The organism is Nocardia sp. NBC_00511, assembly GCF_045161165.1.
Lineage (GTDB): Bacteria > Actinomycetota > Actinomycetes > Mycobacteriales > Mycobacteriaceae > Nocardia.
In genome coordinates this window covers 7,573,528-7,688,870 of the sequence record NZ_CP107849.1, presented here as the reverse complement: position 1 = coordinate 7,688,870, position 115,343 = coordinate 7,573,528, and the positions used below count along the sequence as shown (strand labels likewise).

The 115,343-nt window shown below is 68.4% G+C and carries 103 protein-coding genes and 4 tRNA genes (1 of these 107 running past the window's edge); 55 read left to right on the top strand and 52 right to left on the bottom strand.

The genetic code is table 11. The features are described 5' to 3' along the window. Position 1 precedes the first annotated feature (1 nt). Entirely contained in the window at positions 2-1,132 is a 1,131-nt protein-coding gene (locus OG300_RS35775) for an NAD(P)-binding domain-containing protein (protein WP_405488746.1), read from the top strand. Positions 1,133-1,138: 6 nt separating this feature from the next. Here OG300_RS35775 and OG300_RS35770 read toward each other — a convergent pair whose 3' ends face one another. The 6 genes from OG300_RS35770 to OG300_RS35745 form a co-directional block, all read right to left on the bottom strand. Further along, positions 1,139-1,999, bottom strand: coding sequence for an aldo/keto reductase (locus OG300_RS35770; RefSeq protein WP_405488744.1), 861 nt, complete (start codon positions 1,997-1,999; stop codon positions 1,139-1,141). Positions 2,000-2,061: 62 nt separating this feature from the next. Next, positions 2,062-3,612 (bottom strand): carboxyl transferase domain-containing protein, encoded by a 1,551-nt coding sequence (locus OG300_RS35765; RefSeq protein WP_405488742.1) that lies wholly within the window; start codon positions 3,610-3,612, stop codon positions 2,062-2,064. Between the two features lie 112 nt (positions 3,613-3,724). After that, entirely contained in the window at positions 3,725-4,327 is a 603-nt protein-coding gene (locus OG300_RS35760) for an ATP/GTP-binding protein (RefSeq protein WP_174562575.1), read from the bottom strand. After that, positions 4,308-4,682, bottom strand: coding sequence for a DUF742 domain-containing protein (locus OG300_RS35755; RefSeq protein ID WP_067531005.1), 375 nt, complete (start codon positions 4,680-4,682; stop codon positions 4,308-4,310). The genes OG300_RS35760 and OG300_RS35755 overlap by 20 nt, the downstream gene beginning before the upstream one ends. Positions 4,683-4,689: 7 nt before the next feature. Further along, positions 4,690-5,103 carry a roadblock/LC7 domain-containing protein gene (locus OG300_RS35750; RefSeq protein WP_029930951.1) on the bottom strand — a complete coding sequence of 138 codons (414 nt, stop codon included), beginning with the start codon at positions 5,101-5,103 and terminating at the stop codon, positions 4,690-4,692. Continuing rightward, a complete protein-coding gene (locus OG300_RS35745; RefSeq protein WP_405488739.1) occupies positions 5,100-9,359 on the bottom strand; it encodes an ATP-binding protein in 4,260 nt (1,419 codons plus the stop codon). Before OG300_RS35745 ends, OG300_RS35750 begins: the two co-directional genes overlap by 4 nt. Before the next feature lie 339 nt (positions 9,360-9,698). Between OG300_RS35745 and OG300_RS35740 the strand changes: the two genes are divergently transcribed. From OG300_RS35740 to OG300_RS35710, 7 genes are all read left to right on the top strand, one after another. Then, complete coding sequence (locus OG300_RS35740) at positions 9,699-11,819, top strand: AMP-binding protein (protein WP_405488737.1); 2,121 nt, start codon at positions 9,699-9,701, stop codon at positions 11,817-11,819. A gap of 106 nt (positions 11,820-11,925) precedes the next feature. Continuing rightward, positions 11,926-12,312 carry a hemophore-related protein gene (locus OG300_RS35735; RefSeq protein WP_405488735.1) on the top strand — a complete coding sequence of 129 codons (387 nt, stop codon included), beginning with the start codon at positions 11,926-11,928 and terminating at the stop codon, positions 12,310-12,312. A 16-nt stretch (positions 12,313-12,328) separates the two neighbouring features. Further along, complete coding sequence (locus tag OG300_RS35730) at positions 12,329-13,045, top strand: response regulator transcription factor (protein ID WP_405488733.1); 717 nt, start codon at positions 12,329-12,331, stop codon at positions 13,043-13,045. A gap of 9 nt (positions 13,046-13,054) precedes the next feature. Next, positions 13,055-14,407 (top strand): ATP-binding protein, encoded by a 1,353-nt coding sequence (locus OG300_RS35725; RefSeq protein WP_405488731.1) that lies wholly within the window; start codon positions 13,055-13,057, stop codon positions 14,405-14,407. Between the two features lie 84 nt (positions 14,408-14,491). Continuing rightward, positions 14,492-15,649 carry a YhgE/Pip domain-containing protein gene (locus OG300_RS35720; RefSeq protein ID WP_405488729.1) on the top strand — a complete coding sequence of 386 codons (1,158 nt, stop codon included), beginning with the start codon at positions 14,492-14,494 and terminating at the stop codon, positions 15,647-15,649. Between the two features lie 150 nt (positions 15,650-15,799). Continuing rightward, on the top strand, positions 15,800-16,084 hold the full coding sequence (locus OG300_RS35715; RefSeq protein WP_405498813.1) for a hypothetical protein: 285 nt from the start codon (positions 15,800-15,802) through the stop codon (positions 16,082-16,084). 53 nt (positions 16,085-16,137) lie between these two features. Next, positions 16,138-16,761: an RDD family protein gene (locus OG300_RS35710; RefSeq protein ID WP_405488727.1), complete on the top strand. Its 624-nt coding sequence runs from the start codon at positions 16,138-16,140 to the stop codon at positions 16,759-16,761. Positions 16,762-16,843: 82 nt separating this feature from the next. Here the strand turns inward: OG300_RS35710 and OG300_RS35705 are convergent, their stop codons facing one another. Further along, positions 16,844-17,209 carry an FKBP-type peptidyl-prolyl cis-trans isomerase gene (locus OG300_RS35705; protein WP_405488725.1) on the bottom strand — a complete coding sequence of 122 codons (366 nt, stop codon included), beginning with the start codon at positions 17,207-17,209 and terminating at the stop codon, positions 16,844-16,846. Between the two features lie 90 nt (positions 17,210-17,299). Here OG300_RS35705 and OG300_RS35700 point away from each other — a divergent pair, with 90 nt between their 5' ends. Next, positions 17,300-18,103 (top strand): TrmH family RNA methyltransferase, encoded by an 804-nt coding sequence (locus OG300_RS35700; RefSeq protein ID WP_405488723.1) that lies wholly within the window; start codon positions 17,300-17,302, stop codon positions 18,101-18,103. Beyond that, complete coding sequence (locus OG300_RS35695; protein WP_405488721.1) at positions 18,100-18,393, top strand: DUF2537 domain-containing protein; 294 nt, start codon at positions 18,100-18,102, stop codon at positions 18,391-18,393. The genes OG300_RS35700 and OG300_RS35695 overlap by 4 nt, the downstream gene beginning before the upstream one ends. Before the next feature lie 16 nt (positions 18,394-18,409). Here OG300_RS35695 and OG300_RS35690 read toward each other — a convergent pair whose 3' ends face one another. The 3 genes from OG300_RS35690 to serC all read right to left on the bottom strand — a co-directional run bounded on the left by OG300_RS35690 (position 18,410) and on the right by serC (position 21,646). Beyond that, complete coding sequence (locus OG300_RS35690; protein ID WP_405488719.1) at positions 18,410-19,150, bottom strand: DUF6928 family protein; 741 nt, start codon at positions 19,148-19,150, stop codon at positions 18,410-18,412. Between the two features lie 80 nt (positions 19,151-19,230). Then, the gene (sepH, locus tag OG300_RS35685; RefSeq protein WP_405488717.1) at positions 19,231-20,328 is read right to left on the bottom strand and encodes a septation protein SepH; all 1,098 of its coding nucleotides are present in this window, start codon (positions 20,326-20,328) and stop codon (positions 19,231-19,233) included. Positions 20,329-20,521: 193 nt separating this feature from the next. Next, complete coding sequence (serC, locus tag OG300_RS35680; protein ID WP_405488715.1) at positions 20,522-21,646, bottom strand: phosphoserine transaminase; 1,125 nt, start codon at positions 21,644-21,646, stop codon at positions 20,522-20,524. 156 nt (positions 21,647-21,802) lie between these two features. Here serC and OG300_RS35675 point away from each other — a divergent pair, with 156 nt between their 5' ends. Further along, positions 21,803-22,717 (top strand): hypothetical protein, encoded by a 915-nt coding sequence (locus tag OG300_RS35675; RefSeq protein WP_405488713.1) that lies wholly within the window; start codon positions 21,803-21,805, stop codon positions 22,715-22,717. Positions 22,718-22,745: 28 nt separating this feature from the next. Here OG300_RS35675 and OG300_RS35670 read toward each other — a convergent pair whose 3' ends face one another. Beyond that, a complete protein-coding gene (locus OG300_RS35670; protein WP_405488711.1) occupies positions 22,746-23,597 on the bottom strand; it encodes a polysaccharide deacetylase family protein in 852 nt (283 codons plus the stop codon). Between the two features lie 240 nt (positions 23,598-23,837). On the opposite strand from OG300_RS35670, the gene OG300_RS35665 reads away from it, so the two are divergent. Further along, positions 23,838-24,629, top strand: a complete 792-nt coding sequence (locus OG300_RS35665; protein ID WP_405488709.1) for an RDD family protein — start codon at positions 23,838-23,840, stop codon at positions 24,627-24,629. Positions 24,630-24,695: 66 nt separating this feature from the next. Here the strand turns inward: OG300_RS35665 and OG300_RS35660 are convergent, their stop codons facing one another. Further along, positions 24,696-25,838: a citrate synthase 2 gene (locus tag OG300_RS35660; RefSeq protein ID WP_405488707.1), complete on the bottom strand. Its 1,143-nt coding sequence runs from the start codon at positions 25,836-25,838 to the stop codon at positions 24,696-24,698. A gap of 100 nt (positions 25,839-25,938) precedes the next feature. On the opposite strand from OG300_RS35660, the gene pdxH reads away from it, so the two are divergent. The 4 genes from pdxH (at position 25,939) to OG300_RS35640 (ending at position 31,440) form a co-directional block, all read left to right on the top strand. Then, entirely contained in the window at positions 25,939-26,664 is a 726-nt protein-coding gene (gene pdxH / locus OG300_RS35655; protein ID WP_405488705.1) for a pyridoxamine 5'-phosphate oxidase, read from the top strand. A 135-nt stretch (positions 26,665-26,799) separates the two neighbouring features. Continuing rightward, positions 26,800-28,083, top strand: a complete 1,284-nt coding sequence (locus OG300_RS35650) for an MFS transporter (protein WP_405488703.1) — start codon at positions 26,800-26,802, stop codon at positions 28,081-28,083. Positions 28,084-28,271: 188 nt separating this feature from the next. Further along, positions 28,272-29,585 (top strand): citrate synthase, encoded by a 1,314-nt coding sequence (locus OG300_RS35645; protein WP_405488701.1) that lies wholly within the window; start codon positions 28,272-28,274, stop codon positions 29,583-29,585. Positions 29,586-30,234: 649 nt separating this feature from the next. After that, the gene (locus OG300_RS35640) at positions 30,235-31,440 is read left to right on the top strand and encodes a GNAT family N-acetyltransferase (protein WP_405488699.1); all 1,206 of its coding nucleotides are present in this window, start codon (positions 30,235-30,237) and stop codon (positions 31,438-31,440) included. Positions 31,441-31,527: 87 nt separating this feature from the next. On the opposite strand, the gene OG300_RS35635 is transcribed toward OG300_RS35640, so the two are convergent. Then, a complete protein-coding gene (locus OG300_RS35635; protein ID WP_405488697.1) occupies positions 31,528-33,198 on the bottom strand; it encodes a hypothetical protein in 1,671 nt (556 codons plus the stop codon). A gap of 205 nt (positions 33,199-33,403) precedes the next feature. Here OG300_RS35635 and OG300_RS35630 point away from each other — a divergent pair, with 205 nt between their 5' ends. Beyond that, positions 33,404-33,793, top strand: coding sequence for a YccF domain-containing protein (locus tag OG300_RS35630; protein WP_405498812.1), 390 nt, complete (start codon positions 33,404-33,406; stop codon positions 33,791-33,793). A gap of 10 nt (positions 33,794-33,803) precedes the next feature. Here the strand turns inward: OG300_RS35630 and OG300_RS35625 are convergent, their stop codons facing one another. Then, positions 33,804-34,241 carry a MarR family winged helix-turn-helix transcriptional regulator gene (locus OG300_RS35625; protein ID WP_405488695.1) on the bottom strand — a complete coding sequence of 146 codons (438 nt, stop codon included), beginning with the start codon at positions 34,239-34,241 and terminating at the stop codon, positions 33,804-33,806. A gap of 110 nt (positions 34,242-34,351) precedes the next feature. Between OG300_RS35625 and OG300_RS35620 the strand changes: the two genes are divergently transcribed. Then, on the top strand, positions 34,352-34,591 hold the full coding sequence (locus tag OG300_RS35620; protein ID WP_405488693.1) for a DUF2530 domain-containing protein: 240 nt from the start codon (positions 34,352-34,354) through the stop codon (positions 34,589-34,591). Between the two features lie 28 nt (positions 34,592-34,619). Here the strand turns inward: OG300_RS35620 and OG300_RS35615 are convergent, their stop codons facing one another. Beyond that, on the bottom strand, positions 34,620-35,822 hold the full coding sequence (locus tag OG300_RS35615; RefSeq protein ID WP_405488691.1) for an MFS transporter: 1,203 nt from the start codon (positions 35,820-35,822) through the stop codon (positions 34,620-34,622). A 252-nt stretch (positions 35,823-36,074) separates the two neighbouring features. On the opposite strand from OG300_RS35615, the gene OG300_RS35610 reads away from it, so the two are divergent. After that, positions 36,075-36,689, top strand: coding sequence for a TetR/AcrR family transcriptional regulator (locus OG300_RS35610; protein ID WP_405488689.1), 615 nt, complete (start codon positions 36,075-36,077; stop codon positions 36,687-36,689). A gap of 73 nt (positions 36,690-36,762) precedes the next feature. On the opposite strand, the gene OG300_RS35605 is transcribed toward OG300_RS35610, so the two are convergent. Both OG300_RS35605 and OG300_RS35600 read right to left on the bottom strand, forming a co-directional pair. Next, complete coding sequence (locus tag OG300_RS35605) at positions 36,763-39,813, bottom strand: sacsin N-terminal ATP-binding-like domain-containing protein (RefSeq protein WP_405498811.1); 3,051 nt, start codon at positions 39,811-39,813, stop codon at positions 36,763-36,765. A 153-nt stretch (positions 39,814-39,966) separates the two neighbouring features. Next, on the bottom strand, positions 39,967-41,091 hold the full coding sequence (locus tag OG300_RS35600; RefSeq protein ID WP_405488687.1) for a DUF3027 domain-containing protein: 1,125 nt from the start codon (positions 41,089-41,091) through the stop codon (positions 39,967-39,969). A 17-nt stretch (positions 41,092-41,108) separates the two neighbouring features. On the opposite strand from OG300_RS35600, the gene OG300_RS35595 reads away from it, so the two are divergent. The 3 genes from OG300_RS35595 (at position 41,109) to OG300_RS35585 (ending at position 44,394) form a co-directional block, all read left to right on the top strand. Continuing rightward, entirely contained in the window at positions 41,109-41,903 is a 795-nt protein-coding gene (locus OG300_RS35595) for a glutaminyl-peptide cyclotransferase (RefSeq protein ID WP_405488685.1), read from the top strand. Between the two features lie 93 nt (positions 41,904-41,996). Then, positions 41,997-43,838, top strand: coding sequence for an MFS transporter (locus OG300_RS35590; protein WP_405488683.1), 1,842 nt, complete (start codon positions 41,997-41,999; stop codon positions 43,836-43,838). Positions 43,839-43,854: 16 nt separating this feature from the next. Then, the gene (locus tag OG300_RS35585) at positions 43,855-44,394 is read left to right on the top strand and encodes a DUF2771 family protein (RefSeq protein WP_405488681.1); all 540 of its coding nucleotides are present in this window, start codon (positions 43,855-43,857) and stop codon (positions 44,392-44,394) included. Positions 44,395-44,469: 75 nt separating this feature from the next. On the opposite strand, the gene OG300_RS35580 is transcribed toward OG300_RS35585, so the two are convergent. Continuing rightward, the gene (locus OG300_RS35580) at positions 44,470-44,925 is read right to left on the bottom strand and encodes a cold-shock protein (RefSeq protein ID WP_405498810.1); all 456 of its coding nucleotides are present in this window, start codon (positions 44,923-44,925) and stop codon (positions 44,470-44,472) included. A 183-nt stretch (positions 44,926-45,108) separates the two neighbouring features. On the opposite strand from OG300_RS35580, the gene OG300_RS35575 reads away from it, so the two are divergent. The 4 genes from OG300_RS35575 (at position 45,109) to OG300_RS35560 (ending at position 49,213) form a co-directional block, all read left to right on the top strand. Beyond that, positions 45,109-45,339, top strand: a complete 231-nt coding sequence (locus tag OG300_RS35575; protein WP_405488679.1) for a hypothetical protein — start codon at positions 45,109-45,111, stop codon at positions 45,337-45,339. Positions 45,340-45,768: 429 nt separating this feature from the next. Next, on the top strand, positions 45,769-46,398 hold the full coding sequence (locus OG300_RS35570; RefSeq protein WP_405488677.1) for a resuscitation-promoting factor Rpf1 domain-containing protein: 630 nt from the start codon (positions 45,769-45,771) through the stop codon (positions 46,396-46,398). Positions 46,399-46,557: 159 nt separating this feature from the next. After that, positions 46,558-46,755, top strand: coding sequence for a hypothetical protein (locus tag OG300_RS35565; RefSeq protein WP_405488675.1), 198 nt, complete (start codon positions 46,558-46,560; stop codon positions 46,753-46,755). Positions 46,756-46,903: 148 nt separating this feature from the next. Continuing rightward, a complete protein-coding gene (locus tag OG300_RS35560) occupies positions 46,904-49,213 on the top strand; it encodes a helicase-associated domain-containing protein (protein WP_405488673.1) in 2,310 nt (769 codons plus the stop codon). Between the two features lie 81 nt (positions 49,214-49,294). On the opposite strand, the gene OG300_RS35555 is transcribed toward OG300_RS35560, so the two are convergent. Both OG300_RS35555 and OG300_RS35550 read right to left on the bottom strand, forming a co-directional pair. Beyond that, positions 49,295-49,825, bottom strand: coding sequence for a hypothetical protein (locus OG300_RS35555; RefSeq protein ID WP_405488671.1), 531 nt, complete (start codon positions 49,823-49,825; stop codon positions 49,295-49,297). 340 nt (positions 49,826-50,165) lie between these two features. Further along, entirely contained in the window at positions 50,166-51,749 is a 1,584-nt protein-coding gene (locus OG300_RS35550) for a cellulase family glycosylhydrolase (RefSeq protein ID WP_405488669.1), read from the bottom strand. Positions 51,750-51,984: 235 nt separating this feature from the next. Between OG300_RS35550 and OG300_RS35545 the strand changes: the two genes are divergently transcribed. From OG300_RS35545 to OG300_RS35530, 4 genes are all read left to right on the top strand, one after another. Beyond that, positions 51,985-53,643: a DNA repair helicase XPB gene (locus OG300_RS35545; RefSeq protein WP_405488667.1), complete on the top strand. Its 1,659-nt coding sequence runs from the start codon at positions 51,985-51,987 to the stop codon at positions 53,641-53,643. Between the two features lie 37 nt (positions 53,644-53,680). After that, positions 53,681-54,349, top strand: a complete 669-nt coding sequence (locus OG300_RS35540) for a DUF3239 domain-containing protein (protein ID WP_405488665.1) — start codon at positions 53,681-53,683, stop codon at positions 54,347-54,349. Between the two features lie 43 nt (positions 54,350-54,392). Next, a complete protein-coding gene (locus OG300_RS35535; protein ID WP_405488663.1) occupies positions 54,393-55,031 on the top strand; it encodes a LysE family translocator in 639 nt (212 codons plus the stop codon). A gap of 63 nt (positions 55,032-55,094) precedes the next feature. Further along, positions 55,095-56,498, top strand: coding sequence for a M1 family metallopeptidase (locus tag OG300_RS35530; RefSeq protein ID WP_405488661.1), 1,404 nt, complete (start codon positions 55,095-55,097; stop codon positions 56,496-56,498). On the opposite strand, the gene OG300_RS35525 is transcribed toward OG300_RS35530, so the two are convergent. The 3 genes from OG300_RS35525 to sigJ form a co-directional block, all read right to left on the bottom strand. Further along, positions 56,495-57,139 carry a LysE family translocator gene (locus OG300_RS35525; protein WP_405488659.1) on the bottom strand — a complete coding sequence of 215 codons (645 nt, stop codon included), beginning with the start codon at positions 57,137-57,139 and terminating at the stop codon, positions 56,495-56,497. The two genes, OG300_RS35530 and OG300_RS35525, sit on opposite strands and share 4 nt — an antisense overlap. A gap of 66 nt (positions 57,140-57,205) precedes the next feature. Then, a complete protein-coding gene (locus tag OG300_RS35520) occupies positions 57,206-58,390 on the bottom strand; it encodes a pyridoxal phosphate-dependent aminotransferase (protein ID WP_405488657.1) in 1,185 nt (394 codons plus the stop codon). An 81-nt stretch (positions 58,391-58,471) separates the two neighbouring features. Next, positions 58,472-59,401, bottom strand: a complete 930-nt coding sequence (sigJ, locus tag OG300_RS35515) for an RNA polymerase sigma factor SigJ (RefSeq protein WP_405488655.1) — start codon at positions 59,399-59,401, stop codon at positions 58,472-58,474. Positions 59,402-59,483: 82 nt separating this feature from the next. Between sigJ and OG300_RS35510 the strand changes: the two genes are divergently transcribed. Beyond that, positions 59,484-60,074, top strand: coding sequence for a GNAT family N-acetyltransferase (locus OG300_RS35510; protein ID WP_405498809.1), 591 nt, complete (start codon positions 59,484-59,486; stop codon positions 60,072-60,074). A 206-nt stretch (positions 60,075-60,280) separates the two neighbouring features. Here OG300_RS35510 and OG300_RS35505 read toward each other — a convergent pair whose 3' ends face one another. From OG300_RS35505 to OG300_RS35495, 3 genes are all read right to left on the bottom strand, one after another. Then, positions 60,281-61,375, bottom strand: coding sequence for a 3-deoxy-7-phosphoheptulonate synthase (locus OG300_RS35505; protein WP_405488653.1), 1,095 nt, complete (start codon positions 61,373-61,375; stop codon positions 60,281-60,283). A 246-nt stretch (positions 61,376-61,621) separates the two neighbouring features. Further along, a complete protein-coding gene (locus OG300_RS35500; RefSeq protein ID WP_405488651.1) occupies positions 61,622-61,984 on the bottom strand; it encodes a PH domain-containing protein in 363 nt (120 codons plus the stop codon). Positions 61,985-61,999: 15 nt separating this feature from the next. Further along, the gene (locus OG300_RS35495; protein ID WP_405488649.1) at positions 62,000-62,881 is read right to left on the bottom strand and encodes an oxidoreductase; all 882 of its coding nucleotides are present in this window, start codon (positions 62,879-62,881) and stop codon (positions 62,000-62,002) included. A 159-nt stretch (positions 62,882-63,040) separates the two neighbouring features. Here OG300_RS35495 and OG300_RS35490 point away from each other — a divergent pair, with 159 nt between their 5' ends. The 4 genes from OG300_RS35490 to OG300_RS35475 all read left to right on the top strand — a co-directional run bounded on the left by OG300_RS35490 (position 63,041) and on the right by OG300_RS35475 (position 66,709). Beyond that, entirely contained in the window at positions 63,041-63,205 is a 165-nt protein-coding gene (locus OG300_RS35490; protein ID WP_405488647.1) for a DUF5993 family protein, read from the top strand. Next, positions 63,199-63,870 (top strand): disulfide bond formation protein B, encoded by a 672-nt coding sequence (locus tag OG300_RS35485; RefSeq protein ID WP_405488645.1) that lies wholly within the window; start codon positions 63,199-63,201, stop codon positions 63,868-63,870. Before OG300_RS35490 ends, OG300_RS35485 begins: the two co-directional genes overlap by 7 nt. Positions 63,871-64,016: 146 nt before the next feature. Further along, positions 64,017-65,684 carry a (2,3-dihydroxybenzoyl)adenylate synthase gene (locus OG300_RS35480; protein WP_405498808.1) on the top strand — a complete coding sequence of 556 codons (1,668 nt, stop codon included), beginning with the start codon at positions 64,017-64,019 and terminating at the stop codon, positions 65,682-65,684. A 155-nt stretch (positions 65,685-65,839) separates the two neighbouring features. Then, positions 65,840-66,709, top strand: a complete 870-nt coding sequence (locus OG300_RS35475) for an oxidoreductase (RefSeq protein ID WP_405488643.1) — start codon at positions 65,840-65,842, stop codon at positions 66,707-66,709. Positions 66,710-66,832: 123 nt separating this feature from the next. Here the strand turns inward: OG300_RS35475 and OG300_RS35470 are convergent, their stop codons facing one another. Then, on the bottom strand, positions 66,833-68,182 hold the full coding sequence (locus tag OG300_RS35470; protein WP_405488641.1) for a salicylate synthase: 1,350 nt from the start codon (positions 68,180-68,182) through the stop codon (positions 66,833-66,835). 226 nt (positions 68,183-68,408) lie between these two features. Here OG300_RS35470 and OG300_RS35465 point away from each other — a divergent pair, with 226 nt between their 5' ends. Together OG300_RS35465 and OG300_RS35460 are read left to right on the top strand one after the other, a co-directional pair. Then, positions 68,409-70,778, top strand: coding sequence for a glycerol-3-phosphate 1-O-acyltransferase (locus OG300_RS35465; protein WP_405488639.1), 2,370 nt, complete (start codon positions 68,409-68,411; stop codon positions 70,776-70,778). After that, on the top strand, positions 70,775-72,253 hold the full coding sequence (locus tag OG300_RS35460) for an HAD-IB family hydrolase (protein ID WP_405488637.1): 1,479 nt from the start codon (positions 70,775-70,777) through the stop codon (positions 72,251-72,253). Before OG300_RS35465 ends, OG300_RS35460 begins: the two co-directional genes overlap by 4 nt. Positions 72,254-72,342: 89 nt before the next feature. Here OG300_RS35460 and OG300_RS35455 read toward each other — a convergent pair whose 3' ends face one another. The 6 genes from OG300_RS35455 to OG300_RS35430 form a co-directional block, all read right to left on the bottom strand. After that, positions 72,343-73,044, bottom strand: coding sequence for a polyprenol monophosphomannose synthase (locus OG300_RS35455; RefSeq protein ID WP_405498807.1), 702 nt, complete (start codon positions 73,042-73,044; stop codon positions 72,343-72,345). A 127-nt stretch (positions 73,045-73,171) separates the two neighbouring features. Then, a complete protein-coding gene (locus OG300_RS35450) occupies positions 73,172-73,342 on the bottom strand; it encodes a hypothetical protein (RefSeq protein WP_405488635.1) in 171 nt (56 codons plus the stop codon). A 101-nt stretch (positions 73,343-73,443) separates the two neighbouring features. After that, positions 73,444-73,520: transfer RNA gene (locus tag OG300_RS35445), tRNA-Phe, on the bottom strand. 63 nt (positions 73,521-73,583) lie between these two features. After that, positions 73,584-73,657: transfer RNA gene (locus OG300_RS35440), tRNA-Asp, on the bottom strand. Positions 73,658-73,696: 39 nt separating this feature from the next. Beyond that, positions 73,697-73,769: transfer RNA gene (locus OG300_RS35435), tRNA-Glu, on the bottom strand. A gap of 94 nt (positions 73,770-73,863) precedes the next feature. Beyond that, complete coding sequence (locus tag OG300_RS35430; protein WP_405488633.1) at positions 73,864-74,529, bottom strand: TetR family transcriptional regulator; 666 nt, start codon at positions 74,527-74,529, stop codon at positions 73,864-73,866. A 1,255-nt stretch (positions 74,530-75,784) separates the two neighbouring features. Here OG300_RS35430 and OG300_RS35425 point away from each other — a divergent pair. From OG300_RS35425 to OG300_RS35415, 3 genes are all read left to right on the top strand, one after another. Then, a tRNA-Lys gene (locus OG300_RS35425) sits at positions 75,785-75,857 on the top strand. A gap of 136 nt (positions 75,858-75,993) precedes the next feature. After that, complete coding sequence (locus OG300_RS35420; protein WP_405488631.1) at positions 75,994-76,590, top strand: DUF937 domain-containing protein; 597 nt, start codon at positions 75,994-75,996, stop codon at positions 76,588-76,590. Between the two features lie 208 nt (positions 76,591-76,798). Beyond that, positions 76,799-77,767, top strand: a complete 969-nt coding sequence (locus tag OG300_RS35415; protein ID WP_405488629.1) for an acyl-ACP desaturase — start codon at positions 76,799-76,801, stop codon at positions 77,765-77,767. A 69-nt stretch (positions 77,768-77,836) separates the two neighbouring features. Here the strand turns inward: OG300_RS35415 and OG300_RS35410 are convergent, their stop codons facing one another. From OG300_RS35410 to OG300_RS35400, 3 genes are all read right to left on the bottom strand, one after another. Next, on the bottom strand, positions 77,837-79,510 hold the full coding sequence (locus tag OG300_RS35410) for a dynamin family protein (protein ID WP_405488627.1): 1,674 nt from the start codon (positions 79,508-79,510) through the stop codon (positions 77,837-77,839). Beyond that, positions 79,507-81,258 (bottom strand): dynamin family protein, encoded by a 1,752-nt coding sequence (locus OG300_RS35405; RefSeq protein ID WP_405488625.1) that lies wholly within the window; start codon positions 81,256-81,258, stop codon positions 79,507-79,509. The genes OG300_RS35410 and OG300_RS35405 overlap by 4 nt, the downstream gene beginning before the upstream one ends. Before the next feature lie 64 nt (positions 81,259-81,322). Next, positions 81,323-82,513, bottom strand: a complete 1,191-nt coding sequence (locus OG300_RS35400; protein WP_405488623.1) for a hypothetical protein — start codon at positions 82,511-82,513, stop codon at positions 81,323-81,325. Between the two features lie 9 nt (positions 82,514-82,522). Here OG300_RS35400 and OG300_RS35395 point away from each other — a divergent pair, with 9 nt between their 5' ends. The 6 genes from OG300_RS35395 (at position 82,523) to OG300_RS35370 (ending at position 88,941) form a co-directional block, all read left to right on the top strand. Further along, the gene (locus tag OG300_RS35395) at positions 82,523-84,043 is read left to right on the top strand and encodes a hypothetical protein (RefSeq protein WP_405488621.1); all 1,521 of its coding nucleotides are present in this window, start codon (positions 82,523-82,525) and stop codon (positions 84,041-84,043) included. 9 nt (positions 84,044-84,052) lie between these two features. Next, the gene (locus OG300_RS35390; RefSeq protein WP_405488619.1) at positions 84,053-84,871 is read left to right on the top strand and encodes a hypothetical protein; all 819 of its coding nucleotides are present in this window, start codon (positions 84,053-84,055) and stop codon (positions 84,869-84,871) included. A gap of 21 nt (positions 84,872-84,892) precedes the next feature. Then, a complete protein-coding gene (locus OG300_RS35385) occupies positions 84,893-85,522 on the top strand; it encodes a hypothetical protein (RefSeq protein WP_405488617.1) in 630 nt (209 codons plus the stop codon). Between the two features lie 79 nt (positions 85,523-85,601). Next, positions 85,602-87,158, top strand: a complete 1,557-nt coding sequence (locus OG300_RS35380; RefSeq protein WP_405488615.1) for an Hsp70 family protein — start codon at positions 85,602-85,604, stop codon at positions 87,156-87,158. Between the two features lie 93 nt (positions 87,159-87,251). Then, on the top strand, positions 87,252-88,115 hold the full coding sequence (locus OG300_RS35375) for an alpha/beta fold hydrolase (protein WP_405488614.1): 864 nt from the start codon (positions 87,252-87,254) through the stop codon (positions 88,113-88,115). A gap of 4 nt (positions 88,116-88,119) precedes the next feature. Further along, a complete protein-coding gene (locus tag OG300_RS35370) occupies positions 88,120-88,941 on the top strand; it encodes a hypothetical protein (RefSeq protein WP_405488612.1) in 822 nt (273 codons plus the stop codon). A gap of 47 nt (positions 88,942-88,988) precedes the next feature. Here the strand turns inward: OG300_RS35370 and OG300_RS35365 are convergent, their stop codons facing one another. From OG300_RS35365 to OG300_RS35350, 4 genes are read right to left on the bottom strand one after another with little or no spacing between them, the layout of a single operon-like run. Then, positions 88,989-89,288, bottom strand: coding sequence for a WXG100 family type VII secretion target (locus tag OG300_RS35365; RefSeq protein ID WP_405488610.1), 300 nt, complete (start codon positions 89,286-89,288; stop codon positions 88,989-88,991). Continuing rightward, positions 89,285-89,599, bottom strand: coding sequence for a WXG100 family type VII secretion target (locus OG300_RS35360; RefSeq protein ID WP_405488608.1), 315 nt, complete (start codon positions 89,597-89,599; stop codon positions 89,285-89,287). The genes OG300_RS35365 and OG300_RS35360 overlap by 4 nt, the downstream gene beginning before the upstream one ends. Before the next feature lie 3 nt (positions 89,600-89,602). Further along, on the bottom strand, positions 89,603-90,151 hold the full coding sequence (locus OG300_RS35355) for a hypothetical protein (protein WP_405488606.1): 549 nt from the start codon (positions 90,149-90,151) through the stop codon (positions 89,603-89,605). Next, positions 90,148-91,491 (bottom strand): hypothetical protein, encoded by a 1,344-nt coding sequence (locus OG300_RS35350; protein ID WP_405488604.1) that lies wholly within the window; start codon positions 91,489-91,491, stop codon positions 90,148-90,150. The genes OG300_RS35355 and OG300_RS35350 overlap by 4 nt, the downstream gene beginning before the upstream one ends. 245 nt (positions 91,492-91,736) lie before the next feature. On the opposite strand from OG300_RS35350, the gene dusB reads away from it, so the two are divergent. Next, positions 91,737-92,885: a tRNA dihydrouridine synthase DusB gene (dusB, locus tag OG300_RS35345; protein WP_405488602.1), complete on the top strand. Its 1,149-nt coding sequence runs from the start codon at positions 91,737-91,739 to the stop codon at positions 92,883-92,885. Between the two features lie 8 nt (positions 92,886-92,893). Here the strand turns inward: dusB and OG300_RS35340 are convergent, their stop codons facing one another. Further along, positions 92,894-93,334: a hypothetical protein gene (locus tag OG300_RS35340; protein WP_405488600.1), complete on the bottom strand. Its 441-nt coding sequence runs from the start codon at positions 93,332-93,334 to the stop codon at positions 92,894-92,896. Positions 93,335-93,680: 346 nt separating this feature from the next. Between OG300_RS35340 and OG300_RS35335 the strand changes: the two genes are divergently transcribed. Next, positions 93,681-95,834: an LCP family protein gene (locus OG300_RS35335; protein ID WP_405488598.1), complete on the top strand. Its 2,154-nt coding sequence runs from the start codon at positions 93,681-93,683 to the stop codon at positions 95,832-95,834. 114 nt (positions 95,835-95,948) lie between these two features. Further along, the gene (phoU, locus tag OG300_RS35330) at positions 95,949-96,620 is read left to right on the top strand and encodes a phosphate signaling complex protein PhoU (protein WP_405488596.1); all 672 of its coding nucleotides are present in this window, start codon (positions 95,949-95,951) and stop codon (positions 96,618-96,620) included. A gap of 113 nt (positions 96,621-96,733) precedes the next feature. Here phoU and OG300_RS35325 read toward each other — a convergent pair whose 3' ends face one another. The 7 genes from OG300_RS35325 to OG300_RS35295 all read right to left on the bottom strand — a co-directional run bounded on the left by OG300_RS35325 (position 96,734) and on the right by OG300_RS35295 (position 104,328). Next, positions 96,734-98,365 carry an MFS transporter gene (locus OG300_RS35325; protein WP_405488594.1) on the bottom strand — a complete coding sequence of 544 codons (1,632 nt, stop codon included), beginning with the start codon at positions 98,363-98,365 and terminating at the stop codon, positions 96,734-96,736. A 191-nt stretch (positions 98,366-98,556) separates the two neighbouring features. Then, entirely contained in the window at positions 98,557-99,333 is a 777-nt protein-coding gene (gene pstB / locus OG300_RS35320) for a phosphate ABC transporter ATP-binding protein PstB (RefSeq protein ID WP_405488592.1), read from the bottom strand. A gap of 12 nt (positions 99,334-99,345) precedes the next feature. Further along, the gene (gene pstA, locus OG300_RS35315) at positions 99,346-100,245 is read right to left on the bottom strand and encodes a phosphate ABC transporter permease PstA (RefSeq protein ID WP_405488590.1); all 900 of its coding nucleotides are present in this window, start codon (positions 100,243-100,245) and stop codon (positions 99,346-99,348) included. Then, positions 100,242-101,210: a phosphate ABC transporter permease subunit PstC gene (gene pstC, locus OG300_RS35310; RefSeq protein ID WP_405488588.1), complete on the bottom strand. Its 969-nt coding sequence runs from the start codon at positions 101,208-101,210 to the stop codon at positions 100,242-100,244. The genes pstA and pstC overlap by 4 nt, the downstream gene beginning before the upstream one ends. 116 nt (positions 101,211-101,326) lie before the next feature. Next, positions 101,327-102,445: a phosphate ABC transporter substrate-binding protein PstS gene (gene pstS, locus OG300_RS35305; protein ID WP_405488586.1), complete on the bottom strand. Its 1,119-nt coding sequence runs from the start codon at positions 102,443-102,445 to the stop codon at positions 101,327-101,329. A 231-nt stretch (positions 102,446-102,676) separates the two neighbouring features. Continuing rightward, positions 102,677-103,573: a mycothiol synthase gene (mshD, locus tag OG300_RS35300; RefSeq protein WP_405488584.1), complete on the bottom strand. Its 897-nt coding sequence runs from the start codon at positions 103,571-103,573 to the stop codon at positions 102,677-102,679. After that, positions 103,573-104,328: a winged-helix domain-containing protein gene (locus OG300_RS35295; RefSeq protein ID WP_405488582.1), complete on the bottom strand. Its 756-nt coding sequence runs from the start codon at positions 104,326-104,328 to the stop codon at positions 103,573-103,575. The genes mshD and OG300_RS35295 overlap by 1 nt, the downstream gene beginning before the upstream one ends. Before the next feature lie 279 nt (positions 104,329-104,607). On the opposite strand from OG300_RS35295, the gene OG300_RS35290 reads away from it, so the two are divergent. The 6 genes from OG300_RS35290 to OG300_RS35265 all read left to right on the top strand — a co-directional run bounded on the left by OG300_RS35290 (position 104,608) and on the right by OG300_RS35265 (position 108,775). Continuing rightward, positions 104,608-105,450: an LmeA family phospholipid-binding protein gene (locus tag OG300_RS35290; protein WP_405488580.1), complete on the top strand. Its 843-nt coding sequence runs from the start codon at positions 104,608-104,610 to the stop codon at positions 105,448-105,450. Further along, positions 105,447-105,929 (top strand): thioredoxin family protein, encoded by a 483-nt coding sequence (locus OG300_RS35285; RefSeq protein ID WP_405488578.1) that lies wholly within the window; start codon positions 105,447-105,449, stop codon positions 105,927-105,929. The genes OG300_RS35290 and OG300_RS35285 overlap by 4 nt, the downstream gene beginning before the upstream one ends. A gap of 257 nt (positions 105,930-106,186) precedes the next feature. Continuing rightward, positions 106,187-106,666 (top strand): DUF4395 domain-containing protein, encoded by a 480-nt coding sequence (locus OG300_RS35280; RefSeq protein ID WP_405488576.1) that lies wholly within the window; start codon positions 106,187-106,189, stop codon positions 106,664-106,666. 55 nt (positions 106,667-106,721) lie between these two features. Further along, positions 106,722-107,555: a sulfurtransferase gene (locus OG300_RS35275; RefSeq protein WP_405488574.1), complete on the top strand. Its 834-nt coding sequence runs from the start codon at positions 106,722-106,724 to the stop codon at positions 107,553-107,555. 6 nt (positions 107,556-107,561) lie between these two features. Next, positions 107,562-107,867: a DUF1416 domain-containing protein gene (locus OG300_RS35270; protein WP_405488572.1), complete on the top strand. Its 306-nt coding sequence runs from the start codon at positions 107,562-107,564 to the stop codon at positions 107,865-107,867. A gap of 233 nt (positions 107,868-108,100) precedes the next feature. Next, the gene (locus OG300_RS35265) at positions 108,101-108,775 is read left to right on the top strand and encodes an FABP family protein (RefSeq protein WP_405498806.1); all 675 of its coding nucleotides are present in this window, start codon (positions 108,101-108,103) and stop codon (positions 108,773-108,775) included. Positions 108,776-109,120: 345 nt separating this feature from the next. Here the strand turns inward: OG300_RS35265 and OG300_RS35260 are convergent, their stop codons facing one another. The 4 genes in view from OG300_RS35260 to OG300_RS35245 are tightly spaced (at most 55 nt apart) and all read right to left on the bottom strand, a layout consistent with a single transcriptional unit that may run on beyond the window. Beyond that, positions 109,121-110,815 carry an ATP-binding cassette domain-containing protein gene (locus OG300_RS35260; RefSeq protein ID WP_405498805.1) on the bottom strand — a complete coding sequence of 565 codons (1,695 nt, stop codon included), beginning with the start codon at positions 110,813-110,815 and terminating at the stop codon, positions 109,121-109,123. Between the two features lie 5 nt (positions 110,816-110,820). After that, complete coding sequence (locus tag OG300_RS35255) at positions 110,821-112,923, bottom strand: ABC transporter ATP-binding protein/permease (RefSeq protein ID WP_405488570.1); 2,103 nt, start codon at positions 112,921-112,923, stop codon at positions 110,821-110,823. Positions 112,924-112,978: 55 nt separating this feature from the next. Beyond that, a complete protein-coding gene (gene cydB / locus OG300_RS35250) occupies positions 112,979-114,028 on the bottom strand; it encodes a cytochrome d ubiquinol oxidase subunit II (protein WP_405488568.1) in 1,050 nt (349 codons plus the stop codon). 9 nt (positions 114,029-114,037) lie between these two features. Continuing rightward, on the bottom strand, positions 114,038-115,343 hold the 3' portion of the coding sequence (locus OG300_RS35245) for a cytochrome ubiquinol oxidase subunit I (protein WP_405488566.1). 167 nt of this gene lie beyond the right edge of the window; the window shows 1,306 of its 1,473 coding nt (coding positions 168-1,473); the start codon falls outside the window, past its right edge — the gene reads right to left on this strand; it ends in the stop codon at positions 114,038-114,040.

Here is a 115,343-nt window from a genome sequence, read left to right as displayed (position 1 = left end):
GGTGATCGCGACACCCGATATCGACATCCTTGTGATCGGTGCCGGGCAGGCCGGACTGTCCGTCGGCTACCACCTCCAACGCCTCGGATTACGGCCCGAACAGGACTTTCTCATCGTCGACCACGCACCCGCGGCGGGCGGCGCGTGGCAGTTCCGGTGGCCTTCTTTGACTTTGAGCACAGTCAACCGCGTGCACGACCTACCGGGCATGTCGTTCGAGGAGACGCTGCCCGAGGGATCGGAGAACGCGCAGGCCGCCACCGCGGTGCCGCACTACTTCGAGCTCTACGAGAAACGCTTCGATCTGCGCGTGCACCGGCCGGTCACGGTGACCGTGGTGTGCGACCGCGCCACCGCCTCCACCTGCCCCGATCAGCAGGTCGACGGGCTGCTGCACGCCGAGATCCGGCCCGGGGAACCGGTGACCACGCGCGGGCTGGTCAATGCCACCGGCACCTGGGACAAGCCGTTCATCCCGTACTACAAGGGCGCCGAGACGTTCGCCGGACAGCAGCTGCACGCCCACGATTACCGCAGCGCAAGGGAATTCGAGGGTCGGCAGGTGGTCGTGGTGGGTGGCGGCATCACCGCCATCCAACTGCTGGACGAGATCTCACAGGTCACCGCGACCACCTGGGTCACCCGGCGCGAACCGGTGTTCCGCGACGGTCGGTTCGCGCCCGAGGACGGTCGCGCGGCCGTCGCCATGGTGGAAGACCGTGTGCGGCGCGGACTTCCGCCCGGCTCGGTGGTTTCGGTGACCGGACTGCGCGAGGACGCGCGGGTGCGGGCCATGCGCGAACGCGGTGCGCTGGCACGGCGGCCGATGTTCGACCGCATCGAGCCCGGCGGGATCCGCTGGGCGGACGGTGACTTCCAGCGCGCCGACGTGATCCTGTGGGCCACCGGATTCCGCAGTGCCCTGGACCATCTCGCGCCACTGCGCCTGCGCGGGCCCGGCGGCGGCATCACCATGACCGGGCGGCTCGCCACCCAGGTGGCCTCGGATCCGCGGATCCACCTGATCGGTTACGGGCCGTCAGCCAGCACCATCGGCGCGAATCGGGCCGGGCGGGCCGCGGCGGTCGAACTCACCGAATACCTGGGACTCGCTGCGCGACAGGCTGATTGAGCGGACTCAGGCGGTCGGGGCGTCCATCGCGAACTCCGCCGGATCGCCACCCTGCCGCGCGCCCTTGTCGATGCCCGCGATCTGCGTCATCTCCCGGCCGGTGAGCTCGAAATCGAAGACGGCCAGGTTCTCCGCCATCCGCGCCGGGGTCATCGACTTCGGGATCGCGACATTGCCCAGCTGCATGTGCCAGCGCAGAATCACCTGCGCCGGAGTGCGATTCAACTTGTCGGCCAGCGCGATGATCACCGAATCGTTGAACTCCGCGCCCCGCCCCAGCGGACTCCACGCCTCGGTGACGATGCCGTGCGCGGCATGGAAGGCCCGCAACTCCGACTGCGCGAAATACGGGTGCAGCTCGATCTGATTGATCGCGGGGGTCTCCCCGGTCTCGTCGATGACGCGTTCCAGATGCTCGCGGTCGAAATTGGAGACGCCGATCGACACCACCCGGCCCTGCCGCTTGAGCGCCTGCAATGCCCGGAAGGTGTCGACGTAGAGGTCCGCGGACGGCACCGGCCAGTGGATCAGGAACAGATCGATCCGATCCAGGCCCAGCCGTTGCAGACTCGCGTCGAACGCACGCAGGGCCGCGTCGTAGCCGTGGTCGGCGTTCCACAGCTTGGTGGTGACGAACACCTCGTCGCGCGGCAGCCCCGACTCCCGCACCGCGCGGCCCACCGCGTCCTCGTTGCCGTAGAAGGCGGCGGTGTCGATGCTGCGATACCCGAGCTCCAGCGCGGTCACGATGGTCGAGACCGCCTCGTCCCCGGCCACCTTGTACACACCGAACCCGAGCTTGGGCATGATCTGGCCGTCGGCCAGCACGATGGCCGGGATGGAGCTGGTCTCACTGCGGTACGTCACCATTCCGACCGTAGCAGCGAAAGGGCCTGGCTAACTCTTGGCTTCCAGGCGAAACGGTGTGATCAGTCCCGCAATCCGAGCCTGCGGTAGCGACGGTGACGCTCGCTCAGCAGCTTCTCGGTGGGCAGCGCGGTCAGCTCCGCCAACTCCTCGGCGATCGCCTCCACCATGCGCAGCGCGAAATCCACCGGCTCCTCGGCCGCGTCCGGATACTCGTGCACGATCCGGTCGACGATGCCGTCCGCCTCCAGATCCACCGCCCGGATCCGCTGCGCGGCCGCCAGGTGCGGCGCGTGCCAGGTGTCACGATGCACGATCGCGCTCGCACCCTCCGGCGGCAGCGGCGCGAGCCAGCCGTTCGCGGCCGCCAGCACCCGATCCGCGGGCATCAAGGCCAGCGCGCCACCGCCACTGCCCTGACCGAGCAGCACCGACACCGTCGGCGTATCCAGGGTCACCAGATCGGCCAGGCAGCGCGCGATCTCGGGCGCCAGCCCACGCTCCTCCGCCTCCCGCGACAACGACGCCCCCGCGGTGTCGATCACCAACACCAGCGGGATCCGCAACTGCGCAGCCAACTGCATGCTGCGCCGCGCCTCCCGCAAAGCCGCCGGACCCATGGTGTGCTCCGGCGACTGCCCGGCCCGATCGTGACCGAACACCACACACGGCTGACCGCGGAAACGGGCCAGCGCGTGCGCGACCGTCCGATCCAGCTCGCCCTGACCGGTGCCGGACAACGGAACCCGATCCGTCACATGCCGCAGCAGGTCACGAATGCCGGGACGGTCACCGCGCCGGGAGATGAGCACCGTCTGCCAGGCGTGCACCTCCGCGGTGTCGAGCACCGCCAGCCCGCCACGCTCCTGCGGACCCGCCAGGAACGCACCCACCCCGGCCGCGTGCTGCGTTGGGGTGGAAGGCTTCTCGGGTAGCGCGGCCGGAGGATCGCAGCACACGCTCAGCACCCGGTGCGCGATCCGGCGGAACACCCGCACCGGGACCACACCGTCGATAACGCCACTGCGGTAAAGGTTTTCGGCGGTCTGCACACCCTCGGGGAACTTGCGACCGTAGAGCGCCCGATAGACCCGCGGCCCCAGGAACCCGATCAGCGCGCCCGGCTCGGCAAAAGTCATGTGCCCCAGCGAACCCCACGACGCGAACACGCCGCCCATGGTCGGATCGCGCAGATACACCAGATACGGATGCCCGGCCGCCTTGTGCACGGCGATCGCGCCCGCGACCTTGACCATCTGCACGAAAGCGACTGTGCCCTCCTGCATTCGGGTACCACCGGAGGTCGGCGACGCGAGCAGCGGCAGACCCAGCTCGGTCGCGCGCTCCACCGCCGACACGATGCGCTCGGCCGCGGCCACCCCGACAGAGCCTGCGAGGAAAGCGAATTCGCACGCGATCACGGCCACCCGCCGTCCGCGCAGCAACCCCTCCCCGGTCAGCACCGACTCGTCGATGCCCGATGCGGACGCGGCAGCCGACAGCTCCGCCCGGTAGGCGGGCGACGCGGCAACCGGCACCGGCGGTCGATCCCAGCTCACGAACGAACCGGGATCGAGCAACTCGCCGAGCAATTCCCGCGCCGAAATGGTCATGAGGCATCAGCGTAGCCAACCACCGGCCTCGCCCCGGGTCACGGCTCGCGCCGAGACATCGAGGTGACATCGCGAACCGCGGCGACCGACGCCGCCGCAATCCGATACTGCGTCAGTAGCCCTGCACAACCTTGCGCAGGGCGTACTCGGTCACCGCGACGAGCGCCTGTTTCACCGGCTCGCGGCGACGGGCGTCCATCGAGAGGATCGGCACATCCGCGGGCACCGCCAGCGCCTGACGGATGTCCTCGACCGGATACCGTGGCGCATCATCGAATTCGTTGATGGCCACCAGGAAGGGTAGGTTCCGCGCCTCGAAGTAATCGACGGCCGCGAAACTGTCCTCCAACCGGCGAGTATCGACCAGCACCACCGCGCCGATGGCGCCGCGGATCAGGTCGTCCCACATGAACCAGAAGCGGTACTGGCCCGGCGTACCGAACAGGTAGAGCACCAGGTCGTCGGCCAGGCTGATACGGCCGAAATCCATGGCCACCGTGGTGGTGGCCTTCGACGGGACCCCGGTCAGGGAGTCCACGCCGACACTGGCATTGGTCACCAACGCCTCGGTGCGCAGCGGAACGATCTCCGACACAGCACCGACCAGGGTGGTCTTGCCCACACCGAAACCGCCGGCCACCACGATCTTGGCCGAAGTGGGCTTGCTGGTGCGGGTATCGACCTGTGTCGTCGAATCAAATACGCCGGAGTCCACTGAGAACCCTTTCGATCAGCTCGCGACGTTCATCGTCGCTGGAATCGTCTTTCAATGTCGCCGATACCCGCACATGGCCGGCTTCGATGAGGTCGGCGACCAGCACCCTGGCGACCCCGATCGGGATACCCAGGCGTGCGGCTACTTCGGCAACCGACGGCGATTCTCTGCACAACTCCACGATTGACGTCTCGATGTTGGTGAGTTCGAACTGCCGCTCGAGGGCGACCGGATGCGATGCGACGAGCGCTTCCAAAGCGAGCTCCACCTTCGGCCGGGTGCGACCGGCCGTCAGTGAATATGGGCGAACCAAGCTCGGTTCGGCGCTCCCAACGCGTTCGTTGTCTATGTCCATCCCGCCATCAGGAACCCATCGTGACGCGAGGTGTGGCCTGGACTGTCTGGCCCACTCGCTCGACCAACAAAGCCATTTCGTAGCCGACCTGTCCGATATCGCAGGACGTGTTGGTCAGGACCGCCAGGTACGAGCCGTCCCCGACCGCCATGAGCAGCAGGTAGCCGTGTTCCATCTCGACCACCGACTGCAACACGGTGCCGCCCTCGAACAGGTTCGACACACCCACCGAGAGGCTCGCGAGGCCCGCGGTCACCGCGGACAGCTGCTCGGCACGGTCCACGGGCAGCTGCGCACTCGCGGCCATCAGCAGGCCGTCGGCCGATACCAGGACCGCGTGCGCAACGCCGGGAACCTCATTGGCGAAATTCGAAACCAGCCAATCCAGCTGACGCTTCGTACCACCTAGATCGGGGTTCATCGGTCTCCTTTATCTCCGGTTAGGTTCATAGCTTGCACGGCACGGCCGTCCCGAACGCCCTGCTGATGACGACTCAGACTCGACCTGATGGATTCTGGGTCGCGATGGGCCGCCTTGTCAGCGTTTCCGTTGACACCGCCGGGCACAAGTCGGTTACCCGGATCGCGCTGCGGCAGACCGGCAGCCGTCCGCTTGTCCGGAGTCACCTCGTTGGCACGCTGCGCGGCCTGCCAGCCCTCATCACCCGGTGATTCGAAGGAGGAGGCCACTTGGGACCGGTCGGCATTCGGATCCGACAGCCACGCCGACATCATCTCCGCGAAGATCGGCGTGCCACCCAGGATCGGGTCGCCGATATCCTCGGCCGGCTGCAACCTGGTCTGGAAGAACGACGCGGCCTTCTGCGGATTCGAACGGAAGCTGTGGCGTCCGGAATCCTTGACAGCATCCTCGGGAGAACCGTTGCGCGGCAAGCCGACTCCGGGAATCGGAGCCGGACGCTGCGGCAGCAGGCCACCCGGATCACGCTGGGGCAGACCACCCGGACCCCGCTGCGGCAAACCACCGGCAGCCGGATCCCGCTGGGGCAGACCACCGGACGCGGGATCGCGCTGGGGCAGACCACCGGACGAATCACGTTGCGGGAGACCACCACCGAGCGGGTCACGCTGGGGCAGGCCACCACTGAGCGGGTCACGCTGCGGAAGGCCACCCGACGCGGGATCGCGCTGGGGCAGACCACCGGACGAATCACGCTGCGGCAGACCACCGGGTCCACGCTGCGGGAGACCACCGGCAGACGGGTCACGCTGAGGAAGACCACCGTTCAGCGGGTCGCGCTGAGACAGACCACCTGCGAGGGAGTCCGGCGAGCCACCGCGCTGCGGCAGGCTACCGGGGGCATCCGAACCGCCACCACGCTGCGGCAAGCCACCGGAGGACAAGCCATTGGCCGGATCCCGCTGCGGCAGACCACCGTTGAGGGGATCCGCTCCGCTTCCCCGCGCTGGCGACGAGAGTCCACCCGACAGCGACTCCGCGCCCGGTCCACCACGCTGCGGAAGACCACCGGGTCCACGCTGCGGAAGACCGCCGGGGGCCGAATCACGCTGCGGCGCTCCACCATCACGCTGCGGTGCACCGTTGGAGCCCGGCTCGCGGGTGGGTAGGCCACCCGAGGCAGCGGGCCGCTGCGGCGCTCCACCTCCCAGCGCTTGACCACCATCACGCGGCGGCAGACCCTGACGACCGGTGTCCGAAGGACCGGCGCCATTGCCACCGTCACGCGGGACCAGGCCACCCGGCCCACGCTGCGGCGCACCATTGGAACCCGGCTCCCGGGTCGGCAGACCACCGGAAGCCGAATCCCGTTGCGGCAGACCACCAGCGGACGGATCGCGCTGCGGCAGACCGCCCGGGCCCGGCTCACGGCGAGTCGGACCGGAATCAGCACCGGGTCCACGCGTCGGGAGCGGAGCGCCATTGGCACCCGGATCCCGCGAGGGCAAACCACCATCGGCAGCAGGCCGCTGCGGAGGCAGACCGACCGTCGGCTGACGACCCGGCGCACCATTGGCACCCGGCTGACGAGTAGGCAGACCACCCGCGCCCGGCTCCCGAGGCGGCAATCCACCCGAAGCCGAATCACGCTGCGGCAAACCACCGGCATTCGGTTCCCGGGGCGGCAATCCCCCGCCGTTCGAATCCCGTTGCGGGAGACCGCCCGCGAGGTTACGCGGCGGCATCGCGCCGGTCTGACCCGGCTGCGGCATCCCCCCGGGGCCGCGCTGCGGCATCCCCGGCTCCCCCGGTGCGCCCGGCCGCGGCGGCGTTCCGCCGGGTCCACCGGGACCACCCTGACGCTTGAGCATATTGGCGGCCAGGCCGCCGCGCGGCTGCGCCGGGGCCTCGCCCGGACCGCGCTGCGGCGCTCCGCCGCCGAGTCCCAGATTCGGCTGTGCCGACGGGGCCGACGGTGCGTTCGCACCCGGATCCCGCTGGGGTAGGCCCGGTCTCGCGCCACCCGGAGCCGCCACCGTGTGCTTCACGGTCGGACCGTTGACACCCGGCTGGCGGGTAGGTAGACCACCGGGCACCTGCGCGCCCGGCTGGCGGGTCGGCAGACCGGTCGCGGCACTGGCCGCGGCCGGGGCGGGCGCCTGGTTCGGCGCTTGCACCGGACCGGGAGTGGTGCCCGCCGGAATCGGCCCGCTCACACCCGGATCCACGGTGACCATGACATTGCCGGTCGCCGTGCGGGTGACCGCGCGCATCTGCATGGAAGAAGGAGCACCGGCCTGGTTGCCCGCGCCCTGCGGCGCACCCTGCGGGGCCGGCTGCTGCTGATTCGGCTGCGGCGGCACCGAGATCGGCCCACCCGTCGACACGATCAGCGGCTTGGGCACGTGCACGGTGACGGTCACACCCGGATCCCGGGCGGTGTCGAAGGTCGGACGCAACCGCACCGTCAGGCCGTGGCGTTCGGCCAAGCGGCCGACCACGAACAGACCCATGTGGCGGGCGGTGTCGGGACCGACCTCGGCGACCGCCTCCAGACGGCGGTTGATCTCGGCCATCTCGGCCGGGGGCATACCGATGCCGCGGTCGGCGACCTCGATCAGCAGACCCTGATCGTGGGCCTGCGCGAAGGTGAACTTGACGTCGGTCTCCGGCGGAGAAGCGCGCAGCGCGTTGTCCAGGAGCTCGGCGAACAGGTGCGCCAGATCGGAGGCGGCGGGCTCGACCAGCGAACCACGCGGAGTCGCACCCAGTTTGACGCGTTCGTAGTCCTCCACCTCGGAGATGGCGGCACGCAGCACGTCCGCGATCTCGACGGGGGCGGACTTGGTCCGGCGCTGTTTGGTACCGGCCAGAATCAGCAGGTTGTCACCGTTTCGCCGCATACGGGCGGCGAGGTGGTCGAGACGGAAGAGGTTCTCGAGCAGGCGCGGGTCCTTCTCGTCGTACTCCATCGCCTCGATGAGCGAGAGCTGATGGTCGACAAGGGACTTGGAGCGTCGGGCCAGGGTCTCGAACATGTCGTTGACCTGGGTACGCATGGCGGCCTGGTCGGCGGCCAGGCGCAGCGCCTGCCCGTGGATGTCGTCCACGGCACGGGCGAGCTGACCGACCTCTTCATCGGTGTGCACCGGCATCGGTTCCAGCGGAACATCTTCGGGGTCCGCACCGTCACGCAGCGCGGAAACCTCCTGGCCGAGGTCGTATTCGGCCACGCGCAGGGCGGCCAGACGCAGACGGCGCAGCGGGACGATCATCGCGCGCGCGATCAGCACGGCCAGCGCCATGGCGCCGAGAATGGTGGCGACGACGATCACCGAGTAGCGGATGGCGTCGGTGCGGGCCGTACTCGCCAGGTGATCCACCCGGGAGACGATGTCCTTGGTCGAGTTCGTCGCGATGCTCTGATAGGCGTTGATGCTCGCGACCAGCGAGTCCTTCAACTCGGCGGCGGGCAGGTTGCCCGCCTGCGCCTGCGGGCTGGAGACCAGCTGCAAACGGGTGTCGGCCTGGCGTTGTAGCTCGGCGATGGTCGGGTCGCCGTCCGGGAAGCGATGCGCCAGCACGGCCAGCATCTGCCGCTCGGTATTGATACCGACCTGCAGATCCTTGATGCCGCCCGCGGCATTGCTGCGTAGCGCCTCCGCCATACCGGCGGTCTCGTTGTAGAGCATCCAGCGCGCGTTCAGCGAGTCGACCAGTCGCAGTTTGGACTGGTCCACATTCGGGTCCGCGACGGAGGCCACGATCGCCTCGGTCGTCTTGACGCTGTCGCCGCGAATGCGCTCCTCGTCGGCGACCGTGTCCGGAATCGACTTCGAGGGGGCGGTGCCCTGGGCCCGGATCTTCTTGGCGCCCACGATCATTTCGTCGAGCGCCTGGCGAGCGCTGGGCAGATCACTCAGGCGCGCTGCCGCGCGCTCGGCGAACGAGATCGAGGTGTCCAGCTGGGTGAGCTCGGGATCGGAGGTCAGCGACTGGTTGCCGATCATGACCATCTGGCCGCCGGACACCTGGCCGGCGTCGGCGCTCAGTCCGGTGATCGCCGGGATGACCCCGACATGGTCGGTTGCCGTCGACAGGCGGCTGGCGTCGGAAAATTCAGCCGAGATCCTGGTGGCTCCCAGCACAACCGCGACCAACAGCGGCACGGCGAGCACCGCCGTAACCTTCCATCGCAGGTCCCAGTTGCTCAGCGCCCAGCGCTTATTGCTGCCGGACCTAGCGGCGTCACGCATCTCCCACTCACTTTCCAAACTGGCCCCAGCCACGCGCCATCAGCGAGCCTCCGCGATCGCACCCTGGGCTCGACTGGCACAGCTGGCCGGGAACTGCGGCTGGCCGAGAAATTGCGTCCATGACGGCCGAAATATGTGACATGCGATTCTAACGGATCAATAACTTCTTGTGTGACCTCTTGGCAACCACCGGTCCCTGACCTGCCATTTGCAGGCAAAATCAAAGGTCGCGGCGTCCGCCCGGACGTCGCGTGAAGTCTGCCACAATCAGGTCGATCTATCGAGGCGGGCATCTCAGCGCATCTCAAGGACAACAGGCGGAGCTAGGGAGTCACCGGGTTGAACGCGAAGCACGAGTACCGACCGGCCTATCAGCTGAGCCTGGTCGACCCCTCGGAGTTCTGGCGCACCGCGGCCGAAGCCATCAGCTGGGATGTGCCTCCCACCCAGATTCTCGACACCACGGCCCGCCCCGCGGCCCGCTGGTTTCCGGATGCTCGCCTCAACACCTCCTACAACGCGCTGGATCGGCATGTGCGCGAGATCACAGCCCTGGACGGGTCTTCCACCGGTCAGGAGGGGGGTCGCGCCGATCAACCCGCCCTAATATATGACTCCGCTATGACCGGGTCCAGGCGGACTTTCACATATCGGGAATTGCTCGACGAAGTCGCCCGATTCGCCGGATCCATGCTGCGGCTCGGGGTCCGGACCGGCGAACGCGTCATCATCTATATGCCGATGATTCCGGAATCCGTTATCGCGATGCTCGCCTGCGCCCGCATCGGCGCCGTGCACTCGGTGGTCTTCGGCGGGTTCGCCGCCCACGAACTGGCCGCCCGCATCGACGACGCCGAACCTGTGCTCATCATCACGGCCTCCGGCGGGCTGGAACCCGGCCGCCGCATCGAATATCCGCCGATCGTGCTGCAGGCCCTCGATCTCGCACAGACCACTTCGGCCCGGACCGTGCTGGTCAAGCAGCGCGAAGGCTTCCCCACCCACCGTTTCTCCGCCCCCGAGGCCGCCACCGAATCCCTGCCCGCGTCCTCGGAGACGGTGGCCGCCCGCTGGCTGGACTGGGACGACGCGATCCGCGACGCCGAACCGGCCGACCCGGTCTCGCTGGCCGCCACCGATCCGCTCTACATCCTCTACACCTCGGGCACCACCGGGAAACCCAAGGGCGTGGTGCGCGACAACGGCGGGCACGCGGTCGCCCTGGCCTGGTCCATGCGCAATATCTACGACCTGGCCCCCGGGCAGACCATGCTGACCACCTCCGATATCGGCTGGGTGGTCGGGCACTCCTACATCGTCTACGCGCCGCTGCTGATCGGCGCGACCACCGTGCTCTACGAGGGCAAGCCGATCGGCACCCCGGACGCGGGCACCTTCTGGCGGCTGGCCGCCGAGCATCGCGTCGATGTGATGTTCACCGCGCCGACCGCGCTGCGCGCCATCCGCCGCGCCGACCCCGAGGCCGCCGCCGCCCGCAATCACGATCTGTCCGGCCTGAAGTCGCTGTTCTGCGCGGGTGAACGGCTCGATCCGGCCACCTACGAGTGGGCCGTCGACACCCTGCTCGCCGAGCACCCCGACTGCCCCGTGGTGGACCACTGGTGGCAGACCGAGACCGGCTGGCCCATCTGCGCGAATCCGCTCGGACTGCAACAGCTTCCGATCAAGCCCGGTTCGGCGTCGGTGCCGGTGCCCGGATACCGGCTGCGGGTGCTGGACTCCGAAGGCAATGCGGTGCCGCCCAATACCGAGGGAAACATCGTCATCGGGCTGCCGCTGCCGCCCGGCACGCTGAACACCCTGTGGCGTGACGACGAACGCTACGAACGCTCCTATCTCTCCGCCTATCCCGGCCACTACCTGACCGGCGACTCCGGATTCTTCGACGAGGACGGCTACCTGTTCGTCCTCGGCCGCAGCGACGACGTCATCAATATGGCCGGGCACCGGCTCTCGGCGGGCGGCATCGAAGCGGCCATCGCCGGGCATCCGGTGGTCGCCGAGACGGCGGTGGTCGGCATCCCCGATGAGCTCAAGGGGCAGCGGCCGATCGGCTATGTAGTACTGAAGACCGGCGTCGACATCGAACCAGAGCGGTTGCGCGCGGAGATCATCGCGCGGGTGCGCGAGCGGGTCGGATCCATCGCCACCCTCTACGACGTGGTCGCGGTGACCGCGCTGCCCAAGACCCGGTCGGGAAAGATCCTGCGCCGCACCATGCGTCAGATCGCGGCGGGCGAGAGCTTCGAGGTGCCGCCCACCATCGACGACGCCGCCATGCTGCCCACCCTGGAGAAGCAGATCCGCGACGCGGTCACGCTGATGGAGGACAAGGAGCGCATCGCGGCCGCCGACGCCGCCGCGGCCCTCACCACACCGATCCGCCGCATCGACCCGAACCTGATCTCGCCGGACGTGGAGTCACCTACTCAGAGCTGAGCCACAGAGTTCCTTCAGAAAGGGCTCATCGGTCTCCCATGGCGGTGGTCTACCGTCGGGCAGGCGCGCATCGACGGATTCGCGCATGCGACAGAAAGGTCGACGAATGAGCTTCGCCCGCAATCGCCGAGTCGGAGTGGTCCTCGGCGCCGGCGCCCTCACCGCTCTCGCACTGACTCTCGTCCCCGCAACCGCATCCGCCTCCCCCGAGGATCTCATTGCGCCCCTGCTGAATTCGACCTGCACGTTCTCCCAGGTTGATGCCGCGCTGCACGACAAGTCGCCCGCGCTGGCCTCGATGCTGGACCAGAACCCGGACACCAAGGCGCAGTTGAAGGCCGAGTTCGAGCAGTCCCCCGCCCAGCGTCAGGCTCAGCTGGACCAGTACCTGGCCGATCACCCGGATGCCGCCAACCAGGCCCAGAGCGACCCGCGCGCGGGTGGGGTCGCCGCGGCGATTCAGCAGGTCGCCGACTCTTGCCACAATTACTGACCTAGCGGCTGCCAGAATGGACCCCGTGGTCGAACGCGGAGAGCTACCCACTGTCCTGGTTGTCGACGATGACCAGGATGTTCTCGCCTCGGTCGAGCGCGGGCTCCGGCTGTCCGGTTTCCGGGTGGTCATCGCCCGGGACGGGGCGGCGGCCCTACGGTGCGTCAACGAGGAATCACCCGACGCGGTGGTCCTCGACATGAACATGCCCGTGCTGGACGGCGCGGGCGTGGTCACCGCACTGCGGGCGATGGGCAACGAGGTCCCGATCTGTGTGCTGTCGGCGCGCAGTTCGGTCGACGACCGCATCGCCGGACTCGAATCCGGGGCAGACGACTATCTGGTGAAGCCGTTCGTGCTCGCCGAGCTGGTGGCGCGGATCAAGGCGCTGCTGCGCCGCCGCACCGATACCCCGGGCACCGCCATTCCGGGCGCGATCACGGTGGGGCCCTTGGAAGTCGACGTCGCGGGTTATCGCGCCCTGCTGCACGGCACCGAAATCGAGCTCACCAAAAGGGAATTCGAGCTTTTGTCGACGCTGGCCCGCAGCGCCGGAGTGGTATTGAGCCGGGAGCGGCTGCTGGAATTGGTGTGGGGCTACGACTTCGCGGCCGACACCAATGTGGTGGACGTCTTCGTCGGTTATCTGCGGCGCAAGCTGGAGGGCGACGGCACCCCGCGACTGCTGCACACCATCCGCGGCGTCGGATTCGTATTGCGCGCTCCGAAGTAGCGGCGCGCCATGGCATTTCGGGTGCGACGGCGTCGCCATTCCTATTCACTGCGTTTTCGGGTCGCGGCCGCGGCGGCGCTCGGCGCGACCATCATCGTGGCGGTGCTGAGCTGGGTGACGGTCAACGCCATCGAGCGCAACAACCTGACCCAGGCCGATCAGCAGCTGGCGGTGTCCTCCCGGGTTGTGCTGATCGAACCGGTGCTGGCGGTGACCGTGCTCAGCGTGCTCGGGCCGACCAACGATATGGCGGTGACCGTCCGCAATGCCGACGGCTCGCTGGCCAGCACCACGGTGCAGCTGCCCGTGCTGCCGGTCGGTCATCACACCGTGACGGTGGACGGCAATACCTACCGGGTGCTCACCACCACCGAGAATCAGCCGTCGGGACGTGTTGTCTCCCTTGGCATTCCGACCACCGAGACCGAGCATGCCACCGCCCAGCAGCGGCGCTTCGTGCTGCTGGCCGCGATCGCCGCGGTGGCGGCCTCGGCCGGACTGGGCTGGCTGTTCGGCGGGCGCGCGGTGCGCCCGATAGTGCGGCTCACCCGCGAGGTCGACATGCGCGGCCCGACCGGCGACCCCAGCGTCCCGCTGCCCATCGACGGGTCCGGGGTGAAGGAGGCCGACAAGCTGGCCGAGGCCGTCAACACCATGCTGGAACGCCTCGACCGCGCGCAGACCGAGACGGCCGCCGCACTCGAGACGGCCCGCGACTTCGCGGCGGTGTCCGCGCACGAACTGCGCACCCCGCTCACCGCCATGCGCACCGACCTCGAGGTGCTGCGCACCCTGGACCTGGACGAGGAGCAGCGCCGCGAGATCCTCGGCGATCTGCATCGCGGCCAGAACCGGGTGGAGACCACCCTGGCCGCGCTGGAGCGGCTGGCCGCGGGCGACCTGGCGCACCGGCGCGAGCACGTGGACACCGATGTCGCCGAGCTCTGCGATGCCGCCGCGCACGACGCCATGCGGCATTTCCCGCAGCTCACGGTGACCATCGACACCGACGCCGAACTGGTGACCCGCGGCCTGCCCACCGGGTTGCGGCTGGCCGTGGACAACGCGCTGACCAATTCGGCCCGGCACGGCGGGGCCACGGCGGCGGTGGTGTCGGCGCATCGCACCGGTGACGGGCGCATCGTGATCGCCGTCGACGACAATGGCCGCGGCCTGCCCGAGCACGAGCGGGAGGCGGTGTTCGAGCGGTTCTTCCGGGGCAGTCAGGCCACCATGGGCGGTTCCGGGCTGGGGCTGGCGCTGGTCGCCCAGCAGGCCCAATTGCACGGCGGGCGCGCCTATTTCGAGGACAGCCCGATGGGTGGCGCACGACTGGTGCTGGAATTGCCCGATCAGGGCTGAATGCCCCTGAATGCCCGGTTATTTAGCGAACTCTCAGACCTCCATCAGAGGTAGCGGCATGCGCGGGCTCTACCGTCGATGATCGTGTTCGGAAAACGCACCCGCTGGGTCCTGATCGTCCTGCTGCTCGTCGCCGCGGTCACCGCGGGCACCTTCAGCGTCCTGCGACTGCGCTCGGCCCCCACGGCCGTGGCGCTGGTCAACAGCGATTCCGGGCCGCTGGGCGCGCGCATCGCAAAGGATTTGCAGGACAGCGGAACCCGGCACTGGGAGGTGGTGGACTCCGCGAGCACCGCCGACTACGCGGCCGTGGTCACCCTGCCCGCCGATCTGACCGCCGACATCACCTCGCTGGCCACCGACAAGCCGACCAAGGCGCAGGTCACCGTGGCCACTCATCGCCGCGCGGACCCGAACCTGGTCAACGACGCGGTCAACGAGGTGACCAAGAAGATCAGCGCGGCGGGTCTGGACACCGTGTTCGCGGCCATGAACACCGCGCGCGGCCAGGTCTCGCAGGTGGCGATGACCTCGCAGCTGCTCAGCGCGGGCGTGCAGGCGGCCGCGGATGGCGCGGGCCAGTTCACCGGCGGCGCGGATCAGATGATGGACTTCCTGAATCAGGCGAAAGCCGGTGCGGGACAGTTGACCTCGGGCATCGACAGTCTCAACTCGACGCTGTCGGCCGCCACCACGCAGGCGAATTCGCTTGCCACCGCCCTGGATTCGACCGGGGTGACGCTGGGGCAGGTGTCGCAGGCCGCGAACGGCCTGTCCAGTGGACTGAACACCGTGGTGCCGATGCTGCAGGGGCTGCCGTTCGCGGGCGATCCGCAGCTCGCCTCGATCATCACCCAGTTGCAGGGTCTGCAGAACATCGCGACCCAGGCCGACACCCAGCTGTCGGGGTTCGCGAACCTGACCGGCACCACCGTCACCCCCGACACCCAGGTCGGTCAGCTGCTGCGCGATGCCGCCGCCAAGCTGGGCGACGCGAGCGGGCAGTTGAATCAGGGTGCGTCGCTGGCGAAGAGCATTCCGCAGATCGCCGATCAGGCGGGCACCCAGTTGCAGCAGGCGATCCAGCTGGTGACCCAGGGCCTGGGTCAGATGCAGGCGATCACCCGCACGCTGGGCAATCAGACGACGCAGGCGTTGAACGCGCTGCCGCAGCGCGGGGTGGCGCAGCAGACCACGATCTCGGCCGCGCTGACCGATCCGGTGGACATCGTTCGGACATAACCTTCGCAAACAATCAGCAACAAACGGCGGTTCGGCGGGCTAAACTATTGCCCGAATTGCTCTAATCGAGACGTTTCGCCCAGATTTTCTGCTCTACCGCACCCTGGCTCCACCCAGCGTCCCGGTATCGGAGAGGAAACGATCGTGAGCATGCTGATGGCCGCGCACGACATGTACGGCACGGTTCTCGCCCAGGTGGGTAACCCCACGGCCGAAACACCGCCCATGGCCGACAAGATGATGAAGATGTTCCGCTACTTCACCTGGTTCACCCAGATGTCGGGCGTCGCGGCCATCACCTACGGCGGCGGGCGCTTCGCCTGGGAGAAGTGGGGCGGTGGCTCGGCCTCCCCGAAGATGGTCGCCAACGCCATGATGGGCGGCGCGGTGGCCACCAGCGGCGGAACCATCATGAACGCCGTCGTGGGCGGGTAATTCGGGAGACAATGCGGGGGGCAATACCCCCGCATCCTCTTGGGGAGGAACCGATGACGTACGGCAACGATCCATACTCACAAGAACCCCAACCGCCCGGATACGGGCAGCAGCCGCCGGGATATGGGCAGCAACCACCCGGATACGGCCAGCAGCCCATGGGCTACCCGCCGGGCCAGCCGCCCGGTTACGCCGCCTATCCGCAACCGCCGTACGCGAGCTGGGGTGCGCGGGTCGGGGCCTATCTCATCGACCGGCTGATCATCCTGATACCGGCGGGCATCCTCTACGGTGTCGGTTTCGGCATCGGTTTCAAGGACGCGGACTGCACCACCGATTCCACCGACAACAGCTACAGCACCTCGTGCTCGGGCGGATTGTCCGGGGCCGGACTGGTGCTGGTGCTGCTCGGCGCGCTCGTCGCCCTGGTGCTGGGCCTGTGGCTGATCTACCGGGAAGGCACCACCGGTCAGACGCCGGGCCGGAAAGCTCTGGGAATCAAGCTGATTCGCGAGAACGACGGCCAGGTGCTGGGCTTCGGCATGGCCTTCGTGCGGCAGATCTGCCACATCGTGGACAGCCTGGCCTGCTACCTGGGTTGGCTATGGCCGATCTGGGACGCCAAGCGGCAGACCTTCGCCGACAAGATCATCGGCAGCATCGTCGTGAAAGTCTGAGTCCCGCAACCCGACTCCGTGAGAACACCGGTGCCCGCCGCGCGATCGCGCGGCGGGCACCCGGGTATACGGACCCCTGAGGTCAGTTCACCACGTCGAGCAGATCGATCACGAAGACCAGGGTCTTGCCCGCGAGCTGGTGGCCGCGCCCGGCCTCGCCGTAGGCCAGCGCCGGCGGAATGGTGAGCTGACGGCGGCCGCCGACCTTCATGCCCGGAATGCCGTCCTGCCAGCCCTGGATCAGGCCGCGCAGCGGGAAGCTGATCGACTCGCCGCGATCCCAGGAGGCGTCGAACTGCTCGCCGGTGTCGTACTCGACGCCCACGTAGTGGACATCGACGGTGTCGCCCGGCTTGGCCTCCGCGCCGTCACCCACCACGAGGTCCTTGATCACGAGTCCGGCGGGGGCGGGGCCGTCCTGGAACTCGATTTCCGGCTTGCTGCTCATGGGCTGTCCTCTTCGAATAGGGGATCGGATCTTCGTTCACCTTAGTGCCCCGCTAATTCCCCGGAACGTGGCGGAGGCGAAAATAGCCCGGTGGCCGAACTGATCGATATCGACGACCCAGCCGATCCCAGGGTCGCCGATTTCCGCGATCTCAACAACGCGGATCGCCGTCCCGACCTGCCCGGCGGCAAGGGTCTGGTGATCGCCGAGGGCGTAGTGGTGGTGCAGCGCATGCTGGCCTCCCGGTTCCCGCCGTTCGCGCTGCTCGGCGTCGGCAAGCGCCACGAGCAACTCGCCGAGGAGTTGGCCGGAGTGGACGTGCCCTACTACCGGGCCAGCGCCGAGGTGATGGCCGAGGTGGTGGGCTTCCACCTCAATCGTGGCGTGCTGGCCGGGGCGTATCGACCGCGCGAGCTGACCGTCGATGAGGTGCTGGCGGGCGCGCGCACGGTGGCGGTGCTCGAGGGCGTCAACGATCACGAGAACATCGGTTCGATCTTCCGCAATGCGGCCGGGCTGGGAGCCGACGCGGTGCTGTTCGGCGACCGCTGCTCCGATCCGCTGTACCGGCGCGCCGTGCGGGTCTCCATGGGGCACGTGCTGCGGGTGCCGTTCGCCCAGCTGCCCGCCTTCCCGGAGGGCCTGGAGGTGTTGCGCCGCAACGGTTTCCAGACCATCGCACTGACCCCGGACCCGAAGGCCGAGAACCTGGCCACCGCTATGAGCGGCGGTAAGGTCGCGCTGCTGCTCGGCGCGGAGGGCCCGGGCCTGACCGAGGACACCATGGCGGCCAGCGACATTCGCGCGCGGATCCCCATGACGCCCGGCACGGATTCGCTTAATGTGGCGACCGCAGCCGCCATGGCCTTCTACGAAAGGGTGCGAACCCAGTGAGCCACCCGCCCGACGGCCCGTACGGATACGGGTACTCCGAACCGACCCCCTGGGCGAGCGGCGTCGCCGTCGTCACGATGGTGGCCGCGCTGAGCGCCGCCGGTGTCTACGCCTTCGGCGCGGCGCTGGCCCAGATCCATCCGCTGGTGTCGGTGGCGGTCAACCTGATCGCGGTGGGCGGGGCCGCGCCGACCGCCTGGCGCTGGCGGTTCGCGCCGGTGACCCGCTGGGTGATCGCCGGACTGGCCGTGGGCGTGGCACTGGCCTGGATCGGGCTGCTGCTGTTCTGACCGTCCGCGGAACGGGTCAGGAAACGCGGTCTCGACCGCGCAGCCAGCGCAGCAGGCCGCCACGTCGTACCCCGGGCTCGGCCGCCGTCGTCTGCTCGGCTGCCAGTTTCGGGGCCTCCCCCTTCGGGAACAGCGAGAACCCGCACACCTCGATTTCCTCGGCGGCCAACGGCTTTTCGGCCGAGGCCGGCCCGTGATACCGGAAGCCGAGCCACACCTGATTGGCGGCGTCCGCGAAATCCGGAGGATCGAACGGCAACATCTGCGGGTCGGGCAGTTCACCCGGCACCAGCTCGATGGGATGGTCACCGGCCCAGTACGGGCGCTCCCAGACCCGCGGCATGCCCTCGTCCTCGAGGATATTGACGCGGGTGGCGCTGAAGGAGCGCCGGAATTCGCCGCGCTCCCACTCCGCGAACGCGCCCCAGCCCAGCGACAGGTCGTAGGAGACCAGGAAGGTGTGCTCGGAGGCCAGCGGACGGACCAGCAGCTCCGGCAGTTTGGTGGGGCGGGGCAGCGCGGCCTGGGTCGAGCACAGGACGGTGACGCCGGGATAGCAACCGATGTACACGGATTCGGGATCCGGTCCGGCCCACACCTTCATGGTGCCGGAGGCGGCGGGCACCACATCACGGTCCGGGTTGAGCTGTCTGGCGAGGGCGAAGGCGGCGTCCGGGTCGGGGCCGGGGTGGGCGCGCAGCACCGCCACCGGATCGGGATCGTCGACGTACCACAGGGACGAGACTGTGGACGGCACCGACGTCACCTCCCTAGGTCATCGCACACAGAAGGACCGCCACCAGCTGAAAATCTACTCCGATGACGGCCGAAAGGGGATCAGTGACCCGAACTGCGCACGCCTAGCAGCACGTCCTCCCAGGACGGCATGGGCGCCTTGCCGCCGCGCTTGGCGCGATTCGCCTTCTGCGCGTTGGGTTTCGCGGGCGGCTGCGCGGTGGCGGCCGGGGCCGCCGGTTCCGTCACGGGCTCGGCGACCGGAGCCGCCGGGGCCTCCGCCGCCGGAGCGGGAGTCGAGGGTGCCGGGGCGGGAGCCGAATGTGCCGGGGCGGCCTGCTCTTTGGGGGCGGGCGGGGTGGCCGGGGCCGAGGGTGCGACCGGAGCGGCCGGGGTCACCGCGGGCGCGGCGGCCGCGGGCACCGGGACCGTGCCGTCACCGACGGCGGCCCGCTGCTCGAAGTACTCCTCCTGCTGCTTGGCGACACGGGCCGGGGCGGCGGTGTAGTCGGCCCGCTCCTCACGCGGCGCGGGCATCGGGGCCGGGGCGATCGGCTCGGGGGCCAGCGTCGCCTCGGTCTGATCCGGCAGGATGGTGGCCAAACCGCGTAGGGCACGGCCGAAGTCGGGGTCGATCAGGTCCGAGGCCGGATCATCGAGCGGCACCACGGAACCGCCGTGCGCGTCGGGCTGGTAGCGCCAGTGCGCGGCGATCACCGAACGGCCCGCCTGCCACTGCAATTGGGCGACCCAGTAGCCCTTCTCGTCCTTCCAGGCATCCCATTCGGCGACCTCGATATTGTGGCCGCGCTCGGCGAAGGCCGCCGACACGATCTCGATCAGGGTCTCCACCGCGGGACCGTCGTTGCGCACGGGGTGCGCCTTCTGCGCCAACTCGGCGGCCCGGGCGCGTTCCAGCAGAACGGGATACGCGAAACGCTCCACCCGCGCCATCGGCATGCCGGACTCTTCGGTGACCTGATCCACCGAGGCACCGGCACGGATCCGAGCCTGGATATCGCGTGGGCGCATCGTGGCTTCCGTTTCGATCTCGATTTGGCCGAACCGGGCAAGATCTCCACGGGCAGCGGCCCGCAACTTGTCGTCGGCGGCGAGCCGATACTTCTGGCCGCTCTCGGTATCGATGCACACGATGTGCGTGGAATCGGGCGTCAACCCGATTACTCGAAGTTCACGCACCGTTACCTCCTGTTCGCTGCGCAACTCACAGCTATAGCTAGGCTCGCGACACCGCCCACGTTCTGGAACAGTAGTGCACTTCTGAGCATATTGGGGCAAGACACGCGGCGCGAAAATCTGTCGCCAGATCGCCGCGCCGCATACTGTGTCAACTTTGCCCTCGCTGTCGCGATGGGCACCAGGTGTTTTCGGGTCAGCCGAGCTGGCTGACGACCCAGTCGATGGAGCGGGTCAGCTGCGACACGTCCTCGGGGTCGATGGCCGGGAACATGCCGACGCGCAGCTGGTTGCGACCCAGCTTACGGTAGGGCTCGGTGTCGACGATTCCGTTGGCGCGCAGCACCTTCGCGACCTGCGCCGCGTCCACCGCGTCGGTGAAGTCGATGGTGCCGACCACCTGCGAGCGCAGCGCCGGGTTCTGCACGAACGGGGTGGCGAACTCGCTGGTCTCGGCCCACGAGTACAGGCGCGAGGAGGAGTCGGCGGTGCGCTTCACGGCCCAGTCCAGGCCGCCGTTGCCGTTGAGCCATTCGATCTGGTTGGCGAACAGCAGCAGCGTGGCGAGCGCGGGCGTGTTGTAGGTCTGGTCCTTGGTGGAGTTGTCGACCGCGATGGGCAGCGACAGGAACTCCGGGGTCCAGCGACCCGAGTTCTTGATCTCCTCGACGCGCTCGAGGGCCTTCGGGCTCATCAGCGCGATCCACAGGCCGCCGTCGGCCGCGAAGCACTTCTGCGGCGCGAAGTAGTAGACATCGGTGTCCGCGACGTTGACCGGCAGGCCGCCCGCGCCGGAGGTGGCGTCGATGGCGATCAGCGCGTGCTCGGAACCGGCCGGACGCGACACCGGGATGGCGACACCGGTGGAGGTCTCGTTGTGGGCCCAGCCGATCAGGTCGACCGACGGGTCGGAGGTCGGCTCGGGGGCGTCGCCCGGCTCCGACTTCACCACGATCGGGTCACCGATGAACGGGTTGCCCTTGGCGACCGAGGCGAACTTCGAGGAGAACTCACCGTTGGCCAGGTGCAGCGACTTCTCGCGGATCAGGCCGAAGGCGGCCGCGTCCCAGAACGCGGTGGTGCCGCCGTTGCCCAGCACGACCTCGTAACCGTCGGGCAGCGAGAACAATTCGCGCAGACCGGAGCGCACCCGCGCCACCACGTCCTTGACCGGCTTCTGGCGGTGCGAGGTACCGAACACCGAAGCGCCGACGTCCACCAGGGACTGCAACTGCTCGGGGCGGACCTTGGAGGGGCCGCAGCCGAACCGTCCATCGGCGGGCTTCAGTTCGTCGGGGATGGTCGGGAACGCAGAGGTCATGGCGACCAGGGTAGTGGTGGTATCACCCGCGTACGCGAGTGGGTCGGCGCCGCACAGCGATACGGGGTTGCGCCCCTCAGCAACTCGGACACGGGTCCTCCGGAATGCGCGCGTATCGCTGTGTCGCCCACCACACAGCCATTACGGTTGCGCACCATGGACATGGCCGCAGACGAGCGACCGAGCACCACCGCCGACCCCTCCACCACCGACCCGAGTTCCGGCTCCCCACAACGTTTCCCGGGCCTCGACGACGATCCCGGCCCAGGTCGGGACGTCGCGCGCGCCCCGCGGGACACTCCGCGCCTGGGCCTGCTCGCCCGCCTGTCCACCCAGTTCGGTTCGCGCGGACTCACTCGGCGCGGTCCCGTGCTCGACGGCGCGGCCCGGCGCGAACTGCTGCTGCACGGGGTGGCGGGCACCGCGACCATCCTCAGCGTCCGCTCCGCCCGCAAAGCTCCGGCCACCAAGATCGCCGAACCGGCGGAGGCCCGCGCCGATATCCGCACGCGGGCCGAACGCCGGGTGGACGCCCGCGCCGCGGCTGAACGGCGCGCCGAGATCCGCCAGGCCGACGACCCCGAGAACGGTGACGCCGGTGAGGAGTTCTGGGTGCGCATCCAGCTCGACGACCGGCACGCCTACGAGACCCGGGTGCGGCAGCGGATCACCGCCGCGGACCGCGAGTGGATGCAGCCCGGCGACATCATCTGCTGCCGGGTCGATCCCGGCGACCACGATCGGGTGGTGCTGTATCTGCCCGCGCCCGAGGAGACCACGCGCACCAATATCGCCAAGATCCTCGCCGACGGCCGCCGGGCCCGGGCCACCGTGCTGGCCGCCACCCCGGTGGCCGCGGACTACACCGGTCGCGACGATCCGGTGCTGCGGCTGGATCTGGAACTGCACGCCTGGGACGAGCCGATGCCGTGGCGGGCGCGGGTGGTGCAGCCGGTGCCGCTCTCGGCGCTGGAGCTGGTCGATCTGGGTCGGCATCTCGAGGTCGCGTTCTTCACCGTCGACCATGGTGAATCCGTGGCCGTCGATTGGGCGGCGTCCCGCGAGCTGTGACCCGCGCGCCGTACCGATACTCGAAAAGCTATGGCAGCTTGACGAATTCGAAGCCGTTGGCCTTCAGCGCGGGCAGCGCGTTGAGCATGCCGGGGCCGGTGCCGGACTTCGGGCGGTGCATGTGCGCCAGCGAGATGCCGCCGGATTTGGCCTTCATCATGTTCGACTGGACGGTGGCGGCGGTGGCCGTCGCACCGAAATCAGCGTTGACCGAGTAGCCGACCGGGGTCTCCCCCAGATCCTTGACGATGGCGACGGCGACGGCGTCGTAGTGCGCGGTGCCCGCCCGGAAGAAGCGCGGGGGCTTGCCGGTGAGCGCGGCGATGCGCTGATGGTTGCCCCACACCTCGTCGACGGCGGCCTGCGCGGAGCCGGTGCCCGCGATCTCGTAGGCGGCGCGGCCGTTGACCGACAGCGGGCAGTGCGCGGTGCCGTGGTTGCCGATCTCGAAGAGCGGATTGGCGGCGATCTGTCCGGCGCGGGCCGGGTTGGCGTCGATCCAGCGCTTGTTCAGGAACAGGGTTGCCGGTATCCGCTGGGCCTGCAGGAAGGCCAGCAGGTTCTCGTCGATGTCGTTGTTGCCGGGCCCGCCGCAGGCGTCGAAGGTGACCGCGAACTGCGTGCCGGCGGCGGCGAATCCGGTGGTGATGCCGTCCAGATCCACGCCCCAGCCCGCCGGTTTGCGACCGGCGTACCTGGCGGCGATGGTGTCCGGGTTCACCGTGGAGACCGGTAGCTTGACCGGGTTCGCGCGCGGCGGCTCCAGCACTCTGTCTGACGAATTGCCGTTCGCCACACCGCATCCGGAGGTCGCGAAACTGGCGGCCAGTGCCGCACCCGCGACGAAGAGGCCACGCCTGGACAGTCCTGTGTCGAGCACCGGTGCAGGCTATGCGAATTCGAGCATCGCTACCAGGACCAGGATCAGGGTTGTTTCAAGTGTCGCGCTCCGGCAACCGGCGCAACACCGCCGTTGGGGCAGATGTCACCGGGAATTTCAGCACGGGAAAGGGGCGACGGCCCGGGCGATTCGGGTGTGATCTCCAGTTCATACCGGGCGGCCTGATTGCCTCAGACTGTAGCCTCCCGAATCGAAATCAACCCTTCGCTAGGAATCACATTGACATACCCGAACAACCCGTATCCCCCGCAGCAGCCGGGGTACGGCAGTCAACCGACCGACCAGCCCGCACCTGGCGGGTACGGCGCACCCCAACCTGGTTACGGCGCACCGCAACCCGGCTATGACGCCCAACCCGGCTACGGAGCACCGCAACCCGGCTATGGGGCTCCGCAGCCCGCGTACGGCGCACCCCAGCCCGGCTACCCGGCGGCGCAGCCCTACGGCCAACCCGGTTACGGCGCACCGCAACCCACCTACGGCGCACCCCAGCCCGGCTATGTCCCGTTCGGGGGATACGGGGCACAGTATGCGAGCTGGGGCGCGCGCGTGGCGGCCTACTTCCTCGACGGACTCATCGTCGGAGTGCCCGCCTCGATCTTCTACGGCATCGGTTTCGCAGTCGGATTCAAGAACATCGACTGCACCACCACTCCGTACGACAGTTCGACCTACGAGAGCACCTCCTACAGCAGTTCCTGCTCGGGCGGGCTCAGCGGGGCGGGGCTGGCGCTGATGCTGGTCGGCGCGCTCATCGCCATCGCGGGCGGCCTCTACCTGCTGTACATGGAAGGCAAGAACGGTCAGACGCCGGGCAAGAAGGCCCTGGGCATCCGCCTGATCCGCGAGAACACCGGCCAGCCCATCGGTTTCGGGCTGGCGTTCGTCCGCAAGATCTGCCACGTCGCCGACAGCATGGCCTGCTACCTCGGCTGGCTCTGGCCGCTGTGGGACGACAAGCGGCAGACCTTCGCCGACAAGATCATCGGAACGATCGTCGTCAAGGCCTGACCCCGCCGTGAAAAGCCGGTGGCCCGCAGCGAGATTCGCTGCGGGCCACCGTCGTATGTCACGAGATTACTTGTGCGACACCAGTTCCCAGCCGGGAACGGTCTCGGGGCCGCGCGGGTCCGGGCCGGTGTAGATGGCGGCCGGGCGGACCAGCTTGCCGAGCTTCTTCTGCTCGAGGATGTGCGCACACCAGCCGGCGGTGCGACCACAGGTGAACATGGCGGGCATCATGTGCGCCGGAACCTCGGCGAAGTCCAGGATCACCGCGGCCCAGAACTCGACATTGGTCTCGATGGCGCGGTCCGGGCGACGCTCGCGCAGCTCGGCCAGGGCGGCCTGCTCGAGTGCGGCGGCGACCTCGTAGCGCGGGGCGTCGAGGCGCTTGGCGGTGGCGCGCAGCACGCGGGCACGCGGGTCCTCGGCCCGGTACACCCGGTGCCCGAAGCCCATCAGCTTCTCCTTGCGGTCCAGGATGCCCTTGACCAGAGCCCGTGCGTCACCGGTCTTCTCGACCGCTTCGATCATCGGGAGCACCCGGGCGGGCGCGCCGCCGTGCAGCGGGCCGGACATGGCGCCGATGGCGCCGGACAGCGAGGCCGCCACGTCGGCGCCGGTGGAGGCGATGACGCGGGCGGTGAAGGTGGAGGCGTTCATGCCGTGCTCGGCGGCGGACACCCAGTAGGCGTCGATGGCCTCGACGTGGCGCGGGTCCGGGTCACCCTGCCAGCGGGTCATGAACCGCTCGGTGATGGTGGCGGCCTCGTCGATCTTGGCCTGCGGCACCGCGGGCTGATAGATGCCGCGCGCGGACTGGGCGACATAGGAAAGCGCCATCACCGAGGCCCGCGCGAGGTTGTCGCGGGCGGTGTCGTCGTCGATGTCCAGCAGCGGCTGGTAACCCCAGATGGGGGCCAGCATGGCCAGTCCGGCCTGCACGTCGACGCGCACGTCGCCGGTGTGGATGGGCAGCGGGAACGGCTCGGCGGGCGGCAGGCCGCGACCGAATTCGCCGTCCACCAGCAGGGCCCAGACATCACCGAAGGTGACGTGCTTGCCGACCAGATCTTCGATATCGACACCGCGATAGCGCAGCGAGCCCCCGTCCTTGTCCGGTTCGGCGATATCGGTGGTGAAGGCCACCACTCCTTCGAGACCGCTGACGAAGTCGTCCGGGACGACTGACTTGGGTACCGCAGCGCTGGCAGTCATGTTGTGACTCTCCTTGCAAATCGGGCTGCCCGATCCCTGGGCAGCCACGCCGATCATCTAGACCTTAACGCGCGCATTACTGCGGAGTAACGTCTGGCCCATGGGTGACCAGGAGAAATTCGCCACTCCCGGCTTCGACATCGCGGCCCTGCGCGTCGAGTACGGAGTGGATCAGGGTGACAATCATCCGGGCCGGGAAACCGACCTGGATGAAACCTGGTTGGCGGAAGGCTGGGAACCGTTGCTGCGCAACTGGATAGAGCACGCCACCAGTGCCGGTGTCACCGATCCGAATGCCATGGTGCTGAGCACCGTGGAAATCACCGATTCCGGGCCGCACCCGTCCTCGCGGACAGTTCTGTGCAAAGGACTCTCGCCCGAAGGTGTGACTTTTTACACGAATTACGAATCGCTCAAAGGTCGCCAGCTCACCCGAACCCCGTATGCCTCGGCCACATTCGTGTGGCAGTCGCTGGGTCGCCAGGTGACGGTGCGCGGGCCGGTGCGGCGGGTGCCCGCCGAGGCCATCGAGGTGTACTGGCAGTCCCGGCCGCGCGGCTCCCGGCTGGGCGCCTGGGCTTCGGAGCAGTCGCGGCCGATCGCCTCGCGCGCGGAACTGGATAGGCAGCTTGACGCGGTGACCGAGCGTTTCGCCGACGTGGACGACATTCCGGTGCCGCCGTTCTGGGGCGGTTTCCAGATTCAGCCGGAGACGGTGGAGTTCTGGCAGGGACGGCGCAGCCGCATGCACAACCGGGTGCGTGTGACGGTAGAAGCGGGCAATCCCGAGGTGGCGGCAATGAAGGTCGAGCGATTGCAGCCATGACGGCTGTTGGAGCCCAGGGGGTTCGGGGGCGAAGCCCCTGAGAGTACGAGAGTTGGATTTCTCACTCTCAATACGTGGGACGATTCGCCCAAAACTGCTAGCCAAGGACTATTTAGCGTCACTAATGTCACCGCGGTGAAACTGCTCGCCGACATCACCCCTTTACGGAATTCCGACTACCGGAGGCTCTGGACCACCGGTGTCGTGACCGTCATCGGCGCGCAGCTCTCGGTGGTCGCGGTTCCCAAGCAGCTCTACGACATCACGCACAGTTCCTCGTATGTCGGCCTGGCCGGATTGTTCGGCCTGATCCCGCTGATCGTGTTCGGCCTGTGGGGCGGCGCGCTCGCCGACGCCATGGACCGCCGCAAGATGCTGCTGATCACCAGCGCGGGCACCGGCCTCACCTCGCTGGCCTTCTGGGCGCAGGCCGCCGCGCACCTGAACAATGTCTGGCTGGTGCTGGTGCTTTTCTCGGCGCAGCAGGCCTTCTTCGCCATGAACCAGCCCGCCCGCAGCGCCATCTACCCGCGGCTGCTGCCGCCCGAGCAGCTCCCGGCCGCCAACTCGCTGAGCATGACGGTCATGCAGTTCGGGGCCATCGCCGGACCGGTGCTGGCGGGCATGCTGATTCCGCTGACCGGGCTCGCCACCCTCTACCTGATCGATTCCATCGCCCTGCTGGCCACGGTGTGGGCCACCTGGAAGCTGCCGCCGATCCCGCCGCACGGTGAGAGCCGTCGCGCCGGATTGCGTGAGGTGTTCGACGGTTTCGCCTATCTGGCCACCCAGAAGGTGCTGCTGGCGTCCTTCGCGGTCGACGTGGTGGCCATGGTGTTCGGCATGCCGCGCGCGCTGTTCCCGGAGATCGCGCAGGACAGTTTCGGCGATTCCGCTTCCGGCGGAACGGCTTTGGGCCTGCTGTTCGCGGCCATGTCGGTGGGCGCGGTGCTGGGCGGGGTGTTCTCCGGCTGGCTGTCGCGGGTGTCGCGGCAGGGGCTGGCCGTGGTGGTGTGCATCGTGCTGTGGGGTGCGGGCATGGTCGGATTCGGGCTGGCGGTCGGTCTGGCCGGGCACGGCCTGGGCCTGACCGTCGCGCTCTGGATCGCCCTGGCCTGCCTGGCTTTCGGCGGCGCGGTCGACATGTTCTCGGCGGCGCTGCGCACCACCATGTTGCAGTCGGTGGCCACCGACGAGATGCGCGGCCGCCTGCAGGGCGTGTTCATCGTCGTGGTGGCGGGTGGACCGCGCATCGGTGATGTTGCGCACGGTTTCACGGCCGCCGCGGTGGGTACTGCTGCAGCTGCGGCGGGCGGTGGCGCGCTGGTCGTGATCGGCATGGTGGTCGCCGCGGTGGTCTTCCCCACCTTCGTCCGATACCGGGTGACACGTGCGCATTCAGAGGTGCAGGTCGCCTGACCATTTCGCCCGTCATGCGCATAGCACATGACCGCCGCTCGCCTCACCTGCGAACGATGTGACTGTGAGGTAGCAAAGTGCCACCCTCATTGGTCGGGCGTAGTGGACAGCGGCTAGCGTTGACTCGAGCGCATCGTGCGCCACCCGCGTCCGATGCCTACGGTTCCAAGCCTGAGAGGGATCCTTCCGTGCCCGCTGAGAACATCATCAACGTCGACGACGACGCCAAGCCGGTACTCACCTACCCCGGCGGCGAGTACCCGATGACCGTCGCCAAGGCCGTCGAGGGCAATGACGGAATCGACCTGGGCAAGCTGCTGGCCAGCACCGGGTACGTCACCTACGACCCGGGTTTCATGAACACCGCGTCGACGCGCTCGGCCATCACCTACATCGACGGTGAAGCGGGCATCCTGCGCTACCGCGGCTACCCGATCGAGCAGCTGGCCGGTACCTCGTCCTTCATCGAGGTCAGCTACCTGCTCATCTACGGCGAGCTGCCGACCCAGGCCCAGCTCGACGACTTCACCGACCGCATCCGCCGCCACACGCTGCTGCACGAGGACCTGAAGCGGTTCTTCGACGGCTTCCCGCGCAACGCGCACCCGATGCCGGTGCTGTCCTCGGCGGTCAACGCCCTCTCGGCGTACTACCAGGACTCGCTGGACCCGCGCGACCCCGAGCAGGTCGAGCTGTCCACCATCCGCCTGCTGGCCAAGCTGCCGACCATCGCGGCCTACGCCTACAAGAAGTCGGTCGGTCAGCCGTTCCTCTACCCGGACAACTCGCTGTCGCTGGTGGAGAACTTCCTGCGGATGACCTTCGGCTTCCCGGCCGAGCCCTACGAGGTCGACCCGGATGTGGCGGCCGCGCTGGACATGCTGCTCGTGCTGCACGCCGATCACGAGCAGAACTGCTCGACTTCGACTGTGCGCCTGGTGGGTTCGTCCGACGCCAACCTGTTCACCTCGGTGTCCGGCGGCATCAACGCGCTGTGGGGCCCGCTGCACGGCGGCGCCAACCAGGCCGTGCTGGAGATGCTCGACGACATCAAGGCCAACGGCGGTGACGTCAAGGAGTTCATCCGCAAGGTCAAGAACAAGGAAGACGGCGTGAAGCTGATGGGCTTCGGGCACCGCGTCTACCGCAACTACGACCCGCGCGCGACGATCGCCAAGCAGCACGCCGACGCGATCCTCAGCAAGCTGGGCGGCGACGACCAGCTCTTCGACATCGCCAAGGCCCTGGAAGAGGCGGCGCTGACCGACGAGTACTTCATCGAGCGTCGCCTGTACCCGAACGTCGACTTCTACACCGGCGTCATCTACCGCGCCATGGGCTTCCCGACCCGCATGTTCACCGTGCTGTTCGCCATGGGCCGCCTGCCGGGCTGGATCGCGCACTGGCGCGAGATGCACACCGAGCCGCTGAAGATCGGCCGTCCGCGCCAGATCTACACCGGCTACGGCGAGCGCGACTACCACCCGATCACCGGCCGCTAGCCACACCGCGACCGCCACGATCTCGAGCCTGCCCGCATCGGAGTTCCGATGCGGGCAGGCTCTTTTCGTGGGCGCACCCGCGAATTACCCGGCGGCACAGGCGAACAGCGCATCCCGAACCACCCGGAACGCATCGCCGGAGAGCGAGTTCTCGTTTACAAGAACTTGTTAAGGATTCTGCTGGCGGCGCACGGCAATCTTGTTCTCGTGAGCGGGGCAGGAGGAGCTCACAACACCGAAAGGTCCTGCGCCACAGGCGCAGGACCCCGGTATCCGGGGGGCCGGATCGCGAGATCCGGAACCGGGGGGCCAGGCCGGGGGGCCTGGAGCCGGGACTGTGGGTCTGGGGACCCGCGGTCGGGGGGAACCGGGGGGAATCCGAGCCGGGAGGCTCGGAGCAGGACCGAGTTCGGGGGAACTCGGAGTACAAGCCGGGGGGCTCGAAGGGGGCAGGTCGGGGGGCCTGAAAAGGGCATCGGGTCGGGGGGTTCCGATGCTGGGGAGGGAAGAACCTTGGGGGGAACCTGAGCCGGGGGGCTCAGGACCGGGGGGACCGATCCTGGTGGGTCACGTGTCGCGAGTTGCGGCGGCAGGTGACCCACCAGGAAATTCGGGTGCGTCGGCCCGAAATACGTGGGATGTTCGAATCATGGCATCGACGAATGGTATTTCCGTGCGTTCCGCCAGAGCGGACGAACGACCGGCGATCATCCGGCTCTCCGAGATCTGCTTCGGAATGCGGGTGGACCCCGCCGACCTGGAGCTTTCACCCACTGTCTTCCCCACCGAGCGCGCCCTGGTCGCCGTCGACGGCGACCGCATCGTCGGTCACACCAACGACCGGACGATGACCGTCACCGTTCCGGGCGAACGCACCGTACAGGCCTGCGGCATCACCAGCGTGGTGGTCGCGCCCACCCATCGACGACGCGGCATCCTGCGTGCGCTCTACACCGAGCAGCACCGGCGCACCGAATCCGAGCGGCTGCCGCTCACCATCTTCACCGCCAGCGAGGGCACCATCTACGGCCGCTTCGGCTACGGCCCGGCGCTGGTCGAGAACGTCATCTCGGTGCCCGGACGGATCGCCGAATTCCGGCCCACCACACCCGATCCCGGTGGCGTGCAGATCGTCTCGCTCGACGAGGCCAAGGTGGCGCTGCCCGAGATCTACGACCGCTGGCGGCGACTCGTACCGGGTGCGCAGGAACGCCCCGAAGCCCGTTGGCAGCAGCGGGTTTTCGCCGATTCGATTCAGCAGGAGGGCGGATCTCCGCTGTTCTTCCTGGTGCATCCGGACGGCTACGCAATCCTGCGCCGCCGCTGGGCCGAGGACAAGAACACCGCCGAGGTCCACGAATTGCGGGCCATCACCGGGGAGGCGCACGCCGCGCTGTGGCGGGTGCTGCTGAACCTGGACCTGTCGCACAGCATCGAGGCCACCCTCGCCGACCACGATCCACTCCCCTACCTGGTGACCAACCCGCGCCTGGTGCGGGTCACCGGCCGCCACGACGCGCTGTGGACCCGGATCATGGACGTCCCGGCCGCGCTCACCGCCCGCACCTATCAGCGCGACCTGGATGTGGTGCTGTCGGTGGACGATCCGTTCCGCGAGGCGGGCGGTGTCTTCGCACTGCGGGTGCGCGACGGGGTCGCCGAATGCGAGCCCACCGACCGCACCGCGGATCTCGAACTCGGCATCGACGTGCTCGGCAGCCTGTACTTCGGGGCCTACCGCGCCCGGGTCTTCGCCGCCGCCAACCGGATTCAGGCCAAGGACACCGTCGTGCTGCGCGAGTTCGACGACGCCTTCGCCTCCGAGCGGGACGCCGAACTCGGCTGGTTCTTCTGATCCCGGCTGTGAGAACACCGGCCGGGCACCGCTTTCGGTGCCCGGCCGCCTCCTCCCCACCCGGCCCTGGGACGGGGCCGGATGCTCCTATTTGCCGGCGATCTTCGCTCGGAACGGTCCGCCGACGCTGTTGAACAGAATGTCGCCGTTGGGCAGCGCCTCGACGATGGCGTACGCGCCGTTGCCCAGGTTGGATTGCCCGAAGATGGTGCGGTGCACCGTTTCCCCGGTCTTCCAGTCCAGACCGGTGACCTCCCAGCCGTCGGCCTTGTCGTAGCCGTTGACGAAGACGACCCCGGTGTTCGCCGACACCGCCGGGACCATCGAGGTGGAGATCACGTCGCCGCGCTCCCACACCGAATTCCACTGGTGCGCCTTCGGATCCCATTCGAAGCGCTGCATGCCGTGCGGCGGCGGATCGACCGGGCCGTTGGCCAGCACGTCGACCAGCCGGTCGGGCTCACCGCCGCTGCCGATGTTCTGCACCACGAACGCGCCGTAGCCGTTCACCACCACCGACTGCTCGGACTGGATGAATTCCGGCTTGGGGTCCGGCAATCCGGCGGTCACCTCCTTCTGGTCGGCGATCCGATTCGATTTCGTACCCGGCTTCTGCTGGAAGCCGTCCGGAATCTTGTTGCGCCAGAACGCGACCAGCTTCATGTGATCGGAGCCGTCGGTGATCACCACCAGTTCGTCGGAGTTGCCGTCGAAGCCCATGAGCGTCGGCGTCGACCCGGTGCCGATGCCGAATTTGACTGCCGGAGGCTGCCTTCCGAAGTCGTAGGGCGAGGTCCACGCGCCGTCGGCTTCGTCGGTCGACAGCTTGCTGCCCGTCCACACCACCTTGTGCATGATCTTGTCGCTGGCGATGTAGATGCCGCCGTGCTCGTCGTTGGCCATCGAGTTCGAGACGGTCTCGTCGTCGCCGAAACGCACCTGCTGCGGCGGCCCGTCGAGGTTGCGATCGAAGGCGAGCAGGCCGCGCGAGGAGGCCACGATGACGTGCCCGTCATAGGTCATGCTGACGCCGACCACGTTCTCCGGGGTGCCCAGCGTGGTGAGCTCGGTGCCCAGAAATGGTTTCAGATCAAGGTGTTTCACCACCTCGACGCCTTCTTCCGGCTTGTCGTTGTTCTTCAGGCCGAAGACGTAGAGCTGGGAGTCAAAGGTGTTGTAGTAGACCCGGTTGTCCTTGTCGACCATGGAGTAGACGCCGTTGGCGATGCGGGTCCAGTTCGCGCCGCCCCAGTCCTGCGCGATGGCGTTCTGGATCTGCCCGGCGTCGGTGAAGTTCTGATCGAGGACCTGATCCAGGGCCTGCGCGGAGATCGGCGTGATCCCCGGTGTGTCCAGGCCCGCGACCTCTTTGAATCCGCCGTCGGAGACGTCCACATAGCGCACGCCCGAGGTCGAGGAGATCCACCGGTATTTGTCGGAGGTCGAGGCGAGGGTGATGATGCTGACGGGCCCGACCGCGACCCGCGGCATGGCTTTCGGGTCGATATGGAAAGTGCCGCGCGGCACCGGATCGGTGAAACTGTCGGACTGCCCGGAGTCCAGATGCGTGATGGCGTATTTGTCGGCGGCGAGATACGGATTGCGCGCCGGTCCGGCGCCCGCGGCGGACGCGGTCGCGGAGCTGGAACTCGAACCGGAACTCGACGAGCTGTCGTCGCTGCTACAGGCGCTCAGTGTGCCGGTCGCCGCGAATGCCAGGGCGGTCAGTCCGGCGGATAGTCGCATTGCTTTGCTCAAGATGTGCTCCCTCATTTCTTTGGGGCCAGAAAAGCAATAAGAGCTGGAGATTGCTCCGATAGCGCGACATTAACAGGCAGCCCTTTCCTGGACCAGGCGTTTCCGGCATTTCACCCGATACGGGCGAGGGCCCCGAACTGGAAGTCAGGGTTTTCCCGGTGGTGGGCCGACCTCGGGCGCTGGCATGCTGGAGGTCGTGAAACCCATCCAGTTGATACTCAACGTCCTGTGGCTCGTGCTGGTCGGATTCTGGATGGCGCTGGGCTACATCGTCGCCGGACTCATCTGCTGCGTACTGATCGTGACGATCCCGTGGGGCATCGCCTCGTTCCGCATCGCCAACTACGTGCTGTGGCCCTTCGGCCGCGAAGCCGTCGAAAAACCGGGCGCGGGCGTGCCCTCGATGCTCGGCAACGTCATCTGGCTCATCGTGGCCGGGTGGTGGCTGGCGATCGGGCACCTGTTCACCAGCATCGCCCTCGCCATCACCATCATCGGAATCCCGTTCGCCTGGGCCAATCTCAAGCTGATCCCGATCTCACTGTTCCCGCTGGGACGCGAAATCGTCGACAGCGACCGCCGTTTCGGCTACTGAGGGTCCGCCGCTACTCGGATTCGTCGACGATCTGCTTCATGATGGCGACCGCCTGATCCAGCACCCGCAACTGCTCGTGGCTCAGACCGGAGAGCTGATCGGTCATCCACGCCTCGCGGGCCTGGTTCTCGTCGGCCACCACCGCCCGGCCCGCCGGGGACAGCGACACGATGATCTGCCGCCCGTCGGTGGGATGCGGATTGCGTTCCACCAGATCCAATTCCGACAGTGAGGCGATCACCCGGGTCATGGACGGGGGCTGCACCCGCTCCTTGGCGGCCAGCGTCCCCGGGGTCATCGCGCCTTCCCGATTCAGGGTGGCGAGCGCGGACAGCTGCGTCAGCGAAATCTGAGCATCGGTCCGCCTGCCCCGCAGATGCCGCGTCAAGCGCACCACCGCCAGCGAGAGTTCACTGGCCAGCGCGCGAATGTCGGAAGGCGTTGTCACAGAGGCAAACGATACGGGACCGTCCGCGCGGGGGTCGCCGGTTCGCCGGGTCCGCCATCGCGACCCCGGCGCGCCCCACCGCACGCGGCCCCGCCCACTAGGCTGCAGGGGTGACCACGCCCGTACCGGAGATCCCCCCGCGCTTCACCGATCCGCGGCCGGTACTGGCCGTCGGCACCATCGGCTTCCTGATCGCCACCATCGTGGCCTGGCTCGTCGACGCCTGGGCCACCGCCCGCCCGATCTGCCTGATGGGTCTGGCCGTCGGCCTGCTCGGCTACACCCTCTTCGCGATCCAGCGCCGCGGCGCGCGCCGCGGCGACAAGGGCGCGCAACTCGGCCTGGACTGACCGCCGGACCGGCCGCGGCCGACCGGTTTCAGCCCGGCGTTCGCACGGTTGCCGCGACCGCGGCCGCGAACAGGGCGAGCACGGCCGCGCAGCGCATGACCGTCGAGGTCGACGCGGCGTCCACGACCAGACCGCCCAGTAGCGCGCCCGCCGCCAGGGTCGCCTGAAAACCCGCGGTGAACAGCACCGTCGCCGCCTCGGGCACGGCCGGTGCCGAACGCGCGAGCCAGGTTTGGGAGCAGGCGGGCACCAGGCCGTAGGCCAGCCCCCACACCGCGAGCACGGCGATCGCACCCCCCGGACCACGCCCGAGCAGCGGCAGCAGCGCGGTGCACCCCGCGATCAACAGCGCCGCGGTGACGAATGTGCCACGCAGACCGCGGATCAGCGCCCGGCTGGTGATCGCGGTCCCGGCCACCCCGGCGACCCCGTAGAGCAGCAGGTAGGCCGCGACGGTCCGATTGCCCGCGTGGGTAGCGGATTCCAGGAACGGCGACACATAGGTGAAGGCCGCGAAATGCGCGATCACCAGCAGCGCCGTCACCGCCAACCCGGTGCGCACCCCGGTACCGCGCTCGCGCACCAGCCCGAAAAGGACTGCGGCACTGGTGGTTCGCACCGCACGCAATTCGGGCAGCGCCCACCGGCCGAACGCCGCGATCACCGTCGAGGCGACGGCCAGCACCAGGAACGGTGTCCGCCAGCCGAACTCCTGTCCCAGCGCGGTGCCGAGCGGGACGCCGAGCACCGAGCCGACCGGGACCGCGGCGAAGATCATCGCGGTGGCCGTCGAAACGGCTTCGGGGCGCACCACTCTCGGGGCCAGTCCCGCGCCGATCGACCAGTAGCCGCCGATCACCACCCCGACCAGGATCCGGCCCAGCAGCACCGGCGGATAGCTCGGGGCCACCGCGATCAGCAGATTCGCCAGCGCCAGCAGCAGGAGGAAGGCCGTCAGCATGACGCGACGGTCGAAACGCGCGGTGGCCACGGTCGCCACCGGCGCGGCGATGAGCGCGGTCAGGCCGGGCAGGGTGAGCAGCAGTCCCGCGACGCCCGGGGTGACGCCGAATCCGGCGGCCATCGGATTCAGCAGCCCGACCGGCAGGATCTCACTGGTCACGATGACGAAGATGCCCAGGGACAGGCTGCCGACCGCGGGCCAGCGGGAGCGGGCGACCGCGGCGGCCGGACCCGGTGGGGTCGCCGGGTTTTCGATACGGGTGGACATGGGTGTCCCTTCCGGAGTACTGGATTCGGGGTGCGGCGCCGGGTTTCCAGTACACCGGCCGCGAATGCCGGGATCCGGCGGGTTTTCGCCGACACCGTCGGGGGAACCGCCGCCGCGGTGAGCACTCCGTCCGGGATGCCGTTAATGACCGACTAGCGGATGGTCCAGACCAGGGCGGGAAAACGAACTCGAGGTCCGTGCGAATTGACTGCGCGCGTCGCGGACGCTTAACTCCCTGGAGTGTCCTCCCGATTGAGCGTCGAAGAACGACGGGCCCACCTTATCGAGGCGGCCATCGGCCTTGCCGAAAAGAAGGGCGTGGCAGGGGTTACCACGCGCGATGTTGCCCAGGCAGCCGGTGTTTCCCTCGGTGTGGTGCATTACTGTTTCGAAAATAAAGATCAGCTGATGACCGAGCTGGTCAAGGCGCTCTCGATGGAATTGCGAGATTCCGTCGACGCCAACGAAACGGTTTGGCAAGACGTCGGCACCGGAAAAGAAGCACTGAAACAATTGGTGCGCGCGGGGCTGGAACTCATGTGGCTCAACATCGAAGCCACCCCCGAGCGCCAGCTACTCACCTACGAAACCACCACCTACGCACTGCGCGAAGGCGAGCAGACCCCCGCGAAACTCGCCATCGCACGCGAGCAGTACACATTCAACGACTCCACCGTCGCCGACATCATCGAGCATGCGCGCGAAGCCACCGGCACCCAGTGGATCGCCCCCGTCGGCACCCTCTCGCGATTCATTCTCGCCACCATCGACGGCATCGTGCTGCGCTGGCTCGTCGACAACGACAGTGCCGCGGTACGTGACCAATTGGACGTCCTCGCCGCCACCGTGGCGGGCCACTCGGCCTGACGTTCCACCCACTCCCTCCGGCGCGGACGCTCACCGAAGCATCCGCGCCGGACCCATCTCCGACGTCAATTCCTCAGCGGCGAGCCATGTTCTGCGGCTGCGACTGCACATGGGTGACGTCGCCGTCGCGCCACCAAGCCACCGCGACCGTGGCCTCGTAGGCCCCGGACAGGCGCACCAGCAGCTCCTCGTGCACCACGAGATCACCGGCGGGCGTGGGCAGATCGAACTGCAGGCGCAGCAGCACGCCGAGCGGATCCGCGATCCAGCTGGTGGCGCGGCCGGTGCTCACCACCTCCGCGGTGATCACCTCCGATGCCAGCGGCAACTCCAGCAGCGTGGCCAGCGACCGCGCGGTGGCCAGATCGCTGACCACCAGGCGCTCGGGCGGCAGCGCCGGACCCCACCACGGCAGGTCCAGCACCAGCGCGTCGTCGACGCCGATCACCTCGCCGGACAGTGCCCGCACCTGATCGGGCAGCACCAGCTCCTCGACATCGAGACGACCCGATTCGAGGGCCTCCGCCAGCAGCCGGTAGGTCTGCGAAATCGGTTCGGGCAGTGGGGTTCTCGCCGGATCGGCCAGGGCGTCGAGGAGTTCCTCGGCCAGCATCACCGTGACGATGTCCGGATCGGCCAGCACCCCGCGCAGCACCGTCAGGTCGAGCGCGTCGAACCCGGGCAGCTGCGGCAGCAGTCCGGCGAACAACGTGTCGTCGGGATGCCGCATCAGGCCCAGCTGGATGCCGTCGATGTGCGCGTGATGGTGCAGCCACCACGCGGTGTAGCCGTCGCGGTCGGCCAGCAGCGGACGGGTCGCCTCGTCGGACAGCAACAGCCGCAACGCTTCCGGCCATTCCGCCTCGTCGACCAGATCCAGGTCGCGGACCGCCAGCAGGCGCGGCGGATCCTCGACCAGACCTTCCCACCAGGTGTCCTCGTCGTCGAGATCGTGGTCCGGGCCGGTCGGATCCTCCTCCGACACCAGCGTGAAACTCCAGCCGACACCGATGGCGCGCAACGCTTCCGCGCCGTAGCGCTCGACCGCATCGGCGGCGATGGTGGTGAACGGCGAATCCGCCACCAGCACCCGGGCCAGCGGCGCACCCGGCAGCAGCAGTTCGTCGGCGGGCGCGGATTCGCCTGCCTCGTCGGGCAATTCGAGCAGGCCGAGCCAGGACGGCAGCACACCCGGCGTGCCGAGCACCTGCGCGGCCAGCCCCAGCACCGCGTCCACGGTGTCCGGATCGGCCGGGTCGTCCTCCAGCAGGGCTTGCAGGGCAGGATCATTGAGCAGATCCTCCGGCGTGGCCGCGCGTGCGCCCAGCCGCCCCAGCAGCTCGTGCGCCGCCTCGGGATGCACCAGTCGCGCCCAGTGCACCGGAATCGCGGTCTCCAGCTGATCATCCAGCACGGCGGTCCGCGGCCCGGTGACCAGTCGGCCGTCGGTCAGCGGCACCGCCAGCGCACCCAGCTCCTCCACCGACAACGGATCGGTGGCGAAGCCGTCGAGGGCGTCGTACAGCGAATACCACCACTGCGGTGCACGTTCCAGGCTGCTCGACAGCTCCGCGATCCGGGCCAGCCCGATCCGGTGCACGTCCAGCACCGCCAGCGCGTCCGCGAACTGCCGTCCCGACAGCTCCGGAATGACCAGCGGGCCAACCAGATCGGAGAGCAGATCCGCCAGATCGGTGGTGACACCGGTGAATACGCTGGCCCGGCGCGGTGCGGCCAGCGCGAAGACCGGCATGGGTACCGGGATCGCCGTCGGCCATTCCCAGGAGTCGTCGGACTCCGGTTCGTCGTCCACCTCCGCGAAGGGGTCGACTGGCTCCGGCTCAGGCTCGTCCTCCCACAGCGGCAGCAGGCCCTGGTCCTCGGCAACCCGCACCCGACCGTTCGCCCGGGACGCGCCCAGCTCGGCGACACGCTCGAGATCCGGTGGCAGCGGCGATGATTCGGACTGCTCGGGCGCGGCGAGGGCAGCATCCGAATCGGCGGCCCGCTCGGCGATATCGGCATCGACCGCGGCGGGTTCGGGCGCGCTGTCGTCCCCGGCCACCGAGGCCAGGATGACCGGCAGCCACTCGTTGTCGCGGAGTTCCTCGATCAGGGCCTCCCGCAGCTGGCCGTCGACCTCGCTGCGGGCGAAGGCCGGGGCCGGAACCAGCACCAGGCGGTCGCGGGGCGGCAGGGCGCGGGCGAAATCCGCGTAGCCCGAGGCGAGTTCGGCGACTCGGCCGCCGGGCAGCAGGCGGCGGCGATCCGGCTGCATCGCGATATCGGCGATCAGCAGCGCGGGCAGCGACAGTTCCTCGTCGGAGCGGGTGGGGGCGCGCAGCACGTCCGGATGGGCCGCGACCGGGCGGCCGTTGCGCACCGGCAGCAGCCAGCGGGCGCGCTCGGTGCGGTACTGCCACCAGATGCGGTGCTCGCCGTCCGGGCCGTCGATCCGCAGTTCCCGCAGTCCGTCGTCGAGATCCCTCACGGTGGCGGTGATCTCGTCGTCCTCGATCCGAACCGTCTGCAGCGCGGGCAGTTCCAGCAGCAGATCGACCGCCTCGGCCCGCATCGCCGCCAGCAGCGCCACGATGTCCACGTCCGCGCGCAGGCGCAGCACGATCTCGCTGTCGAAACCGGCGGCGGGCCGCTCCGCGTTCGCCCACGCCAATCGCAGCGCGGGTGGCTCGAATCCGACTGCGGTGGAAGGGATCTCGATACCGTTCTCACCCAGCAGCGCCCACGTCTCGGCCCGCGAGAACCGCACCGACCCACTCGTGGACCGGAACTCCACCTCATCCGACACCGTCAGCACCGCGGTGAAACCCACGCCGAACCGACCGACCGACTCACCATTGTCCGGCTTGTCCGAGGCCCGCAGCGCCGTCAACGCGTGCACACCCGAAACATCCAGTGCCACACCACTGTTGGCCACATGCAGGGTGCGCCCGTCGAGCCACACCGTGATCCGGCCGGGCACCCCGGCCTTGGCGGCGGCATCGGCCGCGTTCTGCGCCAACTCGGTCAGCAGCCGGTCCCGATATCCCGATCGCACCAGATCGGCCTCGGTCGCCGCGTCCTCCCGCAACCGGGTGGGCGAGCCCTTCCAGGCCGCCACCACCCCGGCCCGCAGTGCGGCCGTTCCGAACGGATCCCCCACCTCAGTAGCCGTCACGCCACATCCTTCCAACCGGTTCACCGACGCTTACGCCGACAGACCGTACCCATCCCCCGCCGGGCCCGTGCACCGCCCGGTGGATTCGGGGCCGGAGGCTCAGCGGTTCTCGGACGCTCCCGAGCCGGACTGCGTGCCGCCCGCGGGCTGCTCCACCCGCACCGAACTGACCGCCCAGGCGTCGTCGTAGACCGCATCCGGGTCCGCGACGTCGAACAGGGTGCCCGTGGTCTCGGAGACGACCTCGGCGGCCCGCGATTCCTCGACGACCGGCAGCGACTCCGATTCCGCCACAGTCGCATCCGCGTCCGGAGCCGCGTCTTCGACTGCCGCGACGGCGGTTTCGACGGTCACCGGGAGCTCATCGGCGACCACGGCGGTCTCCTCGACGGCTGACTCGGCCTCGGCCACCGGTTCCGCGGCGTCTTCGACCACCGCTTCGGGGGCGTCTTCGGCCACCGGTTCCGGAGCCCGATACTCGCTGGCCGGAACGATTTCCACGGCCGCGTCGTCGTACGCCTCGTACAGCGGCGAGCCGCCGCCGGTGGGCAGCTCCACATCGGAGTGCGCGCCACAGCCGTAGACCACGCTCACCACGCGCCCGTCCGCGCCCATCGCATTGGCGCAGACACCGAACCCGGCGCGCAGCGAACCGGCGAGCGGAACGTAGAACCCGCACAGCCCGCAGGTGGACGGCGCGGACCGCGCCATCTCGGTGTCGGGGCCGAATTCGGTGAACCAGCGGTCGGCGGCCTCCTCGCGGCCCTCCCGGCTGAGCACCTGGGGGCGGCCCAGTCCGATGTCGCGGGCGAGCTCGTCGACGGCGGGGTCGCCGCTGGTGACGTAGCCGGGCACCAGGCGCGGATCGTTCAGGTAGGGGGCCAGCAGGTCGCCGGGCGACAGATCGCCGGGCCGGATGCGCTGATCCCACGGCACGAAGTCGGGGGCGATCAGCGCGTCGGGGCCGGGTAGCAGCGCCGACTCGCTCACCGTGACGCGGTCGGCCTCCGGCGGGGCGGCCACCACGACCGCCCACTGCCAGCCGCCGTAGCCGGGCAGGGTCGCTTCGAAGTGGTGCGTCGCGCAGGAATCATCCTCGGCGGTCACCCCCAGATGGACGCCCACACCGACCGGTTCCAGATCCAAGAGCGCACGGCGAGCCAGCTCGACCGCCTCCGCCAGGATCGGCCGCACACGAGACTCCGAAACTCCAACCGCGCTCACGCCCTACATTTTGCCGTATGGAGCGCAAACACCGTGCACCGGTAGCGACGGCGGGCCTCGTGGCGTCGGTCGTCCTCGCCCTGGCAGCGACCACTACCGGCTGCACCAGCAGCGACAACACGCCGAAGCTGCGCGCCGAAGTGGTCGCGACCCGCCCGCACGACGTCGCCGCGTTCACCGAGGGCCTCGAAATCGACGGCCCGGTGCTCTACGAAGGAACCGGATTGTCCGGACACTCCCGAATCACCGCGACCGATCTGACCACCGGAGCCGAACTGGCCCGAACGGACCTGCCGGCACCGCTGTTCGGTGAGGGCATCACCCGCGCGGGCGACCTGCTGTGGCAGCTCACCTACAAGGACGGCATCGCCATCGCCCGCGATCCGGCCACCCTGGCCGAACTGCGCCGCACCCGCTACGACGGTGAGGGCTGGGGCCTGTGCGCCCGGGGTGATCGCCTCGTCATGAGCGACGGCAGCGCCACCCTCACCTTCCGCGATCCGGTGACCTTCGCCGTCACCGGCACGATCGCGCTCACCAGCCACGGCAAGGTCCGGCTCAACGAACTCGATTGCGCCCCGGACGGATCCGTCTACGCCAACACCTGGCCGACGAACACCATCCTGCACATCGATCCCGCCACCGGTGCGGTGCTGGCCGCCATCGACGCGTCGGGCCTGCTCCCCGAACACGCCCGGACCCCCGACACCGATGTGCTCAACGGAATCGCCGATATCCCCGGCACCGATCACTTCCTGCTGACCGGCAAGAAGTGGCCGACCTCCTACGAAGTCCGCTTCGTACCCGCCTGATCTGCTCCCGGACATCTGCCCGACACGAACTTGTGGCCGCGCACACCGGCGGTAGTGCAGCCGCCCGTCTGCCGCACTGCAAGAATTGGGGGCGTGACTGCTCCCCGTGACCCCGGTGCCGATCCCGGTCGCTGGGGCGACGAGGACTCACCCATGATCGACAGGCATCCGGGGTACGACCACTATCCGCCCGCCAACCGCGCGGGCCGCCGACCCGACCCCGGACGCGGCGAGCCCGAAGTGCCGGAATTCCTGGCCCGCCGCCCGGACGCCGAACCCATGTCGGGTTACGGCGACGAACCGCGCCGCCCCGACCCCGAACCGCCCGCGAATCACGCACGGCGGCACCCGTCCGACTCCGGGCCGTCCACCCGCAAGGGTCAGAGCCATCCCACGCGCCCGGACACCGTGCGGCATCAGCACGTGGATCCGGAAGCGACACAGGCGCATTCGCACGATCCCGACACCGGGGTCACCGACTCCGGGCTGCACAAGCCACCGCGCAAGCTGACGGTCACCCGGGTCGCGGCGCGGCGCAGCATCGAACTCACCGAGAAGGGGTTCGCGACCTTCCAGCGCGCGGCCAAGGCCGACGGCGCGGAGGAATCCGGGCTGACCGCGCTGATCTACGCCACCATGGCGAACTTCGCGACCGATGCCGCGATCGCGGTGTCGCTGGCCAACACCCTGTTCTTCGCCAGCGCGACCGCCGAATCGAAAACCAAGGTGGCGCTCTATCTCGCGATCACCATCGCCCCGTTCGCGGTGATCGCCCCGGTGATCGGGCCGATGCTCGATCGCCTGCAGCGTGGCCGCCGACTGGCCCTGGCCGGATCCTTCGCCATTCGCGTCCTGATCGCCGGACTGCTCATCTTCAATATCGACAACTGGGCGTTGTATCCGCTGGCGCTGTGCATGATGGTGCTGTCCAAATCGTTCTCGGTGCTGAAGTCCGCGGTCACCCCGCGCCTGCTGCCGCGGGGAATGGACCTGGTGCGCACCAACTCCCGGCTCACCGTGTTCGGCCTGGTCGGCGGCACCCTGGGCGCGGGTGGCGTGGCCGCCCTGATCGCCAAGCTGACCGGTTCGACCGGCGCACTGCTGTTCGCCGCGGCGCTGGCCGCGGCGGGCGCGTACCTGAGCCTGCGCATCCCGCGCTGGGTGGAGGTCACCGAGGGCGAGGTCCCGGCCACCCTCGGCTATCACGGCAACGACGGCCGCACCGAGATCCTGGACCCGAACGCGGCCGAGGACGTGCAGCCGAGCAAACGCCGTCAGCCACTTGGCCGTTCGGTGGTGACCGGACTGTGGGGCAACAGCACGGTGCGCGTGCTGACCGGCTTCCTCACCTTCTACGGCGCGTTCGTGGCCAAGGCCACCGAGCATCGCGCGGTGCAGCAGATCGCCATGCTCGGCGTGATCGGCGCGGCCGCGGCCATCGGCAACTTCACCGGCAACGCCACCGGCGCGCGCATGAAACTTGGCCGCCCCCAACTGATCGTGCTGACCTGCACCATCGGCTGCACGGCGGTCGCGGCGCTGGCGGCGGTGATGGACAGCCTGCTGGGCGCGGCCATCGCCACTTTGGTCGCCGCCGGTGCGAGCGCCCTGGCCAAGGTGTCGCTCGACGCCTCCATCCAGGACGACCTGCCGCCGGAATCCGTCGCTTCCGGTTTCGGCCGCTCCGAGACCGTGCTGCAGCTGGCCTGGGTGCTGGGCGGCTCGGTCGGCGTGCTGCTGCCCACCATGTGGATGCCGACCATGTGGTGGAAGGGTTTCGCGGTGGTCGCGGTCATCATGGCGCTCGGTCTGATTCAAACCGTGGTCAGCTACCGTGGTCATTCGCTGCTGCCCGGTTTGGGCGGCAATCGACCGCAGCACGCGAAACAGGAAGTCCCCAGCGCCGCCCACGGCTCCGGGGAGCCCAGCCAGTGACGGACAGGAACCCCCGGTGAGCCAACCCAAAGCCCGCACGATTTTCGCCCTGCTAGCGGTGGTGGCCGCGGTCGCGGTGGCCTATCTTGCCTCGGTTGTGGTCGTCGCCCGCCATACCGACAAACCGCAGCCGGAGCTGGCCGCGTACTCGCACGGCAAGACCGTGACGGTGAACCCGTACATGTACTGCGATCTGAACGTGGCCGACCGCAAGCTGGACCTGACCGACTGCAAGAACACCCAGGCCGTCTCCGAACTGGATATCCCGCTGGGTTCCCCGCTGCAGATCTCGCTGCCCAAGGACATCGCGAACGTCCCGTGGGAGCTGCTGGTCGGATATCGCCTGCCGGACAACACGATCGAGCCCGAGAGCATCTCCCGGCCCAAGGACAAGCCGTACGCGTACACCCTGAATCCCAAGCCGGGCAAGCGCATCGCGGTGGTGGAGCTGCATCTGCCGATCCCGGCGCGCGACGCGGCCGGTAACGAGGGCTTCATCTCGCGCGGCGTCTGGTCGATCCACACCCCGGCGTTCGATCCGGCCCTGTTCAGCTGAGTTCTCCCCCAACGCATCAGGCCCCGGTGACCGAGTCACCGGGGCCTGAGCCTTTGTCCTGGAGGCGAATTCGGCCTAGTGGTCGAGTTCGCGGGCGACGCCGCGCACCACTTCGGCGATGCGCTGCGACATCTTGCGATCCGGGTACTTGCCCCGCCGCAGATCCGGCTGCACCTTGGTTTCCAGCAGCGTGATCATGTCCTCGATGAGGCCGTGCAACTCGTCGGGATCCTTGCGGGTGATCGGGCCGCCCTCGTCGCGCCCCGCACCGCGGCCACCGCGCTCGCCCCGGCCGCCCCGCTCGCCGCGCTCCTCGCGCAGCGACGGCGGCGTCTCCAGCAGCTTCAGCGAAAGTGCCTGCGGGCCACGGCGACCCGCGGCCATTCCGAACTCGACGCGCTGACCAGGCTTGAGCGCTTCGACGCCGTCGGGCAACGCCGACGATCGGACATAGACGTCCTCGCCCTCATCCTGGGAAAGGAAGCCGAAGCCCTTCTCGACGTCGTACCACTTCACCTTGCCGGTCGGCACTGCGCTCACCTGTTCATCATTCGATGCCCGGACGCGGCCGGACACAATCGTGGTCGCGAACGAGCTCGTCCGCGACCTTTCCTTGTGCGAAAAGAACGCGCCCCACATAGCTGTGCAGGACGCGATTGAGTCGAGTCTACCCCGGTGTGAACAGCGCGAGCACATGAGTTTTACGGTCTTGGGGTGCCGGACTCTTCTGCCAAGCGGGCCGCTCGTGGTTCCTCGAGCCTGCTGCTGTACATCGCCATGGGACTGTTCGGGCTGGGGTTGCTGGCGGTTGTCGCAATCTTCGGCATCGGGCTGCTGACTTCGTCCAAACCGGGGCTCTGGCTGTATCTGCTCGCCATGTGCGCGCCGGTCGGTTTTCTGCTGGCGGTGTTCTACGCGATGTGGACGGGCCGCCGCGCCCGCTGATCCAGCCAACCGGTGAGACCGGGCCGCGACACCGGGATTGCCCAGTTCGTTACCCGGCTACGCCTGTGACCTTCGTCACATAACGAGACGGTCACAGAGTGGTGACGGACCGCTCACGGCCGAGACTCGCCGCGACCACCTGCACAGAAGCCACTCGGAACCCCTTGTGCCGGTAGGTGACCCGGACAGACACGGCGGTTACCAAATGGAGACTTTTCCCGGCACTCGACGTATCGTCTTCCATCAGTCGGGTCAGCCCGACGCCACCGGCCCGCCGCACCGAACTTCGCCCCGCGGGAACCGGACCCCCAACTGGAATCAGGGGCGAAGACGAGGAACAGCGCACGATATGTGCGCCGGGCCGGACGACCTCTCAGTTCGACCCCGGTAGTCGACCTCGCAGGCGCGTACGAGAGGAAAGACCCGAAAATGAGTGGACGCCATCGCAAGCCGAGCAACACCGGCCGCACCGTCGCTAAGGTTGCCCTGACAGGCATCGCCCTCGGCGGCGCCGGAGTGGCCATGGCTGGCAACGCCAGCGCGGCACCCGACTCCGACTGGGATCGGCTCGCACAGTGCGAGGCCGGCGGTAACTGGGGCATCAACACCGGCAACGGTTTCCAGGGCGGGCTGCAGTTCTCCCCCGGAACCTGGACCGCACACGGCGGCGGGCAGTACGCCTCCACCGCCAACCAGGCCACCCGCGAGCAGCAGATCGCAGTCGCCGAGAAGGTACTCGCCACGCAGGGCTGGGGCGCATGGCCCTCCTGCTCCTCCCACCTCGGTCTGAGCAGCGGCCCCACGGAGCGCACCGCTCCCGCCGCCTCCGACACCCCGCAGTGGAACGCGCCGCAGTCCGGCGTCCCCGGCGGTGGCACCAACGGCACGCAGGAAGTGTTCCAGGCCGTCGATCGCGCCATCGCGGTCGCACAGCAGCAGGGCATCAACATTCCGCAGCCGGCGCTCGACTTCCTCAACGCCACCAAGGCCAACGGCACCCAGCTCGACCCGGGTCTCGTGAACTTCTTCGAGGCGAACAAGGGCATGCTTCCCCAGTAGGACAGCCCGTTCCCTCCCGCGAATGCCCCGCATCGACACCGATGCGGGGCATTCGTCCGTTCACGCCCGGGCACGCTGCCCGGCATTGCCACCGGAAAACTGTGCGGTGGGCAAACTTCCGGGTGCCGGAGCGGGCGGTCCCCACCACCTCATGCCAGAATGAGCGACGTGGTGAACAAATCGAACAAACCCTATGTCGACAACGGCTGGCCCGAGACGGCCAACGGCGATCACGCCGTCACCGAACTCTCGTCGACGCGCTCCGGCGGCCTGTCCCCGTACGGTGAGGACACCGAGTTCCCGCTGCCCGCGGACCAGCTGCCCTACGTGCACCCGTACACGGTCGTCAACCGCTGACCCAAGCACCGATCCATGCGGTTGACGGCGCTCGCTTCCGGGCGGCCGCCGCGCATACGCTCCCAGGCTCGATCCTGGTCGCCGCGGCGGCCGCGCAAGCGTGTCCCGTCCCGCTGTCTCGTCGTGCGCCCCGCCAGGATCGGGTGAAGTGAGCGATACCCCCACTCCCGCCGGGAGCACCGGTTCGACTCTGGCCGAATGGCTTTCCAAGCGCGGCGACGACGATCTGGTCGCACTGCTGCAGCTGCGGCCCGATCTCGCCGTCCCGCTGCCCGCCACCATGGCGGTGCTGGCCGCCCGCACCGAACAGCGGGCCTCGGTGCTGCGTGCCACCGACGAACTCGACACCCTGGATTTCGCGGTCATCGAGACCCTGGTGGTGCAGGGCGCTGCCGACGGCCGCCACGGCGAACCGCTGCCCGCCAAGACGTTGCGCAAACTGCTCTCGGATCGGGTGCCCGCCGCCACCGTCAACGCCTCGCTGCTGAAGCTGCGGGTACGTGCCCTGGTGTGGGGCCCGGATACCGCGCTGCGATTGACGCCCTCCGCGCAGGAGGCGCTGCCGTGGCCGTTGGGCAGCACCACCGAACTGCCGGACGCCCTCACCGAACCCGAGATCGCCGCGGCCCTGGCCGAATCCACGCCGCCGGAACGCGCCCTGCTGGACAAGCTGGCGGCCACCGGGCCGCGCGGCCGCACCCGGGACGCCGCCCCCGGCACCCCGGACGACCGCCCGGTGCAGCGGCTGCTGGGTCGGCGGCTGCTCAACTGGGTCGACGAGGAGACCGTCGAGCTGCCGATCGCGGTGGGTCAGCTGCTGCGCGGAGAGCCGGTCACCGATCCGCACGCGCTGAAGCCCCCGGCCACCGATCCCACCAAGCACGCGCCCGCCGACGTGAACGCCGTCGCGGCCGGTGAGGTGGGAGAACTGCTGCGGCACAGCGCATCCCTGCTGGAGGCGCTCGGGCAGGCGCCCGCACCGGTGCTGCGCGCGGGCGGACTCGGGGTGCGGGAGCTGCGTCGGGTAGCCAAGCAGACCGGCATCGACGAGACCCGGCTGGGCCTGCTCGCCGAAATCCTCACCGCCGCAAGACTGCTCGACAAGGGCACCCCCGAGCCGCCGCCGGACGGTGACGGCACCGAGGACTACTGGACCCCGACCACCACCACCGACGCCTGGCTGGCGGTGGTGCCGCCGCGCCGCTGGGTGGTGCTGGCACAGGCCTGGCTGGACCTCGATCGCTTCCCGTGGATGATCGGCATGCGGGACGCCAACGACAAGCCGCTGGCCGCGCTCTCGGCCGAACTGCGCAATGTGCACGCGGTGCGCGATCGCCGTGCCGTGCTGGACCTGCTGGCCGAATTCCCGCCCGGCACCGAGGTTTCCACCGCGGACCTGGCCCGCGCACTGGCCTGGCGGCAGCCGCGCTGGCGACGGCACTACCGGCTCGACGCGGTGGCGGCCACCCTCGCCGAGGCGCAGGCGCTGGGACTGGTGGCGCGCGGCGCGGTCAGCTCGGCGGGCCGGGCGCTGCTGCACGGCAGCCCCGAGGACGCGGAGTCCGAGATGGCGGCGGCCCTGCCCACGCCGGTCGACCACGTGCTGGTGCAGGCGGATCTGACGGTGATCGCCCCCGGCCCGCTGACCCCGGAGCTACAAGACCGGGTGTCGCTGGTCGCCGATGTCGAATCGGCCGGGGCGGCAACGGTTTACCGGATCAGCGACCTGTCGGTGCGGCGCGCCCTCGATGCCGGGGCGACCGCCGCCGAACTGCACCACCTGTTCACCACCCACTCGCGCACCCCGGTGCCGCAGTCGCTGACCTACCTCATCGACGATGTGGCCCGCCGACACGGCCGACTACGCGCGGGCATGGCGCAGAGCTTCGTGCGCAGTGAGGATCCGGCGCTGCTGGCCGAGGTGCTGGCCGCACCGGTGGCCGGTGAACTGGCGCTGCGCGCGGTCGCGCCGACGGTCGCCATCTCGCAGGCGTCACTGTCGGAGGTACTGGATCGGTTGCGCGCCGCGGGTTTCAGCCCCGCCGGGGAGGACTCCGCGGGCACGATCGTGGACCTGCGACCGCGCGGCGTGCGCATCGCGGCCCGCGGCGGGCAGCGCCCCAACTGGCGGCCCAATCCGCCGAGCGTCGAGCAGTTGCAGTCGCTGGTCGCCGAATTGCGGGCGGGGGAACGCGCGGCGAGTGCACGCCCGGGACAGACGGTGCGCGCCGACGGCTCCCGCACCAGCACCGTGGCCACCCTGAACCTGCTGCAATTGGCCGCCCGCACCCGGCGTCCGGTGCACATCGGCTATGTCGACGCGCAGGGGGTCGCCTCGCAGCGCGTGGTCGAACCGTTGAAAGTCGGTGGCGGACAACTCGATGCGTTGGATCCCGTCACCGGCGCGGTCCGCCATTTCACGCTGCACCGCATCGCCTCGGTCGCACTGGTCGAATAGCGCTGCCGGACAGCACGACCCGGAATTCGAGTGGAGTCGCATCTCCACCGCGAGTTCCGGGCCGGATATTCGAGATTCCCACTACCCCTTCGGATTACCCAGGCAGAAGGTCGTCTTCGGGTCGTCGACAACGCGGAAACCGATCGCGGTATTGGTGTCGCACTGGAATTCGTCGGCCTGACCGTCGATCCGCTTGAGCACCTTGAACGAGGCTTCCGGCGCGGTGCACTGCACGAACTTGTAGCCGGTGGTCTGGCTCTCGTTGTAGCAGGCGCCTTCCTTGAAATTGGGGTTCAGGCACAGGAAGGAGGTGGTGCCGCCGTTGAGGGTTTCCTCGTAGGAGGTCTGCTCGTCCTTGCAGTCGGTCTTCTTGTCGTAGACCGCGGCGACCTTGTAGACCGCCTTCTGGTCCGTGCAGTCGACCGGCTGGGTCTTGGAATCGGTCATCGATCCCTCGATGACGTTGATGCAGTCACCGACCTTGGATTTGGCGGTATCGGACTTGCTGGCGTCCTTGACCATCGAACAGCCGGTCACGGCGAATGCGGCCACGGCCACCGCCACGAGGGCGAGTACGAGGCGGAGGATCGGCCTCGTTCCTGCGAACTTCACTAGCGAAAACCTTTCTCACCGAACAGTTCACGGCTGTGAACGCGGTGAGAATACCTGTGGATCCGCCGCAACCGCATCCGACGTGCGAAGTATCGCGTTCCCGAGGGCGGAAATCCGCCGGGTCCGATACCGGGAGAGCTCAGTGGTGATACGGGAGGCCGTGGTTGGCGAGCAGCGACAGGTTGAGGATGGTGGGGAGCAGGTTGTTGAGAAGTAGCAGACCAATAGCGTTCACAATTGTTCCCTCTCGTTTTGGACGCACGTTCAGGGTCGTGCGCCGTGCACTGTGTCGCTCCCCATCATCGGCGTGTTACACCGATCCCACTGCCGATTCGGCCGGTCAGCTCCCCGATCCGGTGCCCGATCCACTACCGGCCGAGCCGGTCCCGGACCCACTGCCCGACCCGCTGCCCGCGGAACCGCTGGCAGACCCGGTCCCGATCGGCCCGGTCGGCACCGTCGCACCCTTGGAGCCCGGCCGGTTGATGTACACGGTGACCGGACCCGAGGCATCGGCCTCGACCGTCACCACTCGCGCACCCGCCGCCGAGGTGGCGTGCCCGCCCTCGACGCGCACCTGATAGCCGCCCGGGTAGTGCACATCGGAGACATAGATCTCGGTCGGCCGTCCGGTGGCGCGCGGGGTGTAGCGGTAGGCGAAGTCACCGGTGGCCGGATCGAAGATCATCCGCCCGGGCGTGCCCGAGGTGGCCTGCGGGTAGGTGCGGACCAGCTGCCGGCCGATGTCGCCGAGGAACGGATCCGGTTGCGCCCCGGCGGGTCCGAAGTGCGAGGCGTAGTGCCAGTACTGCCAGCCGACGAACCGGTCGTCGGCGCGGGTCAGCGTATTACCCAGCACGCTGGTGTCGCCGTCGCCGAATTCGGTTACCAGCGTGGGCAATTGGGTGCGGGCGGTGAAGGCGTCGATATTGCCCCAGGTCTTGTCCTGCTGCAGCGGGCACAGGCCGCGCAGAAACGTGGGCAGCCCCATGTAAATGGCCAGCTGACTGGGGATGCAGTAGTCGTGCGGCGCGAACGCGATGTCGGGCGCGGTGATGGGCGGGTTCTTGCCCAGGTTGGTGGGCATGGTTTCGTTCCAGGTGACGTTCGGCTCCCACAGCACCATCAGGTCGCCGTTGCGGGCCCGTACCGCGTCGGTCAGCTTCTGCATGGCCGCTTGATATTTCACGTCGAAGCCGGGGCAGCCGTTGGGGAAGCAGGACAGGAACGCCGAGCCCGGCCACGGCTCGTTGAGCAGTTCCACCCCGAGCGCGCCGGGGTGACCGCTGACCCGCGCGGCGAGTGCGCCGAGGGCCTGGCCGAGGTAGTCGAGGACGCCGTCGCTGTTGTTCCACACCTGGTCCCAGCCCTGGTTCATGCTGGGCATCAGGTAGTAGAGCGGGAATCCGACGTTGGGCTCGAGGGCTCCGGGTCGCGCCGAGAGCGCCCATTCGGGAAAACCGTTGCCGCCCCAGATCTTCGAGAGTCCGTCCTGGTGATTGTCGAGCAGGGTGTGAATACCCTGCTGCGCCAAGGTGTCCACGACTCCGGCGACGCGGTCGAGGTAGGCGGTGTCGACGACGCCGCGGGTGGGCATCAGCCCGTCGAAGGAGACACCGAGCCGCACGGTGTCGAAGCCGTGGCGGGCCAGCAGCGCGGCATCGTCGGCGGTGAGGGTGAAGCCGTCGCCGGGTTCGATGTAGGGCGGCTCCTTGTCGACATTGTTGACGCCGTGCAGCAGCACCACCCGGCCGCTGTCGTCGATGAAGTGGGTGCCGTCGGTGCGCAGCGGCGAGATCACGGGAGTGGGATCCGCGTGCGCGCTGACGGGTGTGGCGAGTGCGCTCGCGAGCGCGACGGCGAGTAATCCGGTGATCCATGGTCCGCGGTGTTTCCGCCGGACTGCGGCTGTGCCCTTGCGCATCGCTACCCCTGTGCAGTTCTCTGATCAAACGTCCAAATGGACGGGCGTCCAATTTTGGGTGTGATCGTAGCCACCGAAACTCGGGTCTTGACGGGTTTTCGAGACATCGACACCCACCCTGACCCGGGCGAGCTTCTGCCCATAGAAAAAAGGGCGCAGGTCACGTGGGCCGTGTCGGTGACTTCCTGGAGAATGGTCGAGGCCCGTTCGGGTCCGGACACAGCCAGGAGGTGTGATGACCGACGGTCCACTCATCGTTCAGAGTGACAAGACGCTGCTGCTGGAGGTCGACCACGAGGCGGCCAACGCCGCGCGGCAGGCCATCGCGCCGTTCGCGGAATTGGAACGGGCGCCCGAGCACGTCCACACCTACCGGATCACGCCGCTGGCGCTGTGGAACGCGCGCGCCGCGGGACACGACGCCGAGCAGGTGGTCGACGCGCTGGTGCAGTTCAGCCGGTTCGCGGTGCCGCAGCCGCTGCTGGTGGACATCGTCGACACCATGGGCCGCTACGGGCGGCTGCAGCTGGTCAAGCATCCGGCGCACGGGCTGGTGCTGGTCAGCCTGGATCGCGCGGTGCTGGAGGAAATCCTGCGGCACAAGAAGATTCAGCCCATGCTCGGCAATCGCATCGATCCCGACACGGTCATCGTGCATCCCTCGGAGCGCGGCCGGATCAAGCAGATGCTGCTGAAGGTCGGCTGGCCCGCCGAGGACCTCGCGGGCTACGTGGACGGCGAGGCGCACGAGATCAACCTGGACTTCGAGGCCGGGCACTGGCAGCTGCGCGACTACCAGGAGATGGCCGCCGATTCGTTCTGGGCGGGCGGGTCCGGCGTGGTGGTGCTGCCGTGTGGCGCGGGCAAGACCATGGTGGGCGCGGCGGCCATGGCCAAGGCCAAGGCGACCACGCTGATCCTGGTCACCAATACCGTCGCCGGGCGGCAGTGGCGGCGGGAACTGCTGGCGCGCACCTCGCTGACCGAGGACGAGATCGGCGAGTACTCCGGTGAGCGCAAGGAGGTCCGCCCGGTCACCATCGCCACCTACCAGGTGATCACCCGCAAGACCAAGGGCGAGTACCGGCACCTGGAGCTGTTCGACAGCCGTGACTGGGGTCTGGTCATCTACGACGAGGTGCATCTGCTGCCCGCGCCGGTCTTCCGGATGACCGCGGATCTGCAGTCGCGCCGCCGCCTCGGCCTGACCGCCACGCTGGTGCGCGAGGACGGCCGCGAGGGCGATGTGTTCTCACTGATCGGCCCCAAGCGCTACGACGCGCCCTGGAAGGACATCGAGGCGCAGGGCTGGATCGCCCCGGCCGACTGTGTCGAGGTCCGGGTCACCCTCACCGATGCCGAGCGGATGGCGTACGCGACCGCGGAGCCGGAGGAGCGCTACAAGCTGTGCTCGACCGCGCGCACGAAACTGCCGGTGGTGGAGGCGATTCTGGCCAAGCACCAGGGGTCGCCGAGCCTGGTGATCGGCGCGTATCTGGATCAGCTCGAGGAGTTGGGCGAGCATTTGAACGCCCCGGTGATCCAGGGTTCGACGCGTACCAAGGAGCGCGAGGAGCTCTTCGACGCGTTCCGGCGCGGGGAGATTCCGGTGCTGGTGGTGTCGAAGGTGGCGAACTTCTCCATCGATCTGCCGGAAGCGTCTGTGGCCGTCCAGGTTTCGGGCACCTTCGGGTCCCGGCAGGAGGAGGCGCAGCGGCTCGGGCGGCTGTTGCGGCCGAAACACGATGGCGGCCAAGCTCACTTCTATTCCGTCGTCTCGCGTGACACGCTGGACGCCGACTACGCCGCGCACCGGCAGCGTTTCCTGGCGGAGCAGGGGTATGCCTATCGCATCACCGATGCGGACGACCTGCTGGGGCCGACGTTAGGATAAGTGGAGGAGAGGTCTCCACAAGGCGGGAGGGACGCACGTGCGGCGCTTCGAATTCGCGGTCGACCGCGACCATGCCCGGGCGGTGAACGAGGTCGCGGCCGACCTACGGCGGCTGCGGGTACTGGCATATGCGGCCGCGGTCGTGATGGGTCTGGGCACGGCACTGTTGATCTGGGTCAACCATCCGTGGTCGTGGCTGCTGGCGGTCGCGTTCGCGGTGGGCGCGGTGACCGCGATGTTCATCGGCTACTGGACCCCGCATCGCAGCCGGGTCGACAAGCTCTACGCGGCGGGCGCGCTGGTTCCGGCCGTGGTGTCGGAGACCGACGGGGACAGCGCCACCCTGCTGGCCCTGGTCGATCTGGCGAAGCCCGACACCGCGGGTCCCCGCTACGCGCTGGTCACCCGGACGGTGCGCTCGCTGCCGGGTCACAGCACCCGCGCCGGGGAGCGGGTGCCCGCGGTCACCGTGCGCATCGACCGCGCGCCGGGCTCGGTCGGCGACCTGTGGCAGTCGGTGAGTGCCATGCCGATCGCCTGGGGCACAAGGGATGTCGCGACCATCGAGCGGGCCCGCGACGCCATCGGCGAGGCCGAGTGGAAGCTGCTCACCGACAATCTGGATCTGGCCGCCAAGGTGCGCGGCGTCGATGCCAAACGGCTGCTGCTGGATCCGCAGCAGCTGCCCGAGGAACTGCGCGGGTAGTTATTCGGGCGACAGCGGCGGGCCCGGTCCATAGAATGGTCGGATGATTCCCGCCGCGAACCTGCTGGCGTTTGTCGGCGCCGCCGTCCTCATCGCTGTGATCCCCGGTCCGGGCGTGCTGTTCGTGATCGGGCGCGCGCTCAGTTACGGCCGTCGCGCCGCCCTGCTCTCGGTGCTGGGCCACTCCCTCGGCGTGCTCGCGATCCTGGGCCTGGTGGCCGCGGGACTGGGTTCGATCCTGGCGGCCTCGGCGATCGCGCTGTCGGTCGTGAAGATCGCCGGTGCGCTGTATCTGATGTTCCTGGGCGCGCAGGCCATACGTGAACGTCGTTCGCTGCGTACGGCATTCGAGGCGAAGCTGGAGCCGATGGACCAGCGTCGCGCGCTGCGTCAGGCGGTGCTGGTCGGGGTCACCAACCCGAAGGCCATCATCTTCTTCTCGGCGATCCTGCCGCAGTTCGTGGATCGGCAGTCCGGTGCGATCCCGTTGCAGATGCTGTTGCTGGGGGTGTTGTTCCTGGTGATCGCGGTGTGCTCGGATTCGGTGTACGCCCTTGCGGCGGGCTCGGCGCGGAACTGGTTCGCGCGGTCGCCGCGGCGGCTGGAGGCGGTCGGCGGCGCGGGCGGCATGATGATCATCGGGCTGGGTGCGAGCGTGGCCGTGTCGGGCACAACCAACTGACGCCCGGGCCGGTTAGCATCGGCTCGTCGGTGATCGGTGGCGGTGAGAGGGGCGGCAGGGCGAATGCGGCACGGATGGCGGTACGCGATGCTCGGGGCGACGCTGCTGGCGGGAGCCAACATGCCTGCCGCACAGGCAGATTCGACCGACCCGCTGGCCGGTGCGCCCGGACTCGGAGATCCCTACTATCCGCTCGACGGCAACGGCGGATACCAGGCTGATCACTACGACGTCACCGTCTCCTACGATCCGCCGACCCGTCAGCTGATCGGGTCGACCCGCATCGACGCGACAGCCACGCAGGCGATGCACGCGTTCAACCTCGATTACGACGGCCCGCAGATCTCCAAGGTCACCGTCAACAATCTCCCGGCCGCGTTCGATCGCAACGGCGATCACGAGCTGACGATCACGCCGCTGCTGCCGCTGCTGCCCGGCCTGCCGTTCACGGTGGCCGTACAGTACGCGGGCCCGGTGAACAGCAGCGACGACAGCGGCTGGAACTTCTCCCCCAGCGGCGGGGCTTTCGTTGCGGGCGAACCGCATTCGGCCAGCAGCTGGTATCCGCTCAACGACTCGCCGTTGAACAAGGCGACTTTCACGCTGCACGCCTCGGTGCCGCAGGAGTGGGAGGTGATGTCGAACGGGATCAAGGTCGACGACACCGTGCAGAACGGCACCCGCACCGTCGACTGGGATATGCGCCAGCCGGTGGCCGGGTATCTGACCACGATCGCGATCGACAAGTTCCAGTTCCTCGAGCAGCAGCGCGCCAACGGCACCCAGCTGCTGAGCGCCTTCGCGCCGGATGCCCTGAAGGCCAAGGACATCGAGGCGCGGCTGCCGGAGATCCTGGATTTCCAGGAGCAGCTCTACGGCCCGTACCCGTTCGATGTGGCGGGCGGCATCTTCGTCGACACCGATCTGCAATTCTCACTGGAGACGCAGTCACGGCCGATCTACGCGCCGTGGACGGATCTGGACACCGTGGTGCACGAGGTGACCCACCAGTGGTGGGGCGACTCGATGTCGGTGCAGCACTGGTCCGACATCTGCCTCAACGAATGTTTCGCCAGCTACACCGCCGACTACCTGTGGCCGGAACGCAAGGACGGCAAGGACGTCGACGCTCAGTACCGCGAGACCGTCGCGAAATACCATGACGATCCCAAGTTCTGGCAGATCAGCCTCCAGAACCCCGGGGTGGGACAGGAATTCACCTCGGTCTACTACCGGGGCCCGCTGTTCCTGCACGCCCTGCGCCGCACCATGGGTGACGACGCCTTCTTCCCGGCGGTGCGGGATTTCGTGATGGGGCACAAGTACGGCAATGCCTCGATGCCGGAGTTCCGGCAGTTCATGCAGACCCGGACACCGCAGGATCTGAACGGATTCTTCGCCGCGTGGCTGGATCGCACCGACCGCCCGGGCGACGAGTTCCTGTACCCGGGTTCGCTGCACTCTTAGGCGGGGAGTGGCCGCGTCCGGTCGGACAGCACCAGCGCGGCCATCCCGCCCAGCACGCTGCCGGTGACGAAACGCTGGGCGCGCAACCACAGTGGCCGATCGGCGAGGAAGGCCGCGATGGCGCCGGCGCTCAGCACGATCAGGCCGTTGATCACCACGGCGATGCCGATCTGGATCGAGCCGAGGCACAGGCTCTGCAACCAGACCTGTCCGCGCGCGGGGATCACGAACTGCGGGATCAACGCCATGTAGAGGATGGCGACTTTGGGGTTGAGCAGGTTGGTGACCAGGCCCATCCCGAACAGTCGCCGAGTCGAGTCGGCGGGCAGCTCGCTGGGTTCGAACAGCGAGACCCCGCCGGGCCGCAGGATCTTCCACGCCAGGTACAGCAGGTACATCGCACCGGCCACCTTCAGTGCGAGGTACAGCGCGGGCACCACCGCGAAGATGGCGGTGATCCCGACGGTGGCGGCCACCAGGTACACGCCGAATCCGACGGCCACGCCCGCCAGCGACACCAGTCCGGCGCGGCGGCCCTGCGAGATGGTGCGTGACACCAGGTACATCATGTTCGGCCCGGGCGTCAGCACCAGGCCCAGTTCCGCGGCGGCAACTCCCAGCATCGAACTCGTCGCTATCACGATTCCGATTGTGCGCCGGACCCCCACCGCTGTCGCGAGCCAATTTCCACCCGCTGGACCCCGGCCCTAGCTGGAGGCGGGTGCGGTGTGGGCGGCGCGCAGCCGCCGCACGCCCTCGGCGATGGTCGCTTCCTTCTTGCAGAAGGTGAAGCGGACCAGACGATTCCAGGAGGCCTTGTCGTCGGCGAAGACGCTGACGGGGACGGCGGCCACCCCGAGCCGGGCCGGGAGTTCGCGGCAGAAGTCGTAGGCGTCGGTCGCGCCGAGCGGGGTGATGTCGGCGCACACGAAATAGGTTCCGTCGCTGCGCTTCACACCGAATCCGGCCTCGGTCAGTGCCGCCGAGAGGCGAAGGCGCTTCTCCGCCAGGGTGTCTCGCAGCGCGGCGACCCACTGTTGCTCGTTGTCGAGCGCGTAGGCGACGGCGGGCTGGAAGGGTCCGCCGCCGACGAAGGTGAGGAACTGCTTGGCGGCGAGCACGGCGTCCAGCAGCGGCGCGGGGGCGCAGGCCCAGCCGATCTTCCAGCCGGTGACGCTGAAAGTCTTGGCGGCACTGGAGATCACGATGGTGCGGTCGAACATGCCGGGCAGGGTGGACAGGCTGATGTGCTCGTGCCCGTCGAAGGCGAGATGCTCGTAGGCCTCGTCGGCCATCACGTACAGGTCGTGTTCGATGGCGAGGTCGGCGATGGCGGTGAGGTCGGCGCGCGAGAGCACCGCGCCGGTCGGGTTGTGCGGTGAATTCACCAGCAGCATGCGGGTATTCGGGGTGATGGCGGCGCGCAGGCTGTCCAGGTCGAGGGTGAAGCCGTCGCCGTCGGGGACCAGGCGCGCGGTGCGGCGGCGGGCTCCGGCCAGTGCGATGGCGGCGGCGTAGGAGTCGTAGTAGGGCTCGATGAGCACTACGTCCTGCCCGGGTTCGACCAGTCCGAGGATGGTGGCCGCGATGGCCTCGGTGGCGCCGACGGTGACCAGGATCTGGCTGTCCGGGTCGTAGTGGGTGCCGTAGCGGCGGGCCCGGTCGGTGGCGATGGCCTGCCGCAGCGCGGGCACGCCGCGGCCGGGCGGGTACTGGTTGAAGCCGTCGGCGATGGCCTGCCGGGCCACGTCGAGCATGCCCGCGGGTCCGTCGCTGTCGGGGAAGCCCTGGCCGAGATTGACCGCGCCGTGCCGCACGGCGAGCTCGGTCATCTCGGCGAAGATCGTCGAGGCGAAGGGCTGCAGGCGGGCAACGGTCGGAATAGTGGCCATCCCCGCAGCGTAGTGGGGAAACCGGGGCGCACCCCCGCAGGGGCGGCGCCGCGAACCCCCGGTGGGCCCGGGGCCTGCGGATCAGTGCGGCAGGCGAATTCCGGTCAGCTTGGATGGATTGACCAGGTCGTAGATGCCCCAGACGCGGCCCTCGACCACGGTGAAACCGTAGACGCGCTGCGGGCTGCCGGGCAGGCCGTCGTAGGAGGCGAACTCGTGCGACAGGATGCCGAGCTGGCCGTTGACCAGGACCGGCTCGAATTCCTGTCCGCGTCCGGCGGATTCGGTCTCCGCGGGCCCGAAGCGCTTCCACAGGCCCATCCACAGGCGGGTGTTGTTGTCCACGCCCGCAACCACATTGATCGCGGTGGAGGCGGTGCCGCCCGCGTCGCCGACGGTGCGGATTCCCGGATGCAGTGCGGCCACAACGGCGTTCACGTCGCCACCGGCCAGGGCGGCCAGCAGGCGCTCGACGGCGGCCCGGTGGGTGTCGTCGGTGACGGGTTCGGGTGCGGCGGCCGCGGCCTTGCGGGCCCGCACCGCCAGCTGCCGAGCGGCGTCGGCGGAGATGTCGAGGATCTCGGCGATCTCGTCGAACGGCACCGCGAAGCCGTCGTGCAGTACGAAGGCGACACGCTGTGGCGGGGTGAGCGTGTCGAGCACCACGAGGGCCGCGAAGCGGAACTCCTGCTTGCGCACCACCGCGGCGAGCGGATCGGGTGTGCTGGAGGGCGTCGCGCTGGTGACGATCGGCTCCGGGAGCCATTGCCCCACATACTGTTCGCGGCGCGCGGCGGCGCTGCGCAGCCGATCCAGGCAGATGCGGCTGACCACGGTGGTGAGCCAGGCGCGCAGGTCCTCGATCTCGTACTGGCGGGCGACCGCGAGCCGTAACCAGCTCTCCTGCACCGCGTCCTCGGCGTCGCTGACGCTGCCGGTGAGCCGGTAGGCCACCGAGAACAGGTGTGGCCGATGGGTTTCGAACAGATCGGCGAGGAGCGCGGCAACCATCACGAGCATGCTACGGCCGGACGGTATCGCCTCGGGCACCGGGCCGGAATCCCGCTGCGCCCGCACCCGTTTCCGTGACAGCATGACCGGCATGGACGCGGAATTCCTCACCGACGGCACGGTCTGGCTGTCGCCGCCGACCGTCTCCGATATCGACGACATCACCACCCTGTGCCAGGAGCCGTCCATCGGCGCCTGGACCACCATGCCGGTCCCCTATCAGCGCGCGGACGCCGAGAAGTTCATCTACGACCTGGTCGGTCCGGGCTGGGCCACCCGCAGTCCGACCTGGGCGCTGCGCCGCAGCGAAGGCGGTCCGGTGGTGGGCATGACGGGTCTCGGCCCGCTCTATCACCGACGGGACGACGACACCGCCGAGATCGGTTTCTGGTTGTCGTCCGCGGCCCGGGGCGCGGGGCTGATGACCCGGGCGGTGCGCCTGGTCGGCACGGTCGGCCTGGACCCGAAGGTGCTGGGTTTCCAGCGGCTGGAGTGGCGGGCCTTCGTCGGCAATCACGGCTCGGCGGCGGTGGCCAGGCGGGCGGGTTTCCACTACGAGGGCCTGCTGCGCGGCGGCGGGGTGCAGCGCGGCACCCGCCGCGATATCTGGGTGGCGAGCCGCCTGCACACCGATCCCGATGTGCAGGGCGAGAATTGGCCCGAGGGCGTCTGATCCAGCGCTGATTCGGCTGGGTCTGATTCGGCTGGGTCTGATTCGGCTGGGTCTGATTCGGCTGGGTCTGATTCGGAAATGAGTTCGGCGCACACCCGCCGGACTGGGTGTGCGCCGAACCTAGTGTGCACGCGGAACTGTGTGCGCGCGAGCGGTACTCGCTGGTGCGCGAGCGGTACTCACGCGTTCCGGGTGCGGGCCGGGGGTCAGCCGCGGGCAGCGCGGCGGGCGGTGACGGCGTCGGCGAGGCGGTCGAGCTGGGTGGCGGTGACCTCCCAGTCGAGGCAGGCGTCGGTGATGGACTGGCCGTAGGTGAGCTGCTCGGGGTGGCCGAGGGTCAGGTCCTGACGGCCCGCGACGAGGAAGCTCTCCATCATCAGGCCGACCACGGTGTCCTCGCCGCCCGCGATGCGGTCGGCGATGTCGGTGACGACATCGACCTGCTTGTTGTGGTCCTTGTTGCTGTTGCCGTGCGAGGCGTCGACGACCAGGCGCTGCGGCAACGCCGACTTCTCCAGGCGCAGCAGGGCTTCCGAGCAGGAGGCGGCGTCGAAGTTGGTGCCGTTGCTGCCGCCGCGCAGGATGACGTGGCAGTCCGGGTTGCCCGCGGTGCGGATCAGCGCCGAGCGACCGTCGAGGTCGGTGCCGGGGAAGACGTGGCTGGCGGCCGCGGCGCGCACGCCGTCGACCGCGACCTGCACGTCGCCGTCGGTGCCGTTCTTGATGCCGACCGGCATGGACAGCGCCGAGGACAGCTGACGGTGCACCTGGCTGGCGGCGGTGCGGGCGCCGATCGCGCCGTAGGAGACCAGGTCGGCGATGTACTGCGGGGTGATCGGGTCGAGGAACTCGCAGGCGACCGGCAGGCCGAGCGCGGTGATGTCGACCAGCAGGCGACGGCCCAGGTCGAGACCGGTGTTGATGTCGAAGCTGCCGTCCAGGTGCGGGTCGTTGATCAGACCCTTCCAGCCCAGCGTGGTGCGCGGCTTCTCGAAGTAGACGCGCATCACCACGAGCAGGCGGTCGTCGAGTTCGGCGGCCTTGGCGGCCAGGCGGCGCGCGTAGTCGATGGCGGCCTCGGGGTCGTGCACCGAACACGGGCCGACGATGACCATCAGGCGGTCGTCGTCGCCGTTGAGCACGTCGACGGTGGCCTTGCGGCCGGCGCGCACGATATTGGCGAGGTTGTCGTCGATCGGGTGCGCGGCACGGACCTCACGCGGCGAACTCAGCGGGCTGATGCTCAGCGTGCGCTGATCGTCGAGATCGGCGTGGCGTTCGAGATCGATGGCGGTAGACATCGGAGGGTTTCCTGTTCCCAGTCCGACCCGCGGGAGAGATGGTGCGAAACCCCTTGGTGCCGGTCTGTATTCGTCCGGCTCGGGGTGGAAGTTGTCAGCGCAGGTCGGCGCCGCCAGGCCCACCCGGGGCCGGCTCGCTAAACCAGAAATACACGCGCTGCATGCCCGGCACTGTACCAGAGATCGGAAAAAGCGCGTGTGGCGTGGGCCACGTGCGCTCGAGAAGCGAATCTCGAGGGCTGGGATTCAGCGGGCGATGTAGTGCAGGATCACGTCGTGCACGTGGCGGGTCTTCTCGTCGCCGCGGAACTCCACCTCGTAGGTGTGATGCCCGGTGCTGATGGCGATGTGCCCGGAGGAGAACCACTGTCCGGCGAAGGACTTGTTGGTCAGGATGCTGACGCTGGAGATCCGCGCGTACGGAATGCTCGTGATGGCGATCTTCTTGCCGACGAACGAGTTGTCCTGCACGATGACCCGCCGATCGGTGAGCCCGAGGAATCCGGTGCCCACTCCGATGGCGTCGTAGACGGCCAGGATCTGCTCGCCGGGCAGCAGTCCCTGCTGGATCTTGTCGAACTGATCGCGGCGATCGAATGGAATGCTCACGGCCCCCGCCCTCGGTCAGCGTCGCACGAACGGATAGCTGACCTTGGTCAGCTGCTCGGACAGTTCCCACAGCCGCCGCGCGGTGACCTCGTCCTTGGAGGCCGCGGTGGAGGTGGAGGGTCCGGGGTGGCCGCGCATGCCGCGCAGTCCGGTGGGTCCGTAGAAGCCGCCGGGTTCGACGTCGGCGGTGGCGGCGAACAGGCTTGGCAGCGCACCCATTTCGGCGCTCTGCGCGAAGAGCCGGTTGCCGATCGCCATCAGGGTGTCGTAGAAGGACTCGGTGTGGCCCTGCAGGTCGGTGGCGGCGTAGCCGGGGTGCGCGGCGACCGACAGCTTGGTGGATCCGGCCGCGGTCAGGCGGCGCTGGAGTTCGCGCGCGAACATCAGGTTGGCCAGTTTGGACTGCCCGTAGGCGGGCCAGCGCTGATAGGAGCGCTGCTCCCAGTTGAGATCCTCGAGGTCGATCTTGCCGAGGGCGTGCATGCCGCTCGACAGCGTGACCACCCGATCGCGAATCTTGTCCAGCAGCAAGCCGGTCAGCGCGAAGTGGCCGAGATGGTTTGTACCGACCTGTGATTCGAAGCCGTCGGCGGTGCGGCGCAGCGGCACCGCCATCACGCCCGCATTGTTGATCAGCACGTCCGCGCCGTCGATGGAGTCGGCGAATTCGCGCACCGAGGCGAGGTCGGCGAGATCGAGGCGGCGCACCTGTGCGTTGGGCCCGATCTCATCGGCGACCGAGCGCCCCTTGAGTTCGTTGCGGCAGGCCATGATCACCCGTGCGCCCGCGCCCGCCAGCGCCCGCGCGGTGACCGCGCCCAGCCCGCTGTTGGCACCGGTCACGATGATCGTGCGACCCGTCTGATCGGGGATGTCGGAGATGTCCCAGCCGCTCACGGTGTCGAGTCTAGGGGCGCGGGGGCGCGACCGCCGGGTCTCGCCCGGAACCGCTGGGTGACCACGAGTTTGCCGATGCGGGACCAGCGTTCATCGGCGCGGCGTGTCCGGTCCCGATTGAAGCGGTTCCACCTGCGCAAACAGGTAGCGTCCGCGACCATGGACACGCTGATACTCGCGGGTTTGCTAGGGGTCCTGATCCTGATCTGGAAGCAGGGCTCCCGCCGCTCGGTCCTGGCGGCCTGGTGGATCGTGCTGCTGCTCTGCGCGGGACTGCTGAAGTATCACATCACCAGCGGCCTCGGCTTGGGGCTGACATGGTGACCGTCACCGGCACCACGGAACCCACCGGAACCACAAGCGGCGGTGGCGTTCTCGGTCAGCTGCAGTACTGGCTGGCGGTCATCTTCGTGATCGGCTGGACGGGCGTGATCTGCGGCGGGCTCGGCGTGCAATTCGGCACCTGGGACTACCCGTGCCCACTGTGCATGCTGCAGCGCTACTTCATGGCGCTGGCCGCGCTGGGCGGGGCGTACATCGTGCGCAAGGGCATGACCGGGACGCTGGTCCGGCGCGACTACATGGTCGGCTGGGGCCTGGCGGTGGTGGCCTGCTTCGGCGGCGGCTTCACCGCGTGGCGGCAGACCATGCTGCACATCCTGCCGGGCGACAAGGGTTACGGCGGCGCGGTCCTGGGCCTGCACCTGTACGTGTGGGCGCTGGTGCTGTTCGTGGCGGCCGTCACGACAATCGGTGTGGTGCTGTCGTTTTCGTACGCGACGGCGGCGGAATCGATTCCGGCCCGGCCACATCGGGCGCTCGGCACGCTGGCGCTGGGCTTCCTCGGCGTGGTCCTGGTGATCAACCTGGTCGCGACCTTCTTCCTGGAGGGCTTCCACGGCGCGCTCCCCGACGACCCGTCCTGCTATCAGCTGCTGCACGATCTGGGAATCCTGAAGGGCGGCTGCGTGCTGCCCGCCGCGAGCTGACTTCCGCGCGCACCCACCGATACCCGCGTTCCGCCGAGGACGCGGGTATCGCCGTCTTCGACCGCCACCCCACACGACCACCCAGTGAGATAGGGTTGCCTAACCTAAAGGATCCCCGACTCGCGAAGGTCAGCGCCGTGACATCGATCGACCCCGCCGCCCCGGACCACCGCGACGGCTTCGTCCCCTTCCCCGCCGACCTCGCGCAGCGGTACCGGCAGGCCGGGTACTGGACCGGCCGCCCGCTCGGCGAGCTACTGCGTGCCGCCGCCCGCGCCACCCCCACCGCACCCGCCCTGCACCCGGACCCGGCGGCAGCGCGGCCCGCGTGGCTCGGCTCCGGCGAATCGGCCTCGGGCGCAAGCGGTCCGGCGATCACCTACGCGGAGCTCGACGCGGCGGCGGATCGGATGGCGCACGGGTTGCTGTCCCTGGGCATTCGCACCGGCGACCGCGTGGTGGTGCAGCTGCGCAATACGCCCGTGTTCGTACCGGTCCTGTTCGGCCTGCTGCGGGCCGGGATCATCCCGGTGCTGACCCTGCCCGCACACCGCCGGGCCGAGATCGAGCATCTGGCACGGCTTTCCGGCGCGGTCGCCTACCTGGTCTCGGAGCGGGACGGCGAATTCGACTATCGCGCACTGGCGGACGAGGTCGCCGCCGCCGTGCCCACCCTGCGGCACGTGCTCGTGCACGGCGATCCTGGCCACCACACCGCGCTGGATTCGGTTCCCGCCGAAGGTGATTCGCTGCCGGAGATCGACGCCTCCGATATCGCCCTGATGCTGGTGTCGGGCGGCACCACCGGTCTGCCCAAGCTGATCGCCCGCACCCACGACGACTACACCTACAACGCCACCGCCAGCGCCGAGGTGTGCGAACTGGGCCCGCAGGATGTCTACCTGGCGACTCTGCCTGTCGCGCACAACTTCCCGCTGGCCTGCCCCGGCATCCTGGGCACGGTCGCCACCGGCGGCTCCATGGTCTTCGTCACCGATCCCAGCCCGGAGAGCGTTTTCGCGACCATCGAGCGGTACGGCGTGACCGTCACCGCCGTGGTGCCGCCGCTGGCGCAACTGTGGTGTGCCGCAGTCGAATGGGAGGAGGCCGACCTGTCCTCGCTGCGGCTGCTGCAGGTCGGCGGCGCGAAGCTGGCGGAGGTGAATGCCCGTGAGGTGGGTCCCGCGCTGAACGTGCGCGTGCAGCAGGTGTTCGGCATGGCCGAGGGCCTGCTCAACTACACCCGCGCCGAGGATTCCGACGATCTGGTCTGCACCACGCAGGGCCGTCCCCTGTCCCCCGCCGACGAGGTGCGGGTGGTCGACGAGCACGGCCGCGACGTCGCCCCGGGCGAGGAGGGCGAGCTGCTCACCCGCGGCCCCTACACGCTGCGCGGCTACTACCGTGCCCCGGAACACAATTCGCGCGCCTTCACCCCGGACGGCTTCTACCGCAGTGGCGACCTGGTCCGGCAGCTGCCCAGCGGCCACCTGATCGTGTCGGGCCGCATCAAGGATGTGATCAATCGTGGCGGCGAGAACATCTCCTGCGACGAACTCGAGGAGCATCTGCTCGCCCACCCGGTGGTGCGGCACGCGGCCGCCGTCGGCCTCCCCGACCCCGCGCTCGGCGAGAAGGTCTGTGTCGTGCTGGTCACCGACGGCGAAGCGCCCACCCTGGCCGAACTGAAGTCCTTCCTCACCGCCCGGGGCCTGGCCACCTACAAACTCCCGGATGTCCTGCGCCGCACCGACATCCTGCCGGTGACCGCCGTCGGCAAGATCGACAAGAAGGCGCTGGCGGCCGCCCGCTGATCGACCGGGACCTGTGCGGGTCCGCCATCGCACCGGCCCGGATCCGTCACCGCGTCGCCGCGAATCGGCCACCGGTGACCGGGTCGGATAACGGTGTGGAGTTGCTCACCGTGGTTCAGCGGGCGGAGATCGGTGTCGCGTCATAGGGTTCATCTATGGGCGGGTGGAATACAGCGGATATCCCTGACCAGCAGGGGCGGATCTACATCGTGACCGGGGCGACCAGCGGGCTGGGCGAGGCCACCGCCCGGGCACTCACCGCCGCGGGCGCGCAGGTGATCATGGCCTGCCGCAACCAGATCAAGGGTCAGGCGGTCGCCAAGACCATGGGCGGCAACGCCCAGGTGCGGGCCCTCGACCTGGCGGATCTGGCCTCGGTGCGCGCGTTCGCCGACACCGTCGAGCGCGCCGACGTGCTGATCAACAACGCGGGCGTGATGGCGGTGCCCAAGAGCGCCACCGTCGACGGTTTCGAAAGCCAGATCGGCACCAACTATCTCGGCCACTTCGCGCTGACCGGTCTACTGCTGGACCGGATTTCGGAGCGGGTGGTGAACACCTCCAGCATCACGCACTTCATCGGCCGCATCGATCTGGAGGATCTGAACTGGGAGCGCCGCGCCTACTCGCGGTTCGGCGCGTACGCGCAATCCAAACTGGCCCTGCTGCTGTTCACCTACGAGTTGCAGCGGCGGCTGGAACTGGCCGGGTCCGACAAGCTGGCGGTGGCCGCGCATCCCGGCTACGCGGCCACCGAGATCAGCTCCAAGACCGAGAACATCCTCGAGCAGATCGTCGGCCTCGGCAATCGCCTGATCGCGCAGAGCGCCGAAATGGGCGCGCTGCCAACCCTGTTCGCCGCCACCGCCGACGCCGAACCCGGTGCGTACTACGGCCCGGACTGGTTCAACTGGCGAGGTAACCCCACGCGGGTGTCGTCCACCGCCGCCTCCCACGACGAGAAAACCGCCCGGCAGCTCTGGGAGCTGTCCGAGCGGTTGACCGGCGTCGATTTCACGATCTGACCCGGTGGTCGCCGACGGCCGCGAGACAGCTCGCGACCGTCGGCCCCGGGAAGGCGGGCCCGGATGGAAATCCTTGCGGCCCGCAGGTTGTCAGGCCGCCAGGCTGCGGCGGCCTCACACGGTTCAGGACGCGAGTTCCTCCGCGCGCACCACGTACGGCGCGACGCTGCCGAGCTTCTCGCAGGTCTCCTCGAATTCACGCTCGGGCCGCGACTGCCCCACCACGCCCGCGCCCGCGCGCAGCCACGCGCCCGCGCCGGTCTGGTAGACGGCGCGCAGCACCAGGGTCGCCTCCAGTTCGCCGTCCGGCGAAACCGTCACCACCGCACCGGAGTACAGCCCGCGCGCATCGTGGTCGAGGCGGAACACGGCGTCGACGCCCTCGGCCTTGGGAATGCCGGAGGCGGTCACCGACGGGAACAGCTTCTCGAGCGCGTCCCACGGGCTGCGGTCGGCGGCCAGGCGGCCCCGCACCGTGGAAGCCAGATGCTGGACGCTGCCGCGTTCGCGCACGGCCATGAAATCGGAGACGGCCGTGGTGTCGGGTTCGGCGACGGCGGCGATCTCGGCGAACGAGGTCTGCACCGAGATCGCGTGCTCCACGATCTCTTTCGGGTCCCGGACGAGTTCGTCTCGGGCGGCCGAGTCGATCTCCGCGCCGCGACCGAAGGCGCGGGTGCCGGCCAGCGGCTCGGTGGTGACGACGCGGTCGCGGTCCACGGCGGCCACCAGTTCCGGACTGAACCCGGCGGCCTCGAGCCCGCCCAGGCGCAGTAGGAACGAGCGGGCGGGGGTGTTGTGCGCGCGACCCAGCCGGTACGTGGCCGGAATGTTCACCGCGAAGGGCAGTTCCACCTTCCGCGACAGGATCACCTTCTGATAGCGCCCGCTGCGGATCTCCGCGACGCCGGTGGCGACCCGGTCCTGGTATCCGGTGGGATCGACGGTCACGTCGACCGGATGTGCCTGCGGCAGTGGCTGATTCTGGGAAGTGGCCAGCAGCGCGTGGATATCGCCGGTCTCGGCGGGCGTCGCGCCGCTGACCCGAACCCCGGCGGCGTCGATGCGCACCTCGATGCGCGGGATCATCAGGTTGGCGAGGGTGGCCCGGGGGTGCACGTGCGCGGTCGCCGCCAGCGACCAGGCGCAGAATTCGAATCCGATCCAGCCGAAGGCGTTTCGGCCCTCCAGCGGCAGTCCGGCCAGGGCCTGGTCCACGGCCTGCGCGGGGCTGCCGGTCCACGGTCCGACGGTGGTGCGGCCCGCCCAGCTGACCCGCAGTTCGCCCGCGTCGAGTTCGATGCCGCCGAGCGGGTCGGCGGCGAACACCCATTCGCCGGGACGTTCGTACACCACGTATTCGCCGAATCGATCGGCTGCCGCGAGTGCGGTGACCGCTGCGACCGGATCGGTGACGTACTCACCCCAACGCTGCTCGCCCTCGGGCCGTACCCGTTCGTCCGCGACCGACACCAGACCTCCAAGGTTATGCTTACCTAACTTGTGGAGTGAGGTTAGCATTACCTTTCCATTAAGCGGGAGTCCCGCTGGGCGACTTCCGTCACGGCCGCCCCGTCGCCGGACCTGTCGAACCCCGCCAACACCCCGGGCCAAGCCCGCGAATTGCTGGACCTGCCACCCGGAACGCCCGATTCGGCTTCAATGGGTTACGGCGGCTCCACGCGCGGAGGGAACGAACATGCTCGATCACGACAGTCGGCTTCCCGAGGCCGCCCTCACCGCACCGCATTCGGTGGTCGCGCTCGTCGACGCCACCTCGCAGGTGGAACGCGAACTGGTCGGCCACTGGCTCGCCGAGGGCGGCATCGCGCAGGAGTTCGGCACCACCGCACCGGTCACCCAACTCGACCTCGATCCCGGCGCGGTCACCACCCGCCTGGTCGGCCGTGGCGACGACCCGCTGGTGGTTCCCGTGCGGGTGCTGTGGCTGCCGCCGGAACGAGACGGCGTGCGCCGCACCACCTTCAGCGATCTGATCTCACTGACCAACCCGCGCAAGCCGCACCGGATCATGCAGCGCCGACTGCTCAGCAAGTCCCCCGACCGCCACCTGATCCTGGCCGGGCAGCCGGCCCGGCTCAGCGAGCTGCGCGCCAACAACCCCGCGAGTGCCGGTGTCCCCGAGGCTTTCGGCCGCGCCATCGTGCGCGCGGGCATCGTGGCGCTCGAACGCGCCGAGCGCGCGGTGATCGGCGACCGGTACAAGGTGCCGCGACTGGTGGTCGAGGAGATCCTCGACTCGCCGGAGTTCCTGCGCCGCCTCGACGCCATCGCCGAGGAGTCCGGGGCTTCCTCCCGCGAGGTGTACCGGCGCGCGGAAAAGGGCCTGCGCGAGCTGGTCGCGGCCCAGAGCCGTCTGGTCTCCGACCTGTTCACCCAGGCCATGCGCCCGGTGCACGCCTCCACCTGGAACGTCGACACCGAGGCCTCCGGCCTGGACCGGCTGCGTACCCTCAACCGGCGCTACCCGCTGGTCTTCCTGCCCTCGCACCGCTCCTACGTGGACGCCTTCGTGCTGGGAGACATCCTGGCGCGCAGCGACTTCCCGCCCAACCACGTGGTCGGCGGCGCGAACCTCAAGTTCTGGCCGATCGGCCCGATCGCGCGCCGCACCGGAACCGTGTTCATCCGCCGCAGTTTCGGCGACGACGAGGTGTACAAAGCCGTCGTCGAGGAGTACTTCGCCTACCTGCTGGCCAAACGCTTCAACCTGGAGTGGTACTTCGAGGGCGGCCGCACCCGCACCGGCAAGCTCCGCCCGCCCCGCTACGGACTGCTGAATTACCTTGCGGCGGCGCTGCGTTCGAAGCGCATCGACGACGTGATGTTGGTACCGGTGTCCATCACCTACGAGCGGCTCAACGAGATCGGGGCCATCGCCGACGAGCAGACCGGCGGCAGCAAGCAGGCCGAGGGCCTGCCCTGGCTGGCCAGATACGTTCGCAACCAGCAGCATTCGGCAGGACACGTCTACGTGCGCTTCGGCACCCCGCTCTCGGCGCGCGATCGCCTTGCCGTGCACGGGGATCCGCTCACCGCGCCGGTGCTGCCCGCCGTCGAGGACACCCTCGAACGCGAACACCGGGCCGTGCAGCGGCTGGCCTTCGAGGTCGCCGTCGGCATCAACGACGTCACCCCGATCACCGTCAACTCGCTCACCACCCTGGTGCTGCTGGGCGTGCACGAGCGCGCCCTCACCCGCGCCGAACTGCGCACCGCCATCGCCCCGGTGCTCGGCTACATCGAGCACCGCGGCCTGCCGCACGGCGAGATCGCCACGCTGCGTGACGATCACGGCCTGGCGGTGGTGCTCGAACAGCTGGCCATCGCCAAGGTGGTGACCGTGTACCGCGGCGGCCTGGAGGCGGTGTACGCCATCAACGCGGGCGCGCACCTGGAGGCGGCGTTCTACCGCAACAGCTCCGTGCACTGGTTCGTCAACCGCGCCATCCTCGAACTGGCCATCCTCTCGGCCGTGGAAGCGCCGGAGGGCGATCAGCTGCGGGTCGGCTGGGAGGCCGCCTACCGCCTGCGCGACCTGCTCAAGTTCGAATTCTTCTTCCCCGAGCGCGCCGAGTTCACCAGTCAGCTGACCGCGGAAATGCTGCTGGTGGACCAGGATTGGCATCAGCGCACCGCGGCGGGCACCGTCGGCGCGGACGTGCTGGCGCGGCTGGCCGACTCCGGATTCATGATGGCGCACCGGGTGCTGCGCTCCTTCTTCGACGCACAACTCGTGGTGGCCGAACGCCTGGCCGCCCGCGATCCGGTGCTGCCCGTCGACAAGAAGATGTTCGTCGACGAGTGCCTGCAGGTCGGCAGGCAGATGCTGTTGCAGCAGCGGCTGCACAGTCCCGAATCGGTGTCGTCGGAATTGTTCGGCAGCGCACTCAAACTCGCCGACAACCACAACCTGCTCACCCCCGCCGACGATCCCGCCGACCTGGCCGCCCGCCGCAGCCGCTTCGCCGACGAACTGCGGGCCATCAGCGGCCGCATCTCCCGCGCCGCCACCCTCGACCCGTCCAACCGGCTGGAAGCGCTGTGACACACCGGTCCTGGGTCGGCATCACCCAGCAGGCCATCGGCGCAATGGATCTCGATACGGCCGTCGAAGCGGTGCGGTCCGGTCCGCGAGGGCCGCGGATCGCCGCGGTCTTCGATTTCGGCGGCACCGTGGTGCACGGCTTCAACCCGCCCCCGCTCATCTACCGCGCGGTGCGCCGCAGCAGCACCGAGAACGCGCTCAATGCCTCACTGCTGGGCAGTATTCGAGGCGCGCGCAGCGAGGGCGAATACGAGCAGTTCCTGCAGACCGCCATGTACAGCTGGGCCGGAGTCCGCGAATCCCAGCTGGAAGAGCTGGGCGAACAGCTGTTCCGGCGCACCGTGTACGGGCACCTGTACCCGGAGGCGTGGCGGCTGGTGCGCGAGCACGAGGCGGCCGGGCACACGCTGGTGCTGGTCAGCTCGGTGACCCGCTATCAGGTGGAGCCGGTGGCGCGCGAACTCGGCATTCCGCACGTGCTGTGCACCGCCATGGCGGTGCAGGACGGGGTCCTCACCGGGCACGTCGACGGAAAGCCGCTGTGGCGCAACGGGAAGGCCGACGCGGTCCGACGCTTCGCCATCGCCAACGACCTGGACCTGTCGCACAGCTGGGCCTACGCCGACAGCGCACCCGATCTACCGCTGCTGGCGACGGTCGGCCACCCGGTGGCGGTCAACCCGGACCCGCGCGTGGTCCTCGAAGCCGCCGAAAGGGCCTGGCCGGTCCTGCGTTTCCGGCCGCGCGCCGCACCCCGCGCCACCGACTACGCGCGCACCTTCGCCGGACTCACCGGTCTGCTGACCGGAGCGCTGATCGGGGTCGCGGCCAAGGCGCACACCAAACAGCGCCGCCAGATGGCGGATTCGATGATGACCTACGCCGCGGACACCACCCTGCTCGGCTCCCGGGTGAAGGTGCGGGTGTCCGGCGCCGAGCACACCCGGGCCCCGCGCCCGGCGGTGTTCATCTTCAATCACCAGAGCCAGTTCGACATCGTGGTGCTCGCCGAGGTGCTGGGCACCGGATTCACCGGTGTCGCCAAGCGCGAGGTCACCAAGAATCCGATCTTCGGGCCGCTCATGCGATTCGTAGAGGTGACGTTCATCGACCGCTCGAACACGGTGGCCGCCAAGGCCGCCCTGCAACCGGTGGTCGAAACCCTGCGCGGCGGACTGTCGGTGGTGATCGCCCCCGAGGGCACCCGCTCGCTGACCCCGCGACTGGGCCCGTTCAAGAAGGGGGCCTTCCACATCGCGATCCAGGCGGGCGTCCCGGTGATCCCGGTGGTGATCCGCAATGCCGGTGAAATCGCGTGGCGCAATTCGGCAATCGTGCGCAAAGGCGTCGTCGACGTGGCGGTACTGGACCCCATCGAGGTCGGCGGCTGGAATCCGGCCGCCATGGACGCCGAGGTGGAGCAGGTCCGGCAGCTGTTCACCGACACCCTGCTGCACTGGCCCGAACCCGACTGAGCAGCACCGTCATCCGGCACGGCACAGCCCAAATTGATCCCACTGTGCCCGCGACCCGCGGGGTCGGAGCACGAGAGTTCGAGAGTCGGTTAGACCTGACGGCCGAACAGGAGCTTCCACGGCATCGCGGCCGATTCCAGCTGCACCTTGAGGCTCATCTTGGACGCGCCCTTGGTGCGCTCCTCGAAGCGGATCGGCACCTCGGCGATCGTGAAGCCCTTCTTGACCGTCCGGTAGTTCATCTCCACCTGGAACGAGTAGCCGTTCGACTTGATGGAGGCCACGTCGATGGCGCGCAGCGTGTCCGCCTTCCACGCCTTGAATCCCGCAGTGGCGTCCTTGACGCTCAGCCGCAGGATGGTGTTGACGTAGAAGTTGGCCCAGGCCGACAGCGCCTTGCGGTACCACTTCCACTCCGCGGCGGTGGAACCGCCGGGGACGTAACGGGATCCGAGCACCACACCCGCGTCGGTGGTCTCCAGCTTCTCCAGCATGGCGGGAATGACCTCGGCCGGATGCGAGAGGTCGGCGTCCATCTGGATCACCACGTCCGCGCCCTCGTCCAGCGCCCGGGTGATACCGGCGATGTAGGCGCGGCCGAGGCCGTCCTTCTCCGTCCGGTGCAGCACGCTCACCTGGTTCGGCAGGTCGGCGGCCAGCTTGTCGGCCACCTCGCCGGTGCCGTCGGGTGAATTGTCGTCCACCACCAGCACATGCAGGTCGGCCACCGGTAGCGCGGTCAGCCGCTCCACCGCCACGGGCAGGTTCTCCCGCTCGTTGTAGGTCGGCACCACCACGGTCACCTTCAAGGGTCGCCCTCCCGCTCGATCGTTGTCTAGGCTCCGGAAACCGTACCTGGTCCGCCTGAGCGCTCAGTGAGCGCACCGACCGGGCGCGTGTCCCCCCGCAACCTCCGGATCAGTCGTCATCCTCATCAGCGCGCCGATTCCGTTCTCGCACAATATCCAACGCGCGCTCCGCTGTCGCTTTATCGGGATACGGCCCCATCCGATCCCCCACCCAACAGCTCTTCCCCTGCTCGGCCTTGTGATGCGAGATGCAGTAGTACCACTGGTTGTCCTCAGCCATGACTCCAGGATTCCACCAAGATCAAAGGGAGAGGTGAGAACACGCGAAGAAGACCCGCCAACGCAAGAAGACCCCACCCGAAGGTGGGGTCTTCTCGAAACTGGTGGCCAGAGCCGGGATTGAACCGGCGACCTTCCGCTTTTCAGGCGGACGCTCGTACCAACTGAGCTACCTGGCCGTAGGCACCCGATTCGAATGCCGAGCTTTGTTGCACTTCTCGCGTCGCAAGATGTGTGTCTTGCGACCCTGACGGGACTCGAACCCGCGACCTCCGCCGTGACAGGGCGGCGCGCTAACCAACTGCGCCACAGGGCCTTGCTCTTGCTCCTACAACGATGCGTACTGCCATCGTTGTACCCCCTACGGGATTCGAACCCGCGCTACCGCCTTGAAAGGGCGGCGTCCTAGGCCGCTAGACGAAGGGGGCCCGCCAGATTTCTCTGGACCGTTTGCTTGCAACGGCTTCCGTTGGGAGCGGAGATAGCTTATGACAGGCTCCGCCTTATTCCCAAATCTGCTGGTCAGAGTCCCAAATTGAGATCTTCCAGCCGGGCGGAGACGCGCCAGCCCACGCGGCGGAACTCCTCGGCCCACTCGGGGGTCGCGGCACCTTCCACGATCACCTCGAGGGCTTCGGCGAACCGGGAGCGCAGATCCACCGGACCCGCCAGCACATCGGCGATGTAGCGCTGGCCTGCCAGCGCCGCCGCCAAGGTGCGGGTGAAGCGGTCCGGATCGGCGTCCGGGCGTAATTGCTTGTGCTCGGTCGCGCGCACCGTGAGCGAGCGGATGGCCTTACCCAGGATGCGGCCGCCGCCGGCCTGGATGTCGCGATAGAACTCCGGTTCGATGATGAGCCGGAACTCGGCCTGGATGATGATGTCGTTCTCCAGGCGCAGGGCGATCTCGTCGATCATCCCGTGCAGCACGTCGAGCGGACCGAGATCCGTTCGGGCCAGCCATCTTTCGGTCGATGCCCGGTAGCGGTCGACCGCCGCCTCCAGTACCGCTCGGGCCAGATCCTCCTTGGAATCGAAGTGAAAGTACATGGCTCCCTTGGTCGCCCGGGAACCTTCCAATATGCGGTTGAGTGATGCAGCGGCATAGCCGCTCTTCCCGAACTCAACGGCGGCGGACCTGATGATCGCCGCGCGTGTCCGGCGGGCCCGCTCTTGTTGCCGTGCCATGCTCGAAACGCCTCCGAAGCTAGCTACCGTCGCTGACCGAACGCGCGGCCCCGACGCAAAGTTACGTGTCTTTCAAATACCTAAAAGCGGGCTTTCGCCCGAAATACCAATCTTTTGGTACGAAAAAGCGCGAAAAACTTGAAACACACCAACTGGTATAGTTTTTCCCGCCCGGGTGCACCGCAGGGGGTGCGCACCCGGGCGATCAGGTCGTCTGGTCCGCCTCCCCGCAGCTTCATCTGTTGGAGCCACGATCGGCCTGACCGGTCGCGACCCTTTCGGGCAACTTCAACGATAAGCCGAATCCCGTGTCACCGGGGCAATCCCGGTTCTTCGGGAATTCACCAGTCGGTCACCGTACCCGCAAGGCGCACCCAGCGTGATGTGTACCGGAGAGTCAGTTAGCCAGTACGCCTCCTATGAGAAACCGCAATTTCCCAGCTACTCAATGGATGATCGTCTCTAATCGACGAATTCGCCCATATCCCACCGATGTTCGGCCATTCGCAACAGCCCGGTCGCGGCGTCCACGACGACACCGCATCACCATCGGCCGAACGCCCGCACCCCGGCGCCGATTCCGGCCGATCCCCGCCCCCTGTTCCAAATAGATTGCCACACATCACCATTGGATGATATTCGCATGCCCGGGCAACCAAACAAATTGAGTGGCAACGCGATTGCCGGACCCCGCGCAACCGGCAGTCAGCGCCTGCTTACCCGAGCGTGACGGTGGCGGTCGCTCCGGCCGCGACGACAACGACATCCCGCGGGCGTGACGGATCCCCATATCCGCCCCGCCACACCCACTCTCCGCGTGGACCCCCACCCGACCCCGGAAAATTTCCGGAGCCCCCAACCTCGCGGTGACGCACCGACCGGTCCGCACCCTCACAGCGCCACATCGTCCCCCCATCGCAAGTGCGCAACGCCCGGAGCCACACCGATCGGCACGACCGGTCACCCCAACGGCACGCCGCGTCACCACCGAAGCACCCCGAACCCACCGGTATTTGCCCCGAGCCCGCCCCGCATCTGCCCCATATCTGCCCCACCGGATATCCGCCCCACGACCGCGCCACACGACCGCGCAGCGCCCACCCGCACCCGCGTCACCCCCGGCGCTACGGCGCTCACCCACGTCCCACAACGCGCCGAGCGCCCAGCATGACCTGCGCAAACCTGTGCTCCCCGAGCACAATCGGATACTCATTTAACAGTTGCGCCCCCGGCCTATTACACTCACATCCCGCACGCCCCTATAGCTCAGTTGGTAGAGCTACGGACTTTTAATCCGCAGGTCCCAGGTTCGAGCCCTGGTGGGGGCACACGTCTGCGCAGGGGCCCGGAACCATACCGCCGGGCCCCTCGCCACATCCGCGAATCTGTGGCAATCTGTCCGGATTTCACCTACCGTGACCTGAGCAGAGCTTTTCCCGGGAACCACCATCACAGGCGGAGTTCATGACTTCCTTCGATGACCTGCTCTCCAATGTCCCCGTCGCACAGATCGCCGAGAAGCTCGGCGTCGACGAGGCCACCGCGAAGACGGCGATCAGCGCGGCCGTCCCGGTCCTACTCGGCGGATTCCAGGCACAGGCCGGCAACCCCGAGACCGGATTGAACCTGGAGAACGAAGTCGCCAACCAGCCGCACGCCCTGCTCGACGGCGGCGTCGACATGAATCAGGTCAACACCGACAACGGCAGCCAGATCGTCGATCAGACCTTCGGCGCTGAGAAGAACACGGTGATCAGCGCGCTCGGCAACGTCGGCGGCAGCAATATCAGCCAGGATCTGATGGGCAAACTGCTGCCCATGCTCGCCCCGATCGTGCTGGCCTACCTGGGCAAGAAGGCCCTCGGCGGCGGAAGCGGCGGCGCGGCGGCACAATCCGGCGGCGGCGGCGGTATCGGCGACATTCTCGGTAGCCTGTTGGGTGGGGCCACCGGAGGCCAGGGCGGCAGCGGCGGTCTCGGCGACATTCTCGGCAAGGCCATGGGCCAGAACGCCGGCAACGTACTCGGCAATGTGCTGGGCGGATTGCTCGGGAAGAAGTAATGGTGCACCGGATCTCGGTGCGCGGCTAACGAACTGCGGCCCATGGCGATAGTCATCGCTGTGGGCCGTTGGTCTTATGACATCCCTCACCCGGACCGCAATGGCGCACAGATGAGTTTCACATCACCCTACGGTCACGTAAGGTATGGGCGCGGCGGCAGGCCGGCGAGGGTACGACAGCACCAGGCACGACACGAAGGGCACATGTATGGCAAAGGATCTGACTCAACTCGAGCTGCTGACGGAGTTGGAGCCGGTTGCCGCGGAGAACGTCAACCGCCACTTCTCCCTGGCCAAGGAATGGCATCCGCACGACTACGTGCCGTGGGACGAAGGTCGTAACTTCGCCGCCATGGGTGGCGACGACTGGGACCCGTCCCAGTCCCGGCTGAGTGAACTGGCCAAGGCCGCCATGATCACCAACCTGCTCACCGAGGACAACCTGCCGTCCTACCACCGTGAGATCGCCGAGAACTTCTCCCAGGACGGCGCCTGGGGCACCTGGGTCGGCCGCTGGACCGCCGAGGAGAACCGCCACGGCATCGTGATGCGCGACTACCTCGTGGTCACCCGCGGCGTGGACCCCGTCGCCCTCGAAGAGGCGCGAATGATCCACATGACCAACGGATTCGCCTCTCCCACCGAGGCGGACGCCGGATTCCTGCACTCGGTCGCGTACGTGACCTTCCAGGAACTCGCGACCCGCGTCTCGCACCGCAACACCGGTCGCGTCTGCGACGACCCGATCGCCGACCGCATGCTGCAGCGCATCGCCGCCGACGAGAACCTGCACATGATCTTCTACCGCAACCTCTGCGCTGCGGCCCTGGACCTTTCGCCGGACCAGGCCCTCGACGCCATCACCCTGATCCTGGAGAACTTCCAGATGCCGGGTGCGGGCATGCCCAACTTCCGTCGCAACGGCGTGATGATGGCCAAGCACGGCATCTACGACCTGCGCCAGCACCTCGAAGAAGTGGTGAACCCGGTGCTGAAGAAGTGGCGCATCTTCGAACGCGACGACTTCACCGCCCGCGGTGAGGAGACCCGTGAGCGCCTGGGCCTCTTCCTCGAGAAGCTCAGCAAGGACGTCGTGAAGTTCGAAGAGCAGCGCGACAAGATGCTGGCCCGCGAAGCGGCCAAGCGGGACAAGGAATTCGCCAACAGCGCCCGCTGACCAAGGCAACGTGAACGGCCCCTCGTGACGAGATCACGAGGGGCCGTTCGTTTGTTGTCGTACCGATGCTCAGGCGGGGCCGCGCGGCGGCAGCACCCGGGCCGCGCCCGGTGGCGGCAGCACGCGCGCGGCACCCTGCGCGACGCGCGGGATCCGGGCCGGACCGCGCGGCGGCTGCGGGATCGCGGGATTGCGCGGTGGCTGCGGGATCGGCTGGGGTTGCGGGATCGGCCGTGGCGCAACGAGTCCGGGCCGCGGGGTGTCCCCCGTGGCGCGCGACGACATCGCCAGGGTCGTCACCAGTGCCTCCGCGCTGCGGATCGCGGCCTGGCAGGCGGCGACCGTGGGCGCGTCCAGCAGCGGATTCTCCAGCTGCGCACGCCAATACGCGATGGCGTGCAGGGCCGCGTCCAACTGCGCGACCCGCCCCGCGTCCGGCGCCAGCCCCAGCCGCCGCGACGCGGCGATGCCGTGACCACCCAGCAGCCGGGCCAGGCGATCCCGGTCCTTGGCCGCCAGCCGCAGCCCGTGCAGTGCCGCCAGATAGCGCAGTTCGGTGAAGGCGTGGGTGTCGGCCAGCAGCCGATCGACCCGATGCGTCAGGCGTTCGATGCCGGAACCCCGGTGCCGCAGCAGGATCCGGCGCAGTGTCTGCAACGCCGAATGCGCCTTGAGCTGTTCGTTGCGCTCGCCGAAACGGGCGTTCAGGGTGGCCCGCAGTTCGTCCAGACCGCTGCGGCGCAGCAGCTCGTCGGCCAGCGCGGGCGCGTCCCGGATGCCACCGCGGATCATCGCGACCGCCACCCGAATACCGAACGGGCCGAACGCGTCCAGCAGATGCGCGCGCTCCTCCACCGCCACCGGCAGATCCGTGGTCGGTGCCACGAACCGCGCGACCGAGATCAACGCCGCGTCCAGCTGGTCCGGGGACAGTGCGGCCAGCGCGCGCAGCGCCGTGAACTCGTGCTGACGCAGGGTCTGCCCGCGCAGCGCCAGCAGGCCCGAGACCGGCAGGAAGTCCTGGTGCAGGCCGCGCAATTCCGGTGCGTGCGCGAGCATGTCGCTCATCCGGCGGGCCGGGGCCAGCGATTCGCCGCGACCGCCCTCGGCCTCGTCGGCACGCGAGAGCACGCCCAGGATGCCCAGCGGGCCCGCGCCCGCCGTCATCCGCTCCTGAACCTGTTGCAGCAGTTCGATATCGGCGGTCTGCAACTGGCGCATCAGGTAGACGACGGCGTCCGCCTCGCAGCGACCGTCCTCGGGAGCCAGCAGCCGCAGCGTGCGCTCGGAGACATCCGCCGAATTCGACGAGGTGCCGGGCGTATCGACGAGCGTGTACTCGCCCAGCAGCGACGACGGCCAGCCGACCTCCAGCCGCTCCACCCGGTCCGCGGCCACGCCACCCAGATCCAGTTGCAGGCGACCGTCGCGGCGCCGCACCGGCAGATTGCGGTGCTGCCCGTCTGCGGTGAGGGTGATGCGCGGGGCGGCCGACCGCTGGAACCAGGTGACGATCCGGGTGCACTCGGTGGCGTCGGTCGGCGCGATCTCCTCACCCACCAGCGCGTTCAGCAGCGTCGACTTACCGGCCTTCAGGGTGCCCGCCAACGCGACCCGCAGCGGCTCGTCCAGGCGGCGCTCGCACGCGGTCAGCTCGGCGGCGGTCCGGGCATCGGTGCCCAGTTCGGCGCGCGCGGCCCGCAGCATCGAGCGCGCCACCTCGATCTCGCTGCGGGCGTTCACGATTGGGCCTCGGTGACGAACCCGGCCGCGCGCACTCGCAATTGACGCAGCTGCCCCAGCCGCGCCCGCACCTCCTCGATCCGGGCGGCCCGGCGGCCCTCGTGGGTGTTGCTCGCCTCCTGCGCCGCGATCAGGGCGTCGTTCACCGTGCGCAGCATCTCCTCGGCCAGGTCGGTGAAGTGGTCGCGCAGGGTGCGCTGCACTTCCCGCAACTGTTCCTTGGATTCCTTGTTGACCTGGAAGACGACCTCGTCCATCAGCCGCGCGACCGCCTGCTTGGCCTCGGCCTGGCGGCGCGTCTTGAGGGTCTTGCGGTCCTCCCAAAAAGTATTGGCGCCCAGTAGGACACCCGCGCCGATCGAATACGGGTTGAGCAGCGCCAGACCCAGCAGGCTGGTCGCCAGGCCCACCATCAGCACGCCACCGTAGGAGCCGCGCAGGCTGGTGATGACCCGCTGCGGGATGCCCGCCTTGCGACTGTCCAGGGCCGCCAGGTCACCCACCGGGCGCACGATGTCCGCGCCCGCGCGCAACCGCAGCGCGGGCACCGAGAGTCGGCCCTCCTCCTCGAAGCGCAGCGCCACCTTCCGGGCCAGATCGTCCGAAAGACGCTGTGCCAGAACGAAATTCTCGGTGACAGCGGTCGTCACCCGGTCGTTCAACTGCTCGGCGAACGACTTCCAGCGACGGGCCGGATCACCCGCCATGATCTGCTCGTCGGAGTCACGGATGATCTCCCGCAGGCGATTTCGCAGATCGTGCTCGACCGCGACACTCAGCTCGGTGACGCCGTCACCGAGCACGTACTGCCAGTTGGCGGTCCGCCTGCGCAACGCCTCGGCGGCCGCCCGGGCCGCCTTGATGTCCTCGACCAGCTCGGCGCCGCGCACCGGATCCTGAAGAGCCGCCAGCTCGGTGTCCAACGCGAGCGAGACATGATCGGAGACCACCCGCACGTCGTGCACCACCGTCTCGCGGGCCAGCGCCTCGGTCCGGGACAGGATGTGGCCACGCACGAAATCGACGAGTTGCGGTATCCCCGACTCGGTTTCGAGCTGCGGATCCCGCAGGCGATGCGCGGTGCGATGCATGGCCGCCGACACCGGCAGGATCGCGAAACCGAAACCGGCATTGGTGAGATGCTTGCGATCGGCCTGCTGGATGTCGGCCCAGTGCGGATAGCTGTCGATCTTGTTGAGCACGCAGGCCACCGTCGGGCAGAGCTGGTGGATCTGCTCCAGGAACCGCACCTGCGGCGCGGTCAACTCCTGACTGGCATCCGACACGAACAGCACCGCGTCCGCCTCCGCCACCAGCGCCAGGGTGCGCGCCATCCGCCGCGCGTCCACACCCGTGATCCCCGGCGCATCCACCAGCACCAGGCCCTCGGCCAGCAGCTCCGCCGTCGCCCGCACCTCCCGGACGGACGAATCCCGTTGCGCCGCCGCCGGACCGGTCACCGGCTCCCCGTACTCGATCACCACCGGCACCGGCGAATCCGTGCCCGCCGGGCACACATCCGCCGACACCAGGGCGTTCACCAGCGAACTGATGCCCTTCTTCGACTCACCCGTCACCACCATCCGCACCCGCGGATCGGTGATGCGGGTGCGGGCCGCGGCCAGTCGCCGCGTCAGATCGGCGCGACCAGCGGCATCGGTCAGCGACCGCAGCTCGTCGAGCAGCATCGCCATCGGCAGCACCTGCTCGGAATGCTTCGCCGAACCGGCGACAACTGAAGCGGACACGATCCGCCTCCTTCCTGATGAATGTCCGCGCCCGACCCCGGAAATCGAGGCCGGGCGCGGTGGCTCAGTGGTGGATGTCGGTGGTCGCGACGTGCGAATCGGTGCCGGTGTGCGTGAGCGCGCCACCGTCGTCCGAGGTGAGACCGGTCGACAACGAGGTGCCCGCATCCGAGAGACCGGTGTGGTCGGGCGTGGTCGACGTTCCCGCCGTCACATCGGTGGCATGCGAGACATCCGGTGTGCTCACCGGTGCGACCGTCGCGTGATCCACACTCGCCACCGTGCTCGCCACTGGAGCCGGAGCCGAAACCGGTTGCGGCGCAGCAGCCGCCACCGTCCCCGCATCCGCACCCGTCGCCGCGTGCGACGAATCCGCCACCGGCGCGGCCGGAGTAGCGGCCGGAGCCGAAGCACCACTCGACAGCAGCGCGCTCACATCCGAGGTGTGCGCGGTGTTGGCACCGGTACCCAGATCGGCCGAGGGTGCGGCCGTCGCGGGTGCGGAGTGCGCGTCAGTACCGGTCGGAGCCGTCGAAGGTGCCGGGGCCGGAGCGGCCGCGGCTCCCGTATCCGCGTGCGGCGCAGCCGAAGCCGAGGCACCACCGTTATCCGCCTGCGGGGCAGTCCCCACCGGGGCACCGCTCGGGGCCGCCGTCGGTGCCGGAGCGGCGGTGGGTGCCGCCGGGGCGTGGGCGGCGGTCGGCGAAGTGGCCGGGGCCGGAGTCGCGGCCGGAGTCGTCACCGCACCATGGGGTTCGGTGGCGGCAGGCGTGGTGGCAGCCGTGGTCGCCGGGATGGAAGCCCCCGGAGTCCCGGCAGGGATGGAAGCCCCCGGGGTCCCGGTCGGGATCGAAGCCCCCGGAGTCCCGGTCGGGATGGACGCGCCGGGAGCCTGCGCAACCCCGATCGAACCGGCTCCGCCCACAACCGAAGTCGCGCCGAGCCCGGCCCCACCGACCGCAGTGGTCGCACCGAGCGTGGCCCCGGACGGCTCAGCCACCGGATGTGCGGCGGTCCCCGCCGTACTCGCACCCAGCGACGGTGACGCCGCACCCAGATCAGCCGTCGGCGCGAGCGCCGCATGCCCCGACGCCCCGGTCAACGAGGTCACTCCCGAAGTCTGCTCGGCAGCCTGCCCGACCGTGCTGGTAATCGGCTGATTCGCGATATCCGTATGCACCAGCGCCGAAGCCGGAGTAGCCGCCACCGGCTGCACCGCCGCCACCGACGGCGCGGCCACCGCACTCGCCGACACCGGAGCACTGTGCGCCCCAACAGCATTCACAGACTGCCCGCTCGCCCCCGCCTGCCCGAACGCAGCCCCCTGCCCCGAAACCCCAGCCGTCCCCTGCGACCCCACCTGCCCGAACGCCCCAGCCTGCCCACTGGACCCGACCTGCCCGAACGAAGCCCCCTGCCCGGCCGCCCCGCCCTGCCCGAACGCTCCACCCTGCCCAGCCGAACTCACCTGACCGACAGTGCTGACCTGCCCCACCGATCCCTGCCCGAACGAGCCACCCCCATTGGCCGCCCCACCCTGACCGAACGCCCCTTGCCCCGAAGCGCCCTGCTGGCCGACCGAAACAGACTGTCCCAAACCGGCATTCGCCGCAGCGCCCACTCCGACACCAGCGCTCACACCATGCTCACCACCGAGCCCACCGCCGGAAGCACCCGCATTCCCCGAGAACCCGGGCCGCCCCTGCCCATCCTCACCACCGGCTCCATTCCTCTCCCCGGACGCCCCATCCCCCCGAGCACCCCCATCCTGCCCATGCTGCGCACCACCCGAATTCCCGCCGCGCTCCCCAACTCCCGTACCACCATGGACGCCGACGCCACCCTGGGAACCGGCCCCACCGTGAACACCGACGCCGCCTTGGGCACCAGCCCCACCATGAGCCCCGACTCCGCCATGCGCCCCGAGCCCACCGGACGCGCCCGCGCCACCGTGAACATTTCCGCCGCCATGCCCGTTGTCGCCGCCGACACCTTGCCCGCCATGACCATTACCGGCCCCGACGTGTCCCCCGGCACCCGAATTCCCGTTGGCTCCACCATGCTCCGACCCGCCGGGACCGCGCTGACCGCCTTCCGATCCACCACGCCCGACGCCACCGGGATTCCCGTGATCTCCACCGGAACCACCATGCTCCGAGCCACCGGGTTGACCGTGCGAACCACCATGGTCCGGGCCACCCGGGTTGCGCTGCCCACCACTGGGACCGGTGTGAGGGCCACCGTGCTGAGGACCGCCTGGGTTCCCGTGATCGCCACCACGGTCCGGCCCACCGGGATTCCGGTGATCACCGCCGTTGGATGGGCCACGTCCGCCATCATGCTGCGCGCCACCGTGATCCCCACGATCCGGTCCGCCGGGGTTGCGATGATCGCCACCCGGGTTACCGTGCGCACCACCGTGTTCCGAACCTCCGGGATTGCGATGGTCACCCCGGGATCCTTCGCCAACACCGCGCTGCGGGCCATCGTGGTCGCCGCCGTGCTGCACACCACCGTGATCTCCACGGTCGGGTCCACCCGGATTGCGATCGCCCCCCGGGCCGTTGTGCGCACCGCCCCGCTCCGGACCACCGGGATTACGGTGGTCGCCACCCTGGGGACCACGGTCGCCACCATGCTGCGGGCCGCCATGATCGCCACGACCGGGGCCACCCGGATTCCGGTGATCGCCACCGGGGTTGCCGTGTTCTCCGCCTGGTCGACCGTGATCACCGCCGCGATCGGGGCCGCCGGGATTGAAATGGTCGCCGCCTCGGGGACCTGAGCCGCCTTCGTGCCGCGGCCCACCGTGGTCACCGCGATCCGGGCCGCCGGGATTGCGGTGGTCGTTGCCGCCGTGGTCACTGCGGTTCAGGCCACCAGGGTTGAAGTGGTCGTTGCCTCCCGGGCGGCCGTGGTCGCCGCCGTGTTCGGGGTTGCGGGGCTGGCCGTGGTCGCGGCCGTTCTGGTTCCAGGGTTCGCCGCCGCGGCCGTTGTGATCATCCGGGCCGCGGTGGGCGCCGTACGGGTTGTGCGGAGGTTCACCGTGTTCGGGGTGATTCGGGCTCTCGCGGTGCGGGAGGGCGGGGTTACCGTGCTCGCCGGAGCGGAAGTCGGCGCGGTTCTCGAAACCGCCGCGCTCACCGAAAGCTCCCCGCTCACCGAAACCGGCACCCTCACCGAATTCCGCATGCTCACCGAAAGCTCCGCGCTCGCCGAAACCCGCACGGCCATCGAGGCCCCCGCGCTCGCTGAAACCTTCGCGCTCACCGAACCCGGCGTGCTCGCGGAAGCCGTCTTGCTCGCCGAAGGCGGTGTGGTTGCCGAAACCGGCTCGGTCACCGAAGGATTCGTGACGGCCGAAATCGGAGCTCGAACCGAAGGCTGCGCTCTCACCGAAGGACTCGTGGGCGCTGAAGTCGGAGCGGTCGTCGGTGAAGGAGGACTCGCTGAACGAGCTGTCGGTGGAGTAGTCGGAGCTCTGGGCCTCGAAGTCGTCGAAAGAGTCGTGGGTGGCGAGGTCGGTGTGGTCATCGGTGAAAGAGGCCTCGCTGAACGAGCTGTCGGTGGCGAAGCCGGACTGATCACCGAATTCGGGGTTCTCACCGAATGATTCGCCCGAGCCGAACGACTGGTGACCGAAACCGTGGTGCTCGCCGGGGATTTGGTGGCGGTGTGCGCCGGGCTCGCGGGTCTGGCCGACCGTCTCGCTGAAGCTCGTGCCCTGCCCGAACTCGGAACCCTGCCCGAACTCACTGCCTTGCGAGAAGTGCACGCCCTGTACGAATTCGGAGCTCTGACCGGCGTCGAAACTCTGTGCGGCATCCACGGCCTGGCCGTGTTCGACGCCGTCTGCGAACTGCACGTAGTGGTCGAGGGACTGCTGGGTCTGGTCGATGGTGGTGCTCGCGAAGTGGGTGGCCTCGCCGGTGACGGCGCTGGTCTCGGATTCGGAGACAGTGTGCTCGGTGAACGAGGTCTCGGCGGACTGGTGGAGGTCCAGGTTCGCGGGGCCGGGGAGGGCTGGCTCGTTCAACCCGATTTCGATCGTCATGTCTGTGTCCATTCACACCGGGCGGCGTGGGATCGCCGTCGAATGGCACTGACGCTAGGAGCGGATTCTGGCAATAAGTGGGGAGCGGACTGTGCGATTGCCGGAGGAAACGGCGCACGGTCGTGTCACCGGCGACACGCGGCTGGCACTCAGCCATCACACAGGAAACGTGCAGCGCACAACCGGTTTCGAGGCTGCCGCCGGAGTTAGGATCGGAACCCGAATTCGGCTGCCGACGCGGCCGCTGAGCTGTGGAAGGCCGGGTCTGGCCGGTGAACGGGAGTAAGAGATGACGCGGGCATTGGGCATCGGGATCGGCGCGGAATCCTTCGCCTCCGTATTGGAGGAATCCGGGTCGAGCCGACGCGGGCAAGTGGTGCGCGAACCCGCCGTACTCCATGTCGCGCCCGGCGGTCAGCCGGTGTTCGGCGACCGCGCCACCCAGCGCGCGAAAGCAGCGTCCGGCAGCGTATTCCGGGACTTCACCAACCGGGTCGGCGACCCGGTCCCGGTACTCACCGAACATTCCGGACGCACGGGGGCGGAACTGGTCGCCATGGCCGTCCGCTGCATTGTGCGGGACAGGTTGGCGGGACCCGCTGCTGCCCAACCGATCTCGACAGTGATCGCGTATCCGTCGGTGTGGACCGGCTACCCGGTACGAGCACTCGAGTCGGAGCTCGCCCGCGAAACCGGCGCACCCACACTGGTTCAGGAAGCGGAAGCCGCCTACGTGGCGCTGACCGTAGACGGGCATATCAGGCCGCAGGCCACCGTATTGCTGTGCGATGTCGGCACCGCCCACACCGACCTGGCCGTGGTGAGCTCGAACCCGGAAGGCCGGATTCGCGTCGAAAAACCGACCCGTTCAACGGATTTCAGCGGCACCCTGGTCGACTCCCTGCTGCTCGACCACGTGATCTCCCAGACCGTGGCGGCGCATCCGCGTTTCGATCCCGCCAACCGCATCAACTGGCCCGGCATCCGTGCCCTGCGCAACCAGATCCGGACCGCCAAGGAGCGCCTGTCCCAGGATGTTTCGGCGATCATCGGAGTGTCTCTGCCCGGTATCGAGGACCGTCAGCGCCTGGTGCGCTCCGAACTGGAGGCGCTCATCGCCGACCCGGTGCGGCGGCTCGCCTACCGTGTCGCCGAGACCGCGCACACCGCGCAGCAGCGCGGCTCCCACATCGACGCTGTCGTACTGATCGGCGGCGCGTCCGCGATTCCCGCACTGGCGGAACAGCTCTCGACCGCTGTCCCGCTCCCGATCGTCACCAGCGCGGAGCCGGGATCCGTCGTGGTCCGCGGTGCGGCCCTCATCGCCGCCCGCACCACGCGCGGCCCACGTCGCCCCTCCACCCGCGAATCCTCCGACGAGGTACCCGCCACCCGCGTCCTGCGACCGGTGCAGCGCACCCCGGGTGAGCGACGCCAGATCCCACGCCAGCGCATATCCGAAGGCGGGCAACCGATTCCGCGCAATCGGCCGCGATTCGCCGCGCCGGAAGCAACCGAGGCCGACGCGGCCCGATCCGACTCGAACGCGCAACGATCCGAATCGAACGCGATTCGATCCGAGCGGAGCGCCCACCGATCGGGACCCGGCCGCCAGCGTGCCGCGGCCCGCCACGCCGCCGAGTTTGCTGAGCCCGCGTCCCCTGCCCCCGGCAAACGCAGCTTCGCGAAGCTGATCTCCGGCGTCGCGGCCGCCGCTGTCCTGCTCGGCGGCGGTATCGCCGCAGTCGAATTGGGCCACTCCTCGACACCGCCGGTCGGCCGGACCGCCGCCGCCCCCGTCAACGGCGCCCACAACCTGTCCGGTTCGTCGCACGGATCCCGATAGCCACACCCGCCCCGGACTGCGGACCGCCCGACTCACAGGAACTTGTCGGCTCCCGCCCAGCCAGCTTGCGCCACCACCCCCGACCATGAGTACATGAGCCTCGAAATGCGGGTTCCCGATGGTCCGGCCGACACGCCGACACCGTTTCCCCGCCGCCAACACCGCTGGGTCGCCCGGCGGGGCGGCGCGTCGAGTCGTGCCGTGAGCACGGCGAATGTGGTGCTGCTGCACGGTCAGCCGGGCGACCGCGCCGACTGGGACGAGGTCGTCGCACAGCTGCCGGAGACGCTCACCGTCCACGCGCTCGACCGCCCCGGCTACGGCGACAATCAGACCCCCGCCGGATCCATCGAGGCCAACGCGCGCTGGCTGCTCGACCGGCTCGACCGCGACGGCATCGACCGTGCCGTTCTGGTCGGTCACTCCTACGGCGGCATCGTCGCACTGGCCGCCGCCGCCCTCGCCCCCGAACGGGTGCGCGGCCTGGTGCTCATCGCCAGCGTCGGCCCCGGCTGCCTCACCCCCTTCGACGAACTGCTGGCCGCGCCGATCGCCGGCCCCGCACTGTCCGTGACGGCCTGGTCACTGCTGCCCTGGCTGGCCCGGAAAGGCCTGGATCGCAACCCTTCCCGGACTGCGGTCCCGGCCGCCTGGCACATGCTGGCCGGTGTCCACCACCGGCACGGCCAGGTCTGGCGCAGTTTCCTGATCGAACAGCGCGAACTGTTCCACGGCCTCGAACAGTGGACCGCGCGGCTGCCGGAGATCGCCGCGCCCACCTTGATCCTCGCCGACCCGGCCGATAAGGTCGTGCCGATCTCGACCGCCCACGCTCTGTCCGATCAGTTGCCCTGCGCCCGAGTCGAACTGATCAGCGAGGGTGGTCACCACCTCCCGCGACGCCGGCCCGACGTCGTGGCCGCCCGGATAGGCGAATTTGTCGAGTCGTTGGAGTGAACCGATGCGCGGCACCCTGGTGACCGTGCGCGAACGCGCGCTCAGCCAGTTCCACACCGAGCGCCGACCCGAATCACCCCGGCCCATCGCACCGGACCGTCCGCTCTGGTGGCAGGCCCTCAGCGAAGTCCGCTGGTCGTTCACCCGACCCGCGCTGTGGCTGGAAGGCATCGCCGCCAACGTGGTGCTGTCCGGGCTGTACCTGCTGATCTTCCCGCTCACCCTGCACCGGCACGGCTGGGTGGTGCTGGTCGGCGTCTACTTCGCGACCTTCGTCCTCGCCGACGTCACCACCACCAATGTGCTTGGCGTCGACTGCGATCGGGTCGGCCTGAGCCTGGCCGAGAACCTGTCGGTCCGCCGTATCCTGCTGGTCAAGAACCTGGCCCTGCTGATCATCGTCGGCGTCCCCACCCTGCTCGCCACCGCCGCCCTCACCCTCTGGACCGGCGCCCGCGGCATGGAACGCGTCGGCGTCACCGTCGCCGACGTCGCCCTGCCCATCCTGGCCTGGCTCGGCGTCGGCAATATCGTCTCGGTCCTACTGGCCGTCCGCCCCCGCGCCCTCGGCACCCGCTGGGCCGAACGCCGCGACTGGCGCAGCACCCTCCCCTGGATCACCCACCTGACCCTCCCCTACGCCCTCTACTACTTCGTAGCCCCCATCGACGGCACCCAACGCGCCATCCTCGGCTTCCACCTCGGCCGCAGCATGCCCGCCGACACCCGCGCCCTCATCCACCTCGGCGTGGGGCTCGGGGTGTGGCTGCTCGGCACCGTCATCGCCGTCGCCTACGTCCGCCAGCGCGGACTGCGCGTGCTCTGACCGGCAGGATCAGTCGCCACGCGCGATTCGGTTCGGGCCGAACAGGTTCAGCTGCCGCCGAACATCCGGGTATTCGCCCCGATCGCCGCGGTGTAGTGGCCGTGGGCGGCCTGCGCGGCAGTGCTCATATCGGTGACACCCTGCGCGAATTCCTGTGCCCCGGCGAGCCATTGGCGATGCGCGTTCTCGTACGCGGTGGCGCCCGAGCTGTCCCAGCCGCTCGCCCGCAGCGCGGTGACCTTCTGATCGAGAGTGGTGAACTGGTCCGCCAAGAATTTCGCGAGATTCGACAGGCGCGTCACGATCTCGTCCAGTTCGGTGAGATCCACCGAGTATCTGTCGGTCACGTCAGATCCAGGTTCGTGAAACGGTCCGCGGACAACAGATCCTGGCCGGTGTAGGTGTCGGCGGCTACGCCGAGCTGGCCCGCCACCGTGGTCAGTGCGTCGATGATGCTCTGACCACCTTCGAAGCACTCGTCCCAGCCGGTGCCGAACGACGTGGCTGCGGTTCCCGTCCACCTGAGCGAATCGACCTCGCGCCCTGCGGATTCCAGCGCCGAACGCAGCGTCCCGACCAGATCGAGTGCGAACCTGCCCAGGCCCTGCACGTCTTCGGGGACGACGAACAAGCTTCCCGAATTCTCCTCGTCACTCATCTGTCACCAGCCTTCGATCGCACTCCGGAGCAGCGGCTCCGGATCTCGGCCATCGAGCAGGGCCGCGATACTCAGCCGCAGGAAGGCGGCCGCCTGCGCGAAAATCACCTCGGATGAATTGATTTCATCGAAGCCCGCCCGGTCGACGGTCAAGGTACCGGCGGGCAGGCCCGCATCGGTCGCCTTGGTCAGCGACTCCAGCACCGCGCCCCCGAAATCACTGGGCAGGCCCGAGGTGAAAGGCCGACGCCACAGGCGGCTGTCGCAGGTGGGCTGCCCGTCTCCACCGAGGGCGTCGAAACCCGCGATCGCCACGGCGATCCGCGTCGTATCGCCGGGCCCGGTGACGAACCGACCACCCAGTAGAGCCCGAGGCGCGATTCCACCCAGACGGCGCTGCACCTCGACGAGGACCCGCACGTCCTGGGGCCGGTCGGTCGCGCCCGTGGCAGCCTCGGACGCGGTGAGCTGCTGCGCCGCAACATAATCCGCCGCGGCGTCGTCACCCGGTTCGACAGCGACCGCCCCGTACTGCTCGATTTCGATGATCATCGTGGAGGTAATCCGTTCATCTTTCGCCACCAGGGACCGAATTCAGGGTACTTGTCGATCACGTCCGGGTCGTAGTTCTGCCCCGGCGGGTGAGTCTCGAGTGCGAGCTCGTGCGCGTCCTCATAGGGCATTCCCTTGTCCATCAATTTGGCTTCGGTCAGTTCATGATTCATGAAATTCTGCTGGCTCTCGGTCAACGGCTTGCCCTGATCGATGGCCTCCCCGATGCGTTCGATCATCGCGTCATTGGCATCGAAATGATCGAGCTTGCCCAGGTGCTGTTCGACCTGCTGCAGATCCGAGCGGGAGAACGAGGACGGGAGCGAAGAGGTATTGCCCAGGCCCGCACCTTCGGTTTCCTCGGCCTTGTACGGTCTGAGGCCACCCAGCTTGCGCATGTCGGTCTCGGCCCGGGTCAGGTCCTCGACCTCCTTGGCGCCCTTCGGCAGCACGAGCCGGACCAATCGACTGTCCTTGACCAGCCTGGTGACGGTGGCGGCGGCCGACTCGACTTCGGCCTCGGTGGCACCGGCGTCCGCAGCGGCGGCCGCACCCGCGGTGAAGAAGGTCACGGCGGCCGCCACGATCTGAGTTCCGGCGATCAGGGCAACGAATTCCGCGACGCTCTTGCAGATTTCGCTGCGCAGGTCGTCGAGTGCGGACTTGTAGTCCTTGCACAGTTGCGCGATTCCACTCGCACCGGTCGTCAAATCATTGACACCGGACTGAAGTGCCCGAAAGTGGATCTCGATATCACCGATTTCCGGACTGGACATGGCGGCGAACTTCTCGTCGAGTCCCTTCAATCTGTCGACCGCACCGGAAACACGCTTGTCTTTGACGTACGCATCCCACGCGGCGGCCGCATCGCCCAATTTGTCGGTGTCGCCGTTCGGCACCTTCACACCGATCTTGGAAACCAGATTCGCGATCGTGGTGATCACGCCGGTCCCGTTGTCGTGCGCCGACGGCGGAACCATCTCGGCGACGTCGTTGCCGACATCGATCAGCTGCGGCGGCTCCTTGGGAGCGTCGCCCTTGTTCGCGGCGGTGTCAGCCTTCCAATTGGCATACGCGTGGTTGTAGCCGCCCCACTGCAGCAGGCCCGCGACATGGCTCAGCGCCGCACCGATCTGCTGAGCCAGCGCGACGGTATCCGTAGCGCGCTGGTCGTAGTTCACCGCCCACGGCGCGCTCGCGTCATCACTGCCCGCCATGCCACCGGTGTCCTTGTTCGCCAGTGCCATGACCAGCACACCCCGGGCGCCGGCCAGATCGTCGGCCAGTTCGTAGCAGGCCTTACTGGCGTCGTAGAACACCTGCGGATCCACATCCACCATGCGTCAGCACCTGCCGGACATCGCCGAATTCGGTTCCGCGCCCATCGAATACGCGTCGGCCACCAAGTTTTCCGGGACGGCGGACGGCCCCGGACTTCCCCCCACTTCAGTCACGAGGGCGCAGCCTACGCGACCGGTGGGAACCGAACCAGGTTCGCGCCACAGCTCGGGGTGGGCTGTGACCGGCGGCACCCGGGCGGGTACGCGGCTCTGGAGAGCGGGGCGCGGGTGAGAGACTGGAGGGCGTGACCGCCTCGATCGAAGCCCCTGCCAACCCGTTGCGGATCGGACCGTACCCGGTCGATCCGCCGGTGGTGCTGGCGCCGATGGCGGGGATCACCAATGTGGCTTTCCGGACGCTGTGCCGGGAGTTCGGTAGTGATACCTCGATCTATGTGTGCGAGATGATCACGGCGCGGGCCATTGTCGAGCGCAATGAGAAGACGCTCAACATGATGGCGTTCGGGCCGGACGAATCGCCTCGGTCCATGCAGCTGTACGGGGTCGACCCGAAGACGCTCGGTGAGGCCGTGCGGATCATTGTCGGCGAGGGGTGGGCCGACCACATCGACATGAACCTGGGCTGCCCGGTCCGGAAGGTGACGCGACTCGGGGGCGGGTCGGCGCTGCCGTACAAGCGGCGGCTGTTCGCGGAGATCGTGCGCGAGATGGTGTCGGCGGCGGGGGACGTGCCGGTCACGTTCAAATTCCGGATCGGGATCGACGACGAGCACCACACCTACCTCGATACCGGACGGATCGCGGAAGCCGAAGGGGCCAAAGCGGTTTCGCTGCACGCCCGCACCGCGGCCCAGCTCTACTCCGGGCAGGCGGACTGGTCGGCCATCACGCGACTGAAGGAAACCGTCACCACCATTCCGGTGCTCGGCAACGGTGACATCTTCTCCGCCGACGACGCGCTGCGCATGATGGCCGAAACCGGTTGCGACGGAGTCGTTGTCGGGCGCGGCTGCCTCGGACGGCCGTGGCTGTTCGCCGAACTCAGCGCCGCCCTGCGCGGGGAACCGATCCCGGTCGGTCCCACGCTCGGCAAGGTCGGCGAGATCCTGCACCGGCACGCCGCGCTACTCGTCGACCACGACGGCGAAGACAAGGCCATGCGCGACATTCGCAAGCACATGGCCTGGTACCTGATGGGCTTCCCGGTCGGATCCGCACTGCGCCGCAAGTTCGCCACCGTCTCCAGCCTCGCCCAGATCGCCGACCTGGTCGGACAACTCGACCCGGACGTGCCGTTCCCGGAGGACGCCCTCGGCCCGCGCGGCCGACAGGGCTCCCCGCAGACGAAGGTCGCCCTCCCGGACGGCTGGCTCGACGACCCCGAGGACGCCACCGTCCCCGCCGCCGCCGACGTCATGCACTCGGGCGGATAGACCGCGAATCAGCTACCGCTGCTCCCGCTGGGCAGAGCGATCGGCGTGGGATACATGCCGCTGCCCGGCAGCACGCCGGGAATGAAATAGGTCGCCGCGAACTGCTTGCCATCCTGTGTCAGCACGACATGGTGTATGCCCTTGCTGGCATCGGACAGGCCGCTGACACATAATTCTCCCGCTACGGAGCAGTAGGCGGCGGTCGGCGTCATGGGAGACCCCACCATCGGAGTTCCGTTGTCGGACATCGTAACCGGGTCCGAATTGTCGACCCGGGCAATGATCCCGAACGCACCATCGGTCATGCCGATGTCGTAACCCTTACTGACATTGGCGATGGTTATCTGCACAACGGCGGCCGAGGCGGAGGTGGTGGTGAGGACGAGGTTGCCTGCCGCAGCGAGGACGGCGGCGCCCAGGCCGAGGCGTGCCATCGAGGTGATGGTCATACGTGATCTATCTCCTACCGCGAGCAGCGCTCGCTCCCTGGCGCTGCTGATCTCGCGCCGTGATGCGGAACGCTAACGGCCTGGCAGTTGCACTGAAACGTGTTTCAGAAGACCAGTCGCGGGCGGGTGGCGCTTCGAACTCGATCCGGTGAAGTGCGGCGCAGCTCCCGGATTCGGTAGGTGGACCCTGGCAAACTTTGCGCGGCGCCCGGGTGCAGGATGTGCAGACCGCCGGTGGCCGGTCGGCAAACCCGATTCAGCCCGAATCGGACAGATGTTCGAGTGGTTGACCGTGGCGAAATCGTTATCATGGCGAGCGACATCAAGAGCAAAGTGAGGTCCGTTGGTGGGTGACGATCGGTACGGACGCACGCCGCGGCCCGGAGGTCCCGCCCCCTGGGAGCGCTACGCCACCGACGAGGAGACTGACCAGTCTCGAACCGGTCGCCGCGCCCGGCACACCGACGCCCCCGACACCGGCTCCGCCCCGATCACCGTGCAGGACCTGGTCGATCGCGTGGACAGTGAACGCATTACCCGGCCCCGGCCCACCGAAACCACCGGTGGCGAGCAACCGGCCGAACCGGGACCCGCCGCAGTACCCCTGGCCGCCCCCGGATCCCAGCCGTCCACCGGATCCCAGCCCGCCACCGCGCCCGGCACCGGCTCCCAGCGGACCGTCCGCGATACCAGCCACCTGCGTCGCATCGCCAGCCCCCGTGCCCCACAAGGCAATTCGGCCAACGGCTCCGCCATCGAGCCCGCCACCGTCCCGGCGAGCGCGACCCGCCCGGCCCCCGAACCCCGCGTCGATCCGACCGCCGACCCCGTCACCGAGGAGCTACCCCCGGTCACCGCGGCGACCACGCCGCCCCCGCTCGCCGAGCGCACCAAGGCGCTGCTCGCGCGAAAGGTGAAGTCCCCGGCCGACTATCCGACCACCGCGCTGCCCGCCGCCGTCGGCACCGAACCCGGCAGATATCAATCCCCCGGACAGCGCAGGCGGGCACGCCGCGCGCGCCTCGCCGGACGCGCCGCGCTCGCGGTGTTCGCGATCGTCGCGTTGATCATCACCGGCAGCGGCTGGAACTATCAGCGCACCAAGGACAATGCCCTGCAACACGTCGTCGCCCTCGACGACAACCCGCAGGACGTGGTCGACGCCGGCGGCCAGCTCGGCGACGAGAACTACCTGATCGTCGGCACCGACACCCGTGCGGGCGCCAACGCCAGCCTCGGCGCGGGCAGCGTCGACGACGCCGAGGGCGCGCGCTCCGACACCGTCATGCTGGTCAACATTCCCGCCAACCGGGCCCGCGTGGTCGCCGTGTCCTTCCCCCGCGACCTGGACGTCTCCCGCCCGGCCTGCGAGGGCTGGGACAACGACAAGGCCGCCTACACCGGTCAGACCTTCCCGGCCGCCCTGGGCGACAAACTCAACGCCACCTACGCGCTCGGCGGCCCGAAATGCCTGACCAAGGTGATCACCAAACTGTCCGGCCTCAAGATCAACCACTTCGTCGGCATCGACTTCTCCGGCTTCGAATCGATGGTCGACGTGGTCGGCGGCGTCGAGGTCTGCACCACCAAACCGCTGGTCGACGAGATCCTCGGCACCGTGCTCACCACCCCGGGCAAGCAGGTCGTGGACGGCGCGACCGCACTGAACTACGTGCGCGCCCGCCACGTCTACGGCGAGGAACGCAGCGACTACGACCGCATCAACCGCCAGCAGCGCTTCCTGTCGTCCCTGCTGCGCAGCGCGCTGTCGAACAAGGTGCTGATGGATCCGGGCAAGCTCAACGGCTTCATCGACGCCTTCGCCAAGCACTCGTTCATGGACAATGTCAGCACCAAAGATCTACTGACACTTGGCCGTTCGATGCAGAAGATGGAATCCGGGAAAATCACCTTCCTGACCGTCCCAACCGCGGGCACCACCTCCTACGGCAATGAGATCCCGCGCGAATCCGATATCAAGGCCATCTTCCGCGCCGTCATCGACGATCAACCGCTACCCGGCGAGAAGAAGGACGACACCCCCGCCCCCAGCACCACCGCCGCGCCCGCCAAACCCAAGCTGACCGCCGTCGACCCGAGCACCGTCTCGGTGCAGGTGTCCAACGGTTCCGGGCTGGCGGGCACCGCCGGAGCGGCCGCCACCAAACTGGCCAATCAGGGCTTCCAGATCTACAGCACCGGCAACTACGCCGACGGCACCTCACCCAAGACCAAGGTGCGCTACTCCCCCGGCCACGAAGCCGACGCGAGCACGGTCGCCAGTTCCGTCCCCGGCGCCATCCTCGAACCCGCGAGCGGGCTCGGCAGCATCATCGAGGTGGTCGCGGGCACCGACTACACCGGCGTCGTGCGCACCCCCACCGCCTTCGGGCAGCCCCTGCCCGACATGCCGACCGACTCCGGCGGGCCCAGCGCCGCACCGGTCGCACTGCCGTCGGACCTGGAACACGTGAACGCGGCCGACGATCTGTGCAAGTGACCGTCGACTCTCGGTGACGCCCCTGCCTGCGGTGACGTTGCCACGACCGACCGGCACCGATGATTCACCCGCAGTTCGTGACTTGGTCAGCGGTGCACACTAGTGTCTTGACTCATGCGTGTCATCTACAACGAACAAATGGCTGAGCTGGCCGATCTACTCGGCGGCATGGCCGGGCTGGCGGGTTCGGCGATGGAGCGGGCCACCAACTCGCTGCTCACCGCCGATCTCGAGCTCGCGGAACAGGTGATCAGCGAGTACGACCGCATCGCCGAGATGATCCAGCTGGCCGAGGAGAAGGCCTTCGCGCTGCTGGCGCTGCAGGCCCCGGTGGCCGGAGATTTGCGGCAGGTGGTCAGCGCCATCCAGATCGTCGCCGATGTGAACCGCATGGGTGTGCTGTCGCTGCATGTCGCGAAGATGACCCGCCGCCGGTTCCCGAGCCACGCCGTGCCGGAAGCCGTCAACAGCTACTTCGCCGAGATGGGTCGCATCGCGGTCAAGATGGGCGCCACCGCCAAGGAGGTGCTGGAGTCCCGCGATCCCGAGCGGGCCGCCAAGCTCACCGACGACGACGAGGCGATGGACGACCTGCGCAAGCACCTGTTCACGCTGATCATGGACCGCGACTGGCAGTTCGGCGTGCCCGCGGCCGTGGACGTGGCCCTGCTGGGCCGCTACTACGAGCGTTTCGCCGACCACGCGGTGGAGATCGGCCGCCGGGTGATCTTCCTGGTCACCGGTGTGCTGCCGCCCGACCCGGATTCGGAGAAGGAATCTCTCTGATCCCCCGGGGCCGCAAACCCCATACGCGAGAACCGACTTCGCTCATCTGAGACACGCAGGTGCCGGTCCGCCCAGCGGACCGGCACCGTCTCGTATCAGGGCTGGACCATGTTTCAGTCCGGCGAATCGGTTGCGGCAGGCTCCTTTTCACGCCACGCCAGCAGGGTCGAACGCCCCTGTTCGGCGCGCCACGGCAGCGCGAGCGCGACCACCAGCGAACAGACCACCAGCGCGCCGACCGCGATGAACGACGCGGTGTGCGAGCCCTGCATGGCGGCGACCTTCATGGCCTGGATCAGATCGATCTTCGCCTGCGCCAGAATCGGATTCACCGGCGCCTTCACGATCTCCAGCACGCTGATGGGCGTATTGCTCGCCAGCTCCTTCTGCTGCGGATTCATGATCTGCGCGGGCACGGACTGAATCCGGGCGCCGATATGACTGGTGTAGGTGGAGGTCATGACCGACCCGAGCACCGCCACCCCGAGCGCGCCGCCCACCTCACGAGTGGTGTCGTTGACCGCCGATCCGGCGCCCGCCTCGTTCAAAGGCACCGAGCCCATGATGGATTCGGTCGCCGGACCCTGAACCACCGCGAACCCCAGGCCCATCAGGATCATCGACACCACGATCGGCCCCACGTAAGGGGTTTCGACCGTCGCCTGACCCGCGATGTACATGGCCACCGCGAGGATCAGCAGCCCCGAGACCAGCATGGCCGTGGTGCCGAAGCGCTGCGCCAGCATGGTCGCGATCGGCGCGCCGAAGCCGACGGCCACCGCGAAAGGCAGTGAGTGGATGCCGAATTCGAGCGGGGTCAGCTCCTTCACGCCCTGGAAGTACTGGGTGATCAGGAACAGGAAGCCGAACGCCGCGAAGTAGGACACCGTGATCGCCAGCGACGGCAGCGCGAAGCGGCGGTTGCGGAACAGCCGCATGTTGAGCACCGGTGCGTCCACCCGCAGTTCCCAGGCCACGAAAACGACCAGCAGGATCACCGAGATCAGGTAGCCCGCAATGCTTTCCGCCGCGAGCCAGCCGTGCTTGGGCGCCTCGATGATGGACCACACCAGCGCGGTCACCCCGGCCAGCGAGAGCACGATGCCGACCCGGTCGAGCCGGGCCACATGGTCGGCACGGGATTCCGGCACGGTCATCAGCACCGCCGCGACGGCCACCAGGGCCACCGGCACATTGATCCAGAACACCGAATGCCACGAGAAGTACTGCAGCAGCCAGCCGCCCACCGTCGGGCCGATGGCGATGGCGATACCGGCCATGGCGGTCCACAGCGCGATGGCCGCGGCCCGCTCCCGCTTGCCGGTGAAAATATTGGTGAGCAGCGCGAGGGTGGCGGGGAAGACCACGGCCGCGAACACGCCCATGCCAGCGCGGGCCGCGATGACCTGCCCCAGCCCGGAGGACAGCGCCCCGGCCGCGGACATCACAGCTACTCCGGAGAGACCGATGATCATGAACAGTCGCCGCCCGTAGCGGTCGCCCAGGTGCCCCATGGCCAGCAGCAGCCCGGAGAAGGCGAGGGTGAACGCGTCCACGATCCACTGCAGCCCGCTCATATCGGCCTGCAGCTGCACCGCCATGGACGGCAGTGCGACATTGACGAGCGTGTTGTCCAGTACGACAAGCAGTTCCGCGAGGCAGATGGCGATCAGCGCCGCTATCTTCGCCCGTTGCGAGAGTCCAGCGACCTGATCGGACACCGGGCTCGCCATTGAGACAGTCATCCGACACCTCCTTACTAAACCGATCGGTTTACATTCGAGGTGAGACTAACTGTGACCCACGGTTGCACACAACCACCCACGGTATGTATGACGCAGCACACATTCAGCTAGCGAACCGCATCGCCACCAGCACAAACGGGAACGACCCCTGTCCGAAGACAGGGGTCGTCAGCGCCGGAAGGTATCGGTTCTTACCCGAAGCGGCCGGAGATGTAGTCCTCGGTGGCCTTCTGCGACGGGTTCGAGAAGATCTTCTCGGTCTCGTCGATCTCGACGAGCTTGCCCGGCTTGCCCTGCGCCTCCAGGTTGAAGAAGGCGGTCTGGTCACTCACACGCGCGGCCTGCTGCATGTTGTGGGTGACGATGACGATGGTGAACTCCTTCTTCAGCTCGGAGATCAGATCCTCGATCGCCAGCGTGGAGATGGGGTCCAGCGCGGAACACGGCTCGTCCATCAGCAGCACGTCCGGCGACACCGCGATGGCACGCGCGATGCACAGTCGCTGCTGCTGACCACCGGAGAGGCCACCGCCCGGCTTGTCGAGGCGGTCCTTGACCTCGTTCCACAGGTTCGCGCCACGCAGCGAGCGCTCGGCGACCTCGTCGAGCTCCTTCTTGCCACGCACGCCCTGCAGCCGCAGCCCGGCCACCACATTGTCGCGAATCGACATGGTGGGGAACGGGTTCGGGCGCTGGAACACCATGCCGATGGTGCGGCGCACGCCGACCGGATCGACGGTGGCGCCGTAGATGTCCTCGCCGTCGAGCAGCACCGCGCCTTCGACGCGGGCACCCGGGGTCACCTCGTGCATGCGGTTGAGCGACCGCAGCACCGTGGACTTACCGCAGCCGGACGGACCGATGAAGGCGGTCACGCTGCGCGGCAACACCGTAAGGCCCACGTTCGAGATGGCGTGGAACTTGGTGTAGTAAATGTTCAGGTCTTTGACGTCGATCCGCTTGGCCATCGTAGTTTCCTTCTATCGGTTCCGCGTCAGCAGCTTGTTGACCGCAGCGGCGGCGAGGTACAGCAGCGCGATGATCAGGATCAGGGTCAGCGCCGCACCCCAGACCCGCGCTCGGCCGGCAGCTTCCGGGTTGGCCAGCTCCTGGTACATCAGCAGCGGGAGCGAAGCCATATTGCCGTTGGTCACATCGAAGTTGATCGACTTCGAGTAGCCCACCAGCACCAGGACCGGCGCGGTCTCACCCATGACGCGGGCAACCGCCAGCAGCATGCCGGAGATCATGCCGGGGGCCGCGGTCGGAACCACGATCCGCACAATGGTTTTCCACTTCGGAATACCGAGAGCGTAAGAGGCCTCCCGCAATTCGTCGGGAACCAGCTTGAGCATCTCCTCCGAGGAGCGCACCACCACCGGCAGCATCAGCAGCACCAGTGCCAGCGACACCGCGAACGCACTCTGCGGGAAGCCGAAAGTGCCGATCCAGAAGGCGAATACGAACAGCGCCGCCACGATCGAGGGCACACCCGCGAGGATGTCGACCATGAAGGTGGTGGTCTTGGCCAGCCAGCCGCGACCGTACTCGACCAGGTACACGGCGGCCATGATGCCCAGCGGCACCGCGATCACCGCGGCGATCGCCGACTGCACCAGGGTGCCGTAGATGGCGTGGTACACACCGCCGTCGGTCTGATCGGGCAGCACGCCCTTCTGCGACTTGGTCCACCAGTCCAGCGAGGCCACCGCGTCGATGCCCTTCTGGGCCACGACGAACAGCACCCACAGCAGCGGGACCAGCGCGATCAGGAAGCAACCCCACACCACAGCGGTGGCGACATTGTTGCGAATACGACGGGCCGGGCTGACATGCCGGAAGGTCGGGGCCTTGACCGGCTTGTCCAGTGTGGTGGTCATCCGTTCACCTTCCCGCCGGCCGCCAGCCGAGCCAGTGCGTTGACCACGAAGGTCAGCGCGAACAACACGAAACCGGCGGCGATGTAGGCGCCGGTCGGCAGCTTGGAGCTGAATTCCGAAGCGGCCGAAGCGATCTTGGAGGCGAAGGTGTAGCCGCCGTCGAACAGCGACCACTGCCCACCCTTGGTGGAGGTGCGCAGCACGATCAGCACCGCGATGGTCTCACCGAGCGCGCGACCCAGGCCCAGCATGGAACCGGCGACCACACCGGAGCGGCCGAACGGCAGCACTGTCAGCCGCACGACCTCCCACTTGGTGGCGCCCAGCGCCTGCGCGGCCTCGATGTGCGAGCGCGGCGTCAAGCCGAACACCTCGCGGCTCACCGAGGTGATGATCGGCAGGATCATCACCGCGAGCACGATGCCCGCGGTGAAGATCGTGCCGCCACCGGCGATGCTGACATTGCCGTCGGAGAACAGGAACAACCAGCTCAGATGGCTGTTCAGGAAGGTCTGCAAGGGCTCCAGCTTCGGAGCCACGACCAGGAATCCCCACAGGCCGAACACGATGGACGGCACCGCGGCCAGCAGATCCACGACGACCGAGAACGGCCGCGCCAGTGCCTTCGGCGAATACTGCGTCAGGAACAGCGCGATACCGACACCGATCGGGACCGCGATCACCAGCGCGAACAGCGAGCTCAGCACCGTGACCATGAACAGGTCCTTGATGCCGAAGCGCAGGTTGTTCGCATCCGAGGTGTTGAACTCGGTGCTGGTGAAGAAGCTCGCCTTGTTCGCCATCACCGAGGGCCAGGCCCGGATGAGCAGGAACAACGCGATCAAAGCGATTGCGGCGACGATGATTCCACCGGCGGCCGTGGCCGCCGAGCGGAACGCGAACTCCGCGCCGTACTTCTTCGGTCCGCGCCCGGCGGCTGGTTTGGTGCTGGGTTCCGTCGGCATTAGCGCAGTATCCCCCGGCAGTTGGGCACGGTCTTCCGACGGGCCGGTCGAAACGGACAGGCCCGCGGCTGGTATTTCATCGTGCACGGTCATCGTGGTTTTTTTCGATCAGGCGATCAGGAAATGGCGTTGATCGCGGTGGTGAGCTTGGTCTTGAACGCGTCCGGGATCGGCACGTAGCCCGAGTCCGCCAGACCGGTCTGACCGTTGCTGACCGCGGAGGTCAGGAACGCCTTGACGGCCTTCGCGGTGTCCGCGTCGCTGTACTTCGAGCAGACGATCTCGTAGGTGGCCAGCATGATCGGGTAGGCGCCACCGACGGTGGGCTTGTAGATCGAGCTGTTGTCCAGCACCAGGTCGTTGCCCGCGCCCGAGACCTTCGCCGAGTCGACGGACTTGGCCGCGGTCTCGGAGGTGAGATCGACCGGCTTCGGGTCGTTCGAGGTGGCGGTGGTCAGCACGCGCACCGAGGACAGCTTCTGCGCCTTGGCGAAGGACCACTCGGTGTAGGTGATGGAGAACTTCTGGTTGGCGATGGCGGCCGAGGTGCCGTCCGAGCCCTTGGCGCCTTCACCGGTGCCACCCTGGAACGCCTTGCCGGTGCCCTTGGTCCAGCCGCCGGCCGACTCCAGGTACTTCTGGAAGTTGTCGGTGGTGCCCGACTCGTCGGAGCGGAAGATCACGCCGATCTTGTCCGAGGGGAGCTTGTCGGCCTTGTTGGTGTTGAGCGCCTTGATGTGGGCGTCGTCCCAGGTGCTGATCTCACCGTCGAAGATCTTCGCGATGGTCGGCGGGTCCAGGACCAGGTCGTCGACGCCGGGGATGTTGTAGGCCACGGCGATCGGGCCGAACACGGTGGGCAGGTTCCACGCCGGGCTGCCGCAGCGAGCGGCGGCCTTGTCGACCTCGCCCTTCTTCGCGTCCAGCGGCGAGTCGGAACCGGCGAAATCGGTCTGTCCGCCGAGGAATTCGTTCACACCCGCGCCGGAGCCCGAAGCGGTGTAGTCGAGCTTGGCACTGCTGCAGTTGCTCTCGTAGGCGGCGACGAAGCGGTCCATCGCGTTCTTCTGAGCGGTCGAGCCGCTGGCCTTGAGAGCCGACTTGCCGCCACAGGCGACGTCGACCTTGGCGGCGGTGCCGGACCCGCCGTTGTTGTCACTGCCACAGGCGGACAACGTCAGGGCGCCGGCGGCAGCCAGCACACCGAGCAGGGCGCTGGAGCGCTTGAGATTCACTTGATTCCTCCGCGAATCACGGTGGCACGCCCAACCCCTCAACGGCTGGACGGGCGCGATGTGGCGGCTGTTCGCTGCGAACTAGCGCACCAGGCAGCGGTATGCGGCCCACTTGCAACGTAAGGGCGCACGGTTGACAGTTGGACCAGCGTGGGTGAACGCGAGATGAACAACCCGCCCCGATTGCGGCGTCCGATGTGTGACATTTGCCGCACGGTTGCGCGGTGCGATCTAGCCCACTGCCGAGTACGCGATATCGGTGTGAAAACGGACAAATCCCAGCCGGGTGTAGGTGTGCACGGCCGCGGTGTTGTCACCCTCGGTATAGAGCAGCACCGCGGCGAGGCCACGGTCGTCCAGGTAGCGCAGACCCGCGAGGGTGAGCAGTCGGCCCAGGCCCCTGCCCTGCGCCTGCGGGTCGATGCCGACCACGTAGACCTCGCCGATCGGCGGGTTCTCGTCGTAATGCACCTTGGTCCAGTGGAATCCGAGGATGCGCTCGGGTGCGGCCGGATCGACGGCGATGAACAGACCCTTCGGGTCGAACCAGGATTCCGCGCGCCGGGCCGCGATCTCGGATTCGCTCCAGCCGCCCTGCTCCGGATGCCAGGCGAAGGCCGCGTTGTTGACGCGCAGCAGTTCGGCGTCATCGGAAGGTCCTGCGTAGGTGCGGATTTCGAGACCGTCGGGCACGGTCAGTTCCGGTAGCTCCGGGTTAGCAAGGTCCCGTCGCATTTGCCACAATTCACGCGAAACGGACAAGTCGAGGCGGGCCGCCACCGCCCGCGCGGACGGCAGATCACCGTGCGCCCAGACCCGCGCGCCCGGCCCACCGGCCGCCAGCGCGGCAGCCACCAGAGCTGCGCCGATACCCCGGCCACGCGCCTGCGGATCGACCGCCACCTCCGCCATCGCGGGATGCTCGTCGTGGCCCGGCGTCAGATTCGCGTACCCGGTGACCACCCCGTCCCGGGTGTCCACCAGATGGCGTGCGGGAGAAGCGGAATCGAGCGAAAGCACCGCCTGCTCCGACACCGGTGCGACGCCGTCGGCCGCGGTCGCCCGCTCCAGCAGCGCCCGCACCTGCCCGGCTGTCTCGACGGACAGCCGGTCGGTGAAAGAGCTCATTACAGCGCGCCGTTCGCCGTGGTCAGTTCCGAATCATCGGTGCCGTCGGAGTCGGTGAAGGCGACCGACTCACCCTTACCGGCCGTGCGCGCCGGGCGCACCGCCTTGTAGCCGACATTGCGGACCGTGCCGATCAGCGACTCGTACTCGCTGCCGAGCTTGGCGCGCAGGCGTCGCACGTGCACGTCCACCGTGCGGGTGCCACCGAAGAAGTCGTAGCCCCACACCTCCTGCAGCAGCTGCGCCCGGGTGAAGACCCGACCGGCATGCTGCGCAAGGTATTTCAGGAGTTCGAACTCCTTGTAGGTGAGGTCGAGCGGGCGGCCGCGCAGCCGAGCGGTGTAGGTGCCCTCGTCGATCACCAGCTCACCGAGGGTGATCTTGCCGGTGTTCTCCGGGCTCGCGACGCCGCCGTTGCGCGCCACCAGCAGCCGCAGCCGGGCATCCAGCTCGGCCGGACCGGTACCGGGCAACAGGATGTCGTCCAGACCCCAGTCCGCGTTCACCGCGACCAGACCGCCTTCGGTCAGCACCGCGACGACCGGCACCGAGGAACCGGTGCTGCCCAGCAAACGGCACAGCCCGCGCGCGGCGGCCAGATCGATGCGCGCGTCCACCAGCGCCACGTCCGCGGAACCCGCCTCGAGCAGAGAGGCCACCTCGGTCGGCGCGGGCCGCACGTGGTGCGGCAACAGTGCCAGCGATGGCAGTACAGCCTCGGGGTTGGGGTCGGAGGTCAGCAGGAGCAGCTCCATGGGGGCCCTCCATCCCATTCGGCATGTGCGTGGCAACTGCTCTGTAGGCCACGACCGCATGCAGGTCATCACAGGTAATCGCTGCCTACATTAGCGTGTCGGAGCCGACACACTGGTATCTCGGGCGGCCTTCGCAACCGTTCGGTCTGGTCCAGTTCGCGCAATCGGTCTGGTCGACTGCGCTCAATGTGCCCGTCACCGGCCCGCGACCTGCCCGTGATGTGACCTACCCCGCCTACTGCGGCGTGCCGTCACAGGCGGCCCCACTAGGGTGCAGCTATGCGTTTCCGGAGGTTGATCATCGGACTGCTCTGCCTGGCAGGGCTGGCGGTCGTGCTCGATTTCGGTGTCGCGGCCTATTCCGAATATCGGGTGTCGCGGCTACTGAGAGAGGGCTCGAACCTGAGCGCCGATCCGGAGGTCACCTTCCACGGATTCCCGTTCGCCGCACAGGCCCTCGCTGACCGATACAAGAACGTCGACATCCGGGCGCGCGCCATGCGCCCCGACATCCCCGGCGAGATCATGGTCGAGGCCAATCTCAAGGGTGTGCACCTCTCGATGCGCAACCTCATCGACGGCAATGTGCGCGGCGTCCCCGTGGACCAGGTGCAGGCCCGCATGCGCATCGAACCCACCGAGATGGGCCGGCTGTTCAAGATTCCGGACCTGCAGGTGCTCGGCCCGCCCGCCGACAAGTCCGACGGCTCCGGCGGTTCCGGCGGCACCGGCATGACCACCACCGGCGCGATCATCCTCGAGGGCAAGATCCCCGTCACCCCCGACGCGGACACCACCGCGGCCGACCCGCACAACGACGGCGGCCAGGTCGACAACCTCAAGAAGATCCACGTGCTGGCCGATCTGCGCATCGACGGCAACGAGGTGCACATCACCGCCACCGATATCTACCGCGGCCGGGAATTACAGGCCGACACCGATCCGTTGATCCCCGAACAGGACCGGCTCGCCGTGCTGGCCCGCTTCACCCACACCATCGACACCAAGGATCTGCCCTTCGGCATCACCCCCACCAAGGTGGAGGCCAGCGGCGGGCAGATCGTGGTCGAGGGCAAGGGTGACTACGTCACCATCGACCTGGATCGGTTACAACAGCCATGATCGCCGTTCTGATTCTGCTGGCCGTGCTGGTCGTCGCGACCGGCGTGGGAATCCTGGTGCGCCGCAACGAGGGTCGCGTCCGCGCCACCGGTTCGAAGGCGGCCACCACCGCACCGGTCGCGGATGCCGGTGCGCCCGAATCGAATCGGGCCGCCCTGCTGGCGGCCGCCGGACTGGTCGCGGGCCGCCCGACCGTCCTGCACTTCTCGGCCGACTGGTGCGGCCCGTGTGCGGCCGTGCGCCGGGTGGTCGCCTCGGTGGTGACCGAACTGTCCGACGGTGAGCGCCCGCCGCTGGACCTCGAGCTCGACATCGACGCGAATCCGGAGCTGGCTCGCGAGCTGAACGTGCTCTCGCTGCCGACCACGTTCGTGTTCGATTCTCGAGGATTGGAATGCTTCCGAATCTCCGGCGTCCCGAAGGCGGCGGATCTGCGCAGCTCACTGGCACCGTTGACGGTGTCCGCCGCGGCGGAGTGACCAGCATTACGAACCCCGTGTCCAATTTCCCCCGAAAATTGGGTAAACTCCCTCTCGTGCAATCCGACCACGAGCTGATGCTCACCCGACGCCGCACGGTTGACCTGTGCCGCCTCGGTGGTTGTTGCTGCCTGTGCGTGTAGCCGGTCGGCCTTTCGCCTCTTTCTGACGCCGACCGGGGTGTGTCCCGCCGTAGAGCGATCTCTTGGATCCTCCGGCGATTCGACTCATAGACCAATCAGCGCAGGAGTACGCACATGTCGAACCCGAATCCAAACAAACCGCCCGCCGGGCAGGTCGATGTCCGCGGCCCGCGTTTCGCCGCCTGGATCACCACCGGCGTGCTCGCCCTGGTGCTGATCATCGCCACCGTCTCCGTTCCCGCCGCCACCGTGCTGCTGGCCGCGCAGGCCGTGGTCTTCGGCCTCGGCGCCGCCTACGGTCCGGGTCGCAGCCCCTACGGGCGCGTCTTCCGCGCCGTGGTCGCGCCGCGCATCAGCCCGCCGAGCGAGCTGGAACCCGTTGCGCCGCTGCGGTTCGCGCAGCTGGTCGGGCTGGCGTTCGCGGTGCTCGGGGTGCTTGGCTTCGCGGCGGGCAGCCTGATCGCGGGCGCGATCTTCACCGGATTCGCGCTGTTCGCGGCCTTCCTCAACGCCGCGTTCGGAATCTGCCTGGGCTGCAAGATCTATCCGCTGGTGGCCCGCTTCCGCACGCCGACCTCCGACCCGTCCCTCTGAAACCTCAACCACACACACGCAACGCCTGACACGGCGCCGCATCGAAAGGAACAACATGGCTCGCTCCGATGTCCTGGTCTCCGCAGACTGGGTCGAAGAGAACCTGAACACCCCCGGCGTCGTGCTGGTCGAGGTCGACGAGGACACCTCGGCGTACGACCTGGGCCATATCGAGAACGCCGTGCGTCTCGACTGGAAGAAGGACCTGCAGGACCAGGTTCGCCGCGACTTCGTCAACCGTGAGCAGTTCTCCGACCTGCTGTCGGCGCGCGGCATCGGCAACGACGACACCGTGGTGCTCTACGGCGGCAACAACAACTGGTTCGCGGCCTACGCCTACTGGTACTTCAAGCTCTACGGCCACCAGGACGTGAAGCTGCTCGACGGTGGCCGCAAGAAGTGGGAACTCGACGGCCGCCCGCTGGTGAAGGACGTTCAGGTGCGTCCGGCTACCGCCTACAAGGCCTCCGAGCAGGACCTGACGATCCGCGCCTTCCGCGACGAGGTCATCCAGGCCATCGGCACCAAGAACCTGGTCGACGTGCGCTCCCCCGACGAGTTCTCCGGCAAGATCCTGGCCCCGGCCCACCTGCCGCAGGAGCAGTCGCAGCGTCCGGGCCACATCCCGACCGCCATCAACGTGCCGTGGTCGAAGGCCGCGAACGAAGACGGCACCTTCAAGAGCGACGCCGAACTGGCCGAGATCTACAAGGACGCGGGCCTGGACGGCGACAAGCTGACCATCGCCTACTGCCGTATCGGCGAGCGTTCCTCGCACACCTGGTTCGTGCTGCAGGAACTGCTGGGCCACCAGAACGTCAAGAACTACGACGGGAGCTGGACCGAGTACGGCTCCCTCGTCGGTGCACCGATCGAGTTGGGAGCGTAATTACCTATGTGTGCAGCACCTACCCAGGGACAGGCCATTCCCGCCGGCGTCGACGTGGAGAAGGAAACGGTCATCACCGGCCGTGTCCTGACCGCTGACGGCCAGACCGTGGGCGGCGCGTTCGTCCGCCTGCTGGACGGCAACGGCGATTTCACGGCCGAGGTCGTGGCGTCGGGCACCGGCGACTTCCGTTTCTTCGCGGCTCCGGGCGCGTGGACCCTGCGCGCCCTCTCGGCGTCGGGCAACGGCACCACCGAGGTCGCGCCCGAGGGCGCCGGCATCCACAACGTGGACGTCACGGTCGCCAAGTAAGGCGAAAGACCAAGAAAGGCCCCGGGATTCATCATCCCGGGGCCTTTCTCATTTTTCCGATGTGATTTTGCGGGGTCGTTTTCACCGGTGGCGCGCGGTGGGATTAGACTCCGACTCGTGGTGCTTACCTTCGAGATTCTGCTGGTTCTCGTCTCCGTGCTGATCGCCTGGTTCGGTCTGTACGTCCTCTACCGGCTGTTCACCGAGTCGTGACAGATCCGGCCCACGAGAACATCGAAAACGGAGTGGCCAACGGCACCAGCCCGCGGCCCAGCGACGACGCCCAGCGGCGCAGTGGCGATGCGGCGGTCGCCGAGGCCGCCGAGCGCGCCAAGGCGACCGGGGTGCTGAATGTTCCGACGCTCCCGGATCTACCGCTGCCCGTCGACACCGCGAACCTGCGGCTGGGCCCGGACCTGAGTTCCTCCATGCTCGCGCTGCTGCCGCTGGTCGGCGTGTGGCGCGGCGAGGGCGAGGGCAACGACCCCGACACCGGCGACTACCGCTTCGGTCAGCAGATCATCGTCTCCCACGACGGCGGCGACTATCTGACCTGGGAGTCGCGCTCCTGGAAGATCGACGCCAAGGGCGAGTACGCGGGACCGGATCTGCGCGAAAGTGGTTTCTGGCGAGTCGGTATCGACGGTGACGACGAGGTGCTCGAGCTGCTGCTCACGCATTCCACCGGAATCGTGGAGCTGTTCTACGGCCAGGCCCTGACCCAGTCGTCCTGGGAGCTGGCCACCGATGTGGTGATCCGCAGCCAGTCCGGCATCGTGGTCGGCGGCGCGAAGCGGCTCTACGGCATCGTCGAGGGCGGCGACCTCGGGTACGTCGAGGAGCGGATCGGCCCGGACGGGTCCCTGGATCCGCGCCTGTCGGCACGGTTGCAGCGCTACATCGGCTGAGAAGAATTCGAGAAAGGCCCTGTCGCACCGGATGATCCGGCGGGACAGGGCCTTTCTCGTACTGCGGCCGAACAAGGTACGGCCCCCGAGTCGTTCCCACGGAAAGATGCAACAAATTTCACGCGGGTCCGGTCGGACACGACCGGGACTCGGGGGCCGGGTGGCTGCCTTGGATTCGCTCAGCGTCTCGCGCCACGGAATCCGTTGCAGCGGTAGCGCCTAGCTGGCAGCCACCTCACGCGTCCTGGAAATCATTTCTCGAACCACCTCCTTCCTGTGTACCGACGAATGTAGTCCGCGTCGGGAAGGGCGGCAACGTATTTTCTCCGACTGCGAAATCCCAGGTCATCCCGCGTTTACGGGAATAAGCCGGTCGCTGGTCGTGCGGCCTCCGGCGGCGACGTGAACGACGGTGTCGGCGCGGTGGTCCGGCGGCAGCTGATGGGTGACGACCACGACCGTCCGATCCCGGTCGACCAGGCCGCTGGATTCGTCGAGTAGTCGGCGCAGCAGGTCCGCGCCCGGCTCGGCCTCCAGATGCTCGGTCGGCTCGTCGAGCAGCAGGACTCGCGCCGGAGACAGCAGGGCGCGCGCCAACAGGATTCGACGCCGCTGACCACCGGAGACGGCGGCCGCGCCACCCACCAGATCGGTGTCGACACCGGCGGGGAGCGCGTCCAGCCACTCCCCCGCGCCGACCTCCCGCAGCGTCTGTTCGGCCTCCGCCGCGGTGATGTCGCCGCGCGCCACCCGCAGGTTCTCCAGGATCGAGGTGCCGAAGAGGTGGGCGTCCTCGGCGAAGAAGGTGACCCCGGGCTCCGGCGTGCCGAACAACCCGGCCCAGCCCATCAGCAGGGTGGTCTTGCCCGCGCCACTGGGTCCGATCACGGCGATCCGGCGGCCCTCGGGCAGCGGCGCGACATCCGGTGCGGGAGTCTCGGTTTCGCCGCGTTCGAGCCGAGTCAGGCGATGCAGCGCGGCTCGCCCGGTGGTCAGCGCCTGCGCGGCGGCGGGCAGTACCGCCACCGCTTCGAACGCCGACAGGGGCACCAGCACCAGCACCGCGAGCGCCATCGGCGAGATCCCGCCGGGCGCGACCGTCTGGAGGCCCATCGTCGGCACCGGAGAACCGCTGCCGTACAACACGATCCCGATCAGCAGCGCCCCGAGCACGCTCGCCCCGATCGACAGCGGCAGCACCGCCGCCGCCCACGCACTGCGCGACGCCGCCCGATCCTCCGCCGCGACACCCCGCTCCGCCGCTGCCGTGGCGGTCGCCACCGCCTCGGAAAGCCGTCCCGCCACCCGCAATTCGGGCGCGTGATCCAGGACGGTCAACGCCTCGGCGGTGAACTCGGTCCGATCCGCCCGCACCGCGATCTCGGCCTCCCGCGCCGCCCGCGCCGACAGCCACGGCGCGACCACACCCGAAACCGCCAGCGCGACAGCCAGAATCACCGCCGCGGCCACCGAGATCGACGCCATCAGCCCGACCGCGAGCACCGACAGGATCAGCGCCACCACGATGGGCACGAATGCCCGCACCACCACGGCCCCGAGATCATCGATGTCGTTCATCACCCGCCCCAGCAGGTCCCCCCGCCGCAACTGCGTCGGATCCCCCTGCCGCCCAGCGTCATCGGCACGCGCGAAACCCGATCGCTCGCTCGCTCCGGACGAGTCCCCCGCACCGCCGGTACCGAACCCGGTCCGGCGCGGCCGCCAGATATCCGCCCCGGCCAGCGTCCGGTAGGTGGTGACCCGCGCGGTATTCATCGCCCGCAACGCCACATCGTGGGTGGCCAGCCGCTCCAGATACCGGCACAACCCCCGCGCGATCCCCAGCGCCCGAACCGTCGTCACCGCGATGCTCAAATCCAGCACCGGCGGCATCTGCCAGGCCCGCGCGATCAACCACGCCGCCAGCGCCGCCAGCCCCAGCCCACTCCCCAGCGCCAGCACGCCCCACCCGACCGACAGCACCAGTCGCCCCCGGGACAACCCGAGCAATTCCCGCATCCGCCGCAGGTCCCCGAACATCCCGTTCACGGCCGCACCTCCACCCGCTCGAAACGCCGCATGCCCGCCTCGTCGACCACGTCGAGAACCGAAGCAGCCCTGGCGTTCCCGGTAACCTTCGTGGATCCCGGTCCAGTCGCCCCGGGTGGCAAGTTTTCCTCTCGCGCGGTCGATTCCTCGACAACGGCCCGCCCCGATCCACCCTGCCCGGGCAATGCCGATGTCGATGTGGCAGCCGCAGTTCCGCCGGCGCTCGTCGCCGCCGTGTCATTGCCAGGTTCTGCCGACCTCGATTCCGCGCCGGTAGAGGCATTCGAATTCGTGTCGAACATCGCCTCGTTCCGGGCCGCGCGGATTTCGACGACCTGGTCGGCGATGGCGAGGATCGAGGGGCGGTGGGCTACCAGGACCACGGTGGCACCGGCTCGGGCCCGGGCCACCAGGGCTGCGAGGACGGTGCCTTCGGCGGCGTCGTCGAGGTGAGCGGTGGGCTCGTCGAGAAGAAGGATCGAGCGAGGGGCCGCGAGGGTGCGGGTGAGGGCCAGGCGTTGGCGTTGGCCGAGGGAGAGGCCGGTGCCGCCGACGCCCACCACGGTTTCCCAGCGGTCCGGGAGGTCGTCGAGAACCGCATCGAAGCCGGTTGCGGTGCAAGCGGATTCGATGAGTTCCGAGGAGGCGGGCGGGCCGAGCAGATCGAGGTTGGCGCGGAGGGTGCCGGGGAGCAGGACCGGGCGTTGTGGGAGCCAGGCGATGTGGGACCACCAGGCGTCGGGGTCGAGGTCGGCGAGGGGGGTGCCGTCGACCAGGACGGATCCCTCGTCCGGCGTGATCAGGCCCAGGATCGCTTGCAGCGCGGTCGATTTGCCGCAGCCGTTCGGACCGCTCAGGACGGTGACCTCGCCGGGGCGAAGGGTGGCGGACAGGTCGGAGGGGGCAGCACCGTCGCGCGCCGCCACGGTCAGGCCGTGAATGTCGATGTAGCCGCGCGGGTTCAGAGCCGGTCTCGGGATGGTGGCCGTGGGGCCGGTCTCACCGACGGCCGGTGAGCCGGATTCGGCTGGTGCGCCGGGCGCCACCGAGATCGCCGAGGCACTGTCGCTGTCCGGTTCCAGAACCGCGAAAGCCCGCTCTGCCGCTGCGATTCCGTCCTGGGCGGCGTGGAAGCGCTCGCCCACCGCGCGCAGCGGCAGATAGACCTCGGGGGTCAGGATCAGGGCGAGGAGTCCGGCGTGCAGTCCCATGTGGCCGAAGACCAGGCGCATGCCGATGGAGACGGCGACCAGCGCTACGCACAGGGTGGCCAGCATTTCCAGGACCATCGACGACAGGAAGGCCAGCCGCAGTGCGGACATGGTGCGGCGGTGCAGGGACTCGCCCAGCTCGTTCACCCGCCCGGCCATACTGTGGCCCGCGCTCGACTTCCCGGTGGCCGATTCCGAGTCCACGGCATCGGATCCGGTTGCGGTGCGGGCGGTTTCGCGCCCCAGGGCCCGCAGGGTCGGCATGCCCGCGAAGAGGTCGAGGAGTTGGTCGGAGAGGCGGGCGGTGGCGGTCAGGGTGTCTGCGGATTTCCCCTGGGTGAGCAGGCCGATGAGGATCATGAAGATCGGGATCAGCGGCAGCGTGACGGCGATGATCGCACCGGACACCCAGTCGTGGACGGCGATCACGGCCAGCACCACGGGCGGCACCAGGCAGGCCAGGATCAGAGCCGGGAGGTAGCCGGTGAGGTAGGCGCGCAGCCCGTTCAATCCGCTGCCGACGACCACGGCCAGTTCGCTTCGGCGGCTTTCCAATTCGCGTGGCGGGAGTTCGGCGGCGGCGCGCAGGGAGGCGGTCTCCAATTCCGAGACCACCTGCGCTCCGGCCCGGTGCGCGAGCCTCGACTGCCACCAGGTGGCGGCCACCCGGCACAGCACGGCGAGCGCGAAGATCACCAGTTCTGTTGTCCACGAGCCGAGCTGGCGACGCGAGGGTTCGGTGATCACGCCCGCCAGTACGCGGGCCAGCGCCAGCGCCGCGACCACGATGCCGCCAGTGGTCACCAGTGAAAGTCCCACGCTCAGTGTGAGATACCTGCGGGCGGAGCGGGCGTAGCGCCACAGTCGCGGGTCCACCGGTCGTGCCATGGTCGATCTCCTCTTGCGAACCGGCGCGCCGGGCGGACCCGGCGCGCCGTCGTGTTCAGCTCTTGGCGGATTCCATGGGCAGCCCGATGGCGGGCGGGATCTGCTCCATGGTGAGCCGCTTGCGGAACACCCAGTAAGTCCAGGCCTGGTAACACAGCACGACCGGGACCATCGCCACCGCCACCCAGCTCATCACCACCAGCGTGTAGTGGGTCGAGGACGCCGACACCGTCCCGCCGCGTCCGTCGACGGTGAGACTGAAGACGTCGGAGATGTTGGAGGGCAGCACATTCGGGAACAGCGACCCGAACAGCAGCACGGTCGCCGCCGCGATGGTGAGCGCGGTACCGGTGAACGCCCAGCCGTCACGCCCCTGGGTGGCCGCGAATCCGGCGACGAGCAGTCCGACGACCGCCAGCACCAGCGGAATCCAGGTCCAGCCGTGCCCGTAGGCGAGCTGGGTCCAGATGCCGAAGGCCGCCACCACGACCGCGGTCGGCACGAAGATCAGCCGGATGATGCGCTGCGCGTCGTCACGGACCTCGTTGCCGGTCTTGAGCGCGATGAACACCGCACCGTGCAGCAGGAACAGCAGCAGCGTGGTCAGTCCGCCGAGCAGCGCGTACGGGTTGAGCAGATCGAACAGGTTGCCCTCGATCTGCCGGTGCGCGTTGAGTTTCACGCCCCGCACGATGTTGGCGAAGGCCAGACCCCAGGCCAGTGCCGGGATCCAGGACCCGAGCCCGATGCCGATATCGCACCAGACCCGCCACCGGTCGTCGTGGATCTTGCCGCGCCATTCGATGGCGCAGGCCCGCGTGATCAGCCCGACCAGGATCAGCAGCAGCGCCAGGTAGAACCCGGAGAACAGGCTGGCGTACCACTCGGGGAAGGCCGCGAACATGGCGCCGCCGCCGGTGAGCAGCCACACCTCGTTGCCGTCCCACACCGGTCCGATGGTGTTGAGCACCACGCGCTTCTTCGTCTCGGAGCCGCGTCCGATGATCGGCATCAGCATGCCGACGCCGAAGTCGAAGCCCTCCAGCACGAAGTAGCCGGTGAACAGGACCGCGATCAGCAGAAACCAGAATTCAGGGAGACTCATCCTCGGCTCCTAGTAGGCGAAGGAAAGCTTCTCGACGGGCTCCCCGGTCATCTTCGGGGTGTCGTCGTCCGCGGGCTTTTCGGGTCCGGCGACGACGTAGCGCCGCATCAGGTAGAACCAGCCGATCGCGAGCAGTCCGTAGAGCAGCGTGAACACGATCAGCGAGGTGAGGATGGTGCCCGCCGAGACGCCGGAGACGCCCTGCTGCACCGTCATTCGGATGTGCTGATCCCCGGTCGGGTTGGGAGCGACCACCCAGGGCTGGCGGCCCATCTCGGTGAAGATCCAGCCGGAGATGTTGCCCAGGAACGGGGTTGCGATGGCGATCAGCGAAAGCCACTTGAACCAGGTCTGATCCGGGACGCGACCGCGGCGGGTGACCCACAGTCCGGCCAGCGCCAACAGGATCGAGCCGGCCATCCAGGTGATCATGGCGCGGAAGGACCAGTAGGTGACGAACAGGTTGGGCCGGTAGTCGCCGATGCCGTACTTCTCGTTGTATTCGACCTGGAGGTCTTTGACGCCCTTCAACGTGACGCCGGTGAAGTCGCCGGTGGCCAGGTACGGCAGCACGTACGGCACCTCGATGAGGTGGTTGACGCTGTCGCAGTTGTTGTGGGTGCCGACTGTGAGCACGGAGAAGTCCGGATCGGTCTCGGTGTGGCACAACGATTCCGCCGACGCCATCTTCATGGGCTGCTGTTTGAACATCAGCTTGCCCTGGATGTCACCGGTGAAGATCAGCGCCACGCAGGCCACCAGCAGCACCCAGATGCCCAGGCGGGAGGCGGGCCGCCACATGCCGCGGGCTTCTTCGAGGAGGGCGTCGTTGTTGTCGGCCTTGGCTTTTCGCACATTGCGCACCATCCACCAGCCCGCGATACCGGCGACGAAGGTGCCCGAGGTGAGGAAGGCTCCGGCGACGACGTGCGGGAAGGCGGCCAGGGTGGTGTTGTTGGTCAGCACCGCCCAGATGCTGTGCAGTTCGGCGCGACCGGTGGCGGGGTTGTATTCCGCGCCGACCGGATGCTGCATGAACGAGTTGGCGGCGACGATGAAGTACGCGGACGCGTTGACACCGATGGCGACCAGCCAAATGCAGGCCAGGTGCACCTTTTTCGGCAGCTTGGTCCAGCCGAAGATCCACAGTCCGAGGAAGGTGGATTCCAGGAAGAAGGCGACCAGCGCCTCCATCGCGAGGGGTGCGCCGAATACGTCGCCGACGAAGCGGGAGTATTCGCTCCAGGCCATTCCGAATTGGAATTCCTGCACGATGCCGGTGGCGACGCCGAGGGCGAAGTTGATCAGGAACAAC

What these genes read in the sequence shown, in the direction of transcription:
- OG300_RS35765 (WP_405488742.1), bottom strand. Translation starts at nt 3,612, where the DNA reads ATGACCATTTCGGCGCGGGAATTGCTCGGCGAGTTGCTCGATCCCGGT.
- OG300_RS35755 (WP_067531005.1), bottom strand. Translation starts at nt 4,682, where the DNA reads ATGGACATAGACAACGAACGCGTTGGGAGCGCCGAACCGAGCTTGGTT.
- OG300_RS35750 (WP_029930951.1), bottom strand. Translation starts at nt 5,103, where the DNA reads ATGAACCCCGATCTAGGTGGTACGAAGCGTCAGCTGGATTGGCTGGTT.
- OG300_RS35745 (WP_405488739.1), bottom strand. Translation starts at nt 9,359, where the DNA reads ATGCGTGACGCCGCTAGGTCCGGCAGCAATAAGCGCTGGGCGCTGAGC.
- OG300_RS35735 (WP_405488735.1), top strand. Translation starts at nt 11,926, where the DNA reads ATGAGCTTCGCCCGCAATCGCCGAGTCGGAGTGGTCCTCGGCGCCGGC.
- OG300_RS35730 (WP_405488733.1), top strand. Translation starts at nt 12,329, where the DNA reads ATGGACCCCGTGGTCGAACGCGGAGAGCTACCCACTGTCCTGGTTGTC.
- OG300_RS35725 (WP_405488731.1), top strand. Translation starts at nt 13,055, where the DNA reads ATGGCATTTCGGGTGCGACGGCGTCGCCATTCCTATTCACTGCGTTTT.
- OG300_RS35715 (WP_405498813.1), top strand. Translation starts at nt 15,800, where the DNA reads ATGCTGATGGCCGCGCACGACATGTACGGCACGGTTCTCGCCCAGGTG.
- OG300_RS35710 (WP_405488727.1), top strand. Translation starts at nt 16,138, where the DNA reads ATGACGTACGGCAACGATCCATACTCACAAGAACCCCAACCGCCCGGA.
- OG300_RS35705 (WP_405488725.1), bottom strand. Translation starts at nt 17,209, where the DNA reads ATGAGCAGCAAGCCGGAAATCGAGTTCCAGGACGGCCCCGCCCCCGCC.
- serC (WP_405488715.1), bottom strand. Translation starts at nt 21,646, where the DNA reads ATGACCTCTGCGTTCCCGACCATCCCCGACGAACTGAAGCCCGCCGAT.
- OG300_RS35675 (WP_405488713.1), top strand. Translation starts at nt 21,803, where the DNA reads ATGGACATGGCCGCAGACGAGCGACCGAGCACCACCGCCGACCCCTCC.
- OG300_RS35660 (WP_405488707.1), bottom strand. Translation starts at nt 25,838, where the DNA reads ATGACTGCCAGCGCTGCGGTACCCAAGTCAGTCGTCCCGGACGACTTC.
- pdxH (WP_405488705.1), top strand. Translation starts at nt 25,939, where the DNA reads ATGGGTGACCAGGAGAAATTCGCCACTCCCGGCTTCGACATCGCGGCC.
- OG300_RS35640 (WP_405488699.1), top strand. Translation starts at nt 30,235, where the DNA reads ATGGCATCGACGAATGGTATTTCCGTGCGTTCCGCCAGAGCGGACGAA.
- OG300_RS35615 (WP_405488691.1), bottom strand. Translation starts at nt 35,822, where the DNA reads ATGTCCACCCGTATCGAAAACCCGGCGACCCCACCGGGTCCGGCCGCC.
- OG300_RS35595 (WP_405488685.1), top strand. Translation starts at nt 41,109, where the DNA reads ATGGAGCGCAAACACCGTGCACCGGTAGCGACGGCGGGCCTCGTGGCG.
- OG300_RS35570 (WP_405488677.1), top strand. Translation starts at nt 45,769, where the DNA reads ATGAGTGGACGCCATCGCAAGCCGAGCAACACCGGCCGCACCGTCGCT.
- OG300_RS35565 (WP_405488675.1), top strand. Translation starts at nt 46,558, where the DNA reads ATGAGCGACGTGGTGAACAAATCGAACAAACCCTATGTCGACAACGGC.
- OG300_RS35550 (WP_405488669.1), bottom strand. Translation starts at nt 51,749, where the DNA reads ATGCGCAAGGGCACAGCCGCAGTCCGGCGGAAACACCGCGGACCATGG.
- OG300_RS35545 (WP_405488667.1), top strand. Translation starts at nt 51,985, where the DNA reads ATGACCGACGGTCCACTCATCGTTCAGAGTGACAAGACGCTGCTGCTG.
- OG300_RS35535 (WP_405488663.1), top strand. Translation starts at nt 54,393, where the DNA reads ATGATTCCCGCCGCGAACCTGCTGGCGTTTGTCGGCGCCGCCGTCCTC.
- OG300_RS35530 (WP_405488661.1), top strand. Translation starts at nt 55,095, where the DNA reads ATGCGGCACGGATGGCGGTACGCGATGCTCGGGGCGACGCTGCTGGCG.
- OG300_RS35520 (WP_405488657.1), bottom strand. Translation starts at nt 58,390, where the DNA reads ATGGCCACTATTCCGACCGTTGCCCGCCTGCAGCCCTTCGCCTCGACG.
- sigJ (WP_405488655.1), bottom strand. Translation starts at nt 59,401, where the DNA reads ATGGTTGCCGCGCTCCTCGCCGATCTGTTCGAAACCCATCGGCCACAC.
- OG300_RS35510 (WP_405498809.1), top strand. Translation starts at nt 59,484, where the DNA reads ATGACCGGCATGGACGCGGAATTCCTCACCGACGGCACGGTCTGGCTG.
- OG300_RS35505 (WP_405488653.1), bottom strand. Translation starts at nt 61,375, where the DNA reads ATGTCTACCGCCATCGATCTCGAACGCCACGCCGATCTCGACGATCAG.
- OG300_RS35490 (WP_405488647.1), top strand. Translation starts at nt 63,041, where the DNA reads ATGGACACGCTGATACTCGCGGGTTTGCTAGGGGTCCTGATCCTGATC.
- OG300_RS35485 (WP_405488645.1), top strand. Translation starts at nt 63,199, where the DNA reads ATGGTGACCGTCACCGGCACCACGGAACCCACCGGAACCACAAGCGGC.
- OG300_RS35475 (WP_405488643.1), top strand. Translation starts at nt 65,840, where the DNA reads ATGGGCGGGTGGAATACAGCGGATATCCCTGACCAGCAGGGGCGGATC.
- OG300_RS35465 (WP_405488639.1), top strand. Translation starts at nt 68,409, where the DNA reads ATGCTCGATCACGACAGTCGGCTTCCCGAGGCCGCCCTCACCGCACCG.
- OG300_RS35450 (WP_405488635.1), bottom strand. Translation starts at nt 73,342, where the DNA reads ATGGCTGAGGACAACCAGTGGTACTACTGCATCTCGCATCACAAGGCC.
- OG300_RS35430 (WP_405488633.1), bottom strand. Translation starts at nt 74,529, where the DNA reads ATGGCACGGCAACAAGAGCGGGCCCGCCGGACACGCGCGGCGATCATC.
- OG300_RS35420 (WP_405488631.1), top strand. Translation starts at nt 75,994, where the DNA reads ATGACTTCCTTCGATGACCTGCTCTCCAATGTCCCCGTCGCACAGATC.
- OG300_RS35415 (WP_405488629.1), top strand. Translation starts at nt 76,799, where the DNA reads ATGGCAAAGGATCTGACTCAACTCGAGCTGCTGACGGAGTTGGAGCCG.
- OG300_RS35380 (WP_405488615.1), top strand. Translation starts at nt 85,602, where the DNA reads ATGACGCGGGCATTGGGCATCGGGATCGGCGCGGAATCCTTCGCCTCC.
- OG300_RS35375 (WP_405488614.1), top strand. Translation starts at nt 87,252, where the DNA reads ATGAGCCTCGAAATGCGGGTTCCCGATGGTCCGGCCGACACGCCGACA.
- OG300_RS35370 (WP_405488612.1), top strand. Translation starts at nt 88,120, where the DNA reads ATGCGCGGCACCCTGGTGACCGTGCGCGAACGCGCGCTCAGCCAGTTC.
- OG300_RS35360 (WP_405488608.1), bottom strand. Translation starts at nt 89,599, where the DNA reads ATGAGTGACGAGGAGAATTCGGGAAGCTTGTTCGTCGTCCCCGAAGAC.
- OG300_RS35355 (WP_405488606.1), bottom strand. Translation starts at nt 90,151, where the DNA reads ATGATCATCGAAATCGAGCAGTACGGGGCGGTCGCTGTCGAACCGGGT.
- OG300_RS35350 (WP_405488604.1), bottom strand. Translation starts at nt 91,491, where the DNA reads ATGGTGGATGTGGATCCGCAGGTGTTCTACGACGCCAGTAAGGCCTGC.
- OG300_RS35340 (WP_405488600.1), bottom strand. Translation starts at nt 93,334, where the DNA reads ATGACCATCACCTCGATGGCACGCCTCGGCCTGGGCGCCGCCGTCCTC.
- phoU (WP_405488596.1), top strand. Translation starts at nt 95,949, where the DNA reads ATGCGTGTCATCTACAACGAACAAATGGCTGAGCTGGCCGATCTACTC.
- OG300_RS35325 (WP_405488594.1), bottom strand. Translation starts at nt 98,365, where the DNA reads ATGACTGTCTCAATGGCGAGCCCGGTGTCCGATCAGGTCGCTGGACTC.
- pstB (WP_405488592.1), bottom strand. Translation starts at nt 99,333, where the DNA reads ATGGCCAAGCGGATCGACGTCAAAGACCTGAACATTTACTACACCAAG.
- pstA (WP_405488590.1), bottom strand. Translation starts at nt 100,245, where the DNA reads ATGACCACCACACTGGACAAGCCGGTCAAGGCCCCGACCTTCCGGCAT.
- pstC (WP_405488588.1), bottom strand. Translation starts at nt 101,210, where the DNA reads ATGCCGACGGAACCCAGCACCAAACCAGCCGCCGGGCGCGGACCGAAG.
- mshD (WP_405488584.1), bottom strand. Translation starts at nt 103,573, where the DNA reads ATGAGCTCTTTCACCGACCGGCTGTCCGTCGAGACAGCCGGGCAGGTG.
- OG300_RS35295 (WP_405488582.1), bottom strand. Translation starts at nt 104,328, where the DNA reads ATGGAGCTGCTCCTGCTGACCTCCGACCCCAACCCCGAGGCTGTACTG.
- OG300_RS35290 (WP_405488580.1), top strand. Translation starts at nt 104,608, where the DNA reads ATGCGTTTCCGGAGGTTGATCATCGGACTGCTCTGCCTGGCAGGGCTG.
- OG300_RS35285 (WP_405488578.1), top strand. Translation starts at nt 105,447, where the DNA reads ATGATCGCCGTTCTGATTCTGCTGGCCGTGCTGGTCGTCGCGACCGGC.
- OG300_RS35280 (WP_405488576.1), top strand. Translation starts at nt 106,187, where the DNA reads ATGTCGAACCCGAATCCAAACAAACCGCCCGCCGGGCAGGTCGATGTC.
- OG300_RS35275 (WP_405488574.1), top strand. Translation starts at nt 106,722, where the DNA reads ATGGCTCGCTCCGATGTCCTGGTCTCCGCAGACTGGGTCGAAGAGAAC.
- OG300_RS35270 (WP_405488572.1), top strand. Translation starts at nt 107,562, where the DNA reads ATGTGTGCAGCACCTACCCAGGGACAGGCCATTCCCGCCGGCGTCGAC.
- OG300_RS35260 (WP_405498805.1), bottom strand. Translation starts at nt 110,815, where the DNA reads ATGTTCGGGGACCTGCGGCGGATGCGGGAATTGCTCGGGTTGTCCCGG.
- OG300_RS35255 (WP_405488570.1), bottom strand. Translation starts at nt 112,923, where the DNA reads ATGGCACGACCGGTGGACCCGCGACTGTGGCGCTACGCCCGCTCCGCC.
- cydB (WP_405488568.1), bottom strand. Translation starts at nt 114,028, where the DNA reads ATGAGTCTCCCTGAATTCTGGTTTCTGCTGATCGCGGTCCTGTTCACC.